At 46.7% G+C, this 115,343-nt stretch carries 97 protein-coding genes and 1 tRNA gene (1 of these 98 cut by a window edge); 64 read left to right on the plus strand and 34 right to left on the minus strand.

The annotated features are described in order from the left end of the window. Positions 1 to 287 precede the first annotated feature (287 nt). From BFC17_RS06570 to BFC17_RS06580, 3 genes are all read left to right on the plus strand, one after another. Positions 288 to 1,280 (plus strand): permease, encoded by a 993-nt coding sequence (locus tag BFC17_RS06570; protein WP_070175659.1) that lies wholly within the window; start codon positions 288 to 290, stop codon positions 1,278 to 1,280. Between the two features lie 10 nt (positions 1,281 to 1,290). After that, on the plus strand, positions 1,291 to 1,527 hold the full coding sequence (locus tag BFC17_RS06575) for a thioredoxin family protein (protein ID WP_070175660.1): 237 nt from the start codon (positions 1,291 to 1,293) through the stop codon (positions 1,525 to 1,527). Between the two features lie 143 nt (positions 1,528 to 1,670). Further along, positions 1,671 to 2,702 carry a GGDEF domain-containing protein gene (locus BFC17_RS06580; protein ID WP_070175661.1) on the plus strand — a complete coding sequence of 344 codons (1,032 nt, stop codon included), beginning with the start codon at positions 1,671 to 1,673 and terminating at the stop codon, positions 2,700 to 2,702. A gap of 7 nt (positions 2,703 to 2,709) precedes the next feature. Here the strand turns inward: BFC17_RS06580 and BFC17_RS06585 are convergent, their stop codons facing one another. The 4 genes from BFC17_RS06585 to BFC17_RS06600 all read right to left on the minus strand — a co-directional run bounded on the left by BFC17_RS06585 (position 2,710) and on the right by BFC17_RS06600 (position 5,867). Beyond that, positions 2,710 to 3,852 carry a retropepsin-like aspartic protease family protein gene (locus BFC17_RS06585; protein ID WP_070175662.1) on the minus strand — a complete coding sequence of 381 codons (1,143 nt, stop codon included), beginning with the start codon at positions 3,850 to 3,852 and terminating at the stop codon, positions 2,710 to 2,712. A 3-nt stretch (positions 3,853 to 3,855) separates the two neighbouring features. Further along, positions 3,856 to 4,311: an acyl-CoA thioesterase gene (locus tag BFC17_RS06590; protein ID WP_070175663.1), complete on the minus strand. Its 456-nt coding sequence runs from the start codon at positions 4,309 to 4,311 to the stop codon at positions 3,856 to 3,858. Further along, positions 4,304 to 5,002 carry a DUF8198 family protein gene (locus BFC17_RS06595; protein ID WP_070175664.1) on the minus strand — a complete coding sequence of 233 codons (699 nt, stop codon included), beginning with the start codon at positions 5,000 to 5,002 and terminating at the stop codon, positions 4,304 to 4,306. The genes BFC17_RS06590 and BFC17_RS06595 overlap by 8 nt, the downstream gene beginning before the upstream one ends. A gap of 220 nt (positions 5,003 to 5,222) precedes the next feature. Beyond that, complete coding sequence (locus tag BFC17_RS06600; RefSeq protein ID WP_070175665.1) at positions 5,223 to 5,867, minus strand: hypothetical protein; 645 nt, start codon at positions 5,865 to 5,867, stop codon at positions 5,223 to 5,225. Positions 5,868 to 6,133: 266 nt separating this feature from the next. On the opposite strand from BFC17_RS06600, the gene BFC17_RS06605 reads away from it, so the two are divergent. The 6 genes from BFC17_RS06605 to BFC17_RS06630 all read left to right on the plus strand — a co-directional run bounded on the left by BFC17_RS06605 (position 6,134) and on the right by BFC17_RS06630 (position 10,357). Beyond that, complete coding sequence (locus tag BFC17_RS06605) at positions 6,134 to 6,709, plus strand: elongation factor P hydroxylase (protein ID WP_070175666.1); 576 nt, start codon at positions 6,134 to 6,136, stop codon at positions 6,707 to 6,709. After that, a complete protein-coding gene (locus BFC17_RS06610) occupies positions 6,702 to 7,826 on the plus strand; it encodes an ATP-NAD kinase family protein (protein WP_070175667.1) in 1,125 nt (374 codons plus the stop codon). The genes BFC17_RS06605 and BFC17_RS06610 overlap by 8 nt, the downstream gene beginning before the upstream one ends. A 44-nt stretch (positions 7,827 to 7,870) precedes the next feature. Continuing rightward, a complete protein-coding gene (locus BFC17_RS06615) occupies positions 7,871 to 8,167 on the plus strand; it encodes a YfcL family protein (protein ID WP_070175668.1) in 297 nt (98 codons plus the stop codon). A 110-nt stretch (positions 8,168 to 8,277) separates the two neighbouring features. Continuing rightward, positions 8,278 to 8,892 carry a FlgO family outer membrane protein gene (locus tag BFC17_RS06620; protein WP_070175669.1) on the plus strand — a complete coding sequence of 205 codons (615 nt, stop codon included), beginning with the start codon at positions 8,278 to 8,280 and terminating at the stop codon, positions 8,890 to 8,892. Positions 8,893 to 8,897: 5 nt separating this feature from the next. Beyond that, positions 8,898 to 9,641, plus strand: a complete 744-nt coding sequence (locus BFC17_RS06625) for a FlgO family outer membrane protein (RefSeq protein WP_070175670.1) — start codon at positions 8,898 to 8,900, stop codon at positions 9,639 to 9,641. Positions 9,642 to 9,646: 5 nt separating this feature from the next. Further along, positions 9,647 to 10,357: a FlgO family outer membrane protein gene (locus tag BFC17_RS06630; protein ID WP_070175671.1), complete on the plus strand. Its 711-nt coding sequence runs from the start codon at positions 9,647 to 9,649 to the stop codon at positions 10,355 to 10,357. A 2-nt stretch (positions 10,358 to 10,359) separates the two neighbouring features. On the opposite strand, the gene mnmC is transcribed toward BFC17_RS06630, so the two are convergent. Then, complete coding sequence (mnmC, locus tag BFC17_RS06635; protein WP_070175672.1) at positions 10,360 to 12,378, minus strand: bifunctional tRNA (5-methylaminomethyl-2-thiouridine)(34)-methyltransferase MnmC2/FAD-dependent 5-carboxymethylaminomethyl-2-thiouridine(34) oxidoreductase MnmC1; 2,019 nt, start codon at positions 12,376 to 12,378, stop codon at positions 10,360 to 10,362. A gap of 238 nt (positions 12,379 to 12,616) precedes the next feature. Between mnmC and fabB the strand changes: the two genes are divergently transcribed. From fabB to BFC17_RS06665, 6 genes are all read left to right on the plus strand, one after another. Further along, positions 12,617 to 13,831, plus strand: coding sequence for a beta-ketoacyl-ACP synthase I (gene fabB, locus BFC17_RS06640; protein WP_070175673.1), 1,215 nt, complete (start codon positions 12,617 to 12,619; stop codon positions 13,829 to 13,831). Positions 13,832 to 13,941: 110 nt separating this feature from the next. Continuing rightward, entirely contained in the window at positions 13,942 to 15,084 is a 1,143-nt protein-coding gene (locus tag BFC17_RS06645; RefSeq protein WP_070175674.1) for a 4-phosphoerythronate dehydrogenase, read from the plus strand. Between the two features lie 76 nt (positions 15,085 to 15,160). After that, on the plus strand, positions 15,161 to 16,177 hold the full coding sequence (locus BFC17_RS06650) for an aspartate-semialdehyde dehydrogenase (protein WP_070175675.1): 1,017 nt from the start codon (positions 15,161 to 15,163) through the stop codon (positions 16,175 to 16,177). Between the two features lie 391 nt (positions 16,178 to 16,568). Continuing rightward, positions 16,569 to 19,931, plus strand: a complete 3,363-nt coding sequence (locus BFC17_RS06655; RefSeq protein ID WP_070175676.1) for a FimV/HubP family polar landmark protein — start codon at positions 16,569 to 16,571, stop codon at positions 19,929 to 19,931. A 156-nt stretch (positions 19,932 to 20,087) separates the two neighbouring features. Continuing rightward, positions 20,088 to 20,621: a hypothetical protein gene (locus BFC17_RS06660; RefSeq protein WP_070175677.1), complete on the plus strand. Its 534-nt coding sequence runs from the start codon at positions 20,088 to 20,090 to the stop codon at positions 20,619 to 20,621. A gap of 43 nt (positions 20,622 to 20,664) precedes the next feature. Next, entirely contained in the window at positions 20,665 to 21,132 is a 468-nt protein-coding gene (locus BFC17_RS06665; RefSeq protein WP_070175678.1) for a hypothetical protein, read from the plus strand. Between the two features lie 88 nt (positions 21,133 to 21,220). Here BFC17_RS06665 and BFC17_RS06670 read toward each other — a convergent pair whose 3' ends face one another. Further along, complete coding sequence (locus BFC17_RS06670) at positions 21,221 to 21,634, minus strand: hypothetical protein (RefSeq protein WP_139142013.1); 414 nt, start codon at positions 21,632 to 21,634, stop codon at positions 21,221 to 21,223. A 198-nt stretch (positions 21,635 to 21,832) separates the two neighbouring features. Between BFC17_RS06670 and BFC17_RS06675 the strand changes: the two genes are divergently transcribed. The 8 genes from BFC17_RS06675 to purF all read left to right on the plus strand — a co-directional run bounded on the left by BFC17_RS06675 (position 21,833) and on the right by purF (position 30,935). Continuing rightward, positions 21,833 to 23,200 (plus strand): hypothetical protein, encoded by a 1,368-nt coding sequence (locus BFC17_RS06675; protein ID WP_070175680.1) that lies wholly within the window; start codon positions 21,833 to 21,835, stop codon positions 23,198 to 23,200. Positions 23,201 to 23,411: 211 nt separating this feature from the next. After that, positions 23,412 to 24,818, plus strand: coding sequence for a M28 family peptidase (locus BFC17_RS06680; protein ID WP_070175681.1), 1,407 nt, complete (start codon positions 23,412 to 23,414; stop codon positions 24,816 to 24,818). A gap of 166 nt (positions 24,819 to 24,984) precedes the next feature. Next, complete coding sequence (gene truA, locus BFC17_RS06685; protein WP_070175682.1) at positions 24,985 to 25,776, plus strand: tRNA pseudouridine(38-40) synthase TruA; 792 nt, start codon at positions 24,985 to 24,987, stop codon at positions 25,774 to 25,776. 254 nt (positions 25,777 to 26,030) lie between these two features. Beyond that, positions 26,031 to 26,876: an acetyl-CoA carboxylase, carboxyltransferase subunit beta gene (gene accD, locus BFC17_RS06690; RefSeq protein ID WP_070175683.1), complete on the plus strand. Its 846-nt coding sequence runs from the start codon at positions 26,031 to 26,033 to the stop codon at positions 26,874 to 26,876. Between the two features lie 18 nt (positions 26,877 to 26,894). After that, complete coding sequence (gene folC / locus BFC17_RS06695; RefSeq protein WP_070175684.1) at positions 26,895 to 28,130, plus strand: bifunctional tetrahydrofolate synthase/dihydrofolate synthase; 1,236 nt, start codon at positions 26,895 to 26,897, stop codon at positions 28,128 to 28,130. A 14-nt stretch (positions 28,131 to 28,144) separates the two neighbouring features. Beyond that, a complete protein-coding gene (locus BFC17_RS06700; protein WP_070175685.1) occupies positions 28,145 to 28,750 on the plus strand; it encodes an SPOR domain-containing protein in 606 nt (201 codons plus the stop codon). Between the two features lie 162 nt (positions 28,751 to 28,912). Next, complete coding sequence (locus tag BFC17_RS06705; RefSeq protein ID WP_070175686.1) at positions 28,913 to 29,401, plus strand: CvpA family protein; 489 nt, start codon at positions 28,913 to 28,915, stop codon at positions 29,399 to 29,401. Positions 29,402 to 29,414: 13 nt separating this feature from the next. Further along, entirely contained in the window at positions 29,415 to 30,935 is a 1,521-nt protein-coding gene (purF, locus tag BFC17_RS06710; protein WP_070175687.1) for an amidophosphoribosyltransferase, read from the plus strand. A gap of 70 nt (positions 30,936 to 31,005) precedes the next feature. Here purF and BFC17_RS06715 read toward each other — a convergent pair whose 3' ends face one another. Further along, the gene (locus BFC17_RS06715; protein ID WP_070175688.1) at positions 31,006 to 31,605 is read right to left on the minus strand and encodes a Yip1 family protein; all 600 of its coding nucleotides are present in this window, start codon (positions 31,603 to 31,605) and stop codon (positions 31,006 to 31,008) included. A 365-nt stretch (positions 31,606 to 31,970) separates the two neighbouring features. Here BFC17_RS06715 and BFC17_RS06720 point away from each other — a divergent pair, with 365 nt between their 5' ends. Then, positions 31,971 to 32,651: a hypothetical protein gene (locus tag BFC17_RS06720; RefSeq protein ID WP_139142014.1), complete on the plus strand. Its 681-nt coding sequence runs from the start codon at positions 31,971 to 31,973 to the stop codon at positions 32,649 to 32,651. Here the strand turns inward: BFC17_RS06720 and BFC17_RS06725 are convergent. After that, on the minus strand, positions 32,639 to 34,045 hold the full coding sequence (locus tag BFC17_RS06725) for an O-antigen ligase family protein (protein WP_070175690.1): 1,407 nt from the start codon (positions 34,043 to 34,045) through the stop codon (positions 32,639 to 32,641). The two genes, BFC17_RS06720 and BFC17_RS06725, sit on opposite strands and share 13 nt — an antisense overlap. Before the next feature lie 130 nt (positions 34,046 to 34,175). Next, positions 34,176 to 34,376, minus strand: a complete 201-nt coding sequence (locus BFC17_RS06730; protein ID WP_139142015.1) for a hypothetical protein — start codon at positions 34,374 to 34,376, stop codon at positions 34,176 to 34,178. Positions 34,377 to 34,759: 383 nt separating this feature from the next. Here BFC17_RS06730 and BFC17_RS06735 point away from each other — a divergent pair, with 383 nt between their 5' ends. The 3 genes from BFC17_RS06735 to BFC17_RS22905 all read left to right on the plus strand — a co-directional run bounded on the left by BFC17_RS06735 (position 34,760) and on the right by BFC17_RS22905 (position 37,663). Continuing rightward, a complete protein-coding gene (locus BFC17_RS06735) occupies positions 34,760 to 35,320 on the plus strand; it encodes a hypothetical protein (protein WP_070175692.1) in 561 nt (186 codons plus the stop codon). Between the two features lie 146 nt (positions 35,321 to 35,466). Then, complete coding sequence (gene miaE, locus BFC17_RS06740) at positions 35,467 to 36,219, plus strand: tRNA isopentenyl-2-thiomethyl-A-37 hydroxylase MiaE (RefSeq protein WP_070175693.1); 753 nt, start codon at positions 35,467 to 35,469, stop codon at positions 36,217 to 36,219. 142 nt (positions 36,220 to 36,361) lie between these two features. Next, positions 36,362 to 37,663 carry a methyl-accepting chemotaxis protein gene (locus BFC17_RS22905; protein WP_070175694.1) on the plus strand — a complete coding sequence of 434 codons (1,302 nt, stop codon included), beginning with the start codon at positions 36,362 to 36,364 and terminating at the stop codon, positions 37,661 to 37,663. A gap of 8 nt (positions 37,664 to 37,671) precedes the next feature. Here the strand turns inward: BFC17_RS22905 and BFC17_RS06750 are convergent, their stop codons facing one another. Continuing rightward, the gene (locus BFC17_RS06750) at positions 37,672 to 38,328 is read right to left on the minus strand and encodes an OB-fold-containig protein (protein ID WP_070175695.1); all 657 of its coding nucleotides are present in this window, start codon (positions 38,326 to 38,328) and stop codon (positions 37,672 to 37,674) included. Positions 38,329 to 38,500: 172 nt separating this feature from the next. On the opposite strand from BFC17_RS06750, the gene BFC17_RS06755 reads away from it, so the two are divergent. Next, complete coding sequence (locus tag BFC17_RS06755) at positions 38,501 to 38,905, plus strand: rhodanese-like domain-containing protein (RefSeq protein WP_070175696.1); 405 nt, start codon at positions 38,501 to 38,503, stop codon at positions 38,903 to 38,905. A 41-nt stretch (positions 38,906 to 38,946) separates the two neighbouring features. Here the strand turns inward: BFC17_RS06755 and BFC17_RS06760 are convergent, their stop codons facing one another. The 5 genes from BFC17_RS06760 to BFC17_RS06780 all read right to left on the minus strand — a co-directional run bounded on the left by BFC17_RS06760 (position 38,947) and on the right by BFC17_RS06780 (position 44,768). Continuing rightward, positions 38,947 to 39,672, minus strand: coding sequence for a hypothetical protein (locus BFC17_RS06760; protein ID WP_070175697.1), 726 nt, complete (start codon positions 39,670 to 39,672; stop codon positions 38,947 to 38,949). Positions 39,673 to 39,744: 72 nt separating this feature from the next. Then, a complete protein-coding gene (locus tag BFC17_RS06765) occupies positions 39,745 to 41,649 on the minus strand; it encodes an alkaline phosphatase family protein (RefSeq protein WP_070175698.1) in 1,905 nt (634 codons plus the stop codon). A 14-nt stretch (positions 41,650 to 41,663) separates the two neighbouring features. Then, positions 41,664 to 43,247 (minus strand): alkaline phosphatase, encoded by a 1,584-nt coding sequence (locus BFC17_RS06770; RefSeq protein WP_070175699.1) that lies wholly within the window; start codon positions 43,245 to 43,247, stop codon positions 41,664 to 41,666. A gap of 212 nt (positions 43,248 to 43,459) precedes the next feature. Beyond that, positions 43,460 to 44,194, minus strand: coding sequence for a UDP-2,3-diacylglucosamine diphosphatase (gene lpxH, locus BFC17_RS06775; RefSeq protein ID WP_070175700.1), 735 nt, complete (start codon positions 44,192 to 44,194; stop codon positions 43,460 to 43,462). A gap of 79 nt (positions 44,195 to 44,273) precedes the next feature. Further along, positions 44,274 to 44,768 carry a peptidylprolyl isomerase gene (locus BFC17_RS06780; RefSeq protein WP_070175701.1) on the minus strand — a complete coding sequence of 165 codons (495 nt, stop codon included), beginning with the start codon at positions 44,766 to 44,768 and terminating at the stop codon, positions 44,274 to 44,276. A 204-nt stretch (positions 44,769 to 44,972) separates the two neighbouring features. Between BFC17_RS06780 and cysS the strand changes: the two genes are divergently transcribed. Beyond that, a complete protein-coding gene (gene cysS / locus BFC17_RS06785; protein WP_070175702.1) occupies positions 44,973 to 46,361 on the plus strand; it encodes a cysteine--tRNA ligase in 1,389 nt (462 codons plus the stop codon). Positions 46,362 to 46,805: 444 nt separating this feature from the next. Here the strand turns inward: cysS and BFC17_RS06790 are convergent, their stop codons facing one another. Beyond that, on the minus strand, positions 46,806 to 47,414 hold the full coding sequence (locus BFC17_RS06790; RefSeq protein WP_070175703.1) for a LysE family translocator: 609 nt from the start codon (positions 47,412 to 47,414) through the stop codon (positions 46,806 to 46,808). 234 nt (positions 47,415 to 47,648) lie between these two features. Between BFC17_RS06790 and BFC17_RS06795 the strand changes: the two genes are divergently transcribed. Next, entirely contained in the window at positions 47,649 to 49,070 is a 1,422-nt protein-coding gene (locus BFC17_RS06795) for an aminotransferase-like domain-containing protein (RefSeq protein WP_070175704.1), read from the plus strand. Here BFC17_RS06795 and BFC17_RS06800 read toward each other — a convergent pair. The 4 genes from BFC17_RS06800 to gloB all read right to left on the minus strand — a co-directional run bounded on the left by BFC17_RS06800 (position 49,067) and on the right by gloB (position 53,168). Continuing rightward, positions 49,067 to 49,537, minus strand: a complete 471-nt coding sequence (locus BFC17_RS06800) for a methyltransferase family protein (RefSeq protein ID WP_070176258.1) — start codon at positions 49,535 to 49,537, stop codon at positions 49,067 to 49,069. The genes BFC17_RS06795 and BFC17_RS06800 overlap by 4 nt on opposite strands. Beyond that, the gene (locus BFC17_RS06805) at positions 49,521 to 50,582 is read right to left on the minus strand and encodes an ion transporter (protein ID WP_083271622.1); all 1,062 of its coding nucleotides are present in this window, start codon (positions 50,580 to 50,582) and stop codon (positions 49,521 to 49,523) included. Before BFC17_RS06805 ends, BFC17_RS06800 begins: the two co-directional genes overlap by 17 nt. A 21-nt stretch (positions 50,583 to 50,603) precedes the next feature. Further along, positions 50,604 to 52,259: a lytic transglycosylase gene (locus BFC17_RS06810; protein WP_070175705.1), complete on the minus strand. Its 1,656-nt coding sequence runs from the start codon at positions 52,257 to 52,259 to the stop codon at positions 50,604 to 50,606. 117 nt (positions 52,260 to 52,376) lie between these two features. Further along, the gene (gloB, locus tag BFC17_RS06815) at positions 52,377 to 53,168 is read right to left on the minus strand and encodes a hydroxyacylglutathione hydrolase (RefSeq protein WP_070175706.1); all 792 of its coding nucleotides are present in this window, start codon (positions 53,166 to 53,168) and stop codon (positions 52,377 to 52,379) included. Positions 53,169 to 53,275: 107 nt separating this feature from the next. Here gloB and BFC17_RS06820 point away from each other — a divergent pair, with 107 nt between their 5' ends. Continuing rightward, positions 53,276 to 54,028, plus strand: a complete 753-nt coding sequence (locus tag BFC17_RS06820; protein WP_070175707.1) for a methyltransferase domain-containing protein — start codon at positions 53,276 to 53,278, stop codon at positions 54,026 to 54,028. A gap of 953 nt (positions 54,029 to 54,981) precedes the next feature. On the opposite strand, the gene metG is transcribed toward BFC17_RS06820, so the two are convergent. Beyond that, the gene (metG, locus tag BFC17_RS06825) at positions 54,982 to 57,027 is read right to left on the minus strand and encodes a methionine--tRNA ligase (RefSeq protein WP_070175708.1); all 2,046 of its coding nucleotides are present in this window, start codon (positions 57,025 to 57,027) and stop codon (positions 54,982 to 54,984) included. Between the two features lie 119 nt (positions 57,028 to 57,146). Between metG and apbC the strand changes: the two genes are divergently transcribed. The 6 genes from apbC (at position 57,147) to BFC17_RS06855 (ending at position 63,610) form a co-directional block, all read left to right on the plus strand. Next, positions 57,147 to 58,253: an iron-sulfur cluster carrier protein ApbC gene (gene apbC, locus BFC17_RS06830; protein WP_070175709.1), complete on the plus strand. Its 1,107-nt coding sequence runs from the start codon at positions 57,147 to 57,149 to the stop codon at positions 58,251 to 58,253. Positions 58,254 to 58,351: 98 nt separating this feature from the next. Next, on the plus strand, positions 58,352 to 58,948 hold the full coding sequence (gene dcd, locus BFC17_RS06835) for a dCTP deaminase (protein ID WP_070175710.1): 597 nt from the start codon (positions 58,352 to 58,354) through the stop codon (positions 58,946 to 58,948). Between the two features lie 147 nt (positions 58,949 to 59,095). Continuing rightward, positions 59,096 to 61,165, plus strand: coding sequence for a glycoside hydrolase family 97 protein (locus BFC17_RS06840; protein WP_070175711.1), 2,070 nt, complete (start codon positions 59,096 to 59,098; stop codon positions 61,163 to 61,165). Positions 61,166 to 61,348: 183 nt separating this feature from the next. Then, positions 61,349 to 61,425, plus strand: a tRNA-Pro gene (locus tag BFC17_RS06845). A 252-nt stretch (positions 61,426 to 61,677) separates the two neighbouring features. Beyond that, positions 61,678 to 62,079 (plus strand): hypothetical protein, encoded by a 402-nt coding sequence (locus BFC17_RS06850; protein WP_070175712.1) that lies wholly within the window; start codon positions 61,678 to 61,680, stop codon positions 62,077 to 62,079. Positions 62,080 to 62,497: 418 nt separating this feature from the next. Then, on the plus strand, positions 62,498 to 63,610 hold the full coding sequence (locus BFC17_RS06855) for a DUF3800 domain-containing protein (protein ID WP_070175713.1): 1,113 nt from the start codon (positions 62,498 to 62,500) through the stop codon (positions 63,608 to 63,610). Positions 63,611 to 63,826: 216 nt separating this feature from the next. Here the strand turns inward: BFC17_RS06855 and BFC17_RS06860 are convergent, their stop codons facing one another. Next, a complete protein-coding gene (locus BFC17_RS06860) occupies positions 63,827 to 64,660 on the minus strand; it encodes a pPIWI-associating nuclease domain-containing protein (protein WP_070175714.1) in 834 nt (277 codons plus the stop codon). Positions 64,661 to 64,840: 180 nt separating this feature from the next. Between BFC17_RS06860 and BFC17_RS06865 the strand changes: the two genes are divergently transcribed. Continuing rightward, the gene (locus BFC17_RS06865) at positions 64,841 to 65,512 is read left to right on the plus strand and encodes a hypothetical protein (protein WP_070175715.1); all 672 of its coding nucleotides are present in this window, start codon (positions 64,841 to 64,843) and stop codon (positions 65,510 to 65,512) included. 311 nt (positions 65,513 to 65,823) lie between these two features. On the opposite strand, the gene BFC17_RS06870 is transcribed toward BFC17_RS06865, so the two are convergent. Together BFC17_RS06870 and BFC17_RS06875 are read right to left on the minus strand one after the other, a co-directional pair. Then, a complete protein-coding gene (locus BFC17_RS06870) occupies positions 65,824 to 66,969 on the minus strand; it encodes a RelA/SpoT domain-containing protein (protein WP_070175716.1) in 1,146 nt (381 codons plus the stop codon). A 711-nt stretch (positions 66,970 to 67,680) separates the two neighbouring features. Beyond that, complete coding sequence (locus tag BFC17_RS06875; RefSeq protein ID WP_070175717.1) at positions 67,681 to 68,655, minus strand: hypothetical protein; 975 nt, start codon at positions 68,653 to 68,655, stop codon at positions 67,681 to 67,683. A gap of 1,033 nt (positions 68,656 to 69,688) precedes the next feature. Here BFC17_RS06875 and BFC17_RS06885 point away from each other — a divergent pair. The 13 genes from BFC17_RS06885 (at position 69,689) to BFC17_RS06945 (ending at position 85,156) form a co-directional block, all read left to right on the plus strand. After that, positions 69,689 to 70,972 (plus strand): hypothetical protein, encoded by a 1,284-nt coding sequence (locus tag BFC17_RS06885; RefSeq protein WP_070175718.1) that lies wholly within the window; start codon positions 69,689 to 69,691, stop codon positions 70,970 to 70,972. A 290-nt stretch (positions 70,973 to 71,262) separates the two neighbouring features. Beyond that, a complete protein-coding gene (gene hsdR, locus BFC17_RS06890; RefSeq protein WP_070175719.1) occupies positions 71,263 to 73,707 on the plus strand; it encodes an EcoAI/FtnUII family type I restriction enzme subunit R in 2,445 nt (814 codons plus the stop codon). A 44-nt stretch (positions 73,708 to 73,751) separates the two neighbouring features. Further along, positions 73,752 to 75,227 carry a type I restriction-modification system subunit M gene (locus BFC17_RS06895; RefSeq protein WP_070175720.1) on the plus strand — a complete coding sequence of 492 codons (1,476 nt, stop codon included), beginning with the start codon at positions 73,752 to 73,754 and terminating at the stop codon, positions 75,225 to 75,227. After that, positions 75,227 to 77,545 carry a restriction endonuclease subunit S gene (locus BFC17_RS06900; RefSeq protein ID WP_070175721.1) on the plus strand — a complete coding sequence of 773 codons (2,319 nt, stop codon included), beginning with the start codon at positions 75,227 to 75,229 and terminating at the stop codon, positions 77,543 to 77,545. The genes BFC17_RS06895 and BFC17_RS06900 overlap by 1 nt, the downstream gene beginning before the upstream one ends. Before the next feature lie 26 nt (positions 77,546 to 77,571). Then, on the plus strand, positions 77,572 to 78,303 hold the full coding sequence (locus tag BFC17_RS06905) for a HipA family kinase (protein WP_083271624.1): 732 nt from the start codon (positions 77,572 to 77,574) through the stop codon (positions 78,301 to 78,303). Next, positions 78,300 to 79,160 (plus strand): DUF3037 domain-containing protein, encoded by an 861-nt coding sequence (locus BFC17_RS06910; protein WP_070175722.1) that lies wholly within the window; start codon positions 78,300 to 78,302, stop codon positions 79,158 to 79,160. The genes BFC17_RS06905 and BFC17_RS06910 overlap by 4 nt, the downstream gene beginning before the upstream one ends. Before the next feature lie 401 nt (positions 79,161 to 79,561). Beyond that, a complete protein-coding gene (locus tag BFC17_RS06915; protein WP_070175723.1) occupies positions 79,562 to 79,894 on the plus strand; it encodes a hypothetical protein in 333 nt (110 codons plus the stop codon). A gap of 139 nt (positions 79,895 to 80,033) precedes the next feature. Beyond that, the gene (locus BFC17_RS06920; protein ID WP_070175724.1) at positions 80,034 to 80,246 is read left to right on the plus strand and encodes a helix-turn-helix domain-containing protein; all 213 of its coding nucleotides are present in this window, start codon (positions 80,034 to 80,036) and stop codon (positions 80,244 to 80,246) included. Further along, positions 80,246 to 81,514 (plus strand): site-specific integrase, encoded by a 1,269-nt coding sequence (locus BFC17_RS06925; RefSeq protein ID WP_070175725.1) that lies wholly within the window; start codon positions 80,246 to 80,248, stop codon positions 81,512 to 81,514. The genes BFC17_RS06920 and BFC17_RS06925 overlap by 1 nt, the downstream gene beginning before the upstream one ends. 424 nt (positions 81,515 to 81,938) lie before the next feature. Then, a complete protein-coding gene (locus tag BFC17_RS06930; protein ID WP_070175726.1) occupies positions 81,939 to 82,769 on the plus strand; it encodes a DUF6538 domain-containing protein in 831 nt (276 codons plus the stop codon). A gap of 45 nt (positions 82,770 to 82,814) precedes the next feature. Beyond that, positions 82,815 to 83,345, plus strand: a complete 531-nt coding sequence (locus BFC17_RS06935) for a tyrosine-type recombinase/integrase (protein ID WP_268235966.1) — start codon at positions 82,815 to 82,817, stop codon at positions 83,343 to 83,345. A 38-nt stretch (positions 83,346 to 83,383) separates the two neighbouring features. Further along, positions 83,384 to 84,370, plus strand: coding sequence for a hypothetical protein (locus BFC17_RS06940; protein WP_070175728.1), 987 nt, complete (start codon positions 83,384 to 83,386; stop codon positions 84,368 to 84,370). Positions 84,371 to 84,781: 411 nt separating this feature from the next. After that, positions 84,782 to 85,156, plus strand: coding sequence for a recombinase family protein (locus tag BFC17_RS06945; RefSeq protein WP_229680893.1), 375 nt, complete (start codon positions 84,782 to 84,784; stop codon positions 85,154 to 85,156). Between the two features lie 64 nt (positions 85,157 to 85,220). On the opposite strand, the gene BFC17_RS06950 is transcribed toward BFC17_RS06945, so the two are convergent. Continuing rightward, positions 85,221 to 86,027 carry a hypothetical protein gene (locus tag BFC17_RS06950; protein ID WP_070175729.1) on the minus strand — a complete coding sequence of 269 codons (807 nt, stop codon included), beginning with the start codon at positions 86,025 to 86,027 and terminating at the stop codon, positions 85,221 to 85,223. A gap of 616 nt (positions 86,028 to 86,643) precedes the next feature. Here BFC17_RS06950 and BFC17_RS06955 point away from each other — a divergent pair. Next, on the plus strand, positions 86,644 to 87,474 hold the full coding sequence (locus tag BFC17_RS06955) for a lipase family protein (RefSeq protein ID WP_070175730.1): 831 nt from the start codon (positions 86,644 to 86,646) through the stop codon (positions 87,472 to 87,474). A 79-nt stretch (positions 87,475 to 87,553) separates the two neighbouring features. Here the strand turns inward: BFC17_RS06955 and BFC17_RS06960 are convergent, their stop codons facing one another. Both BFC17_RS06960 and BFC17_RS06965 read right to left on the minus strand, forming a co-directional pair. Then, positions 87,554 to 88,399: an HDOD domain-containing protein gene (locus BFC17_RS06960; RefSeq protein WP_070175731.1), complete on the minus strand. Its 846-nt coding sequence runs from the start codon at positions 88,397 to 88,399 to the stop codon at positions 87,554 to 87,556. A gap of 279 nt (positions 88,400 to 88,678) precedes the next feature. Next, entirely contained in the window at positions 88,679 to 90,577 is a 1,899-nt protein-coding gene (locus BFC17_RS06965) for an aminotransferase class I/II-fold pyridoxal phosphate-dependent enzyme (protein WP_070175732.1), read from the minus strand. Between the two features lie 290 nt (positions 90,578 to 90,867). On the opposite strand from BFC17_RS06965, the gene BFC17_RS06970 reads away from it, so the two are divergent. Continuing rightward, positions 90,868 to 92,970, plus strand: coding sequence for a diguanylate cyclase (locus BFC17_RS06970; RefSeq protein WP_139142017.1), 2,103 nt, complete (start codon positions 90,868 to 90,870; stop codon positions 92,968 to 92,970). A 32-nt stretch (positions 92,971 to 93,002) separates the two neighbouring features. Here the strand turns inward: BFC17_RS06970 and BFC17_RS06975 are convergent, their stop codons facing one another. Continuing rightward, positions 93,003 to 96,080, minus strand: coding sequence for a ligand-binding sensor domain-containing diguanylate cyclase (locus BFC17_RS06975; protein ID WP_175439537.1), 3,078 nt, complete (start codon positions 96,078 to 96,080; stop codon positions 93,003 to 93,005). 323 nt (positions 96,081 to 96,403) lie between these two features. On the opposite strand from BFC17_RS06975, the gene gdhA reads away from it, so the two are divergent. Then, on the plus strand, positions 96,404 to 97,744 hold the full coding sequence (gene gdhA / locus BFC17_RS06980; RefSeq protein WP_070175735.1) for an NADP-specific glutamate dehydrogenase: 1,341 nt from the start codon (positions 96,404 to 96,406) through the stop codon (positions 97,742 to 97,744). 75 nt (positions 97,745 to 97,819) lie between these two features. On the opposite strand, the gene BFC17_RS06985 is transcribed toward gdhA, so the two are convergent. Further along, complete coding sequence (locus tag BFC17_RS06985; protein ID WP_070175736.1) at positions 97,820 to 98,869, minus strand: NAD(P)-dependent alcohol dehydrogenase; 1,050 nt, start codon at positions 98,867 to 98,869, stop codon at positions 97,820 to 97,822. Between the two features lie 254 nt (positions 98,870 to 99,123). On the opposite strand from BFC17_RS06985, the gene BFC17_RS06990 reads away from it, so the two are divergent. Both BFC17_RS06990 and BFC17_RS06995 read left to right on the plus strand, forming a co-directional pair. Next, positions 99,124 to 99,480: a HopJ type III effector protein gene (locus BFC17_RS06990; RefSeq protein ID WP_070175737.1), complete on the plus strand. Its 357-nt coding sequence runs from the start codon at positions 99,124 to 99,126 to the stop codon at positions 99,478 to 99,480. 256 nt (positions 99,481 to 99,736) lie between these two features. Then, positions 99,737 to 100,459 (plus strand): substrate-binding periplasmic protein, encoded by a 723-nt coding sequence (locus tag BFC17_RS06995; RefSeq protein ID WP_070175738.1) that lies wholly within the window; start codon positions 99,737 to 99,739, stop codon positions 100,457 to 100,459. A 127-nt stretch (positions 100,460 to 100,586) separates the two neighbouring features. On the opposite strand, the gene BFC17_RS07000 is transcribed toward BFC17_RS06995, so the two are convergent. After that, positions 100,587 to 102,176, minus strand: a complete 1,590-nt coding sequence (locus tag BFC17_RS07000; RefSeq protein WP_070175739.1) for an ABC-F family ATPase — start codon at positions 102,174 to 102,176, stop codon at positions 100,587 to 100,589. 262 nt (positions 102,177 to 102,438) lie between these two features. On the opposite strand from BFC17_RS07000, the gene BFC17_RS07005 reads away from it, so the two are divergent. Next, entirely contained in the window at positions 102,439 to 103,938 is a 1,500-nt protein-coding gene (locus BFC17_RS07005; protein WP_070175740.1) for a S41 family peptidase, read from the plus strand. Positions 103,939 to 103,956: 18 nt separating this feature from the next. On the opposite strand, the gene BFC17_RS07010 is transcribed toward BFC17_RS07005, so the two are convergent. Beyond that, on the minus strand, positions 103,957 to 104,535 hold the full coding sequence (locus BFC17_RS07010) for a uracil-DNA glycosylase family protein (protein WP_070175741.1): 579 nt from the start codon (positions 104,533 to 104,535) through the stop codon (positions 103,957 to 103,959). Next, positions 104,528 to 105,448, minus strand: coding sequence for a LysR family transcriptional regulator (locus BFC17_RS07015; RefSeq protein ID WP_070175742.1), 921 nt, complete (start codon positions 105,446 to 105,448; stop codon positions 104,528 to 104,530). Before BFC17_RS07015 ends, BFC17_RS07010 begins: the two co-directional genes overlap by 8 nt. A gap of 109 nt (positions 105,449 to 105,557) precedes the next feature. Here BFC17_RS07015 and BFC17_RS07020 point away from each other — a divergent pair, with 109 nt between their 5' ends. From BFC17_RS07020 to BFC17_RS07045, 6 genes are all read left to right on the plus strand, one after another. After that, positions 105,558 to 106,154, plus strand: a complete 597-nt coding sequence (locus tag BFC17_RS07020) for a glutathione S-transferase family protein (protein ID WP_070175743.1) — start codon at positions 105,558 to 105,560, stop codon at positions 106,152 to 106,154. A gap of 89 nt (positions 106,155 to 106,243) precedes the next feature. After that, complete coding sequence (locus BFC17_RS07025; RefSeq protein WP_070175744.1) at positions 106,244 to 107,290, plus strand: AraC family transcriptional regulator; 1,047 nt, start codon at positions 106,244 to 106,246, stop codon at positions 107,288 to 107,290. A gap of 125 nt (positions 107,291 to 107,415) precedes the next feature. Beyond that, positions 107,416 to 108,861, plus strand: a complete 1,446-nt coding sequence (locus BFC17_RS07030; protein ID WP_175439538.1) for an amidohydrolase family protein — start codon at positions 107,416 to 107,418, stop codon at positions 108,859 to 108,861. Between the two features lie 216 nt (positions 108,862 to 109,077). Continuing rightward, a complete protein-coding gene (locus BFC17_RS07035) occupies positions 109,078 to 109,380 on the plus strand; it encodes a hypothetical protein (RefSeq protein ID WP_139142019.1) in 303 nt (100 codons plus the stop codon). Positions 109,381 to 109,462: 82 nt separating this feature from the next. Beyond that, on the plus strand, positions 109,463 to 110,335 hold the full coding sequence (locus BFC17_RS07040) for a WYL domain-containing protein (protein WP_070175747.1): 873 nt from the start codon (positions 109,463 to 109,465) through the stop codon (positions 110,333 to 110,335). A 201-nt stretch (positions 110,336 to 110,536) separates the two neighbouring features. Further along, on the plus strand, positions 110,537 to 111,340 hold the full coding sequence (locus BFC17_RS07045) for a type 2 periplasmic-binding domain-containing protein (protein WP_070175748.1): 804 nt from the start codon (positions 110,537 to 110,539) through the stop codon (positions 111,338 to 111,340). 13 nt (positions 111,341 to 111,353) lie between these two features. Here BFC17_RS07045 and BFC17_RS07050 read toward each other — a convergent pair whose 3' ends face one another. Then, positions 111,354 to 113,273: a cation:proton antiporter domain-containing protein gene (locus BFC17_RS07050; protein ID WP_070175749.1), complete on the minus strand. Its 1,920-nt coding sequence runs from the start codon at positions 113,271 to 113,273 to the stop codon at positions 111,354 to 111,356. Beyond that, positions 113,270 to 113,902 carry an NAD(P)H-dependent oxidoreductase gene (locus BFC17_RS07055; protein ID WP_070175750.1) on the minus strand — a complete coding sequence of 211 codons (633 nt, stop codon included), beginning with the start codon at positions 113,900 to 113,902 and terminating at the stop codon, positions 113,270 to 113,272. The genes BFC17_RS07050 and BFC17_RS07055 overlap by 4 nt, the downstream gene beginning before the upstream one ends. A gap of 357 nt (positions 113,903 to 114,259) precedes the next feature. On the opposite strand from BFC17_RS07055, the gene BFC17_RS07060 reads away from it, so the two are divergent. Next, a protein-coding gene (locus tag BFC17_RS07060; RefSeq protein WP_070175751.1) for an MFS transporter crosses the window boundary here: on the plus strand, positions 114,260 to 115,343 show its 5' portion. Its footprint extends 110 nt past the window's final position; the window shows 1,084 of its 1,194 coding nt (coding positions 1-1,084); it begins with the start codon at positions 114,260 to 114,262; its stop codon lies beyond the right edge, outside the window.

Raw genomic sequence — 115,343 nt, forward strand, 5'->3', positions numbered from 1 at the left:
ATGGCCTCAGACATGACCATGATTGTTAGGGCTGACAGGTGAAAATTCTGTGCAATGCTAGAACACCAAAGGGCGATGATGACAATGCTTGTAACGTGGATGGTGACATTAAGTGCTTGCCTAGTCATCTAGTTTGCGGCCAAGCTTCTGTGTTGCGGTCTGAACTGCTGTAGCTCAGGAAAAATGATTAATTCCACACATCTTATTATTGTTCTAAAACAATATTAATATTGATTAATTGGCGTAGCATTAACTCAGCAAGCAACCGGAGCCATGTAAGATTTAAGATGTTTGAAATTTTTACTCAACTGGCAGACTGGCTGACCTACTCAATGCTGGGCTTATCGCCACAAAGTAAACTGGGCGATGCGGTGCATTTTTTTATTGAGGATGTCAGCAAAATTTATGTGTTACTGCTGGTGATGATTTATGTGATTGCATTGTTGCGTGCATCGCTGAACGTGGAGCGGGTCAGAGACTATCTGCAGGGTAAAAACAAAGGCGTGGGCTATTTATCAGGGGCTGTTTTTGGCGCCGTAACGCCGTTTTGTTCCTGTTCTTCTATTCCGGTGTTTTTAGGCTTTACCTCAGCCGGTATTCCGGTGGGGATCACCATGGCTTTTCTGCTTACCTCACCGCTAATTAACGAAGTGGCCGTGTTGCTACTAATGGGCCTGTTGGGCTGGAAAATCACTTTAATGTACGTGCTCATTGGTCTGACTGTGGGCATTTTGGGCGGTGCTTTTCTGGATAGTATAGGCGCTGAGCGCTGGTTGCAGGATTTTGCGTTAAAGGCCTTGCAAAATGCCCGGCAAAGAAAACCAGCCGGGCAAGTGGCTGCCGCACAAAAATTAACCTTTGCCCAGCGGCATCAGTTTGCCAAAGAGGAAGCCAGCGATATCTTTGGTCGCGTGTGGAAATGGGTGATCATCGGGGTTGGGCTGGGCGCTGCGTTGCATGGATTTGTGCCGGAGGGCTGGATAGCTCAGCACTTAGGCGACGGTCAGTGGTGGTCGGTGCCAGCCGCGGTGGTGTTAGGTATCCCGCTGTATTCTAATGCTACCGGCGTTATTCCGGTTATGGAAAGTCTGATTGTAAATGGTTTGCCGGTGGGAACTACAGTGGCGTTTTGCATGAGCACAGTCGCTGCCAGTTTCCCGGAATTCATTTTATTAAAACAAGTGATGCAATGGCGTTTGCTGGCTACGGTTTTTGCCCTGTTACTGGTGTCATTTACCCTGGTGGGCTGGTTGCTGAATGTAGTATCTGCTTTGATGTAAGGCGTAAACAATGAAAAAAATAATGGTGTTAGGCAGCGGTTGTGCAAAGTGCAGTAAAACCGCTGAGCAATTGGAAAAACTGGCCCAGGAGCTGGGTGTTGAAGCTGAGGTTAGCAAACAAACCGATCCTCAGGTGATTATGCAATACGGCGTAATGAGTACACCGGCAGTGGTTATCGACGACCAGATAGTTCATACCGGCTCTATTCCTCATACCGAAGAGATTAAGGCATGGTTGAAACGGTAATTGCAGAGAGTACATCACCAATTAGATTTATACTTTAGTTGTATTTTTATGGTGGTTAAGCAATTAAAACTGAGTCTTTAGTATAAACGATGAGGAACGTGGTAGTATAAGTTATATAACTATGATTAACGTTTCTATTTACGATGGTTCAAGCCACTACCACGCAAAATACGCACAATATTCTGGAGCACATCTCCGGGCTTACTGCGCAGAAAGACTTTGAATTACTTAACTTCAGTTTATTAAAAAGTTTGTCTGCACTGTTAACGAAAACGCGCGTACAAACCCTCGCTGTCACTCAGGATTGCCGGTTTGTGAAGCAGGTAAAGTATACCAGTGACGGACTCGATATAAACTCAAATGATATCGATCTGGATGAGCGGGTGACCAAAGCCATAACTAAAGTGCATCAGGCGGAGCTGGATAATTACATAGAGCGAATTGGTCATCAGTCCCTGGCCATATATGTGTTAACCCAGGAACGCACCGTCACCTATTATTTACTTGTTGCGTTTCCACGTGCCATTACCCAAGCTGATTCTTATCTGATTGCTGGTGTGCTGGAAATATACCGCAACTTCAGCTCTTTGCTGGCACATTCTCAAACTGATGAGCTCACCGGTTTGTCTAACCGTAAAACCTTTGAATCTGCTATCTACCGTGTGTGTGAACTGATCAGGGAGCATGTGTCTGAGTCTGAAGATGCGACCGCACAGGAGAACGATGGTTACTGGTTATGCGCCATTGATATAGACCATTTTAAAAGTGTAAACGACCAGTTCGGGCACTTATTCGGCGACGAAGTACTGGTTCGCTTTGCTCAGATCATGCGGACTGAATTTAAAATCGATGACTTATTGTTCCGTTTTGGTGGCGAAGAATTCATCGCGCTGGTCAAGGCCCAGGATCGTCAGGCCGTTGAAGTAATTCTGGAGCGTTTCCGCCAGACCATTGAAGATACTCAGTTTTCAAAAATTGACAGGCTTACTATTAGTCTGGGTGTGGTGGCTGTGGATCCTAATGTTTTTCACATGACATTAATGGATTATGCTGATCAGGCGCTTTATTACAGTAAAGAAAATGGTCGAAACCGTATGACGTTCTTTGATGACCTGGTGGCGCAGGGGCATGCGCGCCTTGAGACGTTTGAAGAAGGTGAGATCGATCTCTTTTAGCGGCTTGTTATAACCGCGGCGACAACAATAGTTCCGCGTTGTTCTGATCTAACTGAAAATGAAACTGTTTTAATACATTCATGCCCAGCAGGCCATCGGCTTGCTGCATGGCATCCTCAGGCATCACAAATACGCCAATATCACGCAGTTTATAGGGGCCCAGAGTAAAACTCTCGATTCTGACTAACGGCGAACGTATGGGGCCAGCGGCAGTGCGTACGTCAAACAGACCGATAACCGGAATTCGATTAAACCGGCGTAACCTAAAGTAAAGCTCGCGACTGATGGCGGTGCTACTGGCACCGGTATCCAGCAAAAGCGCCGCAGGGTGGTTAAGTATTTCCGTACTGGCAATATACTGATCGCCATAGCGGGTCAGCGCCAGTCGGGTAACGTCTTGTGGCACCGAGGCAATCTCAGTCTGCTCTGTGCTCTCACTGCTATCTTCCGGATCCGGCACAAAGCGCTGGCGAAGGCTGCGAGCTCCGGCATTGTTGGCATTAAGGTTTGCCAGCACGTCTTCCATCAGGGTGAATTTTTGTTGTCTGGCGTAAGCTTCGGCCAACTTTAACGCTAACGTCTCGTCGGTACTGTTAAGTTGAAACAAAGGTTCGATAAACTGCGCCAGTAAATCCCAGTCGCCAGCGTTATACAACGCCTTAACAGTATTAGCGACCAGCTCGTTGGTGCGGTTAATTAGGGTTTCCCGTTGGCTGCGATTAAACACCGTTAATTCCTGCAACGAATAAAAATGCAGTACCGCTGTACTCAACGGTTGAGTGGCCAGAATAAAATCCGCTTCCAGCAGCAGTAAAGCGGGTGAGTCTGGCTGTTCACGCAGAGTTTCAATCAAATAGCGCTCAACGCGGGCAAATTCGCCGTTGTTCAGCCAGCGTTGTGCGTCTTCAGGCTGGCTGGTTTGTTGCGGCGCAATCGTCTCTGTTGCGGTAGTGCGTGATGCTTTTTGTACAACGTTATCTGGCTGACTGTTAGTATCGCTATTTTCAGGCAGGCTGATTGGCGTATCACTAAGCGCACTTGTCCGCTCAGCATGGACAGGCTCGCTTTGTGGCCACAGCAAGTAAATATTTAATGCGATTGAGCACGCTAAACACAGTGACAGCAGCAATGTGTAAGTTAAACGTTGCATGAATTATTTTCCCTGAGCGGCCAGACAGGCTGGCTGGTATATATCCACAAAGGCTTTTGGCATTCGGGTGGGAGAGCCGGTTGCCAGTTTTACGCAGGCAAACTGGGTTTTGCCCCGGTACAGGGTTTCTCCATCGCTTTCACGCACGTACTGAAATTCGCGGGTAAGGGTGATTTTGCCATCACACTGGGTTATCCAGGTGGCACATTGCAGGGTGTCGCCCAGCAACGCGGGTTTTAAATAGTTTAACTCGTGGCGAAAAATAACCATGCCGCGGCCGATTTCCTGATAGTGCTCAAACCCTAGTCCCAGGGCGCGGGAATGGGCCCAGGCCAGCTTTTCCTGCTGGCTCAAATATGCCACGTTGTTCACATGATTGTAGTGATCGATATCCTCGGGCTGGATTTTCCAGTGAGTAATAAACGGGGCCGGATATTGCCAGACAATATTTTCAGACATAGGGAAGCGGATTCTCAGTGGTTAAATCAATATCAGGGTTTAGCAACTGCTGATTAAGCTGGGTTTCGGTGGCAATAACCGGTTCGATAAAGGCTTTTACATCGCCTAAATCCTTGAAGGCAACAAATCCCCGTTCCAGAAATTCGTGCATGCTTAGCAGCCCGGCCATTTTGGCCGGTCTTCGGGAAAGCTTAATCAACAGGCCGATGCCCGGGATTTTTACCACATCGGCCAGTTGCTCACCCAGCCCGGCAACAATACGGATTTGCTGCGCCCGGTCTGCGCCGCGCCCCACTTGTCGATAAGCCAGCGCGTAGGTGTCACGGTTAAGTTCCTTGCCCTCAAGTGCCTGGGCAACGGCCATATCTAATTCAAAGGATAAAGCATTCAACCACAATGCTTGTTCAATGGCATGCATGGCTTTGTTGGGTAATGCCTTGGCCAGCTTGGGGATCACCCGCATCAGATCGGCATCCCGCTGACTAAAATCCTTAGGGCCGTAAAGTTCTTCTACAAAAAAATCCATGGCTTTGGCGTAGCTTTGTTTTTTAGCCAGCTCTGCATGAGTGGCCAGCAATCGTTGGCATTGCCATTGTTGTAGTGCCTGGATGGGCGCCAACAATTGCATTTGTTCTGCCAGAGAGCGCCGGGCATTCACCTGACGCAGATGAGTAATTATCTCGTCAACCACATACCGTCCTGTTGTTTAGATGCTTACAAACGAACCTTGATTGTATCCTATCTTAGTTTTATTCAACCATGTATGGCTATTCAGCTATTTTGTTACATTTTGAGAAATGTCACTCAGGCAGACGGGGGAGGTTGAGTTATTGCTGAAAGTAAAAAGCCTAAGGAGTTGCCGCAGATGCATTGGCCCGGAGCGGTGCATTGCTGCCAGGCCTGTTATATTGTTAAGAACGATTGAATAACGGATTACGGCGCAGAGTTATCAGTAACAGGCCCATCGAAAATAACAGGAGAGACTGAGGTGCAGGTACAGGGGTTGATGCTGTTTTATAAAAATCGACTTCGTCTGCAAATGTCCAGGGGCCGTTGAAAGAAAAAGCCAGATCAACCATAAAATAACGGGACGCCTGATTAAAGCCCGACAATGTGAGGGAACCATGGGATTGATTATTCGCTGCGCTTTCCGGTACGTTAAGAGACCCAATAAGGGACCCGTAATTTACGCCATCCGAACTTGTATAAGCGTAAATGGATGGAAAGACAACATCATTAATATGGTCCTGAACTGTGCCAACGACAATCTGATTGATGGTCGTTATGTTTCCAAAGTCAAAAATAAGCGACACGCTCCGATCGGTCCAGCCGAGCCATTCGTAAGCAGGCCCATTGCCCAAATTGGCTTGCCAGATATTACTGCCATACTTGCCGTCTATAAGTTGCACACCGGTTTCATCATGGTAACAGTACGTACCGCAATCGGTAGCTCTGTCGAAAGTGTAACTCTGAGGGAGGACTTCAACCAGTGCCGCTTTGGCGCTGAATACAAAAGTGAATGTAAATAACACTGCTAACTTCAGTAGGGGCATCATAGCAACTTTACCTTAACCAAACTTCATAAATGATTTGTTAATACTATATAAAGCTAATTTTATGCCAAGTTTTAACCTTTTGATAAATATATTATATTTAAGGCTGTTTGATTTTGTTGTAAAAAAAGCTGACAAAAGAGGGCGTAATTAGGTGTGCCTGACAGGCTTAATATCAGCGGTTTATACATTGCTAGTGATGTAGTCTGCTGCCGCACTTTTTGCTATGCTTCGCGCCCGTATTTTTAATCCCGTTAAGTTAAAACGTAATGCTAGAACTAAGGGCCGAGACCGCAATAGATGATGGCGATGCTGAAGTCGGGCCATTGATGGCGCTTTTTGATGCGACCTTCAGTAGAGACTTCAACACGCGCCTGATCAGAGGCGGCCATGAGCCGGTGTATCTGCCTGCCACTGCGCAAACCCCTTATCATCAGGTGGTGTTTGCCCACGGATATTTTTCCAGTGCACTGCACGAAATTGCCCACTGGTGTATAGCCGGTGAACAGCGCCGATTGCTGGAGGATTATGGCTACTGGTACTGCCCTGATGGGCGAGATGCCACGCAGCAGCGTGAGTTTGAACAGGTCGAAGTCAAACCTCAGGCCATCGAATGGGCCATGACGATTGCTGCCAATCGAAGATTTCAGGTGAGCACTGATAACCTGAACGGTGCCGAGCCGGACCGGGCGGGGTTTACCCGCCGGGTACGGGCGCAGTTACTATCCTATTTGCAAAGCGGTTTTCCCGAGCGGGCAAGCTTGTTTATTGATGCGCTGCGCGACAGATTTAACGGCCCTGAGTTAACAACTGATTTTCTGGCTAAGGATTATCCCCATGACTAACCTGTTTCGACTCGGCGTAGTGATAAACCCCTTTGCCGGTATTGGTGGCGCGCTTGCCTTTAAAGGCAGTGATGGCGAGAGCATTCGGCAGCAGGCACTGGCTCAGGGGGCGTCCAAGCTGGCCAACGAAAAAATGACCCGTGCCCTGAGTAAACTCACCGGTTTTGATAATCTGGCGGTCTTTACTGCCAGTGGCGAAATGGGGGAAGACTGTTGCGCCGGGCTGGGCCTGGACTATCAGGTGATCTATTCCACGCAAAGTAACGATACCACCTTCGCTGATACTGAAAATATGGTACGAGAACTGGTTGCCATTGGTGTTGACCTTATTTTGTTTGCTGGTGGTGACGGTACTGCGCGTAATGTGTGCGCCATTGTCGAAGATAAAGTGCCGGTGCTGGGTGTACCAGCCGGCGTTAAAATTCACTCAGGGGTGTATGCGGTAACGCCATCCGCTGCCGGAGATGTAGTGGCTAAAATGCTCACCGGTGAGCTGGTCAGCGTGCGCCAGGCCGAAGTCCGCGATATTGATGAAAGCGCCTTCCGCGAAGGTAAGGTCCGCGCTTGTCATTATGGTGAAATGCAGGTGCCGGACGAATTAACTTATGTGCAGTCGGTTAAAATGGGCGGTCGCGAAGATGAGTCCATGGTGATCAATGATATCGCCGAGTACTTAAGCGAAATCATTCAGGACGATACCGAGCATTTGTATGTTATGGGCTCGGGTTCAACGGTGGCCGAAGTCATGTCGAGACTGGGGTTACCAAACACCTTGTTGGGTGTCGATGTGGTACAAAACGGCGAATTAATCGCCACAGATTGCAATGCCCGGCAGTTACTGGCGCTGGTGGATGGTAAGCCGACACGATTAATTATTACGGCCATCGGCGGGCAGGGCCATGTTTTTGGCCGCGGCAATCAGCAGTTGAGCCCGGCCGTACTCAGAACTATCGGCCGTGACAATATCTGGATAGCCGCCACCAAGCAAAAACTGCAGCAGCTGGATGGACGCCCCTTGCGCAGCGACACTGGCGATGAAAGTTTGGATGCGCAAATGGCGGGCATTATCGCCGTGATCACCGGTTATGACGACCGTGTTTATTATCCGCTGCAATAACGCAAATCCAATATAACCTTTAAGCGAAAGTGAGAAATAAGCCAATGCAACAACAGGTAAAAGCCAGCCCCGCATTTGTACAGGCGGTAGAATCCATTGACACAGCGCTGGATGGCGTAGTGGATCACGGCAGCGATGATGAGTTATTTATTGCCAGCTACTTGCAGGGCCATTTTGCCGTGGAAGCTCGCAAGCTGGAGCTGGACGACACCGCTTCGGTTGCCAGTCTTGATGAGGCGCTGCGCCAAAGCCTGCAAGACGCTTTTACTAACAATGAGCTGGAACCTGCCGACCAGCAGGCAGTTTTTGCCTTGTGGCAAAAATTGCTAAGTGCCTTATAACTGGTGGCATAAAGTTGCCGCCCCTGCTGCTGTAAGCGCCGTTTTATAGGCGATTTAAATTGGTGCGATAATTGCAGCCCCTCGCGTAGAGCATTACGCAGGATCCCGATATGCGTCAATTTTTACTACACACTACGTTTTTCACGCTGCTGGCAACCGTTTTGCTGGCAGGGTGCAGTTCTGCCCCGCAAAACATGGAAATGACTAACGACCAGGTGCCGGTGCCGGCACTGGGTAATGTTGAATACCACACTTACGTACTGGCTAACGAACTGTTCGCCAATATCCGCCCGGCCCGTCAGACCCGCTATGCCGTTACCGGATTTGTGCCGGTGGACTCGCTCAGCTATAACGAAAACTTTCAGCATCCCTTGCAGTTACTGGGGCATCAGTTGGAGGAAGGCATGCTCACCGAAGCCACAAAACGTGGATTTACGGCTCAAGAGTTTAAGCTGACGAACGATATAATAGTAGGAGAAAAGTCCGACCGGGTACTGTCTCGCAATGTCGAACAGCTGTCGGCCATCGAACGGGTGGACTTTTTTATTACCGGTACGCTGGTTTATCAGCAGGGAGGGGCCATGGTGAATGCGCGAATTATCAATGCGCGTACCCGCGACGTGGTAGCAGCCGCAACCCGCTTTTTCCCCGCCGAGTTATTCTGGCTGGAAGAGCAGGTGACCACCCGTAACGGCCGGTTATATCGAACAGAGAATAAAAGGTAATCATTATGCAAAGGGCAGCGAGAACAGGGCTTGGCATTCTTATCCTGGCAGGCGCATTAAGCGGCTGTCAAAGCGTTGATGAAGAAATGGTACAAGCGGCTAAGCCTGAAAAAATGCCAGCGCTAAACGTGGTGGACATTACCGCGGCAGATCGATTGGATCACGAACCCATGGCAGCCGAAGAGGTCGATAGCTTTGGCGCATTAGGTCAGCCGCCTTTGTATTCCAGTGTCCAGGGCGCTTATAAGGGCCGGCCACTAACCAAGCATATCGGCGATTACGTAAAAGCGCTGACGCAGGATTTGATTGCCAACATGGAGTACGTTACCAATAAAACGCCGGTAGGTGTCACTCACTTTGCGTTGCTGGACTCTAATCTGCAGCAAACCAATTTATTAGGTCAGCAAATGGCGGAGTCTTTTGTACACGAACTACACAAGTTTCGTATTCCGGTAATCGACTATAAAGCCACCGATTTTATACGTATTACCGAAGACGGTGATTTTGTCTTAACCCGGGATTATCTGGAACTTGATTCAAGCCTGCCCATGGAATATGTGCTCACCGGCACGATGGCTAAGCACCAGGGCGGTGTCATGGTCAATGCCCGAATCATTGGTATTCAGTCCCGCGCCGTGGTGGCCAGTGCGCAAATGCTGATCCCGTTTTACGTGGCTGATGCGCTGATTCCAAGCGATGGCAGCGAGCGCGGTATTATGCGCGATGGCGTTAAATTAAGCCGGGGTTAACCAATATGCGCCAGATCATCAGCCTCATTTCCTGCTTAGTATTGTTAGCCGGCTGTGCCAGTCAGTCTAAATCGGGCTACTTCTGGTTTGGCGAAGACGAGGGGGCGATGCAGACTGGTCAGCTACAGGTTCGTCCGCCGGCCGATAGCGGTCTTGAATACCGCCCGGATTCCCGCGACATCGAAATGTACCGGGTCAGGCAGAATACGCAGGGTTATCAGGACCCGTTACAAACTGGCTTTTCACCGGATATGACTCACAAAGCACTTAATGATTATGCCGCCAGTCTGGCCATGTCGTTAATGGAAGGCTCGGTTCAGGTAAACACTAATCAGCTGATCGGCATTGCCAGTTTTGTTCGATTTAATCGCTCGCTGCGGGAAACCACTGTTTTAGGTAATCAGCTTGCGGAATACCTGATTGCCGAATTACAGCATTATGGTCTGGGCGTGGTGGATTTTAAACTTGCCAACACTCTGGATGTCACACCCTACGGTGATTTAGCCCTGAGTCGGGAGGGCCGCCGGATTGCCAAACGCATGGAAATGGATCATGTGCTTACCGGTACACTGGTGGAACAGCCCCGCGGCGTAAGTGTTAACGCACGGATTATATCGTTGGAAAAACAGCGCGTAGTGGCCAGCGCTAACGTGTTTATCCCGTCTTTTATTGTGACTTCACTGGTACCAATGGCCCCGGTTATCGAAACCGAATAAGCTTATTCGGTTTCTTCGGGCGGGCGTTTAAACGTTCGCAGCATAAAGCGCTCCGGCGCCAGCGCCTGTAACAGCGTCTCACTCATTGGCAAGGGTTGGTGGCAAAGCTGACTGGCCAGAATTTCCGCCATCAGCGGTGCCGTGGTTAAGCCGCGCGACCCCAGTGCTGTCATTACCAGCACTTTCTGATCTTCTAACGCCACCTCGTATTGGCTGACATGTTTACCTTTATACAGTTCCCGATAGCGAGCAGTTGTGGTTGCCGGGTTTATCACACTGCCTACAATGGGCTGATGATCGGCGCTGCCCAGGCGAACAGATGCCCGCGCGGTATTGTCATGACTAATTGAGTGCGCCCAGTCGTAGTCGGCTAAGGCCTTGGCATGGGTAGCCAGATTCTGCCCGGTTTCCGTCTCTCGCACAGTGGTATCGGTATCACCTTTTACATAGGTGGAGCCCAGCGCGTGTCGCCCTTGCCAGCCGGGGGTTAAATAGCCTTTGTGGCACAACACGGTAGTTAACTGGTTCAGGGGTTGTTGAGTTGGAATAGCTTCTACCTGACCGCGTACCGGCCGTAAGGGCAGGTGGGCTAATTGCTCAAATTCGGTACATTCATGGCCTGCGGCAATCACAATACGGTCGGCCGCAATGTCTTTTTCGTGGTTACTTAAAACAACGGTATCCTGGTGGGATGTCAGGCTTAAACGAGAGTCATAAAACTCCTGCAACAAGCCGGTTTGGCGCGCAGCGGTGAGCTGCGCCCCGACAACTTCTGCCGGGCATAACCAGCCACCGGCAGGCACAAACAAGGCCTCGTTATGAATGTCGATGCCACTAATAGCACAGGCCTCATCGGCGCTAACAGGGTGAATCAGTTGCTCTGGCCAGAGCGCTTTTGCCAGCAGGTTTTGCTGGCGCTTAGTAACTTCCTCACTAAAACCCAGCAATAACACGCCACAGTTATCGTAGGTAAAGCTAAGTTCCCGGGCGGTCAGGCCATCATAATGCCGTTTAGCATATAAAAAGCCATGCGCCTGGATCAGCGCCGGATTACTCTGATCAGCCTGCAACTGCGGGTAGAAACCGCCCTGGCGATTGCCCGAAGCGCCATCAGCAGGCGCACTGCCATGACCAAATAAACTGACCTTTATGCCTCGCTGACAAAGTGCCAGTGCCAGAGTGCTGCCTGCCAGGCCAGCACCGATTATGGCGATATGCTCCCTGGTTGTTGCCGGCGTAGCCGGGTAACGATAATGCCAGGGCGTAGTAACCCTCCGGGCCGGCGCGGTGGCCAGATAGCCAGTAAGCATATCCCGCTTACGGCCAAACCCCTTGCGCTTCACAATTGCAAAACCGGCTTCCTTCAAACCGCGTTTAACAATGCCTGCCGCAGTGAAGGTGGCAAAGGTCGCGCCGGTTTTACTTAAACGTGCCATTTGCCCAAATAAGGCGTCGGTCCACATGTCCGGGTTTTTACTGGGCGCGAAGCCGTCTAAAAACCAGGCATCTATTAAGCCGTTCAGGGGGCAATGCCACTGCGGCAACAGCTCGTGAACATCACCCATCCACAGGTCGACACAGGTATGCCACGCAGTAAAATCCAAACGATGACATCCTGGCAAGGCAGGCGGGTAAAGTGAGACTAAGGCGTTTACTTCTTCGGCTACGGCCGGAAACACCGCCAGCGCCCGCTTGAGATCCTCAACCGCGATAGGAAATTTCTCGGTACTGACAATGTACAGCTGTTTTAGCGGATGATCCGGGTGGCTTGCTCTGAACTGTTTAAACGCCTGCATGGCAATAAGGCAGTTAAGCCCGGTGCCGAAGCCGGTTTCTCCAATCACAAAATGGGGAGCCTGCCATGTGAGCCAGCGCTCAGTCAGATCGTTACCATTAATAAACACATGCAGGGTTTCATCACAACCGCTGTCATTGGAGAAATAGACATCATCAAAACTATCCGCCACCGGCGTTCCGGCTTCGTTAAAGTGGACGTTGGCAGCTTGCAGGCGTGTACTCATAGCGTGGATAACAGTTCAGGTCGTTAATTAAAAGCGCGCTATAATAGCAGCAATCAAAAAAGCATGACAGAAATCGAACCCAGAGCCGACAAAGCGGTCGAAATCCACTACAATTGTAAAAATCTTGTATTGTGGTGGAAATTTTTCACCAAATCACGTAGAACAGGGTCGCAAAAGAGCAGACCACTTAGTGTCACAAAATCATTACCATATGCGGCACTAACGCAAAAGGATAATTATGAGAAGAGCAGTTATTACAGGGCTGGGTATTGTATCCAGTATTGGCACAAATCAAGACGAAGTGACCGCGTCACTAAAAGCAGGCAAATCTGGTATTACCTTTTCCGAAGAATTTGCAGAAATGGGTCTGCGCAGCCAGGTGTGGGGTAATGTTGATATCGACTTTAAAGACCACATCGATCGTAAAGCCATGCGCTTTATGGGTGATGCTGCGGCCTATGCTTTTGTCGCTATGCAACAAGCCGTAGCCGACAGTGGTCTGGAAGCGTCTGATGTTTCTAACATTCGTACTGGTATCGTGGCTGGCTCTGGTGGCGGTTCTTCCTTTAACCAGGTGGGCTCTGCTGACGTCATCCGTGAAAAAGGCATTAAACGCGTAGGACCTTACATGGTGCCGCGTTGTATGGGCTCAACGGTATCAGCCTGTCTGGCAACACCGTTTAAAATTTTAGGGGTTAACTACTCCATTTCTTCAGCCTGTGCTACCAGTGCTCACTGTATCGGTCATGCGCTGGAGTTGATTCAACTGGGTAAACAGGATGTCGTGTTTGCCGGTGGTGGTGAAGAACTGAGCTGGGCGCTGTCTGGTCAGTTTGATGCCATGGGCGCATTATCAACCAAGTACAACGATAACCCGGCAACGGCGTCGCGTACTTACGATGCTGACCGTGATGGCTTTGTTAGCTCTGGCGGTGGCGGTATGGTTGTGGTTGAAGAACTCGAGCACGCACTTGCACGTGGTGCAACTATCTATGCCGAAGTAGCGGGATACGGCGCAACTTCTGATGGCTACGACATGGTAGCACCATCGGGCGAAGGCGCTGTGCGTTGTATGCAAATGGCACTGCAAGGCATCGATGCGCCTATCGATTACCTGAACACCCACGGTACCTCTACACCGGTTGGTGACGTGAAGGAGCTGGCAGCTATTCAGGAAGTATTTGGTCAGTCTGGCGTACCGCTGGCGTCAACCAAATCACTCACTGGTCACGCGCTGGGCGCGGCTGGCGTAAACGAAGCCATTTACAGCCTGTTAATGATGAAACACGGTTTTATTGCGCCGTCGATTAACATTGATAATCTGGACGAAGCGGCAGCGGGTCTGGATGTAGTTACCAGCACTCGTGAAGCGACACTGAACACCGTAATGTCTAACAGTTTCGGTTTTGGTGGTACTAACGCATCACTGGTAATGAAGCGTTTCGTAAAATAAGCTATTGCTATTATTAGCCGGAGCACAAATTCCGGCTAATCTCTTTTCCTGCATTACAAATCTCCCTAAACAATTTCTTTGTGCCAGCGACTTAAGTTACACTGCGCAGCATGAAAATACGCTATGAAAAATCGTTGCCTTTGGCACAGGACTATTTCGCGTCGCTGGGTGATGCCCAGGGCTATGACGTGGGAACGTTGACGCCTGAACAACTGGTGGATGTGGATGTACTGGCCGTACGCTCTACTACCACGGTAACCCCGGAACTGCTTAGTTGCGCTAATCGCCTGACGCTGGTTGGCACCGCTACAGCCGGTATCAATCATCTCGACACCCGTTATCTCGATGCTCAGGGCATTTACTGGATGTCGGCGGCCGGATGCAATGCTCAGGCAGTTGCCGAATACGTGTTAAGCGTGCTGTGTAATGCCCATGCGGAAAACTTTACTGATTTAGCCAAGGCCACTGTGGGTATTTTGGGGGCAGGGCATGTCGGCACAGCGTTAAGTCAGTTGCTGGACGCCTTTGGCGTGGCTTACAAGCTGTACGACCCGCCGTTACAGCAACAAGGCGATTCGCGCTCGTTTTGTGACTGGCAAAGTATTCTTGATTGCGACGTGATTACGCTGCATGTGCCTTTCGTTAAAGAGGGGGATTACCCCACTGGTAATCTGATTGATGCGCAGGTACTGGCGCAGTTAACCGACAAACAATTGCTGATCAATGCCTGTCGCGGTGAAGTTATCGACGAACCAGCGCTCAAACAACGCTTACAGACTGAAAACGCTCCCCGAGTGGTGCTTGATGTGTTTGCCAATGAACCGGCCATTGACGCCGATTTATTACCTTACCTGTGGTTGGCTACGCCGCATATTGCCGGTCACAGTGTAGAGGGCAAATATTCAGGCACACAGATGGTTTACGAGGCCATTTGTGACTTGCTTGGCGTAACGGCAGAGAAATCTCTGAGCGATTTTTTACCCGAACAGCCAAATTTGCACGTAGCCCTTGAATTATGCAGCGATCAAAGCGACAATCTGGCCCCCGCGATAGCGCTGATGCTGTCGGTATACGACGTAAAAGAAGACGACAAGAACTTCCGTCAGGGGCTGGCAGGGCCTGAAACTTTCAGTGCAATGCGCAAAAATTATCGGATCCGCAGAGAATTAGCCGGTCATCACGTGCTGAATACCTCGCTGTTAGATCCCACACAGCAAGCACAGCTTGCTGAATTAGGCTTTAACCTAAAATAACGACAGATAAGAAAAAGTCAGTTTTTTTACAATGGCAGATACCTGCCAAGTTAGAATATTAGGAGCTTAACCTACTATGTCACAAGCCTTTAACGTAGCCGTTCTTGGTGCCACCGGTCTGGTTGGTCAGACCATGATTGAAATTCTGGAACAGCGGAAGTTTCCTGTTGCAAAACTGTTTCCGTTAGCCAGTAAACGTTCTGCCGGCGGTACGATTACGTTTAAGGGCGAAGAAGTAGAAGTACTGAATGCGGACGAGTTTGACTGGTCACAGGTTCAGTTTGGTTTCTTCTCTGCCGGTGGCAGTGTGTCAGCTAAATATGCGCCTATCGCAGCAGAAGCGGGTTGTATCGTAATCGATAACACTTCGCACTACCGTTACGAGCCGGATATCCCACTGGTTGTGCCGGAAGTTAACGCCCATGCCCTGGCGGATTTCCGCAACCGTAACATCATTGCTAACCCTAACTGTTCTACTATCCAGATGCTGGTGGCGTTAAAGCCAATTCAGGACGCAGTGGGTATTGATCGTATTAACGTTTGTACTTACCAGTCGGTATCTGGTGCCGGTAAATCTGCAATGGAAGAACTGGCCAAGCAAACAGCGGATCTGCTGAGCGCGCGTGAAATCACGCCAGAAGCGTTCAGCCGCCAGATTGCGTTTAATGCAATCCCGCAAATTGATGTATTCATGGACAATGACTACACCAAAGAAGAAATGAAAATGTCATGGGAAACCAAGAAAATCATGGGTGATGATTCAATCCTGGTTAACCCGACTGCAGTACGTGTGCCGGTATTCTTTGGCCATGGCGAAGCCATTCACATCGAAACCCGTCAGCCAATCAGCGCGGAAGAAGTGAAACAATTACTGGCTAATGCGCCGGGCGTTAAGGTTTATGATGCGCGCGAAGAGTTCCCAACGCAGGTTAGCAGCGCGAGCGGCAACGATTTGGTGCACGTAGGTCGTATCCGTAACGATATCACTCATCCCAATGGTCTGAACATGTGGGTTGTGTCTGACAACATCCGTAAGGGTGCGGCAACCAACAGCGTACAAATTGCCGAAGTACTGATTCGCGATTATTTGTAAGCTAACGCGCTGAGCGTTCTAAACTTCTGACCGTAGTGGTCGATATAACAAAAGCGGGCTTGTTCCCGCTTTTGTTGGTTTTAGCGTTACGTGTTTTACACTATCAGCGATAAATTGGCGGGAAAGGTCATCATCTTGCAACATTTTCTAGATCGACCCGACCAACTGGTTTATATTTTAAATAAAGATTTTGTAAAAAAATGGCAAAGCAATTTGCTGCGCAAGGCAAGTCAGATGCAAATGCTTGCCGTCCTGGTAAGGCGCCGGGAATATTGCCAACATAACAACAAACACGCCAGCTTGTCCGCGCTAACGATACGGGACTGGCATCGCGAATGTGAACCGCGTTAATACGCTGGTGCATTACGCTTGAGGGCAAAAAAGGAACGCTATGAAATTGCATTTAACCGGCTGCATACTACTGATGATGCTGATCAGCATGGTAAGCGACCCGGTTGCCGCACAAAATACGCCATTAAGAGGTCCTAAAGACGCAACCAACCAGTATTCTGGTGTGGTGTTTGGTCCTATTGATTCCAATGACACCTTGTGGCGTGTTGCCAGCCGTTATCGGCAAAATCCTAATTTGTCCATTTATCAGGTGATGGTAGCGATTTATGAGCTCAATCCTGATGCCTTTGAACAAAATAACCTTAATCTGATGGTAGATGGCGCAACGTTAAAGCTGCCGTCAGAGCGTTATATTGCCCGCATTGACCGCGAGAAAGCCCGCCAGAAAGCCGATGCCGATGACGCGGCATTTGCCCGTATGGCCAGTCAGCCCGGTGACAGTCTGCAAAATCTCAAACCACCGGTTCCTTTGGTTAATCAGGACGATCTTACCCAGACCAAAACACAAATAGAACAACAACTCAATCAAATTGATCAGTCGCAGGCCCGTCAGTTTGAAGAGCTGCGTAATCAGTTTGCAGCCTCAATCGACAGTGTGCAGGCACTGCTTGACGATAACCGTAAGCTGTACGAGCGCATTGACCAGATTAATACCGAGCTTAGCGCGCTGCGTGGCCGGGTGGATGACGAAGTTGATTTGAAGGTCGACGAACTGTTGGCGCTACAGCGGGAACAGCGTGAATTGTTGCTCAGTGAAAGAGCGGCGAAGGAAGCCGAAGAAGCGAATTCTATCATGCACCTGCTGACCAGCCCCATGGCATTAATTGCTGGCTCCGGGTTGTTAACCCTGTCGCTGATCGCCGGTCTGATAGTCTGGCTGATGAAGCGTAAGAGTCAGCCATCAGATGAGATGACACTGCCGACCAAAGAAGCCGTGCCTGAGCCCGACGAAGGCATAGCCGATTTATCCACGGCTCTGGAAACCGATCTGGCAGGTGAGGAGTTGTCTGATGAAGAGCTCTTTAATGACGATGATTTACTCGACGATGTCCTGTCTACCGAGCTTGAAGAGTCGCTGAACGATGACGACACCTTCGCTGATTTGAATGACGATATGCTGGTGCCCGCCGACAGCGATAATGACATCTTCGAAGAAGGCGACGGTGAACTTGGTCAGGACGATCTCGACAGCTTATTTGATGATGAGTTTGCCAATGACGATGCCAATGACGACGCCGATGATGCCATTGACTTGTCGGATGCCGATGATCTGTTGGAAGGTTTTGATGAAGGCAGCAACGAAGAGCTGGCCAGTTTTGATGAAGACGCTCTGCCGGAAGACGACGAAGCTGAACCAACCTCTGATGAAGAGTTGGCAGCGTTACTGGAAGATCCTGAACAGGTATACCAGACCGAAGCGACTCAGGCTCCAGAGGCTGATGATGACGCTGGCGACATAACAGATGTTGATGATATTGATGCGTTACTGGCGGCAACTCAGGGCGCTGGCGATACTAATGCTGCACCGAGCGAAGACGAAGAAGACGATGCGCCGGAAATCTCCATTGATGACTTGCTGGAAGCCAATAAACTCAGTGATGAAGATAAAGCCAAATTACCGGTAGATGATGGCCCGGTTGGCGAAGAAATGCTGGAGAAACTCGATGAAGAAATTACCCAGCAGTCGCAGGCGCTGGATAGACTGACCGACAGCATTATTGGTGAAATCGAACAAATCGAGATGATGGGCGATTTAGCCGGCGAGCTGGATGATGAAGACGAAGAAGGCGATCTGCTCGATGATGCCGGCCTGGCCAGTGGCGACGCGCAGGATGAGTCTAAACTGCAAAGCATCGATGATATTACCGATGATTTAGAAGAAATCGATTTTGACAATATTGAAAATGCGGATGCCTTTGATGACCCGCTGTCTGACGAATTGCTGGCCGAGCTGGAAGCCGAACTGCCAGAGGAAGATGAGGATGACAATGCCTTTTCACTGACTGCGGCCAATACCGGGGACGAGTTGGATGAAACGGTTTTTGAGCAGGATGTTGCCGACGACCTGACTGACGAACTGCTGGCAGAGCTGGAAGCCGTTGAGTCAACCGAAGAAGATACGCTTTCTGATGAGCCTGACTCCGGTCTTGAGGCGGATATCAGCGATGACTTTGATGAGTCAGATCTGGAAGATGACCTGACTCGTGAGTTGTTAAGTGAGCTCGATGCCGGCGATGATGATGATGTGGTTGAATCTGAACCCGATGCAGTGCAGATCGATGAAGAGGTTGCCGATGAGGAAACTGACCCGTTTGACGATCCACTGACCGATGATTTACTGGCCGAACTTGAAGCTGAGGATGAGGAAGAGGATTTAACTCAGACCCTGATTCAGGAACTAAACGAGCTGGACGCTGCTGAGTCAGCCGAACAGGAACAGCCCGAGGCTGATGCTGAGCTGGGTGAAGAAGACTTTGATTTAACCCCTGAAGGTTTTGAAGAGCAAGACAGCGTAGCGGAAACTACTGCAGAGCCAGAGCCAGAGCCAGAGCCAGAGCCAGAGCCAGAGCCAGAGCCAGAGCCAGACTTAATGGATGAATCTCAGGATGCGCTCGATCAGGCACTGGCCGAGTTTGACAAGCAGATGATGGAAGATATTCCATCACTGTCTGGTGGCTTTGACATGCCTGAATCTGCTGATTCAGACGATGTTGACGACGACATACTGGATCAGGCGTTGGCTGATTTCGAAAACGAAATCGACAGTTTCGAACTCGAGCAGGAACAAGATGGTATTTTGCCTGGCGAAGAAACCGAGCCTGCGTTAGCCGATAAATTTGAAGAACTCGACGACGTGCCGGGACTGGATGACTGGCTGTCAGAAAGCGATAGCGACGATGAGTCGGCAATTCTGGATGAGCTGAATAACAGTGATTTTGACGAGTTACTGGGCGCTATTGACAGTGAGCCGGAGACAGACTCAAAACCAGAACCTGAAGAATTGGTACTGGATAATCCGGATCTGGATTTAAATGCGTTGTTCAGCGAGCAGGACGAGCTGGATAGGCCTGCGCCGGCCAGTCAGCCTGTGTCTGAGGTAGCCGCCGAAGACGATTATGTGGATGTTGAAACACTCATGGCAGAAGCCGACGACATACCACAGGATGAAGATGAGCGTGATTTAGACCTCGACGTTAGTTTATCTGAGTTTACCGGTATCAGTGATGACGACGATGTGTTTGATATCGATAAAGATGCCGGTCAGAACGCTAACCTGGACTTAGCCCGGGTGTACATCGAAATGGAAGATCCTGAAGCGGCGCGGGAACTGCTTGAAGAAGTACTTGAAAAAGGTTCAGAAGCACAACAGGTTGAAGCGAAAAACCTGCTGGTAACCCTCTAAATTAGGGCCAGCACTTAATTTGACGTTGGCCAGTATCACCATTCTCTATGTCATCGGTCTAACGGTGGTCAGTCATCCCTGAATTGAAAACGATATCAGGGATGACTAAGCGTCCTTGTTACCGTGAATACATTAAAATAGGGGGGCAGGATGACCATGTTCAGATATCTGCCGCCAAAATCGAGTGTCTGGGGGCACTCATTAGGCAGAAGAAAGGTTTCAGTTATCGCTGAAAGTATTAATGCTTTTATGACTGACGTCGTTGAAGAACCATTATGCAGAGGTGGTCACCTGAGCGTATCTTCAGGTTTTGGTTTGCCGCAGCCACAAAATGTCATCGAACAATTTGAAAACAGTATAGGTATTAAATTGGCTCGGGGATACGCAAAGCTGGATGAATCTCAATGCCACGTTGCCATAGAGCAAGCATTGTCACTTCTCCCTACATTAGACCAAAAATTACACATCGATATTTCCAGAACTATAGAGTTCGACAAATGGCGGCTTAATGACGAGTTAGTTAATGCGCCTGACACCTGCCGTTTAACCTGGAGATTAGGTACAAATTGTTCGGTATCCACCGAGCTCTATTTTAATTCAGAAGCGGAATTTACCGGTTTGTCTGAACTATTTACCAAATACAGCCTTGGCAAGTTAAAGCCTAATCATTTAAAAGAATGCAAAAAGTAAAAGCATATCTGTGTTTCGGATGGCGTTGGTTATCAGGAGAAATATGTTGAAAATAATTGTTATGGCAATGCTGGCTTTAGGTTGTGTAGGCTGCTTTTCGATCCCCGATACTGAAGAAGAGTTGAGGAGCAATGCTTACAAAATAGATCAATATTGTTCTCCCTTAAGCTTCGCAGATACCTATTCAGTCGTGGCAAGGAATACTGCAAGATGCCATGCCCAAAACGAAGATGCGTTAGTGCCTGCTGCCGGACTGTTTATTCCGTTATCTACGCAAGACATTGTAAAAGGTGAAATAACCTCACCCAATCAAATAGCCAAAATCTTAGTTGAGTATAAAAATCCGGTAGAGGGAGGCTTTTTGCAGGCTATAGATATCATGGCGACAGAATCATGCCCTGCAGAGGTGTCTGTATACGTTTTGAATGACACCAAAAAATGGCTGTCTGCCAGTGCATCAGTGTTGAAGTGGTTAAATGGCGATAGTGAAAGCTGTTTTGCGCTTTTTTAATACTGAGTAACCCTGGGTAGTGAGATAAGTAACTGTTGTTGCAGTGTAACTCGTCATTAAACCACTTGCAGCCATTAAAAATATTGGGTCAGACGGCATCAGAATGCCGCGTATATAACGCCATCACAAGTTGGATTACACCCACCAAAAGGGGGCTGTAAAACAGATAAATATCTATAAAATGAGGTGTTATCCTGAACCATGGATGGCTTTGTGACTGCCCGATATAAGCCACGGTTGCAAGTGACAGCAGACCCGCCAGTAGCATAAATAAACGTGAATAAAACGACGGTTTACGCGGCCAAACCAATGAGGTCATTGCGATAAAACCTAAAATACCGCCTGTACCGGTGAGCATATACTGAATGCCAAAAACGATGTCGCCTTCTATAGCTGCAACCAGGCCAAGTAATGCGCCGATAGCGGCAAAGGGGAGCAGGAATAATGCGGGAACCCACCCAAAGAGCGCAGTTATCATTCTAAGGCGTGTCGAGTTTACCATCCCTGTGGTCCTAGTGTTCCTTGTTACTAAACTGACCGTAGCACGCCCTGACTCTGGCTTCAAATTCGCCTTTTTTAACCATTTGCCTATTGCACAGCAGCAGAAAAATTCGCTAGCATGGTTGATTAAAGTGTAGCCATTGTCGTTAGTTCTAAACCACGGATTCGGTTGCCTAAGTGATATTCATGGAGTGAAAAAATGCGTTTGTTATCGACTATTTTTATTGGTGCTGTGTTGGTTACCTCTGCGCTGCCAGCAGGCACAGCGATTGCCGTTCCAGCCCAGGGCGATGTTCGCCCGCTGGTATCTGGCGAGCGGGTGCGGGTAAATAAAATTACCCGTGATATTACCAGTGCAATGCAAGAACTGGATAAAAACGGTGCCAAACCGTTTCAGGATCCTGCCTATGTTAAACGGTGGCAGCAGTCTTATGAGCGCTTTAAAAAAGCGCTGGCCAAATATCCCCAGGTAAACGATCCGGATGTGATTGCAGCAACCAGAAAGTTACAGGAATACGCCAACCTTATTCAGGTTGGTATCAATGAAGGAACGAAACAAGTACAGCAAACCGGTGATGTTCAGGCGCGTCTGGCAAAAATCGAGACAGCCTTTCGAAGCAACCAGCCGCCGGGCTGGCTTAAGGTGCCTTTTACCGAAGAGCAGGTCAGACAGTGGATTAACAAGGCTGGCGTAGCTAAAGGCACAGCAGAAAGCGCGATTGCGGCATTGGATGATATTGCTAAGAATGCATATTTACCGGTTAATGCCGGTCCTTCGCAAAGTGGCGATAGGTACGATAAACAGGATCTGAGTCGACTTAAAAACTATGCCAACAGTATTGTAAAAAAAGTTAATGAAGCCGTTGTCACTACCGAGCAAAACCTGCGTCATGCAGCAGAAATGCAGGGCCGGGAACTACAGGGGTATAACCAAATTGACCCTAATGATCCTTCCGACCAGGCCAATTATTTTTTAAACGAAGGGGCTGAAGCCCGAATGTACGCCGGTTTTGAGCGCCAACTGGCCATAGCTAACTCCTTTGTGGCATACCAGAAAGGATTAGGCCAGCAACCCAATAAAGCGGTTACCGATCGTGTCGCCTACATTGAAGGGGTTAAACAGCGTTATGGCGCGCTGCGCGAAAAACTGCTAGGTGAGAGTAGCTTGCCTGAAGCCAAGTCTACCGACAGTAAGCTTATTGATATCGCGAACCGGATTTTAGCGATACCACGTTATAAATTTGGTAATCATGGCCCGGTGGTGCTCACCAGCAAAGGCATTGTCCAAAAAGAAAAAGAATTGTCCGAGGAAGAGTACAACGATGTGGATATTAGTTTATCCGGTGAAATTACATTAACGGGTACCAAGACAACGTGGCATTATCGCTGGGATGAATTCACATTTGCCACGCCTATTCAGGATCCTCACTCCAAACAGTGGTACGTGTGGTGGATAACGGCTAAGAAATTCTCTTCCGGCGCATCTACCACGCCTATTGGCGAATGGGTCTCTGGTGGCGCTACAAAAGGCGGTGTTATTCTGGAAAAAACTTTTAAATTCAATTGACATTAAGCATTGATACCGAGTTGGCCTGAGCGCATATGTGATTGCAGGCCAGCAACACTGGCACGGATATCTGGTTTTACCGCGCATTAAACCAGAGTTTGTTTTGTTTATCATAATTATCATACCAGTCATAGGATTGGTCATTTTCTCTATGAATTTTTCAGATAGAATCCCCAGTGGGAAATAACAATACAAACTACGGATCCTGAGAATGAAAAATAAATTAGTGACCTTACTGGCGGCAGCCATAGGCCTTACGGCCGTTGGTCTGGCCTCGCCGGATTTAAAAGCGCGTCAAACGGTACAAACCGAAGTTCTCGATGAGATTAAACAGCAGGTTAGTCAGTCGACATTGTCCTATGACATTGTCGAGTCGCTGACCACAGAAGTTGGTCCACGGATGGTGGGAACACCCGGCGCAGATTTGGCTACCGGGTGGGCGGTGGCCAAAATGAAATCACTGGGCTTTGATAAAGTCTGGACAGAAGAAAGCCAGGCGCAGCTATGGCAGCGCGGTGATCTTACCGCTAGCATTACCGCCCCTTATCCGCATAAGCTGGTTGCCATAGCCCTTGGTGGCAGTGTTGGCACTGCGGGCAAAACCGTTGAGGCGGAAGTGGCCTATTTTGCCGATCTGAAAGCCCTGCAGGAAGCGCCAGAGGGTAGCCTCCAGGGTAAAATTGCCTATGTTGGTTATCGAATGGAGCGCCATATCGACGGCCATGGTTACGGTAAAGCGGTTGGGGCAAGGGTAATTGGTGCCTCTGCAGCGGCCCAAAAAGGCGCGCTGGCATTTGTTATGCGTTCAGTTGGTACCGATACCGACCGCATCGGTCACACCGGGATGATGCGCTACGAAGAAGGCGTAAAAAAGATTCCTGCTGTTGCACTGTCTAATCCCGATGCGGATTTGTTAGAAAACATGCTTCGTCGCGACGCACCGGTGACATTTTCGTTAAATACCAATGCCAGTGGCCCAACCGGAAAAACCGTTACCATTGCTAACGTAATTGGCGAGGTTACCGGCGCGCAAACCCCGCAAGAGGTGATTACTTTAGGCGCACACATTGATAGCTGGGATGTGGGTACAGGGGCCATTGATGACGGCATTGGTATTGGCATCGTGCTGGCCGCCGGGCATTATATTGCCAATATGAAGCAGCGTCCGGCGCGTACCATCCGGGTGATTTTATTTGCTGCAGAAGAGATAGGCCTGGTGGGCGTGCGCGATTACGTGGCAAAACACCAGGACGAAATGCCCCGCCATATGCTGGGCGCAGAATGGGATTTTGGTAATGGCCGAATCTATCAGTTGGAGCCTGGTGTTGGCCCGGCCGCATTAAACTCAGTACGTGACTTTGCTAATTATCTGGCCCCGATGGGCGTGTCGCTGGCCGAAACCAATACGGCGAAAGGCCAGTCTGACATGAGTGTGCTGGGCGAGGCCGGTCAGCCTGCCTTCAACTTTGCGCCGGATGGGCTGGATTATTTTGACTACCATCACACTGAAAACGACACACTGGATAAAGTTGATCAGGATGCTATTAAGGTAAACACAACAATCTACACTTTGTTTGCCTGGTATGCTGCTAACAGCGGCGTCGATTTTCGTTTATAAGCGTTGAGCAAAAGGGAGAACAGGGTTCTCCCTTTTGCTTTTGCTAATTTCCATCTACTTTTCCCAATTTTCATCCTCACCTGCCAATTTCCTGCCGGTGCCGATTGCCCATCGCCCTCGCTTTCCGTAAACTTACGCGCTTCGTAGCAACACAAAGCAATTTAGCATGACCCGAATCGCCCTTGGTATAGAATATGATGGTGCCCGGCACTATGGCTGGCAACGACAACAGGAAGTGCCCAGCGTACAGGGCTACCTTGAAAAAGCACTGTCTACCGTAGCTAACACAACCATTGAGGTGCAATGCGCTGGTCGAACTGATGCCGGTGTGCATGCCACTGGTCAGGTAGTGCATTTTGACTGTGACGTACCACGCCCCCTAAAAGCCTGGACCATGGGCGTTAACGCCAATCTGCCCGATTCAGTTGCGGTGAAATGGTGTACGGAAGTCAGCGATGATTTTCATGCGCGTTTTTCGGCTACCGGTCGCCGCTATCGCTACATTATTTACAATCACAAAATGCGCCCGGCTATTTTGTATCACGGTGTCACCCATGTGCATCGCGATCTGGACGAAAACAAGATGCATGAAGCGGCCCAGGCGTTGCTGGGAGAGCAGGATTTCAGTGCTTTCAGAGCCGCGCTTTGTCAGTCAAAAAGCCCGTTCAGAAACGTCACCAAAGTCAGTGTTACCCGCCAGGGATGTTATGTGATTGTGGATATCTGCGCCAATGCGTTTTTGCACCACATGGTGCGTAATATTGTTGGCTCGTTAGTCGAAATTGGCAGTGGCCATCAACCGCTTGACTGGATAGCCACTTTACTGGCCGGTAAAGATCGAACCCTCGCTGCGGCAACAGCCAAACCCAATGGCCTGTATCTGGTTGACGTGGATTATCCGGCGTCATTTGGTTTACCCCGGTCGGTGCTGGGGCCGTTATTTTTGCCGGATAATTAGTTGGCTGGGGACTATTGCGCTGGTCTGACTGAATTACACACAAAAACAATGCAGTGATAACAATGACAGGCTTTATACGTATAAATAATTGTACTTCTTAGACCAGTTTTATTTTTCGCTATTGCGTTGAATATGCTCTAATATGTCGCCATATGCGGATATAATCCATCGTTTATTATTTCATCATCCTGTACCGGGTACGAACAACCATAAAAAGCCAAGGTTAACAGGTTACCAAAAAGGACATCTCTGGCATGAGCTGGATTCAAAAAATTCTTCCTAAGACACAAACATCTACCAAGGGTAATGTACCTGAAGGTATCTGGACTAAATGTAATAGCTGTCAGGCCGTACTGTATAAGCAGGACCTGGAAAAGCAGCTGGAAGTGTGTCCAAAATGTGATAACCACATGCGTATTACTGCACGTCGTCGCCTGGATGCGTTTTTAGACGCCGGAGAAAGACAAGAACTGGCCGGTGATTTAGAGCCACAGGATATCCTTAAATTTAAGGACTCCAAGCGTTATAAAGATCGCATCACCGCGGCGCAAAAATCCACTAACGAAAAAGACGCCCTTATCGTTATGAAAGGCAAGCTAAAAGGTATGCCGGTAGTGGTAGCCAGCTTTGAATTTGCCTTTATGGGCGGCTCAATGGCATCGGTTGTGGGCGCACGTTTTGTGGCGGCGGTTAACGCGGCAATTGCAGCAAAATGCCCGCTAATTTGTTTTTCTGCCAGTGGTGGTGCTCGTATGCAGGAAGCCTTACTGTCGCTGATGCAAATGGCTAAAACCTCTGCTGCGCTGGCCAAATTAAGTGAAAAAGGCCTGCCTTACATATCGGTAATGACCGACCCGACGATGGGCGGTGTGTCGGCCAGTTTAGCCATGCTGGGTGATATCAATGTCGCAGAGCCAAAAGCCCTGATTGGTTTTGCTGGTCCTCGTGTTATTGAGCAAACCGTTCGCGAAAAACTGCCGGAAGGGTTCCAGCGCAGTGAGTTTTTGCTGGAGAAAGGCGCAATCGACATGATTGTCGACCGTCGCGAAATGCGTGATAAATTACACGGCGTTCTGGCCAAACTGCATCGCCCTGATTAATTCAGGGCGCTGACTTTTATGAGCAAAAATTTGTTGCAATGGCTCGACTATCTCGAGTCCATTCACCCAAGTGCCATCGACATGGGGCTTGACCGTGTTGCCCAGGTAGCACAGATTCTTTCTATTCACTTTGATGCCCGGGTTATCACCGTTGGTGGTACCAACGGAAAGGGTACGACCTCTGCTCTGATTGAAAATGCTTTATTGTTAAGCGGTAAGACGGTGGGCGTTTACAGTTCGCCACACCTGCTGGATTACCGCGAAAGAGTACGCGTCAACGGGCAGTTGCCCGACGAAGTGGCGTTTTGTACTGCGTTTGCAAAAGTTGAAGCAGCCCGGGGCGCTATCAGCCTGACCTATTTTGAATTTGGCACACTGGCCGCAATGCTCATGCTGATGGAAGCCGATCTTGATGTGGTAGTGCTGGAAGTGGGCTTAGGCGGGCGACTGGATGCGACCAATATTATTACCCCGGACTGTGCAGTCATCACCAGCATTGGACTTGACCACCAGGACTGGCTGGGTGATACGCGGGAAAAAATCGCCCTGGAGAAAGTCGGCATTATCCGCCGTCAGGGCAAGGTGGTAATAGGCGAACCGGAACCGCCAGAAACCCTTATCGACGCAGTGGCAAAACTGGATGCCGATGCCTGGTGGCGCGAGCAGCAATTCTCTGTTACGCGTCAGCAAAATGGTTGTATCTGGCAGGCTGGTGAACAACAAATTGAACTTCCCGACACCGCAATACCACTCAATAACGTAGCAACAGCGTTAGCGGTTTTACAGCACAGCGGCTTTAATCTGAGCCCTGGTATTTTGTTTGAGGCAGTCGCTAAAACACAATTACCTGGTCGTCGCCAGCTTATTGCACAGCAACCGCCAACGTATCTGGATGTGGGGCACAATCCGCAGGCGACTCAGTCGCTGGCCGAATGGCTGGACAGTAAATCTTTTGACCGTTTGCACATAGTGGTAGCCATGCTTAACGATAAAGCTCCGGCTGAATCGCTGGCGCCGTTTAAGCGCTTTAATCCGCAATGGTATCTGGCTGCGACCCACGGTCCCCGCGGATTAGCGGCACAAAAGCTGGCCCTTGCAGTGGCATCAGATAACAAGCTTGTGTTTGAAGAGGTTACCAAGGCTTATCAGGCTGCGCGTGATACAGGTCAGCAAAATGACCTGATATTAGTCGTTGGCTCTTTTCATACAGTTGCAGATATTCTGGCGTTACCGCACAATACACAAAACTCATAACAGGAACACAGGTAGTGGCGGCAGCATTAAAGAACAGGTTGGTAGGCACTGTTATTTTGGTGGCAGTGGCGGTGATTGTTTTGCCAGACATGTTAGATGGCAAAAAATCCAGCAGTGAAGATGTGTTCGTTAACGTACCTGCGGCACCTGCGAAAAAGCCCATCGTTAATCCTGAACCCTTTCCGGAAGAGCGGGTAATGGCTTCTGCTCAGCGCCCCGTTGAGATTGTTAACGAGCCTGCGCTGGATGATCCTGCGCCTCAGGAGACGCCAGTACCGGCTCAGGACGTGGTTGAGCCGGTTACGGTGACTAATTCTGCCAATGGTGACCTGGCCAGACAAACCGTGGTAGAGGCCCCTAAAGATACCGAGCAAAACAATAGCTGGGTAATTCAGCTAGGTAGCTTTCGTCATCAGAAGAATGTGAAGCAATTGCTCGATAAACTCGCAAACGCCGGTTACCGTGCTTTTAGCCGACCCATCGAAACCAGCTCCGGCCCACTTACCAAAGTGTTTGTCGGACCAAACCTGAATAAGCGTGAGCTTGATGGCGCGCTTTCCCACCTGCAGGAACTAACCGGTCTGCGTGGTAAAGTAACCCGTTTTAGTGTTAATGGATAAGTATACTGCGGCGCAGGACAGTTAAGTTGACAGTTGGTGGCTGGATGAAATTTCGGCACTGGTAATCCCTCTGACTTCTGGTAGAATGCGCGCGAATTTGATGTGGGCTGGATTGTTAATTTAATCAATCGGCGCACTAACAGGATGGATAAGAATCTTCAAATGAATTGGCTCGATTACGCGATTATAGGTGTGATAGCGCTATCCACGCTGATAAGTCTTGTGCGTGGTTTTGTTAAGGAAGCCATTTCACTGGCCGTTTGGTTTGCAGCCATGTTTGTGGCCAGTCAGTTTTACGCCGATTTAGCGGTTTATTTTACCCGGATCAGCGATGAGCTTATTCGTAACGGTGCTGCTATCGCAGCACTCTTCGTTGCTACCCTATTATTAGGGGCATTAGTCAATTACACTGTCAGCCAGCTGGTTGAAGCGACCGGCCTTTCTGGTACCGATCGGGCACTGGGGGCAGTTTTTGGCGCATTACGCGGCGTTCTGATAGTAAGTGCGCTATTATTTTTTCTGGATACGTTTACACCTTCAGCCTCATCAGACTGGTGGGACGAATCGGTGCTTGTGCCAGAATTTGCAGTAATCATAGAGTGGTTTTTTAATTACGTAAAAGACGGCTCCAGTTTTTTAACTCCCGCTTAAATAGGTAACCTACATGTGTGGTATTGTCGGAATAGTTGGTAAAACTCCGGTTGCTCAGTCGTTGTATGACTGTTTAACGGTTTTACAGCACCGAGGTCAGGATGCTGCTGGTATCATGACTATTGATAACGGTGTGTTTAATCTGCGTAAAGACAATGGACTGGTTCGGGATGTATTTCATACCCGTCATATGAAGCGCCTCACAGGGAATATGGGCATCGGCCACTGCCGCTATCCAACGGCGGGTTCTTCAAGCTCAGCCGAAGCACAACCATTTTATGTTAACTCGCCCTTTGGTATTGCGTTTGCGCACAATGGTAATCTTACCAATGCGCACGATTTGCAAATCGAAGTTGCTAAGGTGGCGCGTCGTCATATCAACACCACGTCAGATTCAGAGATTCTGATGAATATCTTTGCTCACGAACTGTCTCAGCGCACCAGTGGCCTGACCGTTTCGCCAAAAGATATTTTTGAAGTGGTAACCAATGTTCACACTAAAGCCCGCGGTGCTTACGCCTGTGTGGCTGCCATCATTGGCCTGGGCGTGGTGGCGTTTCGCGATCCAAATGGCATTCGTCCGCTAGCGCTGGGTAAGCGCGTTACGGAAATGGGCGAAGAATACATGGTGGCCTCTGAGAGCGTGGCACTGGATGCGGTTGGATTTAAATTTATCCGCGACGTAGCGCCGGGTGAAGCGGTATTTATTACCGAACAAGGTGAACTGTTTACTCAGCAATGTGCTGAAACACCAGTAACTTCGCCTTGTATCTTTGAGTTTGTTTACTTTGCCCGCCCTGATTCGTTTATCGATGGCATTTCAGTTTACGCGTCGCGCGTTAATATGGGTAAAAAGCTGGGCGAAAAGATTGCCCGGGAGTGGGCTGATTTAGATATCGACGTGGTTATTCCTATTCCGGAAACGTCAATGGATATCGCGCTGCAAATCGCTAACACGCTGGATTTACCTTATCGTCAGGGGTTTGTGAAAAACCGCTACATCGGCCGTACGTTCATTATGCCGGGCCAGACCCAGCGTAAAAAATCAGTGCGCCGTAAGCTAAACGCGATCTCTTCTGAGTTTAAAGGTAAAAACGTACTGCTGGTAGATGACTCCATCGTACGGGGAACCACTTCTGGTCAGATCATCGAAATGGCCAGAGAGTCGGGTGCCAAGAAAGTGTACTTTGCGTCTGCTGCGCCGGAAATTCGTTTTCCTAACGTGTATGGCATCGATATGCCTTCCGCTAACGAGCTGATTGCCTATGGCCGTGAAATCGACCAGATTTCTGACCTGATCCAGGCCGACGGCTTAATCTTCCAGGATATCAGTGATCTGGTAGAAGCGGTAAAAGATGAGAATCCACAAATTTCACGGTTTGAAACCTCCGTATTTGACGGAAACTATATCACCGGTGACGTGGATCAGGCTTATCTGGAACGTATTGATGCAGCCCGTAATGACCAGGCTAAGAAAGCACCGGTTGTTCAGGCAGAATTATCCAACCTGGATATGCACAACTTTGAAGCCTGATAGCTGAAAAGCACACAAACAAAAGCCGTTCCAAAGAACGGCTTTTTTGTGCATGATTGCCGGGGAAATGTTAGTGCATATACACCGGGCCAAGCCCGAGGCTCCATAAAATCACCGAACCCGCCATTAATATAACTAACAGAACCAGTCCGCAGGTGACCACCGAACTGGAGTAGATAAAGCCTTTTTCTTCGGGAATGTGCATCATAATAGGCACGCCGGAGTAAAGCAGGTATACCGAATAGGAAAGACCAACCAGCCCAACCGTCATTAAAAACCAGAGTTCAGGGTACAAACCGGCAAAGCCCACCATAAACAAGGGCGTAGCGGTGTACGCGGCAAGTTCCAGCGACTGAGTGTAGGTGGGGGTTGTGTCGAAGGCTTTGGCCAGCTCGTGCATTAACACCGCCAGTGCTACCACGCCGGCAATTAAGCCAAAGTACATGGAAATACTCATTGCCAGGGCACTTTGCTGTGTGAGTTTTATCACCTCACCGGCACCAATGCTCCAGCCCAGATAGGCGGCGGAGTAATAGCCTACAATAGCGGGTATTAATGCGATGATGGCGATATGGCTTAGTGCATAGAAATAGCTTTCGTGACGTCTATCAATGGATTGCCATTCTTCTTTTGGATGGGCATAAATGCCCCACAGGTGGTTCAGGATCATAAAATCTCCCTCGGCGCTAATGATGTTTTAAAATTGTTATTTATTTAACAAATGTTCAACATTTTTAGTTTTATCTAAGTATTTAGCTAAGTCAATAAGAATTGACTAAATATTGAACGGGGCGGCAGTTTCATGGGCTAACACTCAGTTTTGTCACTAAATTTACTTTGTCGAGGCAATAAGCTTTTATTGAGAAAATGCACGTGAACGGCAAAGAAACGCGCGAGGACAGTTATTTTTTACACTTTAATGCAAATGTTAATAATGAAACATGCCCTTTCTTATATCCAGCTGTTTACACTATTGGCTACTGCTGTAAGGTAGATATTATTGGTTACGGCCAGCAGAGACTTATGGATAAGACGATGTTTAAAACAATCCTTAGCTATTTATTGCCCACCTTGCTGCTATGTTTATGTTTTGCTGCCTGGCAAAGTTTTGATAATGCCAGGCGCGAAGATAAAGCGCTGGCGATGATCGAATCAGCCAAAAAAGGCGATCCGGCCAATTACGAAGAACAAGCTTTGAAGGCAATTGCGTTGTTAAATTACCGCAATATTTTAGGCCATAATGTACTGGTAGATGCTCCGCTCACCGCGTCTATTTTAGTTTCGATGGACCCGTACGTAGACGATGACGACAGGCGTGCCAACTACTTGCAAACAGCTCTCAATTACTACCTTGCAGCAACTAAATTAAAACCGGCCTACGGCAACTATTGGGCACTGATTGCGCAAATAAAGATTTACTTAGGGCAGAATGACGAAGCGTTTTCTCAGTACCTTAATCTGGCTCACGAATACGGCCCGCATAATTACATGGTACATGTTAATTTGGCTATTCTTGCGCAGGCGATGATCAATAACGGCATGACAATCAGCAGTGAGCAACGTCGCATAATCTCTCATCATTTACGTTACGGGCTGGTTCACCGCAAAAGTGCTTCATCGCTTCGCTTATTACTGGTAAAGCAGGATGCAGCTCAACAGGAAATGTGCCGCTGGTTAGAAGATAAGACAGCTCGGGGAAAGCTTCAGTGCGCCTGAATGAGCTTGTTTTTTTCGATGGCAAAAGCACTGTATCCAATGGCCAGCAATAGCACAAAGTAGCTTGATATAGCGGGTAATACCAAAGGCAAATCAACACTCATGTGCATTAGCATGCCAAGAGTCGCCATCAGGGATGCGGCCGCGGCCCCCGCGATGTATTTGTTTTCGGTATTAAATAATACTTTGCTGGTAGTAAACAGCACGTGGATGATAAATAACCCCAAAATCATCAACACCGGGATCCCATATTCAATGGCAAATTGCAGGTAATCATTGTGAGCCTGTGTGTATCGCCCACGGATGTTTTCACTTAAGTAGGTGGTCCAGGCATATTCGAAGCTGCCGGCGCCACTCCCGGTCAGCGGAAATTTTTCCAGCATTTTAAGGCCATCTTCAACTACTTCGTCGCGATTTTCCACTTCCATGCTGGTTGACTCCAGACGCTCAGCAACTTCCTCCAGCCCAAACCAGGCACTCACCACAAAAATATCGATAATCAACATGCTGATAACCAACACTTTGAAGGTTTTAGGTACTTGTTTACCAAATAGCATATACAAAACCGAGACGCTGCAGAGACTCACAAAAAAAGCGGTATTACCCATTCTGGAGTGAGACATAACCAAGGCAATAACCATTATGGTCAGGCATAGCCGCACGGTACTTTTGGGTTCTAAAATCGAAAATAACAGCGCTTTAGCATAAGCCCCTTTACTGCTGAAACGCCGGTGTGAAAGGGTGGCAATAAAATATCCAAGGCCCGCGCTTAAACACAAAATTAAAAAATTAGCGAAATGATTGTGATAAACAAAAGTGCCGCTGGCCCTATGGCCGTTTTCTACCTGGTGGATCAGGCTCAGGTCCTGACCCGATAGGATCTCGAAAGCGCCGTAGAACGCATTGTAAGTCCCCGCAATGACCATAAACAGCAGTGCGATAAGCAGCGTTTTTTCATTTTGAAATAACGCCAGTCCAAGTACAAAAATACAAAAGTATGACCCGGCTTTTAACAACGCTTCAAAGGTAGCGGGTTTATCCAAACTTATACTGGCAAAGGAAAGCCCCGCATTATTGTAAGCCTTGGCAGATTCCGGCGACAATACGGCGACAAGATCGATAGGCAGGGGGACCCACTGAAAGGCAATCCAAATAATGACCAGAAAAAACAACGTCAGCGGAATGCGGTGAATACTGATAGTCTGTTGTAAATGAGGCCAGTACATCAGCCCATAGGCCAGCGTTATGGCGAAAAGGGATAGCTGGCCAAGGTTTCGCGCCCAGTCTATATGCCCGCCTAAGGGGAGTTGCAAAAGAGCCAGGTAAATGAGCAATAAAAAGAGAAACCATAAAGGCGCATTTACAGGCTTTATATGTTTAAAACGGCTCAACATCGACAAAGTCCTTTTTTACTGCATCGCGATTTTGTCTTTACAATTTAACTCATAAAAAAGCACTAATAAATTAGTGCTTTATATGTCAGATTAATACATCAACTAATCGCATTCTAATGCGACAGACTGATTAATCGTCTGGATTGTTATTACAATGTGGGTTGCCTGTCGCCTTACCGTTGTCACAACCTGGTACGGTTGAATCGAGCAGAGTGCCGCCAGCAAAACGTGCGTCTGAAATAGTATCAGCAGAAAGCGCCGACACGCTGAACATAAGGCCGCCGGCTAAACCGAGAACGGAAAGGACGCTAATAACCTTTTTCTTATCCATGGTTAAGTACTCCATTAATGATTATTTGAACTATGTTGGGGGTGGCTTAACAGGTGCTCATCCTCTTAGGCCTGGTTACAATTTAACCATGTTTTGTTGCTACAGCAAGCATTAATTGTCAAAAAACAGACAGCTAAAGTCATTAATTTGACGACTTGTGGTTATTTTTAAAAATAGGCGGGTGACGCGAGATAATATCACGATGCCGTATAATGACAGGTTTTGGTTTATTATTGTTATAAATAACAATCAATTAGAATCTTTGTTTTGTATGCGCCCGTTAAAATAACAGGCTTTACAGTGTAACATGGCTACGCTAGAGTAAATTACAGAACAGTGGAGGTTGTAAGACATGGTATAGCCATGTTTGGAGGTACAATTGAATGTTTACCGTTATTTGTAAAGTATTACCGTTCTCCATTGCGGCGGCCATGCTGGTGACACTTATCAGCATGACTTTTAGCCCAGTCTATTTTTTGTCAGCCTCATTCCCCAAAGAGGTATTTACGGCAAAAATGCTGTCAGCCAATGCTTTGAATGTAGCAGAACAAAATCTCTTTTTACCCCGAATAACCGGCTTTAATTTAAAACAAACCACACGTCTTATCCGGATGGTCGACGCCGAGCACAGAATTGAAAAGCAGCAAGTAAAGCAACTGCAAGCAGAGCTTAACCAGTTGCTTCTATCGCGTATTAACGCAGAACAAACCAGCGATACTCTCACGCTTAACTTACGGGTAAAAAAGAGTGTCGCCTGGCCAAACGAATACCGCGCTTTTCTGGCTAAAGGACTGGAATTCGCCGCTGATTTTAACAAAAAGGAAATCGCTGGTTACGTAACCTGGAAAACCGATTACCTAAAACCGCTCTATGTGTTTCTGACGGCATTATTTGTTGCTTGTGGTTTTACTTACGGATTGTTTGTTTTGAAAGGCAAAACTTAAATGCTGACCGGATAAATAGCCTTTGGAGAGGTTGAAAAAGCCCGACTAAATTGTTTTTGTTGGAATAAAGCTAACTTATTGTTCAAGCCAAATATGCTATCATGCGCTCATAGATAAGCCTTGAAAACCCAATGTGAGCCAGCGTTTTGGAAGAGTTATTAAAGCCAATAAATCAATTTTTAAAGTGTTCTACCCCCGATAGTTGGCTTGATGAAGCTGTAAAAAAAGAAAACTTGCCGGTGATTTTGTTGGATCATCTGGTGTGTGAACTCAAGGCTGCCCAATCTGCCATGTACCTTATTCGTAAGTATGCGGTGGATAAAGAAAGCGGTGAAGCACTGCTGGCATGGCTCAAACCCTTCGAGGATTTTACCTATCGTAAACAGGGCGACTGGAAGGCACTGGCTAATCACGAGAAGCTTAATAAATCCATGATCCCAAAGTCCGGCGCGCCTTACAGCCAGGACCTGATTGATAAAATGGTATTGCTGATAAAAGAGGAGTTGCATCATTTTTATCAGGTACTGGAAATCATGGAAGAGTATGGTATTACTTATGAATCCATTGGTTCCAGCCGTTATGCGCGAGGCATGCTTCGCCATGTGCGAACATATGAACCTCAGGCACTTATTGATAAACTCATTTGCGGTGCCTATATTGAGGCGCGATCTTGTGAACGTTTTGCTGCATTAGCACCTCATGTCGATAAGCGGTTAGGGGACTTTTACATTTCTTTGTTACGTTCCGAAGCAAGGCATTATCAGGATTATCTGACCCTGGCCGAAGAAATTGCCGGTGAAGACATTGCTGAGCGAGTTGCGTTTTTTGGCGAGGTCGAAGCCGAACTTATTGCTTCACCCGATGATGACTTTAAGTTTCATAGCGGTGTTCCTGTTTAGTGCTTAGTTGGCTTTTATTGTTTTTCCTCAATATTAACCATCTTAATATTTAAAATTGTAAAATTTAAACTTTTAGATGATGGCGGTTGTTAGTGCGTGTGCCATACTTAACTTCAAAGCAGCCCAATTCTACGCGGTATTTATGTTTAATCAGAAGTTAAAAGCAGAGCTGGCACAGGTAAAAGCTGAACTTGCCGAGTGCAAAAAAGCGGCAAACAGCCTTAAAAACGAAATGGTGTATTGGGAGTTGTCTGCAAACGGCACTGTGTCTGCGGTTAATCATAAAACTGAGGCAACTCTGAAGATCACCGCAAGTGGGTGTACTGACCGCCCATTTGTTGAAATATTGTCCGGTTCGCAGCAACAATCTCCTGAATACCAGGCTTTATCAAATGCGATAAACCGGCAGCAGCCCTGGAGTGGTACAACTTTTATTGAGCGCGGTACTGAGAAGGTTTCACTGCATCTGGCGGTACAACCGCAGTTTGATAATCGCGGTAGATGCAGCCACTTCGATGTTTATGGTTCTATTTTAGAGGTCGCCTGCAGTACCTCTGCGAGTAACGAAGATGTGCTGGAAGCGTTAGATCGCTCCATGGCAATCATAGAATTTGAACCTACCGGCATCATACTTTATGCCAATTCGCTGTTTTTGCAAACCACTGGCTATGCGCTTAACGAAATTGTAGGTAAGCACCATCGTATTTTTTGTCCTGAGCGGGTCTACAACGCACCGGATTACCAGCAAACCTGGAACGCACTTGCCGCCGGTAAGCATATTTCCGGTCGCTTTGAAAGGGTAAATAAGCAGGGCAAAGCGGTCTGGCTCGAAGCTTCTTATAATCCGGTTTTCGGTGATGATGGTAAGGTGTACAAAGTCATTAAGTTCGCCAGTGATGTTACTCACCAGTTTGAACAGGAAGAAAGAGTAAAAGAAGCGGCCAATTTGGCGTCCGTTATGTCTTCAGAAACGGGTGAACAGGCTGAGAAAGGCTTGCAAACCATGACAGAAACGGTTGCTTCGTTGTCGTCTCTTACTGAGCAAATGGGCAGGGCGTCTGCCGAAATCAGCGAACTGGAACAACAGTCTTCTGAGTTAAATAAAATGGTTACCGCTATCAGTGCTATTGCTGATCAGACTAATCTATTAGCCTTAAACGCGGCTATTGAGGCTGCGCGAGCCGGTGAACAGGGCAGAGGTTTTGCGGTAGTGGCTGATGAGGTGCGGGAACTTGCCTCTCGCACAACGCAATCTACCAAAGAAATTATGGCGGTATTTTCGCGTAACGATCAGTCGACTAAAAATGCGGTTAACACTATTAGTCAGGGCATGCAGACGTTAAATGAAGTGGCTCAAAGTATCGAAGATACCAAAGATTCCATGGGCAATATCGAGGCAGGTGCTAAGAAAGTCATCGCGGCGGTTGACCAACTGTCTGAATAACGTGCCTCCTACGGGCTTATCGGCGTAACCTGAATGTCTGGTGAGATCGGGTGACAACGGCTCGCCAGCCAGTTACCGTCTTGATTTTTTACTAATACCACTTTATCACCGCTTAAGAATCGCTGATTTTTTTCCAGGGCGATAACCGTCACGGTTTTATACAAGCCATTGTGGTCTGTTAGTGACGCGTTCATTTTGTCGCCCAAAAATTCACTAAAGCTTTCAATTGTTGCAATGTAGCCTGTAAAGTCTTCCGGGTCTGCGTGTTGGTTTCTGGATTTTAATTTTGCCGTCAGTAAATCAATTACCATTTTGGTGACCAGCAAACTTACCAGTAGCGTTACGGGAAATAAGCCGCTATCTGGCAAAAAGCGCTCGGTGTAGAAATAAAAAGTTTGTTGAGCCAGCAATCCGGTAACACTGAACGACATGAAAAAAATCAGGATCCAGCAAATGGGTGAAATTTCGTATACGCCCAAAACAGAGGCTGCGGCCTTACCAGCAGAGGTACGTAAAAAATGCCCTTTAGTTGGCAGGGTATTCAATATACATAACAGGGAATAACCTCGAAATACCAGGGCAATTTCTAACAAGCAGATAAACAAGGCAAACAGCATAGGAATGCTGTAGATATAAAAAGTTTGAGTAAGCTGATACAACGTCATTTCCACCGTCCCTGATGCTAAAAATCCGTGCGTGATTTCGTTACTTCGCAAAGTTATATGAATTTATAGCACAAGTATAAAAAAAAGTCAGTTTTGCTCTACCACTAAGGTCTTGTTGCGTGGGTGGGAGCTGCTGGCTAGACTCATTTCTTTACACATTTGGGGCAAAATAATGGCAATCAGTAAAGGATATAAAGCACTGCTGGAAGAGGCAATGCAGCAAATTAAAACCATGCCGCTGGAAGAAGCGCGTGAGCTTTATGAGTTAAGTGAGGCCTGCTTTATCGACATCAGGGATATTCGTGAGCTTGAGCGTGATGGCATGATCCCTGAGGCCGTTCACGCCCCACGAGGCATGCTGGAGTTTTGGGTCGATCCCGACAGTCCCTATTATCGCGATGTGTTTGGTCAGTCTGGGCCTTTTATTCTGTATTGTCAGTCCGCCTGGCGTTCGGCTCTGGCTACGCTTACCTTGCAGCAAATGGGCATGGAGAATGTGTGTCATCTGGAAGGCGGCTTTAAAAACTGGATGGGCGCGGGCTTACCCATTGCCGAAAAGCGAGCCGTTAATCACTAATGTGGGGCTGTGTCGTTTTACACAGCAACCCGCTTTTATGCTCAGTGGTGGTGGCCGCCTTCGATAGCTGCACCGTCACTGTTGTAATACCCTGAAGCGCCTTTCTCAATGAAACCCTGATGAACCATTTTGGTTAGAAACGGGTCAGTATGATCATCGCCAATATCCGCAAAGTCTGTGCTCTGGTAGGCAGAGCGCAGTGCAAAAAAGTCACTGATTTTTTGTACGTCATATTCAGTGCCGGTGAGTTGCCAGTGGATGCTTTGCTGCGCTGATTCAGCATAAAATGTTTTGGCTATTTTTAGCTCTGGTAGCCAGGTGAGCGTGATTTTTGTGTTTGCGGTTTTACGTTGATAAACAATCTCGGTTTCACAGCCGCTGCCAGAACGACTCACTTCGGTCATGCTGGCTAATAAATCATCGCTGAACAATTGATTACGGTAAGACCAGTTGGTCTCTGACTTACCATGCACTTTTTCGCCCGGCTGATATTCGATAGCGCGTTTGTGTTCATCAAAATAGCGAGTGGGTTTAATTAGTTTATTATTCACCTTTTCCCAGGCTTCGGTTATGGCCGTTTGCGGATAATGATGGGCAACCACATCTTTTGCCCGCCATAGCTCAAGCACTTTTTGCTGGTCGCCTTTGACGTTGTGCGTTTCAACCGTATAGTGGGCAACCAGGGTTTCATTGCTGCTATCGCAACTTGCTGCCAGACTGGCTTGAGTGAAGCCCAGTGCCAAAAGGGGGAGTATAATTTTGTACATCAGATGTTTCTCTTTCTAAAACGGAATAAGGGCAACCCGTCCGGGCTGCCCTTTTACAGACACTATTTCAGTTTACTCAACGGCATCGTTGGCTTGCTGAATCATGTCACCGGCGTAATCCATTACGTGGAAAATGACGCTTTGTTCATTGGTACCATTTACCAGCCAGGCACCCGGTCCTTTAGCATAAATGCCAACGTCTTCACCCGCGTGAGTTTCTGAACCCAGCGGTACCAGAGCTTCCTGGTGATAACCAGAAGCGGTGGTATCCACATCAGTCAGATCCTTACGACCCGTGTTAATACTCAGGCTGTATACCGCATCGGCATCCGTTTCGTCACCCAGGTCCTGGAAACCAAAACCGTTGGTATAACCTAATGTAGTGTAAGGCATATCATCAGCAGCCATGGCTGGCTCGTCAGAACCCACGTTAACCACTTTACCCAGAATCGGGTTACCGCGTTTTGGATAACCGGCAATGGTAAATACGTGGCTGTGGTCAGCGGTTACGATGATCAGCGTGTCATCATCGTTAGTCATCGCATCTGCAGCGGCTACCGCTTTGGCCAGTTCAACCGTATCGGTCAGGGCGTTGTATGCACTTCCTGCATGGTGACCGTGGTCGATACGGCCAGACTCTACCATCAGGAAGAAACCATCCTGGTTATTATCCAGAATCTGAATTGCCTTCTCGGTCATTTCAGACAGAGATGGCTCACCGGCAACATCGTTAGCGCGGTCGGCTTCGTATTGCATGTGAGACTCATTGAATAAGCCAAATACGCGCTCTGTAGTTTCGGTATTTAACCCGTCGAAACCGGTTTGGTCGAACACATATACACCGTTGGTGTATTGTGCTTGCCACTCAGCTGTCAGGTCACGACCATCAGTACGATCACCTTCTACTGCGCTAACCGCGTCAGGGCTGTTGAATGCCGCATCACGTGGCAGGAAGTGACGACGGCCACCACCAAATACGACTTCGATACCGTCAACATCCAGACCAGCAAAGCGTGCTTCCAGGTTAGACTCGAAGCCTACCAGCTGAGCAGCGATATCAGCACAACCTGCGGTTACTGCTTCGCTTGGCATATCAGAAACATCTTCCCAGTTACGGTCAGCAGACTTAGCATAAGTGGCCGCAGGCGTCGCGTGAGTGATACGTGCAGTTGAGATGATGCCGGTAGATTTGCCTGCCATTTCAGCCAGTTCCAGAGCAGTTACCAGTTCATTACCCGCAACGGTAGAGCAGTCACCGCGCACGATGTCTTCATCCACACCAATAACGCCTACATCAGTTTTAACACCTGACATCATAGCGGTCATGGTACCCGCAGAATCCGGGGTTTGCGCATCCACGTTGTAGGTTTTGGCCAAACCGGCAAACGGGAATTGGTCAAAACTCAGCTTGTTTTCTTCACCGTCCAGGCCTTTTAACTGACCATCAAGAATACGTGCTGCAGTCACAGTAGAAACACCCATGCCGTCGCCGACAAACAGGATGACGTTTTTAGCCTGGCCGCGCAGTTCAGTAACGGTGCGCTCAAGGTTAGCATTGGTGGTAACTACCACGCGTGAAGTGCTGTTGGTAGTTAATGCGCCAGTGGCTTCTAACCAAACAGCCTTGTTTGCTTCTATTTCGGCGGCGGCTTCGACAAACCAGTCGTTGTTAAGTGAACTTAACAGCTCAGCATTGCTGACTTCGCTTGCCGCGGGTACACAGACATAGCTGGTAGATGTGATTTCATCGCCAGTCAGTGCACCGTCGCTGTCGCTGTCCAGACCTGAGTCAATCTGCACGCCGCTGTTAGGGCAGCTTGCATTGCCAACAGGTAACTGAGTTTGTACAACCAGACTGGTTACACCGTCTGAACCATCAGCACCGTTAGTGCCATCTTTACCATCGTCGCCATCCAGTGAACAAGCGCTCAGGCCAATTACCGCCGCTGCCACTAAACTTAATTTAAATACATTCATTGTTGTTACTCCGCTTATTCTTGTACCAGATCCAATGCCTGATTAATCAGGTGGAACACGACGCTCTGTTCTACAACGCCTTGTACTAACTGACTGCCAGGGCCAGTAGCATGCAGTGAAATATCTTCACCAGCGTGGGTCTCAGAGCCCAGTGGAATAAGCGCTTCCTGGTGATAACCAGTCGCTTCAGTGTTAACGGTAGTTAAATCCTGACGACCGGTATTTTCGGTTAAGGCATAAACCGCATCGGCGTCGGTTTCGTTACCCAGGTTCTGGAAACCAAAGCCGTTGGTGTAACCTAGGGTGGTGTAAGGCATGTCATCGGCAGCAGTCGCCGGCTCATCTGAACCCACGTTAACTACTTTACCCAGAATCGGGTTACCGCGTTTTGGATAACCGGCAATGGTAAATACGTGGCTGTGGTCAGCAGTTACCAGGATCAGGGTTTCGTCTGGGTTGGTGTTGTCGTAAGCTGCTTTAACCGCTTGTTCAAACGCCAGAGTGTCGGTCAGTGCGTTGTACGCGCTGCCTGCGTGGTGACCATGGTCGATACGGCCAGACTCAACCATCAGGAAAAAGCCTTTGTCATTATTATCCAGAATATCAATAGCTTTAGAGGTCATTTCGGCAACAGAAGGCTCGCCGGCTACATCGTTAGCGCGATCGGCTTCGTATTGCATGTGAGATTCGTTAAACAAACCAAATACGCGCTCGGTGCTCGCAGGGTCAATAGCGTCAAAACCAGTCTGGTCGTAAATATAAACGCCATTTTCGTACATAGTTTGCCATTCGGCAGTCAGGTCGCGAGAGTCAGTACGGTCACCCTCTACAGAGCTAACCGCGTCCGGGCTGTTAAATGCGGCGTCTTTAGGTAAAAATGAACGACGGCCACCACCAAACACTACTTCGATACCGTTTACGTCGATACCGGTGTAACGCGCTTCCAGATTGCTTTCAAAGTTTACTAACTGAGATGCAATGTCGGTACAGCCGGCTGCAATCGCTTCAGCTGGCATATCGCCATCGTCTTCCCAGTTACGGTCAGCTGATTTTGCATATGTTGCCGCAGGCGTTGCGTGAGTGATACGGGCGGTAGATATGATCCCGGTGGATAAACCTTTAATCTCGGCCAGTTCCAGTGCAGTTACTACTTCGTTACCAGCTACTGTTGCACAGTTGCCACGCTCGATATCTTCGTCAACACCGATAACACCAACGTCTGTTTTTAAACCAGACATCATGGCGGTCATGGTACCGGCTGAATCAGGCGTCTGGGCATCAACGTTGTAGGTTTTAACCAAAGCAGTATGAGGGAATTCTTCAAAGGCCAGGTAGCCTTCTTCACCCAGTTCACCGGCCATCTGACCTTTCAGGATGCGCGAAGCAGTTAATGTAGAAACGCCCATACCGTCACCTACGAACAGGATAACGTTCTTTGCTTTAAATTTGCTGTTTACTTCCAGCTTGTGTGCAATTTTTGATTGAGCGTCAGTAAACCACGCGCTTTGAGCCTGTGAAGCAGGCATAACATCAGCGTGCAGTCCTGAAGATACGGCTAGTGCTATCGCACTGGCAGCGGCTTTCAAGATCAATTTCATTTTTGTATTCCCAATTATGACTTTTTGTTTTTTTGTCACGCAAACCAAAGGTTGCAAAACGAGATGTAACCGACACAAATGGCGTACTGTTCAGGTGTAAAACAAACAGATGGGCGCCGATTACCGGTCAGGCTAGAGGGAAAGTGTGAAAGTTAGTTGAAGCGAAAATGAATCTTTGGGGTCAATACGGTGACGTTTGTGTTGCAAAAACGTTACTTGCGAAGCGCGAACTGGCGTTTTTCCAGCCTGATATCCACCGGGCTAACGCGTAAAACGCTCCCCTGTGTGTACCAGTCACCAACAACAATGCGGTGAGCCGGTTTGCCGTTTACTGTAAGCGAATGAATATTGGGGCGGTGGGTGTGGCCGTGGATTAATTGCTGAACGTTATGTTTTACCATCACATAAACCACTTCGTCAGGAGTAACATCCATAATCTCTGCGGTCAGGTTTTGCTGATTTTTCTGGCTGGTTTTTCGTCCGCGCCTGGCCAGTGTTCGGCGTAACCATAAAGGCAGGGCACCGACTAAACGCGGCCACCACCAACCACGGGCTTTTTTACGAAACTTCTGATATTCAACATCCAGCGTGCAAAGCTCATCGCCATGAAGTAACAGGGTGGAGGTACCGTACAAATCAATAACATATTGTTCGGGCAGTAATGTCATTCCCGCTTTTTTGGTCCAGCCTTCGCGGATAGCAAAATCGCGATTGCCATGGATAAAATATACCGGTGTGGTGGCTGATAAAGCCTTAAAGGCCTGACCTACCTGTTCAGAAAGGGGCGTTACGTCATCGTCGCCCAGCCAAAATTCAAATAAATCGCCCAGCACATACAGCGCTTCGGCCTCCGGCGCATCGTCTTTCAGAAAGGTCAGTAAACACTCGGTGATATCCTCACGCTCAGCGCTTAAATGTATGTCAGCAATAAAATATGTAAACGGCATCTATTAGTAACTTTAAGGCATTAAAAAGGGAGCCGACTGACTCCCCGGAGCGTGTTAGTGTTTACCTGCAAAGGGCAGATTATTCACTAATTACGGCTTTTTCGATGATAACAGCTTCAACAGGCACATCCTGATGATAGCCGTGATTACCGGTTTTAACATTTTTAATTTTTTCAACCACATCCATACCTTCGGTTACTTTACCGAATACACAGTAGCCCCAGCCGTTCATGCTTTCGCTGCTGAAGTTAAGAAAATCGTTGTCTTTCACATTAATGAAAAACTGCGCAGTGGCAGAGTGTGGGTCGTTAGTACGTGCCATGGCAATGGTGCCGGCTTCGTTAGAAACGCCGTTGTTCGCTTCGTTTTCGATAGGGGATTTGGTGTCTTTTTGCTCCATATCCGGCGTCATACCACCGCCCTGGATCATAAAACCATCGATAACGCGGTGAAAAATCGTGTTGTCGTAAAAGCCGTCTTTTACGTATGACAAAAAGTTTTCAACGGTTTTCGGTGCTTTGTCGGCAAACAGTTCCAGGGTAATGTCGCCGTGATTGGTTTTAAACGTCACCATAGTATTTTACCTTACCTTAATTGTAGTTTTTGGCTGTGTAGACTGGCAATAGTAGCCCAAATGTCAGAAGGCTAAAACCCCTCCAAAGTACCTAATTGTTTATTCTGCCAAAATTGACCTGAATACTGTGAGCTGAGCGTGGTCAGATCGGTTTTACAGTGCTAAACTTCGCCACCCAAACAGGTTATTGAGGAAATGAGGATTATGTTGCAACTGTTTAACACCAAAACCCGCCAGAAAGAGCGCTTTGAACCGCTGGTCGCAGGGAAGGTGGGACTCTATGTGTGTGGCATAACCGTTTACGACCTGAGTCACATGGGGCACGCCCGCACCTATTTGAGTTTCGACGTACTGGTTCGCTATCTGCGCCACCTCGATTACGATGTTAAATACGTGCGTAATATCACCGATGTTGACGACAAAATTATTGCCCGGGCTATCGAGAATGGCGAAACAACCCAGGCTTTAACCGAGCGCACCATTGCCATGATGCACGAGGATTTTGCTGCACTTAACCTGGTGGAGCCGGATATTGAGCCGCGTGTAACCGGCCATATGCCAGAGATCATCGATATAATCGAAAAGCTGGTAGCTAAAGGTTACGCCTATCAGGCCGAAAGTGGCGATGTATTGTTTGATGTCAGCAAGTTCGATAGCTACGGCAAGCTGAGCCGTCAGAACCTTGAGCAACTGCAAGCCGGTGCACGGGTAGAAGTGGCCGTCGGTAAAGACGACCCGCTGGACTTCGTGCTGTGGAAAATGGCCAAGCCTGGTGAGCCAGCCTGGCAGTCACCCTGGGGCGATGGTCGTCCTGGCTGGCACATCGAATGTAGCGCCATGAACCACAAACATCTGGGCGAACATTTTGATATTCACGGCGGCGGTTCAGACCTTATTTTTCCGCACCACGAAAACGAAGTAGCGCAGTCTTGCTGCGCTTATAACACGCCATATGTAAACACCTGGATGCACACCGGTATGGTGCAGGTAAACGACGAGAAAATGTCTAAGTCTCTGGGCAATTTCTTTACTTTGCGTGATGTACTGGCCGAGCATGATTCGGAGATCCTGCGTTTCTTTTTGATGTCGGCGCATTATCGCAGTCAGTTAAGTTACTCTCAGGACAATATTGATCAGGCTAAATCTGCGCTGGAGCGTTTGTACACAGCGCTGCGCGGCGTAGCTGTAGACAGCGTAACTGATCTCAGTTATGGCGGTTATCTGGAGCGTTTCCAACAGGCTATGAATGACGACCTGAACGTGCCGGAAGCTTACTCCGTGTTATTCGATTTAGCCCGTGATTTAAATAAACATAAATCACAGGGTGAGGCAGGGGCAGAAGAAGCCGGTAAACTGGCTGCGGTGCTGAAAGGCATTGGCGGCATACTCGGCTTTTTACAGCGCGACCCGGAAGCGTTTTTGCAAGCGGGCGGCGATGATGATGTGGCAGAAATTGAAGCCTTAATTAAAGCCCGCAACGATGCACGCGCGGCGAAAGATTGGGGGGCCGCTGATGCAGCCCGCGATAAACTCACCGCTATGGGCATTGTGCTGGAAGACGGCGCAGGCGGCACGACCTGGCGTCGGCAGTAAAACAAAAGGCTGCTCACATAATTTGTCATGCCGGCTTAAGGCCGGATGACTAATTACGCGCTAATGTGTTCCTTGTCATCCACGCATGCCATCCATTTGCATCATTCGCGCATGCAATCCTTTCCCGTCATCCCCGCACGCTTTAAGCGGGGATCGCCTTAAGTGACTGTTTGAAAAGAGTAAAACTTTTCAGGAGATCCCGGCTCAAGGCCGGGATGACAAGAACAATCCCGTCATCCGGGCATGCCATCCTTTTCCGTCATCCCCGCACGCTTTAAGCGGGGATCGCCTTAAATGGCTGTTTAACAAGAGTAAAATTTTTCAGGAGATCCCGGCTCAAGGCCGGGATTACAATAACAACCCCGTCATCCGCGCATGCTATCCATTTCCATCATCCCCTCATTCTTTAAGCGGGGATCGCCTAAAATTACTGTTTAACAAAAACTAAACTTCCACAATTAATAATAACGTAGCGGCTGTCGCTGCCCCCATCACCAGATTAAAACCCCGCTGACGGCGTGGATTATTGAGCCAGACCCGTAATTTAGCGCCAATACCAGCCCATAACGAGATAGCCGGAAAGCCTAGTAGCGCAAAAGCTAGCATAATGGCAGCGCCAGACTGTACATACTGATTACCTGGCAAACTAAAGGTACTTACACTTCCCAGCGCCATCATCCAGGCTTTGGGGTTTACAAACTGAAACAGCGCCGCTTGCCACCACGTGAGCGGTTGTGATTTTTGCGCGCTGTTTTCTTTAATCCCCGACACTGGTCCTGACGCAATTTTAAATGCCAACCAGAGTAAATAAGCGGCCCCGGCGATATTTAAAACAGAATACATTACCGGATAAAGCTTAAATAACATGCCCAGTCCAAGTAGCACACTAAGCAAGAGCATAGCTACACCAAATACAATACCCAGCATGTGCGGTAGCGTGCGCGCAAAACCAAATTGTGCGCCAGAGGCGAGTAACATCATGTTGTTTGGGCCTGGCGTAACAGAAGTAATAAAAGCAAAGGCAGCGATACCCAGCAATAATGAGTTTTCCATGATGTGTTCCAAATTAAATGTTTAAAAAATTGAGTGCTTGCCATTAACATCCACAGCGTTAGCATGCCTCAATTTTCTGTATGGAATTAGGTGCAATATTTAGATTAATTGCCCTTACAGTTGTGTAGTTGGCCTTGCTGTATGGTGCAAAAAGGCTAAATCTGTATGGTTGGTGTGTTAAAATTGCTGTTATATTGAATTTTGTATGGTTAAGAACTCCCAGCGGGCAAAGCGATGAGCAGATATTTACACCTGGCCAACCGGCTTAAAGAGCATATTCAGATGGGCTATTTTGCACCTGGCGACAGAATGCCTTCGGTAAGGCAGTTAGCTGCAGAACATGGCGTAAGCATTTCGACAGTTCAGGAGGCTTATCGGGTACTGGAGCAAGACGGTCTGGTTGAGGCTAAAGCTAAGTCCGGCTATTTTGTGGCACTGCCAAAGGAGCGAATTGCCCGGCCAAAAGAGTCCAAACCACCGCAACGACCTATGGATGTGTCGCTGTGGGAAGATGTACTGGCTATGCTCATGGGCCACGGTGTAGAGGCGGTCTGTGAGTTTCAGCATGCCATGCCTGACATGACGTCTTCTACCTTAAAGCCGCTTTTAAAAAACATTTATGAGTTAAATCGTCATCGCCCTCAGGATGGCATGTCTTACGGACATGTGCAGGGCGAACTTGGGTTAAGGCAACAGCTCGCCCGATTAACAGCAACAACCGGCTGTCAGCTTGACCCGGAAGATTTTGTGGTTACCTCGGGTTGTCAGGAAGCGCTGTCGGTGTGTCTGCGGGCGGTGGCTGAAAGTGGCGATGTGATTGCGGTAGAATCGCCCGGGTTTTACGGTGCTATGCAGGCGATTAAGGCGGCCAATTTAAAAGCGCTGGAAATTCCTACCGACTCCCGGGATGGCATGAGCATAGAAGCATTAAAGCTGGCCATTGATCAGTGGCCGGTTAAAGCTATTCTGGTTACGCCAACGGTGAATAACCCGCAAGGGTATGTGATGCCGCTACATAAAAAACAGGCTTTGTACCAGCTTGCCCGTGAGTACGACATTGCCATTATCGAGGATGATATTTACGGCGATATTGCTTTTGAATATCCGCGTCCGAAAACCATTAAATCCTTTGACGAAGACGGCCGGGTTTTATTGTGTTCTTCATTCTCTAAAACCCTGGCACCGGGATTCCGGGTTGGCTGGATTGCACCGGGCCGCTATCGGGATAAAGTCACACACATTAAGTACGTGAGTAGTTCTATGTGCCCAACCTTACCGCAACTGGCCATTGGTAACTTTATCCGCCAGGGTGGGTACGACCGGCATTTACGCACCATGCGGCAAACCTACCGTAAAGCCAGGGATGCAATGCTAAAAGCTATCGAGCAGTATTTTCCGCAAGGCACCCGGGTGAGTTTTCCCGAAGGGGGCTTTATATTGTGGGTTGAGTTACCCGAACAGTATGACGCTACCAAACTGGCTGAACAGGCTAAAGAGCAAGGCATTATTCTGGCTCCTGGCCAAATGTTTTCGGCAACCGGGAAGTATCGTAACTGTTTGCGGTTTAACTATATCGACCGGGACGCCGCCACGCGTTTAAAAGCTCTGGCGGCGTTAGGCGAAATTTTTGCTAGCATGGGCCCGGTCAAACCTTAAAGGTTGCGTCCGTACCAGCGGTTTGTACGTTGGCAGTAGCGGGTAAACTCCGCACCGAAAATTTCCTGCATAAAGCGCTCTTCCGGGGTGATCTGAAAGCGCTGTAAGTAAGCCATGGTGAGCACGGCAAACACAAAGCCGCTGGCATCGCGAGCAATAAAGGCGGCACCGATAACACCAACCACCAAACCTAAATACATAGGGTTACGGGTGTAGGCAAAAATGCCGCCGTCTACCAGTGAGCTCGCATTTTGGGGGCGATGAGGGTTAACCGTGGTACGTTGTTGCCTGAAGGCAATTACACCTGCCACGCCAATTAAACCGCCCGCAATAAAAATAACAAAGCCTAAAGGTCGCAGCGGGTGGGGCAGTGGTAGTGTATTCAGACTACTGCAGTACCAGGTAAGAATGAGCGCTGCGATAAACACAATGACCGGCGGAATTTTTAACTCAAGAGCCTTTAACATCAGAATCATCCATAACAGGTTGCAGTTTAGCGGCCTTTTTTTGCTGCTGTTTTTCTATCAACTGCGACTTCCAGCGTTGATGCGAAACATGGCCTTTGATAGCTTCGATACATTCGTTCACCACCAGTAAAAACTCTTTATCGAGATTTTGTTCTTCCGGGGTGAAGTCTTTTAAGCCAGAGCTGATAAACTCTTCGATATCCTGGGCTTCCAGGTCGGAGAGTAAATTAACAATGGATGCAGTGACAATATCCGTTACTGCGCTTTCCAGCGTATTCTCGATTGTGCGCCCCACTACCGGGACATAGGACAGCGTGGAAACCTGAGCATTATCGCGCACCGCTTTGCCCACACTGGCTTTTACATGACGGCGGATAACATCGCCGTGTTTGCTATCGTTTATCGACTGCCCGAAATGATTAACGATACCAGACAGCCAGGAGCTGATCACCGGCCGACGCGGGGCAATCACATTTTGCGTAATGTCGTCTATCAGCGGCGAACCCGCTGCAATGTCCTGCTGCGCGTCAGACAGCACTTTTACTACGATACGATCACTTAACTCTTCTACAAATACGTCGTAATAAAACGCAAAGAAACGATAGATCCCCGTATCGTTAAGGTCGATGATTTTGTTTTTATGCAGGCGGTATAAAATAGAGAATATCCGCAAAAAGCGAAATATGCGGGTGCCGCCCAACGGAATACAACCCACTAAATCGTACCAACGCAAAAACGGGAAAAAGTACCAGCGTAAATATTCTTCGGTTTTAATGGCGACAATCCAGCGCACAAAAAACTCGGTGAGGAAGATGGTAATGAACACCAAATCCACCAGAATAAAGTTACGGTGGATAGGCTCGTAAAAACTGACAAACGCCGGTGACCAGGCGCTTAAGCTTTGCTGAATAAAAGCAGTGTTGTAGAGGCCATCAAACAGCAAAAAAAGCAGATTTAGCAGTAACAAGCCCAACATGATAATGTCGAGCAGCAGCCAGGGGCCCTCATGGCTGTTACGCAGGTTTTCCCGGTTTATCCTAAACATGGGCCCTCGGCAAATTAACGGTTATCCCAGGTTTCTTACACGTGTCACGTCTACGTGCAGGGTGAGTTTTTGCCCTGGTTGCAGGTACTTTTTGGGATTCAGGTTGTTCCACTTGGTAATGTCACTGGTGCGTAAATTAAATTTTTGCGCTATCCGCGCCAGCGAGTCACCGCGCTTAACGGTGTAGGTGAGCGTACGCATAATGGCATCACGTTTTTGCTCGTCACTGGCTTCGTCCACCCAGATCACCAGGGTTTTGCCTGGCATTAGCGGGTCGGTTGGCGCCATTCCGTTCCACTTAGCCAGGGAACGGGTACTTATTTTATATTTACGGCCAATATCCCAAAGTGTATCACCCGAGGCTACGGTGTGGGTTAACTGGTAGCTGCCGCGCTTTTGATTTTGGGTTGAGGCCAGACGCTGATCCTGAGACAGTGAATAAGCATCGAGTTTCTTAAGTGCTACCGGCACCATCAGGTAATCACCAATGCGGATCATGTTGTCTTTCATGTCGTTAATGCTTTTTATTACATCAACTGTGGTGTGATATTCCTTGGCCAGTTTTAACAGGCTATCACCGGATTTAACCTTATGGCGCACCCAGTTTAAGCGTTCTTTTTGTTCTACCTGGGCTAATTCACTGATAAAGCTTTCGGCTTTATCCAGCGGCAGTACTAACCGGTGAGGGCCTTCCGGATCGGTTGCCCAGCGGTTAAAGCCCGCGTTAAGGGCATGCAGCGATTTTAGCTCCATGCCAGCCAGTTCGGCGGCAAAGGCTAAATCCAGTTGTGAACCGATTTCCACCGTGGCAATAACCGGAGCGTTATCCACTTCCGGCCAGGTAAAGGCGTACTTTTCCTGGTTTTTAAGGATATCGGCCAGCGCCAGTAATTTAGGAACGTAAGCGCGCGTCTCGCGCGGCAGATCCAGCGACCAGAAATCGGTTGGTTTACCGGCTTTATGATTGCGTTTAATGGCTTTACCAACACGCCCTTCGCCACTGTTATAGGCGGCCAGCGCATGCAACCAGTTGCCATCGAACATCTTGTTTAAGTAAGCCAGATAGTCCAGCGCGGCTTTTGTCGAAGCAATCACATCCCGACGGCCGTCGTACCACCAGGTTTGCTCAATGCCAAAGCGCTTGGCGGTGCCGGGAATAAATTGCCACATACCGGCGGCGCGGCCATGGGAATAGGCAAAAGGATCGTAAGCACTTTCTACAATCGGCAGTAAGACCAGTTCCAGCGGCATCTCCCTGGCTTCGATTTGCTGCACGATATAGTATAAAAACGGTTTGGCACGTTTAGACACGCGCTCCATATAGGCCGGGTGCTTTAAGTACCAGTCGCGTTGGATAGCTACCCGCTTGTTATCCGGAATCTCAAACGCAAACTGATTACTGGCGCGCAGCCACAGGTTTTCAATAACAACGGGCTCCACGGCTTCTTCAACCGGGGTAATTTGCACCTCAACTTCTTCGGTTGGGTGCATAACTTCAATTACGCCTTCGTTGGCCAGTTCGCAGTCGGCCTGATCGTTAATATCGGTATGGGCTATTTCACAGGTAGAACGGTTGTCCTCAAGCTCGACAGGAGTTTGTTGTGCAGTCTCGGTTAACTGACAGCCGGTGAGGGCAGCAGCAACGAGCAAATGAAGTGCGGACAACTTTAATTTCATTGAGAAATGAACCCTTAAGTAATTCAACAGCATACCAGTGTACGCAAATTCATGCGTTAATGCACCTGAAGAAGCTAATACTATGGGCGCAGGGGCGCCCAACCCTTTACATTGCGTTTAGAAATTATCTTTCCATTTGCGCAGATGGGTAAAGACGGCAATTTCGTCATTTAGTTCCGCTCCCGACTGTTGGGCAACGGCATTTATTACACTGGATGATTCACACCGTAAAAAGGGGTTAATCGCTAACTGTGTGCTCAGAGTGGTAGGCAACGTGGGTAAATTTTTGCTGCGGGTCTGTGCCACCCACTGGTTATAGTCCTGGAGCGCCTGATTATCAGCCTCAACGGCCAGAGCAAATTTGACATTGGCCTGGGTGTATTCGTGGGTACAGTAAATCACCGTGGACCCGGGTAAGCGCTTAAGTTTATTTAACGAACGATGCATTTGCCCGGGAGTGCCTTCAAATAGTCGACCACAACCCGCAGAGAACAACGTATCACCACAAAACAGCGCGTTATGCCCTACAAAAGCAATATGGTCCAGTGTGTGACCGGGTAATTCCAACACGCTGAATTCACAGTCAATCAGAGGCAACTTAACCATGTCGCCCTGGGCCACTGATTTTGTGATGCCACTGATATGACCGCCGCGCGGGCCAATAACCGGCAGGTCACGTACCGCGGTACTCAGTTTGGTAATTCCGCCCGTGTGGTCACGATGATGATGGGTAATCAGAATAGCAGCAAGAGAGAGCTGGTTGGCCTTGCAAAATGCCAGCACCGGATCGGCATCGCCCGGATCCACAACCACTGCGTAATGCTCGTTGTGCAAGCACCAGATATAATTGTCGTCAAATGCCGGGATTGGCGTAATAGTCAGGTTCGCCGGGAAATTATCGGTAGGCATAATCCAATCCGTAAGTTGTACAAGTTTGTTCAGATACTATAAAGTTGTGTGGTTGCTTGCAATACATGCGGTTAGTTTATCCCGGTAGTTTATTACATCAGGCGTTTATGAAATCAGCGTTTCACCCAAAACCTATCAGGTACCCGCAAAGTTGGGATGAACTACCCGGCGGTGAAGAATTAAAACAGGCAATCGGCACGGTTTGTGACGAACTTAGTGAACGCGTGTTTGGTTATTACTTGGTTAAACTGGGTAACTTAAGCAGTGAAATAGCGTTACCCGGCTGCGCTATTCGTAATCAGGTTGCACAAACCCAACAGCTCACCACTGCCAGCAGTCTGATTTCCATGTCTGATAATTTGCCCTATGTTGAAAACAGCGTCGATGGCTTTTTACTGGCAAACGAACTCGACTTTGCCCAGGACCCGCACGAAATTCTCCGTGAAGTAGACCGAACCATTACCGCTAATGGTTATGTCATTATCAGTGGTTTTAATCCTTATAGCCTTACTGGCTTAGCGCGATTTTTACCTATTAAACGCGGCAATGTACTCCATCAGGCCCGGTTTTTCTCGGCTGGTCGTATAAAAGACTGGTTGCAGTTGCTAGGATTTGAAATTGTGGAACACCGGCACATACTGTTCTCAATGTTGTTTGCCAGTCATAGCAAAGGCCAGCCCGCATCATGGCAACAATGGAGTAGCAGATACTGCCCGTGGTGTTCATCGGTGTATGTGCTATTGGCAAGAAAACGCACTATTCCTATGACCACAGTAAAGCCAAAATGGAAAGTAAAACCCCGGTTCTCCGCAGTAGGGGCAAGTATGCGGGATGCCGCATCAAGGGTTAATGGCAATTAAAAACCCCGTCATCCCTGCATACCGTCTTATCCGTCATCCTCGCATGCCACCTAATCTGTCATCCCCGCGTGCTTTTGGGCGGGGATCTCCCAAAGAGTCCAATTCAGTTTAGTCAAACTTTTCAGGAGACCCCGGCTCGGAGGCCGGGGCGACGGAGTAGTAATAAAGTCTTTTTTATAAACCTTTCCTCGTCATCCCTACATCCTGCCATATCCGTAATCCCTGCATACCGTCTTATCCATCATCCTCGTATGCCACCTAATCTGTCATCCCCACTTGCCCAAAAATATCCCGTCATCCCCGCATGCTTTTGAGCGGGGATCTCCCAAAGAGTCCTAGTCAGGTTAGTCAAACTTTTCAGGAGACCCCGGCTCGGAGGCCGGGGCGACGGAGTAGTAATAAAGTCTATTTATAAACCTTTACTCGTCATCCCTGCAACCTGCCTTATCCGTCACCCCTGCATACCGTCTTATCCATCATCCTCGTATGTCACCTAATCTGTCATCCCCGCACGCTCAATAATTCCCAGTCATCCCCGCATGCTTTTGAGCGGGGATATCCTGAGAAGTCTTACGGACTGGATTAGACATAAAAAATCCCGGCGGATGCCGGGATTTTAAGAATAGGTTGTTTGGAAGTACTCAGGCTTAGCGTTGTCGTCATGCCCAAAAATATCCCGTCATCCCCGCATGCTTTTGGGCGGGGATCTCCTGAGAAGTCTTACTGACTAGAATAGGCATAAAAAATCCCAGCGGAAGCCGGGATTTTAAGAATAGGTTGTTTGGAAGTACTCAGGCTTAGCGTTTTCGTCATGCCCAAAAATATCCCGTCATCCCCGCATGCTTTTGAGCGGGGATCTCCCAAAGAGTCCTGGTCAGGTTAGTAAAACTTTTATGGAGATCCCGGATAAGCCCTTTGGGCTTTCCGGGATGATAACACCCTTTAGGGTGTTATCACTTAACCCGCATACCAGGTTGGGCGCCTTCGTGGGGCTCCAGAATGTAAAGATCTTTACCACCAGGGCCGGCGGCTAATACCATGCCTTCTGACATGCCAAAACGCATTTTGCGTGGTGCCAGGTTAGCAACCATTACCGTGTGCTTACCTATTAAGTCCTCAGGCGCATAGGCCGATTTAATCCCGGCAAACACCTGACGGGTTTCACCGCCTAAATCCAATTCTAAACGCAGCAGCTTATCGGCTTTTTCCACGTGCTCGGCATTCGCAATGCGGGCAATGCGGAAGTCCACTTTAGCAAAGTCTTCATATGTGATTTCTTCGCTGATTGGGTCTTTAGCCAGTGGGCTGTTCGGGTCGATTTTAGGTGCAGTATTCAGGCTTTCTTTAGAGGCTTCTACCATGGCGTTAATTTTATCCATTTCAACGCGCTGCATCATCGGCTTAAATTTATTAATGGCATGGTCGGTGAGCACGGTTTGCGCGCTTTCCCAGCTCAGCTCATCGTTTAAGAACGCTTCAGTTTTCTGCGCCAGAATCGGCAGCACTGGTTTTAAGTATGTCACCAGAATACGGAACAGGTTAATGCCAAGTGAACACACATCGTGCGTAAACTGCTGTTTGGTTTCATCCTTAATGGTCACCCAAGGGGCATTGGTGTCGATAAACTGGTTGGCTTTATCTGCCAGTGCCATAATCTCGCGCACCGCCTGATGGTACTTACGCTTTTCGAATAACTCAGCGATGGTTTCTGAGGCATTCTGGAACTGCGCCACTAATTCAGGCTCAAGCACGTTAGCTGATAACTTGCCGTCGAAACGCTTGGTAATAAAGCTGGCACAACGGCTGGCAATGTTAACCACTTTACCTACCAGGTCAGAATTTACTTTTTGCGCGAAGTCTTCAAAGTTTAAATCGATATCGGTTACGCCATCCCCCAGCTTAGAGGCAAAGTAATAACGCAGGTATTCCGGATCCAGGTGATCAAGGTACGTACGGCCTTTAATAAAGGTGCCGCGCGATTTCGACATCTTGGCACCATTAACAGTAACGAAACCGTGAATGTTTACGCCGGTAGGTTTGCGGTATCCCGCACCTTCCAGCATCGCTGGCCAGAACAGGCAATGGAAATAGGTGATGTCTTTACCGATAAAGTGGTAAAGCTCAGCGTCGGAATCAACATTCCAGAAGCTGTCGAAATCCACGTTATTGCTGTCGCAGAAGTTCTTAAAGCTGGCCATATAGCCAACCGGCGCATCAACCCATACGTAGAAAAACTTGTTCGGTGCGCCAGGAATTTCAAAACCAAAGTAGGGCGCATCACGGCTGATGTCCCACTGCTGCAGACCATCTTCAAACCACTCCTGTAGTTTGTTGGCCATTTCTTCCTGGATCGCGCCAGAGCGGATCCACGCTTTTAACATGCCTTCAAACTGCGGCAGATCGAAGAAGAAGTGCTCAGACTCTTTAAGCACAGGCGTGGCACCTGATACTACACTGCGCGGGTTCTTTACTTCGGTCGGGCTGTAGGTAGCGCCGCATACATCACAGCTGTCACCGTTCTGATCTTCTGCACCACAGCTAGGGCAGGTACCTTTAACAAAACGGTCCGGTAAGAACATGTTCTTTTCCGGGTCAAACAGCTGGTTAATAGTGCGCTTGCTGATGTAACCCGCTTTATCCAGACGGTTATAAATTTCTTCGCAGAAATGTTGGTTTTCCGGCGAGTGGGTCACATAGTAGTTGTTGTAATCAACAAAAAAGTCGCACAAGTCCTGATGGTGCTCAGCACGGGTTCTGGCTACCATTTCTTCCGGGGTGATACCCAGTTCCTGTGCTTTAAGCATCACGGGAGTACCGTGTGCATCATCGGCACAAACGCTGTAACATTCATGACCGCGTAAACGCTGGAAACGGGTCCAGATATCGGTTTGAATATGTTCAAGCAAGTGACCTAAGTGAATAGATCCGTTGGCGTAAGGTAACGCACTGGTTACCAGAATTCGGCGCTTGCCGGTAGTCAGCTGACTCTGTTCAGACATAGAATATTCGTTCGGCTTATTGCTAATGGAAATGGCGCAAATACTAGCGGAAATGCGCTTTTTTTGCATTGTTTTTATATGAGTTAATCTCATCTAACCAATAATTTTGCAGGTACAGTATGTTTTTTTCGCGAAAGTCCTCCAAACCGTCTGCTGTAATTCAGTGTGTTGTTGATTATCTGAGCAGCTACTGCGTGCTGGAAAAAGATGACGTACTGCCCTGGTGCTCCGAAGACAACGGCAGCGTTATTATTACCTTTCCGTTTGCTAATCAAACCCAGTGGCCATTTATCAAAGCCGGGATGCAAGACGCTCTGGCTCATAAAAAACTCAATGCAGGGCTTACGCTTAAAACCAAAATTCAGGCGGGTCAGACAGCCAAACCTGCAGTGACCAATATTCGCAATATCATTGCCGTAGCATCAGGCAAAGGTGGCGTTGGCAAATCCACCACCAGTGTTAACCTGGCCTTTGCGTTAATGCAGGAAGGGGCCAGAGTGGGCATTTTAGATGCCGATATTTATGGACCATCAGTGCCAATCATGCTGGGAAATATCAGTGAACGTCCGCAAACAGCCGATAATAAACACATGCAGCCACTCAGCGCCCATGGCATGGTGGCAAACTCTATTGGCTATATTGTACCGGCAGAAGATGCCGCCATCTGGCGTGGGCCCATGGCCAGCAAAGCGCTATCGCAACTGATTAACGAAACCCTGTGGCCAGTGCTTGATTATCTGATTGTGGACATGCCGCCTGGTACCGGTGACGTGCAGTTAACCATGGCACAACAAGTACCGTTAACGGCGGCGGTGGTGGTGACCACGCCGCAGGATTTAGCTATCGCCGATGCGCAAAAAGGCATCGCTATGTTTAACAAAGTGAACATTCCGGTGCTTGGCCTGGTAGAAAATATGAGCTTTTATCAGTGTGCTGCCTGTGGTCACAAAGAGTACATTTTCGCGAAAGATGGCGGCAATTTGCTCGCAGAACGCTACGGATTGCCGCTGTTAGGCGCTTTGCCTCTGGATGTAAGGATCCGCGAACATGCCGGTTCTGGCAAACCCTTATTGGTAAGTGAACCGGAAAGCCCGCTGGCCGAGGCTTACCGTGATATGGCCCGTGCAGTGTCGTTTGAATTGGCTACCACGGTGCCGGTAGCGGCTGCACAGGGTAAAAATATCAAGGGCGATCCCATTGCGTTTAATCCGCTGGATAATAACTAAACTCTGAATTTAAGCTGCAAACGTCTTTAAAGCCGTTGATTGGTGGGCGCTGCGGCCGCATAATAGCGCCCCGACCAAGGCTTAGGAAAACATCACTCATGCGTTTATGTGATCGCGACATTTATCAGTACCTGCAAGACGGTAAAATCAAAATTGATCCTCAACCTGATTACGATCAGATTAGCGGGTTAACCGTTGATATCCGCTTGGGTAATAAGTTTCGTGTATTTGAGGATCACGCCGCACCTTACATTGATTTAAGCGGCCCGAAAGCCAAAGTGCAGGAAGCGCTGGAATCGGTGATGAGTGACGAGATTGAAATTGCCGAAGACAAAGCCTTTTTCCTGCACCCTAAAGAACTAGCCCTGGCGATTACTCATGAGTCTGTAACGTTACCTGATAATATCGTTGGCTGGTTGGATGGCCGTTCATCTCTGGCGCGACTGGGTCTGATGGTACACGTTACCGCGCACCGGATTGATCCCGGCTGGTCGGGCAATATCGTACTGGAATTCTATAACAGTGGTAAGCTGCCATTGGCGCTGCGCCCGTTAATGAAAATTGGTGCGCTCAGTTTTGAAGTACTCAGCCAGTCGGCTGAAAAACCGTATAACGCCCGTGTGGATGCCAAATATAAAGGGCAGGCTGGTGCTGTCGCCAGTCGAATCGATGCCGATGGTAAAGACGACAACTAATCGTCTTTACCGGCTACTGCCCGCCTTAATCGCGTTTCCCACCAGTCAATTGTAAAAAATATGTTTAAAATATAAATCTAAAACTTTACTTAATCGATTAAGTTGCTATCTTATTAGCGTAATGAGGACACTTTTAAGGAAGCAACTATGCGTTTGGCTACGGCTATCTGCTTTTCAGCATCAGCGCTTCTGAGCTTTTATGCTCAGGCTACAGAGGTATCGGTAACATCGCCCAATGGCGCGATAGCATTTACCTTTACCGACGAGAATGATTATGCCCAGTACACCGTGGATTTTCACGGCAAGGAAATCATGCGCCCTGGTAAACTGGGTTTTGCTTTTGCCAATGCAAAGTCGATTTATCGTCATCTGGCGGTAGAAGAAATTAGCCGCAGCAGCGAGGACTCAACCTGGGAACAACCCTGGGGAGAACAGCGCCTTATTCGTAATCACTATAACGAGCTGGTGGTGAAATTTACCGATAAACACGACGCGAACAATGCGTTTAAGGTACAGGTTCGCGTGTTCGACGATGGTATCGGTTTTCGCTATCACGTCGATGCGGAAGGCCAGCGTGATATTACCCGCGAAATTACAGAGTTTTCTATCATTGATTCGCACACGGCAACGGCATACTGGATCCCGGGGCAGGGCTATGACCGCCAGGAATATCTGTATCGGGAAACCCGCTTACAGGATGTAAGTAAAGCCAGCACGCCGATGACCATAAAACTCGACGACGGAACACACTTAGCGATTCATGAAGCCGCGCTAGTGGATTATGCTGGGATGAGTCTGGACTGGCAGGCACTCGGCCGTTTTGAAGCGGATTTAGCGCCGCGGGCCGACGGCATTAAAGTGCGTAAACAGGGCAGTTTCACCACGCCATGGCGCACAGTGCAAATAGCCCGGAATGCGGCCGGACTCATCAATTCCTACTTAACGCTTAATCTTAATGAACCCAGCATACTGAAAAATACCGACTGGATTAATCCCGGTAAGTACATCGGCATCTGGTGGGGTATGCATATCCAGAAATACACCTGGGGATCGGGCGATAAACACGGTGCCACTACTGAAAATACCCTGCGTTATATGGATTTTGCCGCGAAACATGGCTTTGATGGCGTACTGGTAGAAGGCTGGAACGTGGGTTGGGATGGCGACTGGATCCAAAACTCAGAGCTGTTTTCATTCACGCAGAGTTACCCTGATTTCGACATCCAAAAAGTCACCGATTACGGCAAGAAAGTTGGCGTTAAGCTGATTGGTCATCACGAAACCTCTGGCGGTATCACCAACTATGAAAGCCAGATGGAAGAAGGCTTCGCGCTTTATCAGAAGATGGGCGTAGAGCAAATTAAAACCGGCTATGTTGCCCATGGCCAGAGCCTGAAAGTGACCGACGAGCAAGGCATTAAGCGCCTGGAGTATACCGATAGTCAGCCATTGGTAAATCACTTCATCAACAATATTACCACTGCCGCCAAATACGGGATTTCCATTAACACCCACGAGTCGGTAAAAGACACAGGCCTGCGCCGTACGTATCCAAACTGGATCGCGCGTGAAAGTGCTCGCGGCCAGGAATATAACTCCGGTTGGGCTGCACCTAATACACCCGAGCATGTCCCCATGCTGGCATTTACCCGCATGCTTTCTGGTCCCATGGATTTTACGCCGGGTATTTTTGACCTGGATTACCCGCCCATTAAAGGCGGAACCGAAGAGCACGGCCGCGTTAAATATATGCGCCCACAAACTACAATTGCCAAACAGTTAGCAGAATATGTGGTGCTCTACAGCCCGATTCAGATGGCAGCGGATTTACCGGAAAACTACGAAGCTAAAATGGCACCATTTCAGTTTATCAAGGATGTGCCGACTGACTGGGAGCAAACGAAAGCGCTGCAGGGCGAAGTAGGGGATTACGTGGTGATTGCCCGGCAGGAACGCAAACACCGGCACTATTCCGGTAACGACTGGTATTTGGGCGCAATCACAAACGAAGAGGCCAGAGATATCTCTGTGCCACTGAGCTTCCTGAAAGCAGGTAAAACCTACGAAGCACAAATTTATAAAGATGGTAAAAACGTAAGCTGGAAAACCAACCCCTATGATATTGACATCAACAAGCAAAAGGTGACCAGCAAAGACACCCTGAAACTGCATCTGGCCGCTGCAGGCGGCGCGGCCATAAGGTTTAAACAGCTATAACTCAGTAAAATAATCCAGTGAGACCAAAGGCGCCTAATTCCCAACCTCAGGCGCCTTTCTTTTTAAAGCCAATTTCAGTGCCTGCTGCTGGAAATATCGACAACCAACAGAAAACCATGAGAATTGTGCGGCTTAACCGTTGCATTCAGACAAAATTTGAGTACACTTAGCGGCTCTTTCGGTCGGTGTGTAGCGCAGCCTGGTAGCGCACTGTCATGGGGTGTCAGGGGTCGGAGGTTCAAATCCTCTCACACCGACCAATCTCTCCTACTTTTCAATGACTTACCCTAATCATTGATCGCTCTTGTAAAGAGCGTCCCAAAACTGTCCCATAATTGTCACAATATACAGTAGTTGTTAGTCTTGCGATTCTCATCATTGCTTTCTTGGTTCAACATGTAACCTATTTGGTCTATTTTGCAGGTATTCGAGATGTATGCAGGTCTGAAATAGCAAAGTTCTCCTGATACGAAACTAGTTATCTCTGAGGTTTACCAACTGAGGACTTAACTATGACTAAGAAGACAAATAACACTGATCTGCAAATCACGTTTATACATCAATTCAAACGCAGTACGCGTACCGAATGGCCTGACAAATTCCGTGTTTGCTGGTATTTCAATCCAGAAACTCTGGACTATATCTACGAACATAAGAATGAAATGTTTGTCACCAACGGATTTGTTCTGTCGGATGGGCTTAAGGATCAACTACCTGAAGAATTCAGGAAGAAGTATTTCGAGCCTTGCGAGAGGTGCTTGTTGTTTCTGCTTTTCGAACTACAGATTACTAACTTCATTAATTCTGAAGAAGTAGACGAATACGAGTTTGAGAATGTGTTCGGGCTTTCGAAGCGCTGCTACTTTTCAGCGGAAGCTATTGATGACTGGAGTGAACAGATTGAGTTACTTTAAGGGCTGCTTTGCAGCCCTTTTTACATACTGAGATGAATTGCCTGATTCCATGAACACTTGTGATTAGATATAGTAGTGTGATTACGTCAAAATCGCTTGGTGTTCACATTCTTATGTGTACTGACTTATACACGATCTGACAATTTTGGAATTTGTGTCATACCAAAATCTGACAGTCTTCTACTAATGATTTGGCTGCCGCTTTAGACAAACAGCAGAGGTTCAACGTTTGAACACAGTCGTACCACTTTCGGGCGTCTGTAGTGGTGTGCATTGTTTACTTTGATGTCCTCTTTGAAACTATCAAGACAACTTCCTCCTCAATAAAATTTAGCGAAGTTGAATATGTGGGTTGTTATTATGCGAAGACTAAGGGGGGACATATGGCCCTACTAAGAAAAGGTAAATTAGTATAAATATGGATATTAGCTTTTTGCGCAGCAGAATTATTGAGTTAGGTAGGTTACAAGGTGTAGATGATACTTATACTTTTTTCTATGACGAAACTAACAATGTTAGGAGGCTCTACCTCACGGATTGCGGATTAAACGTTAATCAGCCCAATAATTTTATTCTAGCGGGGATAGCATGTAGGGGAGTTAGTCATGATTCCGACTTTGATTCCCTTTTTGACTCTCTGAAGCTTCAGAAAACAGCTAAAGAACTTAAGCTTCACCAGATAGCAAAGGGGAGTTTCCTCGATATGCTTAAGTCGAAAAAGTTAAAGCAAGTATTGGAGTGGCTAGATGTGCAGCAATACTATATTCACTACTTCAACTTGAATGTACTTTACTGGTCAATCATAGATATCTTGGATTCCATAATAGGTGAGGCCAACAACCCCTTATTTATAAGATATCACCTGCAACTAAAAAGTGATTTTTACGAAATTGCCCTATTAAACAGCGCTGAATTCCTGAAGAAGTTAGCAGATTTTAATTATCCTGATGTGTCTAAGGAAAAGCGTGATGAATTCTGTCTTTGGACAATATTGTTATCAGAACAACATTCAGACGTTCTTCCTGTCCAAAGGTCTAAAATGTTGACGGACCTACTCAAAACCTCATTAACATTGGAGGAACTACCTTATATCTCAGGTGGTCATGGCAAAGAATTAATTGATGATTTCTTAGTCTATTACCTTCAAAAGCTATATATTTTCAAGAATTCCCGACATATCTTCGATGAAGAAGAGCATATAGAGCAACTCATAGCAGGCTTCCCTATGGAATACGGGATTAAACCAATTATGAATCACCAATTCGTCAAATCACATCATTGTAGGGGCGTTCAAGTTTCTGATGTTGTAGCAGGATTTCTCGGTAAATATTTTAATTATTTGAAAGATACAAACAATGAACAGCTAATGTTGGATTTAGATAGTCTTACTGAATATCAGTTAGCCACATTTAAAGCACTCAATCGAATTCTGACGACTTCCGATGAAACCAGCAGAGGTTTTTTTACTGTTGTAAACACGGAAGCTGAGCGTCAGCGACACTATTTTGTTTGCGAAAAAGTTGGATACTAGCCCATTAACTAAACTGGCTTCCAATGATCTGCTTCACATACACAGTTGACTTAAAGCCAGCTGAGGCAGGCATAGAAAGACACACAGCAGACGTTCAACGGATTGGAATTCTGCTGCACGCTCCGCTTCTGTAACAGCGAAATGTGACAGTCAACGCCCGCGTAATAGGCGCGATCTTGCTAGCATCATTACTGACGCGTTAGTTAAGTTAAGTTGCTACTCATAGAAAATACTATTGTCCAGATACATACCCTGTTCGTAAAAATTAAGTTCTGCTACTTTTTCTATGTTAGATATAAGGCTAAAAGAAAAAGGAACATCATGACTCATTGATACACCGTCATGTTTAGATCCGTAATTTAATTCACACTCTACGTAACCCTCGCCTTCAAATATAATGCAATCCGGCTCCACCCGTGAAAGCCAGTATCCTTCTATGTTTATACCTTCAACAATGGTCTGACTAGACAGTTCTATAAGTGCTTCATGCGATTCAAACATGAGCTTATTGAAGACAATATCATGAATCTCGCTCTCTATTTCTTTCGTAATATCACTCTTTACATCGGAGAGAGTGGATAGTATTGCAGAAAAAGTAATCACAAGATCTTTCAAAAACGAAAATGCTTTTTTTGGAGATAACCCTTTGTATTTTTCGCTTATATGGGTAAATTGATTGAGCTTTCTATAAAGTTTTAAGTATTCCTTTATGAATTCATCAACCTCTTTTTCTACCCAGTCGGGAAGAACGGAGTCAACAAAATAGCCTTGCGCACAGAATTTTAGCTGCTGCTTGCGAGTAACTTCATAGTCTTCACTTTCCTTTGAATACCACTTGGCTCTTTTGACATCTTCCGTTGGTGCTAGCCGATCAACCACTTTAGTTAGAAGTTCTCGCATAACGAAGGCAAAATTATTAAATCTAATCGGATTGCCCATGCTACAATAATTTCTGAGTGCGGCAGTGTATATTTCCTTTTCAAAATCACTTTCTAAATGAGAGTAGAGCTGGGCTACCTCTGGAATCAATCTTAATTTCTTTAACTTCATACTCGATTCATCATAGCAACTTAACGTTCTGTTAAGGGGGCAGCAACGTAATACCGATGTTCCTGGATACCACCTTAAATACTAAATACAACGCATTGTAAAAATGCCACTCGTTGCGAAACCCTCTCATACAGTTTGTTATGTATAATATCTGCACAAAACAACAATGATACACTGTTTATGAACCAAGAAATCATTGAATGCCTAAAATCTGAAATGAAGATCTGCTGGGAGCACTTTGAAAACAAAATGTCTAGCTTTTCCCGCACTGAACAGTACCTTATAGATGTTGAACTAGAAAAGCTTTATGAGCATTCGCACCAAGTTAAAGTTAATCAGGCTACTGTCGATGATTTCAACAAATTGTTCTTTGAAAATGGAAGCCCTATTCTAAACGAATTTCTCCAAGCAATGTTTGACTGCTTCAAAGATTGGCAAACTCTTCAAGGAATTGAGCTATCCAAAAGTCTTTATGAACACACTAATAGAGGAACGGACAATTGGTTTCCCGTTGTCTTGATTGAAGAAAAAATAAACGAAGTTGATTTAGACGGCGAATATACAACCGTTTATCGAGGTTGTAGTTTAGATGAATACACAACTGGTCGGTTTAGGATGCGCCAATCATGGTCATCAGACTTGGAAATTGCTAAAACATTTGCTTACCACCACCCCTCTAGTAAAACGCCGCTTGAAAATAGGATCGTAATAAAAGCTAAGGTCAAGAAAGACGATATCCTTTGGTCAAGGTCATATGAATCAGAGCGCGTCCTTGCAATGAACTTTTCGCCACTCGAAAGCTCAATAGAGATGACCTATGAAGATTTCAAATCATCAACTGGTGCAACATAGCTGACTATATGCATTACTGCTAATTACTGAGACTTCATAGTAATCCCCGTTTCCTCTGAAAAACTATTATATTTTCATGGAAAAGAATATGAAATCTTCCCTTTACACTCCTTGTTTTTCACCTAATTATCAATGTGCTAACGTTTGCAATACGTACACAACGGTCATTTTAATTATTTAGACTCAACGGCTGCTACTAGTCTGAATTAACGGGCCGATTTAGTAACGTTCTGTTATGAGGAGTGTCAGATGAAGTTGTGTCTAATCTAACTTATACCATCAGTACCCCCTGGTAATCGCACTAGTCCAGATTAGAAAAGCTTAGACATTGTTCTTCTTATGGCGCTTTGCTTTACTATTTTTTCAGCATGAATAAGAGTGTTTAGGTGTTCTATGAATTTTGTCGAATCGGCAAAAAAATTTGGATATGCCTCCCTTACGTCTTCAATGCTACTTGTATAAACCAAAGCTACAATTAAGTTGTTGTGAGGTGATGCTGCAATGCTTTCTTGGTGAGCATACTTTTCTTGTGCAGATACTGAGTCTCTATTATCAAAGATAGTATATTCTAACTGCTCGTTATCAGGATCAATTACTAGCAAGATGTATCCAGCTTCTTCATGATCATTTAGTTCATCACCTACGATTTTTAATGAGTTTGCGAACGATGAGAATAGTCGAACAATGTCTAACTTTCTTATTATTCTGGCTAGATTGTCTAATTGGTTGCCTGTGTCCGCTTCTGACTGTTCAGATTTAATGAAATATCCACTAATTCGGTCTTCAATGCTCAAATTATGGTAACTCGGAACTCTGTCTAAAATTGCAAATAAACTACCTACAAGCTTAAAGAAGTCTTCCCATTCTTTTTTTCCTTGATTAGTTTTCAAAGATTGATTAGTAAAAAGATCAATTATTTCAAGCGCAGTGGCCCAGTAATGTTGAAGGTAAGTTCTTATCTGGATTTCAATGTTTTTTAGAGATTTATCTTTGGATGGAAACTGACCTATCATATGGTAGCTTCTGTATCCGTCTTCTTTAGGATTTTCGATATAGTCCTTATATCTGAATCGACTATCAGGATATTTGAAAGTTCTACTTTTCCTTAACTCCCTGACGATCTTCCTGACTTTCTTTTCACTTGAAACTACAGCTCGACAACCTCCAATATCCTGCATCTTCTTTAAAGTCATATTTTCAAATCGCTGAAGCTTAGACACGATTGAGACATACCTTTTAAGACGTTTTGCAAAAAGGGCATCTTTCTCTATCGGTTTAACAGTCCTTTGAAGTAATGAGAAGGCCTCTTCGAGAGAGTCTGAATGTTCACCTCTCCAAAAAACTAGTATGTCAAAGCAATGATTAAAAGAACTGTTGTCGTTATAATCTCCAAAAGCTAGGAATTTGCCAGCTTTGGTGATCTGTTTTCCCGAATAAGGTGCTCCGCTTTTTCGCAAGTTAAACTGCCTGCTGTAGTAGTCATTCTGAAAGGCTACACATCAATTGGATAAAATAAAAGGCCTTTGCTAAGGATTTGGAAATATTCACTTTTCGCACATCCTAGATAGCGGGCACAACTAAATCTCGATAATAATCGATACTTCTGGCCTTACTAAGTTCTAATAGCAAAAAAGGACGGTACGCCTTATGGGACAAAGCTAAAGCTTCATCTGTGTGCCGAGGTTTATAGACTCTCTGCTTAGTCTAGCCCGCTAATTATGGTAAGGGCCAACACCAGTTATTTACTTGTTCTCTACGTCATCTTTACGTCTCCTATGTTTGCAATACTTTTAGGCGTACCGTTAAAAGTGCTGAGCTGGGAATATGTCGCGATCACATTAACTCTCAACGCTAAAAATTGTACTCCAAATATGATTTTCAAAATCACGTAAATTATGCTGAAAAATTTTCCTAGCATGAGACTACTTATATATAGCTGAGTCGCACCATCATTGCTCCATACTACTTGTGGTTCATGAACTCAAGTGGGAACTTTATTGAAAGTGCCGTAAACCTCAACGGCGCTTTCCGCTGACTCGATGCACATAGAGGTATGTGCGTTAAAGTTTCATTGCTTATCATCGCGATATTCAATGTTTCTTGAAGCTAAAAGAAGTGGACATAATAGGAAGGGAGCCAGTTGGCTCCCTGAGGTCACTTGTTCAGCTTTAATCTAACAATCCCAATGCCTTTCCTGCATCACGAAATCCATCTAACCTTATTTCCACTATCCTGTCCTGGGTGCTTTTAGCAAGCTTTTCCAACTCTGCTAGTTGCCTGAGGTATTCGTCCTTTCGAGAGACTTCTGATTTGTCGTCCCCCAGTTGCCGCTTGCTGTTAAACATTAACTCATAGATGAGGTCACATTCGGCGGCTTTGAATTTAATGCCTGTAGATAGTAGTCTTTGCTGGGCTTCACTGAAGGATGATTGATTGCTGGTAAATATTCTGGAATGCGCCTTTTCAATTTGGGTCAGAAACCGTTGGCGATGACTGTACATGTAGACAAATTCATACAGCCCATCATTACTTTCCAGCTCCTGCAAATACTTCAGTAGTATTCTCTTTCGTAAGTCACCATTGGATTTATTCTTTGCATTTGATGTTTCCATCTCAATGGCAATTTTGCACCCAGTAACGGCATCCACGGCAATAGCGTCTACTAGTCGAGGGTCATTGCCTCTGTGTTCTAACGTTACTGCCAGATCGGCCTCTGACGCGAATCCAGAGATTTTCTGGTGCTTGGCCAGATTAAGAACTACCAACTGTACTGAAAGGTCATGTATCAGGTTCCGTTCGTTGATTCTGCTCGCGTCGGAGCGCATATGCAGTTCACGGTTTAACAAAAATTCGGCTTCTCTGATACCGTGAGAGGTTAGCAGGATGTAGCCGTTATCCGTGTTAGCAAAAGAAGCATGGACTGCAATGAGTTGCTTCTTTTTCATGCGATTGATGAGCTTGTTAACCGCTTCGCGGCGTAACCCCAGGTGGTGTTGAATGACTCTTTTGCTGGATACCCGAAATGTTCCCAGTATCGCCAGCACAGCGTTCTCTCTTAGCATCCCCAGAGTGCCTGGATCAGACGCCACTGTGTTTCCGATATGGCGCATCGACGATTCGATGGCCCGTTCCATATAGTTCATTTGTTTCTCCTTGATTTAGTTTCATCAGTACATAGAAACCATCAATGAGAAATCAGCAGAGAAGGGCAGTATGCTTTGCATATTGCCCTGGCTTCGCCATGCTAAGCATACCGCTTAGCAACAACATTTTCCGGCTGGAAAATGCCAACAACTTCGTTGTAGTAAACCTTCTGCAAGGCAGAGCTGACGCGACTCGTCGCTGCTCTGCCACTTGTCGCTCTGCGACGGCGACAGAAGTTTTCCTAGGAGTCAGCTACCGCTGATTAAGCCTAATTTTCCCTCTCTGTTGCTTCGGGAAAAGCATTGCTTCGGATGTACCTCGCAACATTCGTATCTACGATACTCAGGCAGGTATCAGTTGTTTCTCAACTTATACCAGGTTTGCTAAAGCAAACGAAAATTAGGCTTAATCTGCGATGCTGACTCCCGCTACGCGAACAGATATGTTTCACACATCTATTCTCTTCGCAGTAGTTGTTGAGCGTTGCTCAAGCTGTTTTGCAAACCCCTTTGGTGTTTGCTGGTTTACATCTGCGATGAAAAGATAAAAGCAAAGAAAAGAGCACCACGAAGGTGCTCTCAGTTTTATTTGCTCTTTTTCAATTGCTCAGCACTGATGTGACATGCCAGTGACAAGAGATAAATGAGCAGTATGGTTAGATAACCGCGAGTACCCAAGAAAGGGTATGAAGGATGCGGTTCAAATTGAGTGATCAGCTGTATTACGAATACCGCAAATACTACATCTCCAATATTCCGTAACAGTGCACTCAACGCACACAACAGCTGAATGAGTTGTCTTTTTCTAGATTGCATGAAGCCTCCATATTTAATGTCTTCAACGTTAAGAAGCTTCACTTGAAGAGAAATATGGCAAAGGGCAAACCAAAACGCACCTAAGGTCATCATGGGGATAAATTAAGCTATTGAATTTAATTTACTTTATTTTGAGTTGTAATAATTACGCATTATTTACGTTATATTTGTAATTGCAAAAATAATACTCTGTGGCTGGTCGAAAAAGGAGATACAAATGAATAAATCTGAAAGCAAACTTAATAAGCAAATTTCTAAGCACTATGTTGACCATGCCTGTAATATTTCGAGTCCAGGTCAGGTGGCTAAAGAGCTAAACTTAGATCCATCGCGTATTTCTGAGTTAAGAGGGGCTAGGAGGCTACTTACCATTGAACAAGCTGAAATAATTAAAGAAATGTATGGGATACCTTCGAACTCAACAAGTTATTGGTTAGAGGGAGAACGTACAACTCTAGAGGCCCTAGGGATTGATTTCATTGATAACGGGCTAAAACTGCATTTTTGCCGAATACTCGAACTTTTTAATACGGATACGTTTATTGATAGGGTACTTAGTAATATCTACGTCAATGAAAAAGGAATTCCCGAGTTTAAAGAAACTTCTCTTTTTGAACAGGCTGACATAAACAAGTCTATAGAACAAAAAAATAAACGGCTCATAAAGGAACATAAAATAAAAATGTTCAACCTGTTGCTTAGTAGCGAGCACTTCCAACAATGGTGTGATTCAGCCGCGACACTCTTAGGTAGAGATGATATACAACAGGACGATAAATTCTTTGGTGATTTACTGATGAACAAAGACATTCGCAAAGCTGTAATAAAGGGGGATGAAATCCAATGGGGTTCGACTGATAGCAATCCTGTGACGCTCCCCCTAATTTTAGCTAGTATTGAGAAGGGCTTTTACCTCTCTTTTAGCAACGTGTATCAAAATCGCAAAGAAGCTATCGGTAAATTTATTGCCATATGTAGGTTTAAACAACTGGTAGAAAGTAAGTCTTATGCGAATATCTTACCTAGTGGTTCTACATTTATTTTCGGCAAGAAGCTCGGAATGGTAAGAAATAATATGCCTGTCAAAGAGTATGTGATTGTAGGGAAGTGTGTCTGGGATCATGAGGAGCAATTGGGAACAAAAATTAGACTAAATAATCCAATTAAAACTAAAAGCGTAGTTAAATTGTCCAGAGATGAAGGTGGTTTTGAGCTTAACCCTGACGATCAACTGGTGCCAGAAACCATAAGGTATTTGAACGTACGCTTATTCTATACAGAGCAGTTTAACTACGTCGCTGAGATTCAGACATTTTCTGATAACTTTAAGGGATGTGATAGAAGCATTTTGGTTGAATTTGAGGAACGCCACAAGGTATTCGACGGAATGATTGAGATACTTAAATATTTCACTGCTGATTTTCATTTTACTATTAAGCAAATAAAAGGGGCTGTAGCGGCAAATGGTGGGTATATTCCGTCAGCGATATACATTGATTAAGGTCAGATATTTTAATGGTTAGACTAAGCCAGTGATTCTTCACAGGCTTTTTAACTATCTATAAATTAAGCATTCTTGTCACAGTTTTGAATAGCTAAACCAATGTCATTGTTATTTGAATACGCATGACAAATATCTGATGTTCTGATACTTTTGTTTAATATCTTCAGGGGATGCCAATCCCCTGATAAAGAACAAAAAGGATTAGACGTTCATACAGAAAGGACACGCCACGTTTTCTGCAAGATAACTGATAAAAGTCCTTCATATGAGCCGAGTACGGGGTACGTATGAGTTCAGTGAATAAAAAGGCGCTATCAGAAACGGACATCATTTCTAAGTTCATCATGCCTGCTGTTAAACAAGCTGGTTGGGACGATATGACCCAGATCCGCCAGGAAGTAAAACTGCGTGATGGTAAAGTCGTTGTTCGTGGAATGGTGGCTGCACGTAAAAAAGTAAAATCCGCTGATATCGTGCTCTATCACAAACCCTCAATGCCCCTGGCTGTTATAGAAGCCAAAGCCAATAAGCACGAAATCGGCAAAGGGATGCAGCAAGGGCTGGATTACGCCAAGTTACTCGATGTGCCCTTCATCTTTGCCAGCAATGGCGATGGTTTTATCTTTCATGACAAAACGAATCCACAGCAGCTTGAAACCGAAATCAAGTTAGAAGACTTTCCAACACCTGCCCAGCTATGGGCAAAATACTGTGCGTACAAAGGCTATAAAGAGTCCCAGTTACCCATTATCACTCAGGATTACTACGATGACGGCTCTGGCAAATCCCCTCGTTACTATCAGTTACAGGCAATCAATAGAACAGTAGAAGCAGTATCGGCGGGGCAGGATCGTATTCTGCTGGTAATGGCAACAGGCACGGGTAAAACCTATACCGCCTTTCAGATCATTTGGCGCTTGTGGAAAGCCAAAGCGAAAAAGCGTGTTTTATTCCTGGCAGACCGGAATGTTTTGGTAGATCAAACCCGTATTAACGACTTTCAGCCATTCGGTCAGGCGATGACGAAAATCACAGGCAGAAAAGTCGATCCTGCTTACGAAGTTCACCTAGCGCTATATCAGGCACTAACTGGCCCCGACGAAAGCCAGAAAGCGTATAAGCAAGTCGATCCTGACTTCTTCGATCTTATCGTGATTGATGAGTGCCACAGAGGTAGTGCATCAGAAGAAAGTGCCTGGCGCGAAATTCTTGAATACTTTGAATCTGCTACTCAAATTGGCTTAACCGCCACACCCAAAGAGACCGATGAGGTGTCTAACATCGACTACTTTGGTGAACCAGTTTATATGTACTCACTAAAAGAAGGCATTGAAGACGGTTTTCTTGCCCCTTACAAAGTGGTTCGCGTAGATCTCGATATCGACTTACAAGGCTGGCGACCAACCAAAGGGCAGGTTGATAAGCACGGAAATGAAGTTGAAGACCGCATCTATAACCAGAAAGATTTTGACCGCTCTTTAGTCATCGATGAGCGCACACAATTGGTGGCAGAGACGATCACCAATTATCTTAAGCGAACTGATCCACTGGCAAAAAGCATAGTGTTCTGTAACGACATCGACCATGCCGAACGAATGCGCAGGGCGTTGATTAACTGTAACCCAGAGCAGTATGCCAAAAACGATAAGTACGTAATGAAGATCACAGGTGATGATGCCATTGGTAAAGCCCAGTTGGATAATTTCATAAACCCCAAACGTACTTATCCTGTGATCGCAACTACCTCAGAGCTTATGACAACGGGTGTTGATGCAAAAACCTGTAAGCTGGTCGTGCTCGATCAGAACATTCAGAGTATGACCAAGTTCAAACAGATCATCGGTAGAGGCACGCGCATCGATGATAAATTTGGCAAGCTCTGGTTCACCATCCTGGACTTCAAAAAAGCCACAGAATTGTTTGCAGATGAACGCTTTGATGGTATCCCTGAAAAAGTCATCAGCGCTAAACCCACTGATATCAATGATGCTGATTCTGATTTCGACGATATTTTAGATGGGCATGACTCAGAGGATGAAACTGAAGGCGCTACAGATAGCCCTGATAATCTCGGCAGCGATGATGACTTTGATTTTCCGGAAGGTGGAGATGCACCACAAACAGGCTGGGATGACGACGAAGAAGCGACAGTTACCAAATACCACATCAACGGTGTAGCAGTGAAGAAAGTAGGGGAGCGTGTTCAGTATTATGATGAAGACGGCAAACTCGTTACCGAATCATTTAAAGACTACACCAAGAAGACCCTCACTAGATCTTTTGCATCCCTTGATGATTTTATCAAGCGCTGGAACAGCGCCGAGCGCAAACAAGCCATCATCGATGAACTAGCCTCCGAAGGGGTTATTTGGGAAGTGCTGGAAGCAGAAATCGGAAAAGAGTTAGATCCCTTTGATATGATATGCCACGTTGTTTTCGACCAGCCTCCGCTAACGCGCAAAGAACGCGCAAACAATGTTAAAAAGCGCAACTACTTCACCAAGTACAGCGAAATGGCGCAGGCCGTTTTGAATGAACTGTTGAATAAATACAGTGATGAGGGCGTAGAGGCTCTGGAAAGCAAAGACGCCCTTAAAACAGGTAAAGTTGTAGAATTTGGCCGCCCTATCGAAATTGCCAAGAAAGGGTTTGGTGGGCCAAAACAGTATGAAGCAGCTATTGCTGAATTGGAAAAAGCCATCTACAGCACCACACCAGATAAATCAGCCTGAGAACCGCTCAGGCTGAAAAATACAGAATCAGAGAATAAGAAAGTATGTCAATCAGTACCGTTATTAAATCCATCCAGGACATCATGAGAAAAGACGCAGGCGTTGATGGTGATGCCCAGCGTTTAGGCCAGATGTCGTGGTTACTCTTCTTAAAGATATTTGATGCCCAGGAAGAAGAGCTGGAATTTGAAATGGACGATTACCGTGAGCCAATTCCATCGCATTATCTATGGCGCAACTGGGCAGCCGATGATGAGGGTATCACGGGCGATGAGTTAATGGAGTTTGTAAACGATGACCTATTCCCAGCGCTTAAAAACTTAACAGCGCCGATTGATAAGAATCCGCGAGGCTTTATCGTGCGCGAAGCGTTCTCCGATGCTTTCAACTACATGAAGAACGGCACGCTGTTACGCCAGGTAATCAACAAGCTAAACGAAATCGATTTTACCGACTCAAAAGAACGCCATTTATTCGGTGATATATACGAGCAAATTTTACGTGATCTGCAAAGTGCAGGTAATGCAGGGGAGTTCTATACGCCCCGCGCAGTAACTCGTTTTATTGTAGACAGGGTAGACCCAAAACTGGGTGACAAAGTATTCGATCCTGCCTGTGGAACAGGGGGCTTTCTGGCCTGCTCGGTTGACCACGTAAAATCAAAATATGTAAAAACCGTAGCCGACCATAAAACGCTGCAAAACCAAATCCACGGCGTTGAGAAGAAACAGCTACCACACCTGTTAGCCACCACAAATATGATGCTGCACGGTATTGAAGTACCCGTGCAAATCAGGCACGACAACACGCTTAACCGACCACTTTCAAACTGGGGTAGCGAGTTTGATGTTATCGTTACCAACCCGCCATTCGGTGGAACAGAAGAAGACGGTATCGAAAAAAACTTCCCCTCAGACATGCAAACGCGGGAAACCGCCGATCTGTTCCTACAGCTCATTATTGAAGTGTTGAAAGACGGTGGACGCGCCGCAGTAGTGTTGCCAGACGGCACACTGTTCGGTGAAGGTGTTAAAACCAAAATCAAAAAGCTGCTGACAGAAGAATGTAACCTGCACACTATAGTCAGACTACCTAACGGAGTGTTTAACCCTTACACAGGCATTAAAACCAACCTGCTATTTTTCACCAAAGGAAAGCCAACCAAAGAGATTTGGTTTTACGAGCACCCTTACCCAGACGGCGTAAAAAACTACTCTAAAACCAAACCAATGAAGTTTGAAGAGTTCCAAACTGAACAGGAATGGTGGGGCACAGAAGAAGATGGTTTTGCCAGCCGTGTAGAAAACGAACAGGCCTGGAAAGTATCTATCGAAGAAGTCATCGAACGTAATTTTAACCTGGATATCAAAAACCCGCACGTAAGCGAAGTAGAAAGCCACGATCCTGACGAGCTGCTTCAGCAATACGAAGAACAGCAGCAAGAAATTCAGGCATTGCGCGATCAGCTAAAAGGCATTCTGGCAGAAGCTCTGTCATCAGGTGCTGAGGGCGAAGTCTAATGTCAGTAGAAAGTATCATTACTGAAAACCTGGATGTCTGGACATCAGCTATTAAAACCAAATCAATTTCAGGGCGGGAAAGTTCTAAAAAACTTGAGCTTTACGGAATTAAAAAATTACGAGAACTTATTATAGAACTAGCCGTTCGTGGCAAATTACTTCCGCAAGATTCGACTGATGAACCAGCCAGAGTCGTATTAGAAAACATTGAAGCCGAGCGAGCTTTACTGGGTCAGAATAAAAGGGTTAAAAATTTTAAGCCTATAAACAAAGAATTCACCCAACCTCATGCAATACCAATGAATTGGGAATTTGTTCAACTTGAACAGATTGCACTCTTCACGGGAGGATTTGCATTTAAAAGCGCTCAATATGTTGAAGAGGGAACAAGAGTCATAAGGATTTCTGATTTTGATGAGCGTGGGCTTAAAATGGAGAATATTGTTCGTTATCAATATGAACCTAAACTCGAATCATTTTTGCTTGCTAAAGATGATCTTTTGATGGCTATGACTGGAGGAACTGTAGGTAAGTCTCTTTTACTGGAGAAGTTACCTGAACCATTACTTGTAAATCAGAGAGTTGCAGGGATAAGACTATTTAGCGGAATAGAGCCTAAATATATCAAATACGTCTTACAGACCAAGTTAATACAAAATGTAATTTCCGAAGCTAAAAATTCAACAAATGACAATATATCAATGGGAGATATTCGAGGGTTTTTAATTCCATTACCCCCGATGAAGCATCAAAGGTTATTAGTTTTAAAAATTGATGAGTTAATGACTCTCTGTGACCAACTAGAATCACAAACCGAAGCCAGTATCGAAGCGCATCAAACACTCGTAAAGTCACTACTAGAAACGCTCACCAACGCAAAAGATGCAGATGAATTAAACGAGAGCTGGAAGCGAATCAGCGAGCACTTTGACGTGCTATTCTCCACAGAAGACAGTATCGACCAGCTTAAACAAACCATCCTGCAACTCGCAGTAATGGGCAAACTGGTAAAACAAGACCCCAACGACGAACCCGCATCAAAACTGCTAGAACGCATCGCCGCAGAAAAAGAGCAGTTAATCAAAGATAAGAAAATTAAAAAGCAAAAGCCTTTAGCTCCAATTACTGAGGCTGAGCGATGGTTCTCATCGCCGGATAGTTGGTCGTGGATACGGTTAGGCGAACTTGGTTATATACTAGGGGGCGGAACACCTTCAAAAGCTAAAAAGGAATTTTGGGGCGGAGATGTTCCGTGGGTATCCCCTAAAGATATGAAGCTAGACTTTATAGAAAGCGCCTTAGATTCAGTAACAGATGAAGCTATTAACAACACAAGTGCCTCGATAATTCCAGTAGGGAGTTTATTGATGGTGGTAAGAGGAATGATTCTGGCTCATTCTTTTCCTGTGGCTATTTCTAAGAAAGCCTTAATAATCAATCAAGATATGAAGGCTTTAGTATTTAGCCAGGTTTTGCCTGAATATTTGCTCCTTATCATGAAAGCATTTAAGGGCATGATCGTAGATTTAGTAGATCGAAGCTCTCATGGAACATGTAAATTAGTCTCTGAAAAGCTTTTCAATATTGCACTGCCAATTCCTCCCAAAAACGAGCAGGAGCGTATATTAGAAAAGTTGTCTAAATTGGAAAAATTGCAAGATGCATTGGCAAGTAAGATTGCTGCTCGCTGCTTAATCGAGAGAAATATTTGCGACGCAATTGCTATTGATAACCAGTGTCGTACTTCCCTACCACCAAGTGACAACTCTAAATATAAATTAAGTGAAGACGAGTTATTAAAATCTGTCTGGGATTCCCTTGGGAGCAAGTCGAAATATGTAGGTTATATCCGGCCAAAAAATATTCCACTAGATAATTATCTGGGAATGGTGAAAAAGTCAGCAGGACTGACTGTTTTGGGCCGTGATGGAGATAAGGGCGTTAGGTATACAAAATTTAGCCAGTTGGTTACGAGTTTAAAATCGATTATCTTCGTGGAAGATAAATTGGGATTGTCGGGAATTCCTTTGTTAGGAAGCTTGTTAACTTCAATCCTAAATTCATTTGGATTTGAAGTGAAGTTAGATCAGAAAGCTGCAATCGTCCTTCTTTGCTTTCCGCCATCCTTGAAAAGAACAGCCCAAGAGCTTTTGGATGGTGTAGTCGAGAAATGCAAACAGTACAAATTGCAGACAATTGATGAGCAGGAGTTGGGGGGAATTTTGAACCACTTTTATGACGATGGTTTAATGACAAAACATTCTAACGGTGTTTGGGTACTAAAAGAAAAGTTTAAACATGAGATCGAACATTGGTAAATAGGGCTATCTGGTAGGTTAATCTATTGATAAACATAATCGAAATTCAACAACGGATGACCCAGGGGGTTACCAAACCCTGGCTGTGCCGTGGAGATGATGGAAAACTTTACGTCGTTAAACGGTTAAATGCCACATATCTTGGTTGCATCTATGAATGGGTTGCAGCCCAACTGGGTATTCGATTCGGCCTGCCTGTACCTGATTCTCAACTAGTGTATATCGATGATCTTCTAGTTGAAGGCGACGACGAGTTAACTAATGATTTGGGATGCGGAATCGCGTTTGCTTCAGAACTGAAAGATAGCTTGCAGGAAGTGAATTTAGAAAGACTTAGGGAAGTAAATAAGCCTCTGTTATTAGATCTTTTTTTGTTTGACTATTGGATCAAAAACGGCGATAGAACGTTGACTGATAAAGGGGGGAACCCTAACCTCTACTATAATATTGTCACTGGCGATTTAGTGGTATTTGACCATAACTTGGCGTTTGAGCATTACTTCTCTAGTCTTGAACATAAAACCCTTCACGCAGCGAGTTCGGTAATTAAGGGGCAAACCGATTTATTTACAGATGTAATTGATAGAGCACATTATCAAGCCAGATTTGAAGGGGCTATGACAGATTTTGATGCAATCATTGATTTCATACCTCATGAATGGCTCGATGGACTTAAAGATGCCGATGGAGAAATGAATAGAATACGGGTACTATTGAACGACTTTGTAAATGATAACTTTTGGGAGGCTTTAGCATGATTCACAGCAATTCTGTATATGAGTATGCAGTAGTTCGCTTTATGCCTTTCATTGAGACTAGAGAGTTTGCAAATGTTGGTATCGTCTTGGTTGAGCCTAAAGAAGGACGGCTTATTTTCAAGGTATCTCCAAAACGTTTTGGCCGAGTGACGCATTTCTTCGAAGAAATGGATAAACAGCTTTACAAACAAGCGGTTGAATCATTTACCGATGAGTTAACGAGATTACAGAGCTTTTGTCGAGCAAACCACATAAGAAATAAAGAATTAATCGGCGTTTTCAGAGAACTTACGCGTCAACGCGAATCTGTAATGCATTTTGGCAATGTGAGCAGACTTCTAGCTAATGAAACTGCTGAACAAATGTTGGATAAGTTGTATCAAAAATTTGTTGCCCGTGATTTTGTAAATCAAAAATATCGTGAACAACAAATGGTCAAAGCGTTGCGCGAGACTTTTGCTAATGAACTGGCCCATAAATACAACGAGCGTAAGCTTAAAGCTGGGATTTACGAATTCACAATTCCTTTCGTAAGGAATACTCATCTAGGCAAACGCATAATCAAACCATTGGCTTTCGATCAAAAGACAGCGATGAGTGCTGCTGAGCATGGACTTATGTGGGTAAATCGGATGAAGGCTTTGATTGAGAAGAATATTGTCATGCCCGATCAGGCGCTCATTGCAGTTGAGCCTCCGTTAACGCCTGATACTGATTTTAAAGAGGTTTATGAAGAAGTCACTGGGTCTGTGGAAGAGCTTGGTGTTAATCTGGAGCAATTCGAGAACATTAGTAAAATAGTCTCTTTTGCCCGTGATTCTGGAGATCATTTCGAGTCTTCAACTTCGTGGCAATAGTTTAGGCCCCAAAAATATATGGGGCCAAATAGGGGCCAAAAATTAAGTAATAATGAGTAATATTTAGTGATGAAAACAATGAATAGAACGCTACAAACCGCCAAATATAACACATTAGCACTTATCAATGATGAAGCCCCATTTGGCTTCAAAATGCCGTTTTAACCACCACACCCTATCACAGATCCTTCCAAAACAAATTTCAATATAAAAAATACAGGTGTTTCTTCTCAATCCTCTTCAATTGAAAAGTGCTCTAGTTGCGAGAATGTTGAAAAAACAGGCTAATGTATGAACTGGTTAATGCAATTTCATTGTTGCTGACTATGCAGTCAATGAAATTGAAACTGCCATATTTTTCATTATATTTCAAGTGAATAAAAAAATTCGAAGGAAATATAATGTCTCTACTAAGCAAGCTACTGTTCGGCAACTGCTCTTCTGATGAGGATGTCACAACAGCATCAAACGAGAAAATGCAACAGCTTAACCCTGGATCGGGTTTGCCCCTAGTTAACAATGGATGTGTTGATGTTGGTGGTTATGTATATGGTGATGGCCCTGCGAGGGAGGTTGAGGATACAGTGAACCATAATCACGTTCTGTCCCAAGATACCCTGCATTCAGCTTTTAGTGAAGACACAAGTTCCTCTTTGGACTCGACGTGCAACCTAACCAATGACGACCACTCATTATCGTCCGATCATGATATTTGTAACGATGATTTTATGTAAAAAATCTTGGGAAAAACTTTTTTTAATTATTTTTTCATTAAAAATCATGTGGATGCACAAAACCCCGTAAAACGGCCATCGGAAATTTGAAATTTTTTTATAGCATGACCTCAGTTTAATTATCGAGGTAACTTGCTATATGAGAAAAATACGTGTCGCTAAATACATCAACGAATACCTGGCTGATGATCCAGTTTCATCACAAACAGTCATCAACTGGATCAAAAGTGGAGAACTGAAAGGCGCTAAACGCGGGGGGATTTGGCTCGTGCATGTTGATGATCTTAATGAATCGATGACATATGAATCCCCGAAAGACGTTTGTCTAAGACTGTTGATGGGGGCTAACTAATGGTTGCTAAAGAAGTGGGACGTAAACGAAAAACTAAAAACGAAGATCTGCCTTTAGGGCTTTACTCTCGTAAAGTGCGGGGAACGTTGCGTTACTTTTACAGGAACGAAGCAGGAAAAGATACTTATTTCCCAGAGCATTGCCCTCTAGATGCAATCAAGCAATCTGTAGTCAAGTTTAATAAAGAAAATCGTAACAGTGATAAACGTATAAGGTCGCGAGCAGATAAGTACAACGTTCGTGTGCATAAGGTGTGGCCTAAGATAAAGCAAAATCTCGATGAAGAAAATGAAGGGAAGTCTAAAAGTACGCTGCAAACGTTTGACAGAGACTGTGAACGCTTTATCGACTTCTTCGGAGATTACTTCACAAAAGAGATTACGCTAGAAGATATTAACGAGTATCTGGATAAGTATCATGCAGGTGCATCCGTTAACGTCCGAAATAGAAAAGTCCTCTTCCTAAGATGCGTGTTTGCTGAGCTGACAGATATGAGCTACATGGAGCGAAACTGCGCTAACGATAAAAAAATCAAGAAAAGGTCTAAAAAGGCTAAGTTAAAAGCGCCAGTTCGTATCTCTAAGTATGCGCTCATGATGATGGCTGACGTAGCTGAGCCATTTCTTAAAACCGCGATAATGCTTTCACTACAGACCTGTCACGCGGTTAATGAGATTGTGAATCTGAAATATTCAGACTGTCACTATTTTGCGAGTCCAAAGGTGTATTGTAGTGATTCAGAAACCTATCTAGAACCAAGCGAAGATACTCCTGATGAACTTCTTGTGCATGGAATGATGTGGATATCCAGAGAAAAAAACAAGCAATGTGCAGCCTCGAATGTTGAAATTCCAATTACAAATGCAATGATGGAGACTATTCAAGCGTCTGTTGAGGATTTGGGAGTGACATTTTCAAAAGATATCGAACCGAGTTGCCCGTTCATTATCCATAGAAAAAAGCGCTATCATAATGTTAACTATTCAGATGAGTTTGAACATCCGTGGCAGCTAAAGTCGGACTACCTAAGTAAGCAGTTTTCTAAACTCCGAGATTCTTTGGATATATACCTCGATATAGAAGACCGGAAGCAGCGTCCTGGATTTCATGAAATTCGATCCCTAGCTATTTATCTACACGATAAGCAAGCGAAAGATGAAAAAGCAACCATGACTAGGGCTGCACATTCCGATATGAAAATGACTCAACGCTACAAGGAAGGGCATGACAAATACAAACGAGTTCCTCCATCCACCGTCACACTTTGATAACGAAAACCGCCGATTTATGGCGGTTTTTTTATGCCAGAATAGCAGTAATTATCCGTCCCAAAATACAGTGGTTAAAATTACATAACTTGTTGTTTTTGTGAGTTTTGCTGTTTTTTGGGATTTTATGGTTTTTGAGGCAGGTTTTGGGATGTTATTTATATTAAATTACTGTTTTACAATGATTTATTATTTTGGTATTATTTTCGTGACGCTAAAATGGGGTGTCAGGGGTCGGAGGTTCAAATCCTCTCACACCGACCAACTTCTCTACTCCCCTTGAGTGGCTTGACATACAGCCATTCAGTTTCTAAAAATATCCACGAATTAACGAACTAAAGAAAGCCGTTGGGTCACTTTCTGGGTCACTTTTTGGGTCACTTTTAGTTCTGGTTGTTGCTAATTTGAACAATGGTTATTGACGATGGATAAGAAGTATCTCAAGAGAGCATCATCTGGTTTATGGCTATATCGCCGCAAGACTCCTGTATTATTGAAAGACAAGTATGGCTCTAACTACATTCAACACACGCTAAACACGCACAGTTATCATGAGGCCATCTTAAAGCGTAACGCGATAAACGCTGATATAGAGATGGAGCTGGCTCATGTGAAGCGCGGTTCAAACGACAAGGCCAAGTTCTTTCATTACTACTCGCAATGGCGTAAGGAGTATGAGGAACGACAAGCTGAGCTTTCCAAGGAAGATTTATATAACCCGATGGAAGACGCTGAGCCAGAGCAACTTGTAGACAGCGAAGAGGACGCAAAAAGTCCGGCTGTCAAAGCTGCATGGACTGCTATGAAGACCGGCAAAATTCCTGAAGAGTATCAACCAACAATATCCGAGCTGGCTGAAGAGTGGGCTAAGTGGGCAGAGGACAAGAAGAACGCTAAGTACGTGTCTGCTATGTCTACTTATGTGAAAGCTCTGGTTGCATTCCTGGGACGTGATGAACTGCCTTGTAATGTTACTTCAGGTCAGGCTCAGCGCTTCATTGATGGGCTGCTTGAATCAGGCAAGTCAGCAAGCACTGTGACACACTACAAGTCTAAGTTGCAGGAGTTGTGGCGTTGGGCGGTTACCAGAGAGCGAGCTTCTGGCGATAATCCGTGGTTAAACACTAAGGTTGAAGCTAGCCGTAAGAAGAGCAAGTCAGAACACTACCGTAACTTCACGGACGATGAGCTGACTGAGATCTTAGCCAAGACTGAATACGACAAGCTTAACAGTAAAACTTGGGCTTACCCGTAAGCTCTATACGCTCTGCCTAGACTGCTGCCATTCTTAGGTACGCGCCTGAGTGAGCTTGCATTGGCAAAGACCGAGCAATTCGTTGACGTAGAGGGACGCTTGTTCTTCGAGGTTAGGGAAGGGAAGACGGTTAATGCTCAGCGTATAGTGCCTGTATGCCCAGCCATTAAGCCACTATTACAACAAGTAATAGAGCGAGCTGGTGATTCACCTTGGTTGTTCCCAGAAGTGGGCAATGCTGTCATTGGTGCTAATGAGGCTGTGAACAGTATATCGTCCAAGTTCGGTAAGCTGACGAAAGGCTTTGCTAAAGTTGAAGGCTACAAGACTGGTCTGCATTCATTCCGTGGTCACTTTGCTACAGCTTTGGAGCAAATAGGCTGTCCAGAAGAAATCGCTACGAAGCTGGCAGGGCACAAGCAGTTGTCACTGACCTACAACCTTTACAGTAAATACAAGAATAAGGATGAACTCTGGCAGTACGTTGAGAAGATTGAAAAAGCGCGGTGTTTAACAGCTATTGCTGAGTACTCATTGATGGTGGACAATGAGCGCGTAGACAGTTTGCCAAGTTGAGTCGGTCTGCATTGGTGTAGTTATTTTTAAAGGGAATTATGAAAACACTAGAAAGAGCCAAAGCTCAAAAGTCATTATCAAAAATTGAGTCGGGTGACTTTGACGAAAACGATGTCGATAACATTTTCACGCGACTCAGGGCTTATTGCCGTGGTCACAAAATTTTTCACGAGGTGTCACACTTCGTCGCTCATAATGATGAAAGAGACAGAGGACTGACGTTCGAGTCTCTAGAGTCTGTTTACTTGAACGTCAAGTTTTTTCTAGAGTATGCTTCTCCAAAAAAGCCTCTGGACATTAGGAAACCTTTTCCTCTGTATATAAAAAAGCTACTAAGTTTTCAGGCTGACAAGTGCGCAGATGTAGAGTTGAAGAAGAAGTTTAATGTTAGTCGGGATAGGTTGAAAAAAAGGATAGATTCAATATTTGCTGAGGATAAAAAGAAGCAAGTTGCTTACCTACGCAAACCCAAAGTATCTGAAGACAACTTCAAAGCTATACAGCATTTGTTGGGCTTCATTAGTACTAGGCCCGCTTTTAGTCAAGAGCAACTAATATCAGAATTTATTGCAGTACTGGAAGCAAACAAGCTTCAGTTTAACGAGGAGGCACTGCGTAAGCATTCAGGTCGGATTACTGCCTGTGTTCTGTTGTTGATAAACGATGCTGAGTTTAAAGTTAGTCCCCATAAGAGTGGCTATTGTAAAGTTTCTTGTGAACAGCCCTCGGTATCATACAAACAGACATTCGTTGATAAAGATGGTAATCCAGTTGAAAGAGAAGAGTCTCATGGCAACCTTCTACTAACTGGACATGTCATTCTGGATAAAGATGGTAAAGATCTAACTATCGCTTTCGCTATTATGGACACGGAACTTCCGGCTGAAGACTGGTGTGATGAAAGTATGTTCTATATAGAGCCTCTGTCTGAGAAAGCCCCAAGTTTCCTTCAAAAGAAAATAAATTTTGAACCCAGCTTATGTCTAAATTCTGAGGGCAAGTTAGGGATATTAGGTACCGACTGACGGTAATGCTCTTGCGTTCTTCTTCAGGCTAATTTACCGCAAAAATCTGAGTGGGCACATCGACAGTGATGAAGCCCCATTTCCCCCCCGTACCCCTATGCCTCCAGAAAAAGCCTTTAGCTGGACTCAGGCCATGAACTTTCCGTTCACTTACAGCATAACAATCTGACGGCCTATAGCCACGGCTCAGGGTGTCCCCGACTTATGCAAGAAAAAGTCAGAGCGCATGACAATGACAACGAACAAACAATAAGAATACAACGTCATGGCATACGCTCCTGACTATCAGCTTGTCTGGTCGCCGGTGTTCACGAAAGTAATAGATAATGAACAGATCACTTGGCCGTTCAAATACCGTTCATTAATATAATGTTTACGTAACTTTTAGGCTTTAATGAAAAAAGAGTGAACATGACTAGTCGACAGATTGGATATGCACGGGTATCGACTACTGGACAGAAGCTGGATGTGCAGCTTAACGCTTTGCAAGCCAGAGGCTGCACGAAAATTTACCAAGAGAAGCGCTCAGGTAAGACAGCAGACGATCCTGAGCTTCAGAAGATGCTCGACTATGTACGTGAAGGTGAAGCTATTGTTGCCACTAAGTTCGACCGTCTAGGTCGTTCAGTAGTTGACCAAGCGAACATATCCAAGCAACTGGACGAGAAAGGCGTTGGCCTTATTGTCATTGATCAAAGCATCAACACTACTACGCCACACGGCAAGCTGATGTTCCATATGCTTGCTGAGCCCTTTATATGTAATCAAACCATTTGTAGTGACTAGATCGTATTTGAATATCAACGTTTCTTTTTCTGTCATTCTTCCCCAAATTACCTTCCCTCATTTATCAGGAGTTATATTGCTGGACGAAATCAGCTTTATTTCTGCCTGTATTGTTTATTTCAGGATGATCGTAAAATTTACCACTACCAATGAGCCAGAACACTTTATCAACATTGTATGGCGATACACGATTAGCCAATGCGATTTCTACTATTATTTTTTGAATTTGATAAGGGGTAAGTTTTGAGTCGCATAGGCCAACACCAGAAAATATATCCATGATATGAACATCAGGTTTACCATAGTTGATAAAGCCGAGCTCCTTCAAAAAGTCACATGCTAGAGGATACCCAATACCATAAATTTCTTGCTCGAGTATAAGTGGCAGAGCAGCTAGGGAGCGTGGGTCATTATAGTAGTGATTTGCCCAAGAGTAGAATTCTTGGCCAGAGTTAAATTGTGATAAGAAATTAGCTGCACTTAAAGCAGTTTCACAATATCTTGGCCAGATACTTTGTGGTGTCTTTCGAACTTTACCGGTAGGTTTCAGTTGGGATTCGATTTCATTAAGTAACGCAAAATGATCTTCATTGTATTTCTCTACAACGTTAATTGGGCAGAAGTCGCAAAGAACAATACCGAGCTTGTCTACTCCTCCAATTGACCCACCGATAACGCCAGCTTTCATGTTGGCATTCTGTGCAGATGATAAAAGTCGATAATACAAATTCTCAATGCTGGTGATATTTACGCTTCCATCTGACAGCGATATATAATGCTCTAAAATTGTTTCAGCATCTGCTCGATTGATTCTTTCGATTAGGTAACTTTTCGCACTTTCATAAAGGGTTACAAGCGATTTTTCATTCATTAGTTAAATCCTTTTATTACTAGTATTTGATATGAAGTTTAGGGGATATTCATCAAAAAAACATTTTATGAAAGGCTCTAAGTGAATCTTTCTATTTCTTGAACGAAATATCCAATACTAAAATAGGAGACTCAAGCGCGTAAATTAGGTAGTAATAATCTGGATTGCAGGAAAGAGATGCGTAAATTAGGCAGCAAAGCCTGAGTCCAGCATTGATTAAACTCTTGTAACTAAGGGCCTTACTAATAACTAAAATTGCATGAGTATTTTTGAATTTGAATTCGCTTACAGTTAGTGACAGTGACCTTTGCCTTGAATTAGCTTATCGACGCAAAAAGAAGGGGGAAGCTTTTATTTATACTCACGCTCGAATGCTCCTTATGAAGTGTTAACAAAGCAGCAAGCTGAAGAGTGGATAGCTGCGAATATCAATAACAAAAGTACAATGCTCAAGTAGGTCAACACCCTCTCTGTCAGGTTAAAAATCACATAGTAAAACTTTTAATTTTTTAAAAACTTTCTAATACTGTTGATATCTACCTGTTGGAGTTAATCGAATGGAAGTATTGATTAACTCTACTCACAATAGCTCGATCAGTGTATCAAGGACCGAAATATGACTACCTATGCTCATTTGTATCCCAGCCTGGAAGGGACTGAAAACTACAGTAAGAAAAATGCGCTGGCACTGGCATTGCTCGCTAAACTGGCTTACGAAAAATCCACTGTTGGCAGAAAGGTTGCCAGGCAGCAATGGGGCTTTAAACACTATCAGTATTTCACGGTTAAAAAGGGTTCTGATGTGGATACTCAGGCTATCCTCTGTGCTAATGATACGGATGTGGTGATTGCTTTTCGTGGTACTGCCGAGATGAAAAACGACTGGTTAACCAATTTACAGGCAGTCAGAGAAGCCGGCCCATTGCGCAAAACGCTTGCTCACGAGGGATTTCAGGATGCTTTGTTTCCTGCGGTTATCCGTATTGTAAATGCTATTGATAGCCGGCTCACCAACAGTAAAAGGTTGTGGATCACCGGTCATAGTCTGGGCGGTGCTTTGGCTTCACTCTTTGCGGCAATGCTGATAGAGAATAAGTACAACGTTTATGGGCTGTATACCTACGCTAGCCCCCGCCCGGGCGATGCAACTTTTGCTGATAATTTAAATGCTGCGATTAAGGGGCCGCATTTTCGTATAGTTAATGAAAGTGATGTGGTACCCCATGTACCGCCAGAACCTTTTTTCTCGCACCCGGGTTCACGGAAAATATTAAAAGAACAAAGAGTGGTAGACGATAATCGCTCCTGGTTTAAAGAGAGGATCAAAGCGCTCAAAGACTTTGTTGAGCGCGTCGGTGACACCTTTGATGTAATTGATAACCATAGCCTGTGGGGCGGCGGCAAATCTTACATTGAACGCTTGCTTAAAGACTACGAAAGGGATTAGCTCTTAGTCGTTATCTCACAAACAATTCAGGGAGCTTTTGCTCCCTGTTTTAGCTAATGCTGTGATACTAATTGTCCGGCTAAAAAATATTAAACCCATTGGGATTAAACAGCTGGATAACGCTGATAAGTTGTACGTTGGTTTCGTCTAAGGCGTCCTCGGTGTCTTCTTCGCTAAAGTTAAGGGCCTTTAGCAGATCTGCTCTTGAAGGGCGGTGCTCTATGTTCCTTCCCAAACTTACGTTTTCTTCTGATAAAAGGTAGGCGAGTTTTGCAATCAGGGCATCTTCGTCTAATGCGGCAATATCATTGTTAAGCAGTTTGGATATTGGCATGTAAATGCTGGCTGGTAAGCCCCAGTCTTTAATCAGAGCAGCAGAGAAGTCGCAATAGGTAAAGCCTAACACCTGACGTTGCAGGTAGGTGGAAGACGTGATTTCATCGGTATTGTTGCAGAGTTTGGCTTGTTCCGGGGCCAGCTGTGCAATAGCCAGCTCGCCAATATTATGCAACAGGCCAGTTACAAAAAATCGTTCTGATTCGCGGATCCGTTTAACACTGGCAAAGTGTTTGGCCAGCAGCGCACAGCTGACACTTTGTTCCCAAAAACGGTCGATATCAATTACGCTGCTATCCATATCCTTAAAGGTATGGGATACGCCGTAAGATAACGCCAGGTCGTAAGTCGCCCGTGTGCCGATTACCTGTACTGCACGGGAAACGGTTTCGATAGGTGAGGTGAAGTTATATAACGAACTGTTGGCGATTTTTAGCAACTGGGAGGTCAGCGTGGGATCAAAGGTAATAATTTCGGCCACATCATTGATACCAGATGTTTCGTCTTCCATGCATGACTTTAACCGGGTAACCGAGTCTGGCAGTACAAACACTGATTCCGCTTTTTTAACAAATTCCGCTAAATTCATAGGTTACTTCACTTTTGGTTAGTCGCAGTCACCGCAGCCAAACGACATACACTGTAATAATCTTTAGTACTGATTGTTGGAAAAATGCAGAGCGATAGTTGAGAGGGTTAAGTACATCGGTGGAGTAATCACTGAACTTAAACTACTACTCATACTGACTTTGTTAAAAGTCACTATCAAATATAGTTCAATTGTGAGGTCTGTGCGGTAATGCGGTTAAAATAAGCAAAAAAATCGAAGTAAGGTAAGGCGGCCTGCTTTACAGACCGCGACACAATGCTATTGCGCTAAAACGTAGATCTCGCCGTCAATCAGCCCCTGAATAGTTAGTTTTTGGCTGGATAGGGCATTTAAATAGTTAATGTGCTCCGCCTCAATGGTTTGGCCTGGCACCAGCAATGGAATACCTGGTGGATAAGGCGTGATCAGCGCGGCGGCAATTCTGCCCACACTGTCTTGTAGCGGCACGGTTTCCCGCTTACCAAAAAAGGCTTCAGAAGGCAGCATTGCCATGCTGATTGGCGGGATTTTATTGGGTAGTTCTTTTTGGTGATTACTGCGGCGCAACGAAACGTGCCCGGAGTCGAGCTTATTTAAGGCATTATACAAGCGCACGATTTTAGAGCGCATACCGCCAAAGGTAAGCAATACAAGCAGCGTACTGTGGGTGAACTTTTCAATTTCCAGGCCTACTTCGTCCATTAAAAAGCGGTGGATCTCCTGGTTGGAGTAAGACAGCTCAGAGATGTCGATGAGTATTTTTAACGGGTCGTGACCAATGTTATCGCTCTCGAAATGCCCAAACATTTGTTTAAAGTCGTCTGGGCCTAAGATACGGATTCGTTTAAATTTTGCGGCTTGCTCCTTAAACTCGCGAACATGGTTAAGCAGGTTATTGATAACCTTAAACCCTTCCATTTCGAGCTGCTTACGACACACATCCAGCGACGCAATAAGATGGTATTGCGGAGAGGTACTGGTATGAATGGCGTAAATTTCTTTAAAGAAATCCTTGTCAAAGTCCGGATCGTTAATGTGGATGTAAGACGCCTGTGAAAACGCCGATACCACCTTATGGGCAGAGTGAGTCACGTAGTCTGCACCGGCATTAATGGCCGAATAATCGCGGTACTGAGGATGAAACAGCGAATAGGCAAACCACGCCTCATCAATAAACACCTTGATACCAAACTGATGGGCAAAATCGACCACTTGTTTAAGGTCAGTCAACAGCCCGTCGTAGGTACAGCCAGTCAGCACAATGAGTCTGGCATCCTGATTCTCGCTGATAAATTCTTTTAATTGCGTAAGCGACGGTGGGGCAAAAATGCCAAATTTAGGGTCCAGAATGCTATCGAGATAAAGGGGCAGGGCGCGGGCCTGCACAATGCCGTAATGCACTGACTTATGACAGTTGCGGTCAACGATGACCTTGTCACCCTCGCGTAGTAAGGTTTGCAAAATAATTTTGTTAGAGGTGGAAGAACCATTGGTCACAAAATAAGAATGTTTAACCTCAAAAGTGTTGGCCACCAGGTTTTGCGCTTTACCGATAGCATTGGTACCGTCGGATAATGATCCCAGTGAATCCACGCTTACCGATAAGTCACTGATAAACATGTTGCGACCAAAAAACTTATAAAAGTCGTTGATATAGCTGGAGCTTCTGAAACTCGCGCCGCCGCTGTGACCAGGTGTGTGCCAGGAGTCATTGGTTTCCTGAGCGTACTTTTTGTAGGCTGTCCAGAAAGGCGTTTCGCTGCGATCATCAAAGTCGTTAATAATATAAGCCAGGCAGGATTCGGGATCCGTCGCAATATCATGCAGTGCAAAAAAAGCTTCTATTTTGTTGGAGCGACTGACAATATCAAAGCCCACATCATCTTCGCCGGTCACGTAAAGCGGTACTTCCAATCGGCGGGATTTAACCGCATCGATAATGGATGTGTCGGGTAATAAGTTTTCGTGAGTTTCCCAGTTTAACAACACCGCCTGGATATCGCCGTCGGACTCAAGCGCAACAGTTAGCTCTACATTTGAATGCACCGCTAAAAATTCCATCACAATATCTTGTCTGTCTACCACGGCCACTACCGATTCCAACTGTTGCTGGGTGGCCCCAAGGCGTTCCTGATTGTGATCGATAATAAGCACTTTTAAGCAGGGTAAAGCAGTCACGGGCGATCCTTTTTTCTTTATATTTCGTGAGCATTGATAGTATCGGATGGGCGTCACGATAATTAAGGTTTACCGAATTCGCTACCTCAGTAATAAAGGTTAGCCGGCATTGTCCAGAGCACTGTTTCAGGTTTTGCGCTGGTCTTAACAATTCGGTGATTAAGTGCGTGAAAAATAAACCAGGATGACTGTATTGCATAGCGAAATATTAATGATTAAGCTGGTTTTTTTATAATTGGTTGTCTCAATACGGCAGGGCTTTTAAAAAGCGCCGGTTGAAGGAGTAGTCGGTGAAAAAAGCGATATCAGGGAAGTATCAGCTCGCTTCTTTAATGTTACTAGCGGGTTTAACCGGATCATTGCCGCCTACAGGCTTGATATTAAGCTCGGCCTATGCTGCTGAGGCCGTTTCACCAGCGGCCTTTACCAGCCTGACAAATCAGTTGCATGAGCTTCTCGAAAACAAACAATACGGCGAGCTGCTAACGGAATCAGAGCGCTATTTTGCACAGTCACTAACGCCCGAACAACAAGCCAAACTCACGCTTATTGAGCTCAAGGCACTGATCAAATATAAAGATAAACAGGGGGCCGAAGTAGCCGCCGCCATCGCCAATACCAAAAGCCGCCTGGATAAACTGTTAGTCAACTTAAATCAGCCCACACTGCAAGCAGAATTGGCGTATCAACAAAGCCAGCTGGCCTTTTATAAAGGGGACTATGAACAGGCTGAACAATACAACCAGCAGGCGTTAAGTTTTATCAACGGCGAAGAAACCGAACTGGCCAGTAATGCTTATTACTTTTTAGGCGCATCTCAGGCCCGTCAGGGCAACTTTACTGAGGCAGTCGAGTCGATGCTGACTGGCCTTAAAATTACCGAGGATCTCGGTCAACCATACAGCCTGCGCCAGTTGTTGGGTATGGGCGCTATGTACAATTTGCTCGGTGATATGCAAAGCGCCGTAAAGTGGACAGAAAAAGCCCTGGATATTGCTACGCCGGGTTCGTCGCAAATGATGACGGTTAAAAATAATTTAGCCAGCTCGCTGGTGGAATCAGGCCGAATTGAAGAAGGCATTGTGCACATGCGTGATTCAATTCAAATTGCCGAAACCCTGGGGCTTAATAATTTCTCGGCGATTAACAATCTGGGTTACACCTACATGTTGGTGGAAAAATACGATGAGGCTCTTACGTATCTCAATCGGGCCCGCGAATACTATCAGCAAAATCAAATCATGCCCTTACAGGCCATGACGCTAAAAAATATCGGCGAGGTGTACAGTCATAAAGGTGACTATCAGCAGGCCGCTGACTATTTTGCACAATCGCTGGCGATTTATCGTGAGCATGAGTCGGTAAAACCCCATTTAGAGCTTTATCCGGTGATGATAGACAACCTCACTAAGCTCGAACAGTACAAACAGGCATTGGTGTTGATGCAGGAGTATAAAGCGCTGGCTGATGAAACCAACAGCCTTGAATCCCAGAAACACATCAACGAGCTGACCACTCGCTTCGAAGTAGAGCTTAAAGAAAAAGAGCTGGAGCGCTTATCGCTGGAGCAAATACTGCATCAGGAGTCTATTGCGGCGCTGGAAAACGAACAGCGTATCGATCAAAAAATTAACCTGATGATGGATATCATCGTTGCCAGTTTAACCGTTACGCTGGGCATTTTACTGGTGTTATTACGTTATCGAAGTCGCGCTCATACCAAGCTCAAAACCAAGAATGAAGATATTACCGCGCTTAATAAACAGCTAACCGAGCTCGCCCGCATTGATACCTTAACGGGGTTGTATAACCGCCGTTATCTAACCGATTTTGTTAACGCTGAAACCAAACGGTTAATGCGAAAATCGCCGGATACCCAGGCCGGAGAGTGGCTGCTGATAGCACTGGATATCGATCACTTTAAACAATTTAACGATAAATATGGCCACGCTGCTGGCGATATAGCACTGGTTAATTTTGCTCGTCAATTGCAGGAGAGCGCCAGGGACAGTGACTTTGTTATTCGCTGGGGTGGCGAAGAGTTTTTGTGGTTGTGTAAAGGCATGACATTAAACGATGCCAACAGCTTGTATCATCGCTTAACCCAGCGACTAAGTCAGCACCCACTGGATATGAACGGTGAATTTTTACCCATAACCTGTTCAGCTGGCATGGTGCATTTTCCGCTGACTTTAGCCGATGATCAGGCCTGGCAGGTAACTATAGAACTGGCTGATCGCGCTTTATACAAAGCTAAAGAGCTTGGGCGCGCGCAATGGGTGGGTTATGTGGCCAATCAGGCAACCCCTGATTCTATTACCCTTGAATCGTTAACCGAGCTCATTAGCAGCGGCGCGATAACCGAGATTCAGGGTAAGCAACAAACCGTTTAGTGGGTTAGTTGTCGCTGAGGATGATGGAAACTTTAGCGACCTACCAGAACAGTGGCGTGGTCGAACACTCTGGAAGGCTGCTGTTGTATAAGTTCCAGCGTGGTTTCGGACACATTTTCGTTTATCGAAATCACCCCCGTCCAGGTGTTGCGGTTATTCCTTTTAGCTGCGTACAGCGCGGCATCAGCAATACCTACCGTACTTTGCCAGTCAACCTCACTAAAGTAACGCTGAGATAGCGGATAGGCCGCAAAGCCAACCGAGCAGGTCACATCAATACTGGTGTCGGTGTTAACGGAGTAGGGTTTGCTATTAACCGCTTTAACAATACGCTCGGCGATCAACTGGCCTTCCTGACGAGAGGTGGCCTGTACAACAGCCAGAAATTCCTCACCTCCCCAGCGTATGACATAGTCCGTGTCACGAAAAATACCCGACAAACGCTGTTTGGTTTCTATCAGTACTTTATCACCGGTATTGTGGCCATAGGTGTCGTTAATGCGCTTAAAATGGTCCAGATCGATAACAAAAAACAACACGTCTGCGTGGTAATCCGGTATGGTGTGCGTGCGCTCGCAACCATTGTAGTAACGATGCACTATGCTCAGATCACGCTGAATATTCTGGCTTAAAAAACGCCGGTTATACAAACCTGTTAATGCATCGGTTAAGCTGGCTTTTTCCAGTTCTGCCGCCTGTTGGCTGAGTTTCTGATTAGCCGCTCTAAGCTGTGCAGTACGAGCCTCAATTTTAGCTTCCAGCTGAGCCTGTCGGTAGCGATAGTGCCTTAGCCCCAACCTGTGCAGTAATACGATTGCGATAAACAACAGTGCGATAGCGCCTGTCCGCGCAAAAAGGGTTTGAAACCAGGCTGGTGCTACCTCAAATGTTTGTTTGAGTCCCAGCGGCTGCCAGTCGAAGCCGTTTTCAGCGTATTGAACTTCCAACTGATAAATTCCGGGGGCGGGCTCCAACAGCGTAACAGTCCGATGGTTTGAATCAAGATACGTCCAGCTATCGTCAAGTCCTGCCAAACGGTAGCGGTAACTTAGATGCGCAGGATCCCAGTAATCCAGCGCGATAAACTCAAAGGCAATACGCTTAGGTAAAGGGGCGATCCGGATGGCCTCACCATTGGTAGCGGGAGTTAAACGGTTATTGTTACTATCCGTAACGGTAAGGTCGGTAAGTACTATTTTTAACGTGCGTGATGGTGCATTTACCAGCGATGGTGAGAGCACGGTAAGCCCGTTAGCGCCGCCAAAGACCACTTCGTTTTGTGCAGTAACGGTTGCAGCGCCGCGGCCATAGGGCGCATTGATTGCATCGATGGCGCCAGCCACTACTTTTACCTGCATGGTCCGTGGATTTACCGCTGCAATTCCGCCTGTTGTAGCCAGCCAGACATGGTTATTGGACTCTCCGGCAAAAGCCGATACCTGATTGCCAGGCAGGCCTTGTTTGGTGGCCAGGTGTGTCCAGTTGGCCTGCTGTGGCTCATAAATAAATAAACCGTTGCCGGAAGTCGCAACCCATAATTTCCCCAGACTGTCTTTAAATAAATCGGCGATAAATTGTTTGCTAAGGCCTGGATGGTTAACGTCACTGATTGTATCACTGCGTAGCAGGCCATGAGTTAATTTACCTTGCATCAGGCCTTGCCAGGTGCCAATCCACAGGGTGTTGCTATCTGCTAATAACGAGGCAATGGCTTGCTGCACTACAGGTTTACCATCTTCCAAGTTCGCTATGCCTGGCAACGGTTTTTGTTGTTGCCACAGCCCATCGGTTCCGCCTACCCACAAGGCTCGCTCAGATTCGGCAAAAGCGGTGGAGAATAAGCGTTGACTACGCCCGCCAATACTTAACGGGGTTACTTGTTGGGAGTCGGGCGAAATAGCAACGGTGGCAAAATTAGCCGCAGCTAAGAGCTGGTTATTCTTATCGACAAACAGGGTTTCCACCGGATCGCCAGAGTTTGGCCACAGTCTGGAAATCACGCCTTGACTGGCACTGAGCATTTCCACGCCTTGATCGCCAGCGGCAACAGCCAGAGTGTTACCGATAATGGCCAGTGCTTTGACTTTGCGGTGCGACAGACCGCCTGGTTGGTTAACGTCTGCAAAAATGTGCTGCGGAGCGTTACTGCCCGCGCGATAAACTTGCAGCGAGTCGCCACTGCCAACCCACACCAGTGAGTCAGTGCCTGCATAGACAGACCAGATATTATTATCGGCAACGCCCGCCGGTAACAGGCGGTTATGTAAAAACTGGCGCTGTTGATGGCTGGCCAGATCAAGCTCTATAAGGCCTTCGCCAAAAGTGCCAAGCAGCAGAACGTCGGGCCTGATTTCAGCAATACTGTAAAGCCAGGGAGTGGCATTGTCAGGCAGGTTTTCTTTAGCAAAGGTGCCATCGACTTGCTGTATAAACAAACCGTCAGCGGCCGTTCCTACTATCAGTTGGCCGGACGTTGTACTGGTTATTGCGCTTACACGGGCTTTTTGGGGAAAGAGTGTAAGAAGACTCAGCGCCGCAGTTTCACCCTGATTTAACTGACTGGTATATAAACCTTGTGAAGTGCCCACCCAAAGGTTTTTTTGACTGTCGGAGAAAAGAGCATGAATCCGCCGCGGATCAGGCATTTCAATGGTGATAAAGCGGTTTGTAGCAGGAGTGTATTGGTATAAAGCTTTATCAGAAGCCAGCAGGAGTACTTCAGTATCTTGCAGCTCAACCGCGGTGCCGCGGATAAGTGACAGGCCGTTTATCAGCGATGGCGCTTCAACATGAAACTTTACAGTTCCCGGAGTTTGCTTAAACAGGCCGTGACTGGTGCATGCCCATACGGTGCCATTGGTGTCGGTAAAACCATTATACACGGTCACCGGCCCATTAAAGGAAGAAGGAATTAACAACTGCGCTTTTACTAAGGATTTCGAATCCCAGCGCCACAGCCCATTGCCCGCAAAAAGCCACATAAACCCTTGCTGGTCTTGTACCATGCTGCTGATTTCGCCCTTAACCGGAGCCGATGCATCCAGGGGAGAATAAAAGGCCGGTTGCGAAAGTTGTCGCCATTCACTGCCATGCGCATGAGTGCTCGCCATTAACAGTAAGCCCGACATCAGCAGGCAATTACATAATACAGTTAAGATTAACTTAGTGAGCACAGGCTTCCATTCCAGACATCGCAATAAACCAACAGGGTCACTGTTGGGTTTATACCACTGAACAAGTGGCTGAAAGTTAACCGTTAGTATAAAGACTAAACAAACCTGTGCCAATGGTTAGCGGTCACGCTTTAGGTATAAGGATTATCAAAGCGGGCTGTCAGTAAGCCAAAGCTGTCAGACAGTCTTTCAGGCAAAACTGATCACCTGGCGGAGTCAGGCAGTAAAAACCTTGAATAAAATTTATAAAAAGGGGTTTCATGACAGCCAAATCAAATTTAGCCGAATTTAACGAATGGATAGAAAGTCGCTATCCGCATCAGCCGGAATTTCTGCAGGCCACCAAAGAGCTGGCCGAAGATGTAATGCCTGTTTATAACGCTCATGCCGATTACAAAAGTTACAACGTGCTAAAACGCCTGAGTGAGCCTGAAAGGATTGTAAACTTTGCCGTGCATTGGGTTAACGATAACGGCGAGGTTGAAATAAACCGCGGCTGGCGGGTGCAGCACAGTGGCTTAATTGGTCCTTACAAGGGTGGTTTGCGTTTTCATCCTACTGTTAATGAGTCTGTTTTAAAGTTTCTCGCCTTCGAACAGTCCTTCAAAAATGCCCTTACTGGCTTGCCCATGGGCGGTGCCAAGGGCGGCTCCGAATTTAATCCTAAAGGCCGCAGTGACAACGAAATTATGCGTTTTTGCCAGGCATTTATGCAGGAATTGCAGCGCCATATTGGTCCGCAAACCGATGTGCCGGCGGGTGATATTAATGTCGGGGCGCGCGAAATAGGGTATTTGTACGGGCAGTATCGTCGCATGCATAATAAATTTGGTGGCAGTCTTACCGGCAAGGATATCGATTTTGGCGGCAGCCATGTGCGAACAGAAGCCACCGGATTTGGTTTGATTTATATGCTCGAATGCGTACTGGTACAGCATAACGACAAGCTTGAGGACAAACGCATCGCGATTTCTGGTGCTGGTAACGTGGCGCTTCACGCCGCGTTAAAAGCCACTGAGCTGGGGGGCAGGGTGATCAGTTTATCTAACAGCCGGGGCTGTTACATTAAAGAAGAAGGCCTGAGCACAACTGCTATTCGCTGGGCCATCGACAATCGTATGAGCGAAGATAATGTGCTGACAGCACTCACCGAACAGCACGGCGGCAGCTGGTTTGAAGGTAGCAAGCCATGGGGTTTTCCAGCCGACATTGCATTGCCTTGCGCTACCCAGAATGAACTGGATGAATCGTCGGCAAAGCAGTTAATTGATAATCACTGTGGCTACGTACTGGAAGGCGCCAATATGCCTACCACCCATCAGGCTAAAACGCAGCTTACTAACGCTGATATCGTATTTGTGCCTGGTAAGGCGGCTAACGCCGGGGGCGTAGCACTTTCTGGTATGGAGATGTCACAAAACGCGGCGTTTGAACGCAAGAGTTTTGCTACACTCGATGATGAACTCAGATCCATTATGGCCCATATTCATCTGCGCTGCGCCGAGGAAGGCACAGAAGGAGAGCGGGTTAACTACGCCAAAGGCGCTAATATTGCGGCGTTTCGGCAGTTGGCCAATGCTATGGTGGCACAAGGGGTTTAGTGCAGATATAAATTAAGGCAGACATAAAAAAGCAGCGCCTAATGAGCGCTGCTTTCAGGTTATCAGTGCGGCAGATTATTCTGCGCTTAATGATGCCATGTCGATAACAAAACGGTGCGCCAGATCGCCTTTTTCAAGCTTTTCAAAAGCGCTGTTGATTTCTTCCATTTTGATCATTTCACAATCTGGATAGATACCGTGCTCGGCACAGAAATCCAGTACTTCCTGAGTTTCTTTAATGCCACCGATTAACGAACCGGCAACACGACGACGACCCATGATCAGCGGTGGAGACATCAGCTCTTCCATTGGGCCAACCTGGCCAACAATCACGATAGTGCCGTCAATGTCCAGAAGCGGAGCATACACACCAACATCATGCTTAACCGGCGCAGTATCGATGATTAAATCAAGCGAGCTGCCAGCCGCCTGCATGGCGTCTTTGTCGGTAGAAACCAGAATGCCTTTGGCGCCCATGGCTTTGGCTTCGGCTTCTTTTTTGTCAGAGCGGCTGATAACGGTAACTTCAGCACCCATGGCAGCAGCCAGTTTAACTGCCATGTGACCCAGACCACCTAAACCAATAACACCAACGCGAGTACCTTCTTTTACTCCCCAGGTACGAAGTGGTGAAAAGGTGGTGATACCGGCACACAAAATAGGCGCCGTCTTAGCCATATCCATACCTTCTGGCACACGCAGAACAAATTCTTCACGCACAACAATATGCTTTGAGTAACCACCCTGAGTGATTTCACCAGAGATGCGGTCCGGCGCTCCGTAGGTTACGGTCATACCGTTACGGCAGAACTGCTCTTCGTGGTTATGACACTGGTCACATTCCTGACAGCTATCGACCATACAACCCACGGCAACGTTTTCACCTACTTTGTAGTTTTTAACGTCATCACCAATGGCGGTAACCACACCCACAATTTCGTGGCCAGGAATAAGCGGATAAGGCTGCGGGCCCCAGTCGCCATTGACTGTATGCAGGTCAGAGTGACAGACACCACAGTAAAGAATTTCGATTGCAACATCATTGGCGCGCAGTTCGCGGCGCTCAAAATGATAAGGTTTCATGTGAGCATCGTCTGAATATGCAGCGTAGCCAACTGTTTTCATACTTTTACCTCTGTGTTAGGTGATTAAAAATAGCGTTGAAGCCTGAGCAGTATTATGGACCACACAAGCTAAAATTGATGTGCCTAATCCTGTTTGGCTATTGCCTGATAGTGTTGGATTAAGCTGCCAGTTAAACATAAGTACTTCACTAACTTGGGTTTTGATCAGTTATTTCAAGTAGGTATTGCTGGTTAATTCTGGTTTAATACGGCGAATTTTTATAACAGTCAACGCGATTAATTAACGGAGAACTTATGTCCTTTACCAGTTTAGAAGCGCTCACCACACAACTGAACAACGCCCCAGAGAGCATTGAATTTAATGATGTAATCGCGCTTATCGACAGCACTTTTAGCTTTTCACCAACGGCTTTTACTAACGGTGACGTAAGCAATGAAGCCAACCAGAATAATGGCTCGTGTAAATTATTGGCGTTAGGCCAGTACCTGAAATTAAGCGACGAACAAACCTTAGCACTGTTCGGTAAGTTTTATCGCGAAGACGTGCTTAAAAATCCACAGGGTGACGACCACGCTAATATCCGAAACTTTATGATAACAGGTAGTGCCGGGGTGAGTTTTGAAGTATTTCCGCTGAAGCCAGTCGCTTAATGCAATTTAGCGTGGTTATAAAGGTCTTTGATTGATGATGGTAATCATCTCTTTATAACCACGTCCCCGAAGCGGGCATATTTTGTTACCTGAGTCTGTCCGTTCGTAATCTGACGTTACAGGTATGGTATGACTTGGTAACTTTTTAATGATTTATCAATGGTATATGCATAGAATAGGAGGCATTCGCCACGTTGAACCGTTATCGATGTGGTGTCGTTAATGTTTGTTAGTTTGCTGCTTTTAGGGTTCCTCCTTGAGATTTAAATTTATAACGCTGGTGCTGTTAGCTCTTTGCTCTTCTTGTTTGGTAAGTACAGCCCGCGCAGGCGAAGCATTTGTCTTTGCGGCGGAAGATAGCTGGCCGCCTTTTGCCAGGGCTGATGGGACCGGGTTGTCTCGAACTATCCTTGAGCAGGCACTGGCTTATTCAGATTCGACCGCACTGTTTATAACCGTGCCTTATGCCCGGGCGTTAAAAATGGCAGAGAATGGCCAGGTAGATGGCGCCTACAATGTCACACGCCAAAAGAATACGGTGGAAAAATTCGTGTTTGGCAGTGAGCCGTTATTTCAGGCCAGCGCTTCGTTTTATTATCCTGTTGGCTCTGCGTTTGATTATGTTGATGTGCAGAGTATGCCTAATGGTCTGGATATCGCATTAATAAATGGTTACGAGTATGGCGATACATTTGAAAAGCAGCGTAAACGTTTCAGAGAGGTGAGGGTGGCTAATCAGCGCCAAATTATCAATTTGCTGCGCGAAGGCAAAGTACATATGGCTATCATGTTTGATGACGTGGCAGCGTATACGCTGCAAGCCATGCAACTACCGCCAGATGCCATTCGTAAAGGCAGTCTTAATCACGTAAGCGATATCTACGTTGCCTTTTCACCTACCGCCGATAACCTTGATACAAAGCTTAAATTGCTCGATGAAGGGTTACGCAAATTAAAGCAAAGTAACGACTCGCAGTAATCTGTAAGGCTTGTATTGCTAATGGTGCAGCCAGGTGGAAGTAAACGTGAATTCTCGCGTGGGTGAGCGATGTGTAATTAAAAAACCGGATGCTTCGCGCATCCGGTTATTATCGGGAATGCTGGGGTTAGTTGCCCAGATGCGCCTGAAATTCTTCGTACGTGCCGTCGAAGTGAGTTAGCTTGTGATCTTTTATTTCGATCACTTGGGTGGCCAGTGATTCCACAAACTCACGGTCGTGGCTCACAAAAATCACGGTGCCTTCAAAAGCCATAAGGGCAATGTTGAGGGCTTCGATAGACTCCATATCCAGGTGGTTAGTTGGTTCGTCCATTACCAGTACGTTAATATCCTGCAACATGATTTTGCCAAACAACAGGCGATTTTTCTCCCCTCCAGAACACACGCTGACCTTTTTGTTAAAGTCATCGGAACCAAACAGCAAGCGTCCCAGCATGGCTTTTACCTGTAGGTCGTCGTGCTTTGGCTGGCGCCATTGTGACATCCACTCAAACATCGTCATGTCGTTAGCGAAGTCTTTGGAGCTGTCCTGTGGTACGTAACCTACGGCGGCATTTTCCGCCCATTTTACGGTACCTTCTTTCGCGCTTTCGTCACCAATTAAGCACTTAAGCAGGGTGGTTTTACCGGCACCGTTCTCACCAATAATGGCCAGTTTAGAGCCCGCTTCCAGCAGCAGGTTGCCGCCACTGAACAGATGCTCACCGGTGTAGCCGTGGCCCAGGTCTTCCAGCGTAATGGCCAGTCGGTGCAGCTTTTTATGCTGTTTAAACTGAATGTAAGGCTTCCGGCGGCTGGAGGCTTTGATATCGGCCAGCTCGATTTTCTCTAAGCGACGAGCCCGTGAAGTGGCCTGTTTTGCTTTGGAGGCGTTAGCAGAGAAGCGGGCCACAAAGCTTTGCAGTTCTTCAATTTCGGCGCTTTTCTTGGCGTTTTCGTTATGCAGTTGTTCCTGCACCAGCGCAGCCGCTTCAACAAACGCATCGTAGTTGCCCGGATAAATGCGCAGTTCGCCATAGTCAATGTCAGCCATGTGGGTACACACCTGATTTAAAAAGTGGCGATCGTGCGAAATAATGATCATGGTAGATTTACGCTTGTTCAGCTCTTCGGCCAGCCAGTGAATGGTGTAAATATCCAGGTTGTTGGTTGGTTCGTCGAGGAGCAGTACATCGGGCTCGGCAAACAGCGCCTGAGCTAACAGTACCCGCACTTTTCGGCCGGGGGCCACTTCGCGCATCAGGCCAAAGTGATAGCTTTCTTCAATACCGGCAGAAATCAGAATATCACCGGCACGAGATTCAGCGGTATACCCGTCCATTTCGGCAAACTGGGTTTCTAGCTCGGCGACTTCCATGCCTTCTTCTTCGCTCATATCGGCTTTGGCGTAAATTTCGTCACGGCGCTTCTTTACTTCCCAGAGTTCGCGATCGCCCATGATAACGGCATCAACAACGCTCATGTCTTCAAACGCAAACTGATCCTGATTCAGGATCCCCAGTTTGGTGCCGGGGGCTAGCGAAACGTTGCCGGCCGAAGGGGTTAGTTTGCCGCTTAGAATTTTCATAAACGTGGATTTTCCGCAGCCGTTGGCACCAATCAGGCCGTAACGGTTGCCGTTGCCGAATTTGGCTGAAATGTTTTCAAATAATGGCTCAGAGCCAAATTGCATGGTGATGTTGGCGGTAGTAATCAAAACGTCTTCCCGGGAAGTAAAAAGTTGGCGAACGCCAGAGATAAGGCATCAAAGCCGCGCAATATAAAGAAACATTGATGGCCTGTCCAGTTGATGTGGCGTTTTATTAACCGCTTTAGTCGTAAGCTGGCTTTTTGCCTGTAATTTCAGTTTCTTTACCCTGGTTTCACCCTGACTCATTCACACTGTTTGCAAGACGTCGCGGTCAACGTTCAACCAACGTCCAACCATTATTCCGGTAACCAGACAAGGAAACAGTGTTATGAGTACAAAATTAAAATTCGCCGCGGTTATGGTGAGTGCAGCCTTATTAAGCGCCTGTGGTGGCAGTAGCCACAACGATCAAATCGATGTACAGCCGCCACCACCACCGGCTGCGGCAATCGACGAAGCCTATCAGGGGAACTGGATATCAGAAGCCTATGGCCAGGTACTGGTGATTAGTGAAAGCAGTGTGGAGTATTACCGTTATACCTCTGATTACTGTTTGTTACAGGACGATTTTACCGACGTCACTACCGCAGACCTTATTCGCAGTGTGGATTTTATCGACAGTACAGAGAAGCTTACCTGGTATGTGGGTACTGGTACTCGTGAGTTTCATGCGCCAGCACGTGAACTGGAAAAAGTGGCCGAGGTGCCTGCTTCTTGTGTCGACAATAAATTAACGGCGGACTCAGCGTTAACGAACCCGGAAATGTTCGCGCTATATTCGCAGATTATGGATGAATACTATGTGGATTTCTCGCGCCAAAACGTGGATTGGTCTGCGCTCATGTATCAACTGGAAGGTGACATCACATCGCAAACGGATACGTTGTACGAAGCTATTTACCAAAGTTTGCTGCCTCTGGCCGACTCGCACAACTCCTGGCAAGCTAATGACGGTACACTGATCACGGTAAACACAAAACCAACCCATGCAACAAATCTAATTGAAGAATACGCCCTGGCCAACGGCCTGAGTTTTCCGCTGGAAGAGAGTGAGCTAAACAATACGATTGTTGCCAACATTGAGAGCTATATCGAAACCGCCATTGAGCAAGAAATTAACGCGGTGCTTAGCTATGCCACGTCAAACGTGAATCAGGATGATTCTGAAGAGCTCGCCTGGTTTGCTATTAACAACATCGGGTACCTGCGGATTGACGCGATGACCGGTTTCAGCTCGGCTGATGAAGAGGCTGATGACCTTGCACAGGTAACTTCGGCCTTAAATAACGTTAACGAGGTACTCGATGAGGTGCTGACGGATTTTGCCTTTACCGACGGTATGATTATTGACATTCGCTACAACGGCGGTGGTAATGATTATATCAGTCTGGCGATTGCCAGCCGCTTCACCGAGTCTGAATTCCTTGCATATAAAAAATATGCCAGAGAGGGGGCTGGCGTAACGGCAACGCGGGAGTCTTACGTCGAACCTTCGGAATTTGTGAACTATACCGGAAAGCCCGTGGTAGTGCTGGTTAGTAACGAAACCGCCTCGGCGGCCGAAACCTTTAGTTTAACCATGCATCAGCTGGATCATGTGACTTTTGTCGGTGAGCCAACTCACGGCATTTTTTCCGATATTATGACATGGGTACTGCCTGGGGAGCATCAGCTTGGTTTATCCAACGAAGTCTATTTATCGCCGGATGACGTGTGGTACGAAGGCGTGGGTGTACCGGTAGATATCGAAGTACCGTTTTTCCCACTGGAAGACCGTATCGCTGGCAAGGACTCCGGCCTTGAAGCCGCCCTTAATGCCTTGCAATAAGGCGTGTATCAGGCGCTTTTAGTCATCGTTAAGCGCCTTCTGCACCGATTGTTGCAATAAAGGTAAAGCATGGCTGGCGAACCATGGGTTACGGGTTTGCCAGCGGTTGTTTCGACCCGAAGGGTGGGGCAGAGCATAAACGGCATTTTGCTGTTTGGTAGTAGTTTCAACTGCCTGAGTCAGGGTGTTAAATTCGGGCAGGTAATACTGCTGCGAATAGCGTCCGATATATAAAGTCAGGGCTGGTTTTAGCACGCTGTGTACTTTGGCATGCCAGCTGGAAGCGCATATTTTGGGCGGCGGAGCATCGGCACCGTTCTTATAGCCGGGAAAACAAAACGCCATGGGCAAGTGGGTAAACAGTGGCGAGTAAAACTGCTCGCGGTTTACGCCCAGCCAACTGCGCAGTTTATCGCCGCTGGCATCATTCCACGGCGTTGCGCTGTCATGGGCTTTAATGCCGGGGGCCTGACCGATAATTAAAATCCGCGCATTGGTGTTTATTTGTACTACTGGTCTGGGCGGATAAGGTAAGTTTCCGGCACACAGGGTGCAGGCGCGAATAGCGCTGAGTAGTGCTTTGGCCTGATCAGGCATTTTGCTCTCCCTTGGCAATGGCGGTTAAATCCTGCTGTAAAGACCAGGTTAGCCAGTCGGTCATGGAGCGTAATCGTTTGGTTTGCAATTTTACCGGCGCATAAAGCAAGTGAACGGGTAACGGATGAGGCTCGTAGTCAGGCAGAACTATTTGCAGTTCACCGCGTTTTACGGCTTCGCTCACCTGATAATGTAAAAAACGGCAGTAGCCAACCCCACTGATACAGGCATCCAGTGCCGCATCTACCTGATTGGTAATCAAACGACTACGCATGGCCACCGACATTAATTTCACGCCCTGCTGAAAATGCCAGTCGTCGGGGTTATCCAGCACGCTTAGATGTATACAGGGTTGTTGGGCAATGTCCTGCGGGTGAGTTACCGCTGCCTGGCTAGCCATAAATTGCGGACTTGCGCATAACACATGGCGCATGGTACCCAGTTGCCGGGCCACCAGGTTATGATTGCCAATACGGCCAATGCGCACAGCAATATCAATGCCTTCACTGAGCATATCCACCGGGCGATCCAGCAATACCAGCTCTACCTGCATTTTCTGATACTGATTTAAATAAGCATTAATTTTAGGCACCACATGGCGTTTACCAAAGGTCACCGGTGCGGTAACCGTCACTTTGCCCAGCGGTTCGGCCTGACGGTCAATCAGCATGCTTTCGGCATCGTTTACCTCGGCCAGTATGGTGCGACAGCGCAGGTAGTACTCGCGGCCCTCGTCAGTAATGGCAATCTGGCGGGTATTGCGATTAAACAGCCTTACCTTGAGATGTTCTTCCAGTCCGGCAAGGGTGCGTACCACCGAGGTGAGGGACGTTTCCAGACGATTAGCCGCGGCTGTTAAACTACCCTGATCGGCAATTTCCACAAATACACGCATGGCTTTTAATTTGTCCATTTTTTACCTATTAGTGCGAAAAACGGTGTACAGAAATTAAATATCGCATATTTTTTGCGAAAATCAGACAAGTTAAGGTGTTAACGTTCTTTTAACACGGAGAAAAGTAATGAAACTGTATGACCTTGAGTTGTCGGGTAACTGTTACAAAGTCAGATTATTTGCCGCACTGGCTAATATTGAGCTGGAAATTGTACCAGTAGATTTTTTAGCCGGTGAGCACAAAGGTGCGGCGATGCTGGCGCTGAATCCCTTTGGTGAAATCCCGATCCTGGTTCATGGTGAGGTGGTACTGCGCGACGCACAGGCCATTTTGGTCTATCTGGCCCGATTGCACGATTTAGAGAGTTGGTTACCATCCGAACCGCAGCAAATGGCCGAAGTACAACAGTGGCTGGCCACAGCCGCTAACGAAATTCAGCACGGACCCAACGCGGCCCGGTTGGTGGATAAATTTGGTTACGAGCTGGACAAGCCCACCACGCTCGTCACTTCGGCACGCATTCTGGGTCTGCTCAATGATCATCTGACAGAGCATGACTGGCTGGCGTTGGGGCATCCAACCATTGCCGATTGCGCGGTAATGCCTTACGTGGCGATTGCGCCTGAAGGCGGTATTGCGCTGGATGATTATCCAAATGTGCTTGCCTGGATCGACCGTATCAAACAGTTACCCGGCTTTATTGGCATGCCGGGGCAGGTGTAAGTGCGGTAAAGCATTGTCACTGGCTGTCGCTTTTTTGCTAGACTGGCGTTGTTGCTTTTATCAGCGCTAGTTTGCAAGAGGGACATTGCGTGTTGCTAACCGGGTTTAACCTTCAATCGGTAAATATCATTCAAATTCTGGCTATATTTGCCGGGTTATTGGGCGTGGCGCTGCTTGTTGGTGAGCGTCGTTACCAAGGCCTTATTTTGGCGTTGCTGATGCAATCGGTCATGATGGCCTTTAACCTCTATGAAGAGCTCAATGTGGGTAGCGTAAGCTGGTATGTTACGCCAGCTTTCAGTTTAACCCTTGGCCCTATTTTTTACCTGTTGGTACGGGTGCTGCTGGTGCCTGAACAACCGCTGACCTGGCCGGATGCGCGGCATTTTATTGCGACGTTAATCGCGCTGCCGCTGACACCGTTTTTTCAATGGGTCTTGTTGGCCGGAGCGCTAAGCCAATTGCTGTATTTTGCCGCGGCGTTTAAATGGCTCAGGCGATATCACGCGGCGATTGCTGAAAGACAAGCCGACACAACACCGGCAGAATTACACTGGCTGTATAATACGCTGGTGGTGTTACTGATTTTGCTTATCCTCGATATGGTTCGGGTAAATCTGCAAAGCGTTATGGTGTCGCCTTACCGGGAAATCTGGTACTTGCTCGATCAGATAGCTTTTCTTATTGTTTTATGTGTAGCCGTGGTGGGGCTGGTGCGACAACCGGCTTTGTTTAGCGGTGTCAGCGAAGTAGAGCAAACCAACGCAGAGCCTGCGCCCCATGAAGACAGCCAGGCGGCGGCTATTTTTGCTTCACTGGATGCGCAAATTCGTGAGCATCAGTGGTATTGCCAGCCGCGCATTTGCTTGCAGGATATCGCTGGTTTTACCGGCCTGTCTGTTAAGGATATCTCCTGGTCTATTAATACCGGCGGCGGGGTAAGTTTTGCCGACTATATAAATCAGTTACGCATAGACAGAGCCGCCGAAATGGCCAAAGCAACGCCACAGCGCAATCTGCTCGACATTGCTATGGATGCCGGTTTCAGTTCTAAATCCTCTTTTAATGCGGTTTTTAAAAAACACACGGGTAAAACCCCGGGACAGTATCTCAACCCTTTACGCACAGGGGCTTGAGGGCAGAGGACCATAATCCAACAAGGTGCAGGATCACGAAAAATCAGGTGCAGAATCCTGATTCTGGTCGCGCTAAATACCTACAGGGCGCACATTTGACTCATCAAATTCAAATGGAGCCTGATATGCAAACTCAATCAATGAAACTTCTGCCCTTTAAAGTAATTGGGTTGTCCGTGCTATTTATTTGCGGCATTTTGTTGTTGTCGTTTACGGCGCTTGCCACCTATGTTCATTACGAACACGGCAGTACATCGCTGGATCTTTTGCGTCCGCAAAGTCTTATTTTGTCCAATGTAAATGTGCTCAGCATGGAGGATAACTCGGTAAAGGAAAATCACACTGTAATAGTGCGCGAAGGCGTGATCACCGCCGTTCAGCCAGCCAATGCACCGCTGCCACAAGGTTTAACTGAGGTCGATGGTCAGGGCGGTTTTGTTATGCCGGGACTTATCGATTTGCATGTGCATGTCCTGGATCGCAGTTATGCCAAATCTGCCCTGGCCGCTGGCGTTACCACTCTGCGTAATATGGGCGGCTATGACTATCAGCTTAAGTGGCGGGAAGAGCTTAACCGTGGTGAGTGGTTTGGTAGCCGGCTGATACTGTCATCGCCTATTTTTAACAGTGTTGAACAGGGCGATCCGCTGTCGCATTTTCGGGTTAACGATCCGCAAATTGCTCGTCAGGCCGTGCGTGATTACATTAATCAGGGTTATGACTTCATTAAGGTTTACGAAGGACTGCACGCTGATGTTTATCAGGCGGTGCTTGATGAAGCAAAGCATCTCGGTGTCTCAGTAGCGGGACATCCGTCTTACGAATTGATGGCCGAAAATCTGCAAGCCCATGGAGCGCTGGCCAGTTTTGAACATGTGGAAGAAGTGTTCGACGGTTTTTTAGGGCAGCAGCAAAATCCACAAAAGGTGCAAGAAGCGGCTGACTTTTTACGCGAACAACAGGTTCCGCTGATCCCCACGCTGGCGGTCAATCAGGAGCTTACTTTGTTAAGCCAGCAAAAACAGACGTATCTAAACCGTCAGGATTTAGCGGCCATTAACCCCTTTGTTCGCCTGGTTTACGAAGAAACCTCATTCAAGCGTTGGTTGGGTGCAGCGCCAGCGCTGGCGGACTATAACCAGCAGGTGGATGATTATCTCAATGCCATCACGCTGACGTTATATGAACAAGGCGTTACTCTGGGATTGGGTTCTGATGCCGGTGCGTTAGTTGATGTGCCCGGACCAGCCACGGTGCGCGAGGCACTGCTAATGGTAAAAGCTGGTATTCCAGCCTACGAAGTACTCAAAAGTGCTACGGTAAATGCGGCAGCTGTTATAAAACAAGATAAGGCGCTGGGTAAAATAGCGCCGGGCTTTAAGGCCGACATGCTGCTGCTGGCTGATAACCCATTGACGTTTCCGCAAACCCTGGCCAGGCCGCAAATGGTTATTCAGGGGGGCAAAACCTTTAATGAGCACGATCTCAGAATGCTTCGTGCTGAAGGGCATCAGCATAGCGGTGGCCTGGTGAGCGCGACGCGGCATTTACTGTACCTGATTTTTGCCTGAGCGCTATTTACAACCCTGAGGGCTGGTCTATCTTTAAAAGTAGAAGTACGACGAGAAACATCCGTTACTGTGCTCAGGTGTAATGGCAGGGAGATCTATAGTATGTTGTGGCTCAAACGATTTTTTTCCGGCATAAGGGAAGCCAGAGAGCCTTTTTACTTGCAATCAGCAAGCGCAACAATACCCACTGATAATGCAGAATCAGCATCATTAAAATTGGATGCCCCCCAAGAGCGTGAAAAAGAGCACTCACACGCATTTGCCGACAATTACCGAAAGTATTTCAGGGTGGGTGCGGACGACTTATTTTTACTTAAAAGCTATACAGTCGATCGCCAGTCATCGCCGGGGCAGGAACTGGAATATTATGATTTTATCCATCGGCTGGCCAACGGTACTTTTGTCGCCAGGTATCTGGTGCTGGATGCTGAGCAGTACGACCGTCCTTCGCAAAGTTATCGCTTATACTGGCAGTACGATGGCAACAATCGTAAGCTGCTCCAGGCAGACCTACCTTAAGTGGCAATTTACGCCGAACGCTTTACAACCGAGTTAAAATAAACCATATTGGTGTTTTGCAGTCTTTGTCAGGGACGAATTCGTGTTAGCCAGTATTAGTTTCGCCCAGCGCCAGCGTTTGGCCTATATTGATTTTTGCTTGTTGTTTAAAGGGGCCATTTACCGCCAGGATCTAATCAATCGCTTTGAAGTTGGCCTGTCGGCTGGTTCCCGCGATTTTAATCTGTATAAGGAACTGGCGCCGGAAAATCTGGAATACGACTCCCGTGAAAAACGCTATTTTCAAACGGCTAAATTCAAGCCGCTGTTTGAGCACGACGCCCGTCGAACCTTAATTAAGTTGGCCAATGATATCTCCGATGGCTTTGATGCCATCGGCGATATGCATTTTCCGGTGGAGTCACCCTCCAGTTTAAATGTGCCGGATATCTTTATTGTTGCCCGCCTGGTGCAGGCGATGTTAAATCAGCGCGCTGTCAGCGTTATTTATACTTCTCTTTCGAGTGGTTCTGCGGCGCGGGAGCTGGTTCCGCACGCCATTGTGGATAACGGCTTACGCTGGCACGTTCGGGCTTACGACCGCAAAAGTAACAGCTTCCGGGACTTTGTTTTAACCCGTATCAGTAAGGTAACGCTTAAAGGTGAGCCCGAGGTTAATGAGTTGGCGGAGCGGGATGGGGAGTGGCAGCGGATGATCCCGTTACAACTGGTACCGCACCCTAAAAACGTCAGTTTTCCCACCGCTATCGAAATGGACTATGGCATGGAAAACAGCCAGCTGTTAATTAACGTACGAGCGGCCATGGCGGGTTATTTACTGCGCCGATGGAATGTCGATTGTACCGAGCGTGGTACCCTGGAAGGGGCCGAATATCAACTGTGGTTGCAAAATCGCTTTACCTTGCGGGATGTCGATAATCTGGCGATTGCGCCGGGTTATACCGTCAGTAAATAAACCCTGCAGCGGGTTAATTCAGTTTAGTCTGCCAACGTTGGTATCATCGAATACCACTAAAGTGACCGTTGCAAATCTTAATCAAAAGTATAATTTAGCCGCCAAAAGAGGGGGATTTGTTCAGACTTTCTTGCGAGTGTGTCATCCTGTGCATAGAGTTATTTAAGGATGTGTTACCAGACTCTGAAGGAGGATGTATCGTTGCCTCAGTTCTACCTCTTTATTGCGGCTTTACTGGCTTTGCCGATTTCTCCGGTAGCCGCTGAAACTGAACCTAAACCCAAAAGAGTGATTGTGGGCGCTCAACTCAGTGGCTTATTTCATATTCCCGGTGAGCACGAGGGCCCGGGTGTTTACAATGAGATCCTGCAACATGCATTGGATGAAAGTGGCCTGGCGGATGAAGTGGAAATAATTGTAATGCCTATGTCCCGGGCTAAGCGAGGCTTTGTGGATAAACTCTACGCCTGTTACGCACCGGGGATAGCGACCTTCGACTTAAATGATGACACTAAGGATTTACAGGATGTGCTGATTAGCATACCGCTTAATCAGGCCATGGTAAGAATTATTGTTCGCGATGAGCAACAGATTGTACACCAGCTGAGTGACATTCCCGATCACGCAGTAATCAGCATAGTCCGTGGAACGCCGATGAGTGAGGAAATGCAGGCACTGGCCGACCGGGTTATGCAGACATTTTATGTCAGCAGTGAAACTGAAAATGTACAAATGCTAGTGGCTGGTAAAGTGGATTATTTGCTGTCGTTTTACCCGGATGTACTGTTTGCTTATAAAGAACTGGGTATGAAACCCTTACCTTATTCTAAGGATTTTTCGCCGCTGTCTATCGACGACACCATGATTTGCCACAAAGGTTATGAACACATTTTTACCGTTATCAATAACCAACTGAAAACCTTTGCTAAGAATGGCATGTTCAGGCAAATGCTGGGCGAATTTTATACCGGGCCAGAGCCAGAGGCGCTGCAAACGCCTCATTAATGTAAAATTAAAGTCAGTCCTGCTCTTTGTCCAACTGTTCTTCGGCATAGCCTTTCGGTGGCGGCGTCCAGCCGCGCCGTTTGGAATGGTTATCGTGCAAATCAGACTTTAACGCATCGTCAATCAACTGCTGTAATTCCATAAACAGATCGCGATAGTTATTATCGAACCGCTCGCCGCTGGCGTCATCTTTCCAGGCTTCGTAAAGCACATCACTCTGGCGGGCCTCTATATCCCGATAAGCGTGCTTCTGGCGTTCTGCCTGAAAGGGGTGAACACCTAATGAACGCAGCGCCTGAGCGCCGAGTTCCAGCGCCGAATGATAGGTTTCAGAAATCATGTAATCAGCCCCGGCCTGACGCAGTCGATAGCCGTGCCCGCGGTCGAAGGCGCGCACCAGTACCTTAACGTGCGGGTGGGAGAGTTTTGCGTATTTTACCATTTCAACGGCGGTTTCTTTATCATCAATGGCAATCACTATCAGGCTGGCTTCATCAATTCCGGCGGTATGTAACATTTCGGGTTTAGAAGCATCGCCAAAATATGCCTGGGTACCAATCTGGCGCATGAGATCCACCTGTTCTGAGCGAATATCCAGGATCACGGTTTTAAAGTCATTCGCCACCAGAAGGCGATTCACTATCTGGCCGAAGCGGCCAATACCTGCAATGATCACTGGCCCTTTATCATTGACCGCATCGGGCTTGCGCTTACTGCCGTTGCGCATAAAACGCGGCATGATGCCCCGCTCAAACAGAATAAACAGGCCGGGCGTAAGAAACATCGACAGGGCAACCACCAGTTGCAATAACGCAATTAAGTCTGTGGCCAGAACGTTGTTTTGCGCTGCAAAGCTAATTAACACAAAGCCAAATTCGCCGGCCTGAGCCAGACTCAGGGTTAACAACCAGCGATTACTACCTTTAAGGCCGAAAAAGGTGGCGATAAGCAATAAAACCAGTGCTTTAAGCACCATTACGCCCAACGTGATACTGACTATCAGGCCGAGATTTTCGGTCAGGGTCGCAAAATGAATACCGGCCCCCACGGTAATAAAAAACAGCCCTAACAGTAACCCTTTAAAAGGCTCGATATTGGCTTTCAGTTCGTGACGAAATTCACTGTTAGCCAGCACCACGCCAGCTAAAAATGCCCCCAGGGCAGGCGATAAGCCTACCAGCCCCATTAGTGTGGCAATACCGATAATGAGCATTAAGGCTGTGGCGGTAAATATTTCGCGCAGACCAGAGGAGGCAACAAACTTAAACAAGGGGCGGCTAAGATAATGACCACCCACTGTAACAAAGGCAATTGAGCCCATAATAACCAGTCCGTAGAGCCAGCCGGGCAGTCCTTCTACCAGGTTTTCGCTGTGCCCTGAGGCTGTTTGAACGGTGTTTTCGGCGATATCGATTAGCTCGGGCAGCGCCAGCAGTGGAATTAACGCCAGAATAGGAATAACGGCGATATCCTGAAATAACAGAATAGAGAACGCGCTTTTGGCCCCTTCGGTTTGTTGCAGGCCTTTTTCCTGAAATGTTTGCAGCACTATCGCAGTTGATGAGAGCGCGAAAATTAGCCCGACGGTTAGCGATACCTGCCAGCTAAGACCGGCGTATATGCCGATGCCCATTATGACTGCGGAGGTTAGTAGTAGTTGTAAACCACCGAGTCCTAACAGCCTGAGTTTCATATTCCATAAGGCTTTGGGCTCAAGTTCCATGCCCACTAAAAACAACATCATGACCACACCAAATTCAGCAAAGTGCTGAATAGCGTTGGTTTCTTCGCCCACCAGGCCCAAAATGGGGCCGATGACTAAACCGGCAATTAAATAGCCCAGTACGGACCCCAGCCCCAGTCGTTTCGCGATGGGTACGGCGATAACGGCCGCCAGCAAATAAATAAATGCCTGTAAAAAGTAGCCGGTCATTCACTGACTCCTATCTGGAAGTACTCTGCCAGGTTTTCCAGTTTGCTCGCTTTGTCGGTATTCAGTGAGCCACTGACCAGTTCATCCAGCAACATAGACCAAAGTGCTGAGTGGCGGGTAATACGGTGTTCTTCTTTGGCGGTGCGCGAGCCAAACAGGGCGAAGGGGGCAAGGTATTTCATTTGCGTGACCATGGCCATTTGTTCCAGCGGCTGTAGTAGCTCGCGAATGGTATAGTGATTAAAGCCGTCGGTTTGATAGGCTTCTTCGCGACCACCGGCAGACACCGCACAGAAAAACGTTTTACCCTTGAGAGCCGTGCCGTGCTTGCCGTAGGCAAAGTCATACTCCAGCACCAAATCCTGCCATTCTTTTAACAGGGCAGGCGTGGAGAACCAAAACACCGGAAACTGAAAAATAATCACATCATGGTCGAGCAGTCGCTGTTGCTCACGGTCTATCCGAATATTAAAATCCGGGTATTCGGCGTACAAATCGATGGCGGTAACGCCGGCCTGCTGCCGGGCAATATTAAACAGCACACTATTTACCTCAGAACGGGTCTGCGAAGGGTGAGCAAATAATACGAGTACCCTTGCTGAGGTACCTGAGGACGACGGGGAAGACATGTTATGGCTGGAACTCAAAAAGGCTAAGAGTTAACAATTTAAGGCAATTTTGGCGTTTTTCAAGCACTTCTCTGCGTGGTTCAAAGACAAATTTAAATTGCGTTGAATCAGGCAAAAAAACGCTTAAGTAACAGGTGTGAGGCATAGAATTACGTTGCCTGCATAGCGTATAATAAAAATAATCATACAAATAAAGCAAAAGTTCAGCCGGGTGATGTCGCGTTAGAGTATACACGCCGGGTTGAGTCAAAAAATCCTACAAAGATAACTTTCACGTTTTGTTGAATTCTGGCGGCGTATAGCTTCCGCTAACATTTTAAATTCACAGTTTGATTATCGTCACTTTTAAGGTTGTTTATGTCTGCACCTCAATATAACCAAGGCGCAGCGGTCTGGCCTATTCTTGCCATGGCGCTGGGTACATTTGTACTGGGACTCACGGAGTTCTCGTCAATGTCAATGTTGCCGCTGATCGCCGGGTCATTCAATGTTACGCCAGCCCTGGCTGGCAACGTGATCAGCGCCTATGCCATTGGCGTGGTTATCGGTGCCCCCTTGTTTATGCTGCTGACCAATAAAACCAACCGTCGTACGGCGCTGATTATCTTTACCGCCATGATTGGTATTGGTAATGGCCTGAGCGCAATCGCATCCTCGTTACCGGAGCTGGTGGTGTACCGGGTGTTATCGGGATTACCTCATGGCGCTTATTTTGGCACCGCGTTACTTGTGGCATCCGCCATGGCGCCTAAGGGCCGCCGGGCTACTTATATGTCTAAGGTATTTGCCGGTTTAACCATTGCTACTATTGTGGGTGTGCCCATGGCAACGCTGGTCGGACAAAATCTTAGCTGGCGTGTATGTATGGCTATTGTGGCAACGCTGGCGCTGATCACCATGTTTTTGATTTATCGTTTGGTCCCCAGCAGCCCGGTGACTAATCCAACCCGTATCCGGGAAGAATTTGGTGTATTAAAAAACAAACTGGTGTGGTCAATCTCAGGCATTATTTTTGTTGGTTTTGGCGGCGTATTCTGCATTTATACCTATCTGGCCGATACCATTATCAATGTAACCGAAACCCCGGAAATCACTATCTCTATTGCTATGATGATGTTTGGTATTGGGACAACCATTGGCAATCTTGTGATCAGCAAATTAGCCGATCGCTCACCGTTAACCACCACAGGTATTGCCTTGCTGTGCAGTGTGGCGATTGCCATTATGTATGTGTTTGCGGCCACTAATATCTGGTGGTTGTATATTACGGTGTTCTTGCTTGGTGCCAGTGTTGGGTTAGCAGCGGTCATCCAGTCAATGCTTCTGGATGTATCACCCACGGGACACGCCATGATTGGCGCCCTGGTGCAATGCGCGTTTAATACCGCCAACGCAGTTGGCCCCTGGATGGGCGGTGCTATGCTGGCTTCCGGTGCGGCGT

It is taken from the genome of Marisediminitalea lipolytica, from assembly GCF_001758465.1.
GTDB classification, from domain to species: Bacteria; Pseudomonadota; Gammaproteobacteria; order Enterobacterales; family Alteromonadaceae; genus Alteromonas; species Alteromonas lipolytica.

Bases quoted from the DNA above. Each gene is read 5' to 3' on its own strand.
- dcd (WP_070175710.1), top strand. From the start codon at position 58,352: ATGCGTTTATGTGATCGCGACATTTATCAGTACCTGCAAGACGGTAAA.
- BFC17_RS06895 (WP_070175720.1), top strand. From the start codon at position 73,752: ATGTCAATCAGTACCGTTATTAAATCCATCCAGGACATCATGAGAAAA.
- BFC17_RS06780 (WP_070175701.1), bottom strand. From the start codon at position 44,768: ATGGTGACGTTTAAAACCAATCACGGCGACATTACCCTGGAACTGTTT.
- BFC17_RS06840 (WP_070175711.1), top strand. From the start codon at position 59,096: ATGCGTTTGGCTACGGCTATCTGCTTTTCAGCATCAGCGCTTCTGAGC.
- BFC17_RS06790 (WP_070175703.1), bottom strand. From the start codon at position 47,414: ATGGAAAACTCATTATTGCTGGGTATCGCTGCCTTTGCTTTTATTACT.
- BFC17_RS06725 (WP_070175690.1), bottom strand. From the start codon at position 34,045: ATGTTGAGCCGTTTTAAACATATAAAGCCTGTAAATGCGCCTTTATGG.
- BFC17_RS06850 (WP_070175712.1), top strand. From the start codon at position 61,678: ATGACTAAGAAGACAAATAACACTGATCTGCAAATCACGTTTATACAT.
- BFC17_RS06795 (WP_070175704.1), top strand. From the start codon at position 47,649: ATGAGCAGATATTTACACCTGGCCAACCGGCTTAAAGAGCATATTCAG.
- BFC17_RS06645 (WP_070175674.1), top strand. From the start codon at position 13,942: ATGAAAATACGCTATGAAAAATCGTTGCCTTTGGCACAGGACTATTTC.
- BFC17_RS22905 (WP_070175694.1), top strand. From the start codon at position 36,362: ATGTTTAATCAGAAGTTAAAAGCAGAGCTGGCACAGGTAAAAGCTGAA.
- BFC17_RS06755 (WP_070175696.1), top strand. From the start codon at position 38,501: ATGGCAATCAGTAAAGGATATAAAGCACTGCTGGAAGAGGCAATGCAG.
- BFC17_RS06750 (WP_070175695.1), bottom strand. From the start codon at position 38,328: ATGACGTTGTATCAGCTTACTCAAACTTTTTATATCTACAGCATTCCT.
- BFC17_RS06945 (WP_229680893.1), top strand. From the start codon at position 84,782: ATGACTAGTCGACAGATTGGATATGCACGGGTATCGACTACTGGACAG.
- BFC17_RS06975 (WP_175439537.1), bottom strand. From the start codon at position 96,080: ATGGCGAGCACTCATGCGCATGGCAGTGAATGGCGACAACTTTCGCAA.
- truA (WP_070175682.1), top strand. From the start codon at position 24,985: ATGACCCGAATCGCCCTTGGTATAGAATATGATGGTGCCCGGCACTAT.
- BFC17_RS06900 (WP_070175721.1), top strand. From the start codon at position 75,227: ATGTCAGTAGAAAGTATCATTACTGAAAACCTGGATGTCTGGACATCA.
- BFC17_RS06605 (WP_070175666.1), top strand. From the start codon at position 6,134: ATGCTAGAACTAAGGGCCGAGACCGCAATAGATGATGGCGATGCTGAA.
- purF (WP_070175687.1), top strand. From the start codon at position 29,415: ATGTGTGGTATTGTCGGAATAGTTGGTAAAACTCCGGTTGCTCAGTCG.
- mnmC (WP_070175672.1), bottom strand. From the start codon at position 12,378: ATGAGTACACGCCTGCAAGCTGCCAACGTCCACTTTAACGAAGCCGGA.
- fabB (WP_070175673.1), top strand. From the start codon at position 12,617: ATGAGAAGAGCAGTTATTACAGGGCTGGGTATTGTATCCAGTATTGGC.
- BFC17_RS06735 (WP_070175692.1), top strand. From the start codon at position 34,760: ATGTTTACCGTTATTTGTAAAGTATTACCGTTCTCCATTGCGGCGGCC.
- BFC17_RS06940 (WP_070175728.1), top strand. From the start codon at position 83,384: ATGAAAACACTAGAAAGAGCCAAAGCTCAAAAGTCATTATCAAAAATT.
- cysS (WP_070175702.1), top strand. From the start codon at position 44,973: ATGTTGCAACTGTTTAACACCAAAACCCGCCAGAAAGAGCGCTTTGAA.
- BFC17_RS06665 (WP_070175678.1), top strand. From the start codon at position 20,665: ATGTTGAAAATAATTGTTATGGCAATGCTGGCTTTAGGTTGTGTAGGC.
- BFC17_RS07055 (WP_070175750.1), bottom strand. From the start codon at position 113,902: ATGTCTTCCCCGTCGTCCTCAGGTACCTCAGCAAGGGTACTCGTATTA.
- folC (WP_070175684.1), top strand. From the start codon at position 26,895: ATGAGCAAAAATTTGTTGCAATGGCTCGACTATCTCGAGTCCATTCAC.
- BFC17_RS06585 (WP_070175662.1), bottom strand. From the start codon at position 3,852: ATGCAACGTTTAACTTACACATTGCTGCTGTCACTGTGTTTAGCGTGC.
- BFC17_RS06600 (WP_070175665.1), bottom strand. From the start codon at position 5,867: ATGATGCCCCTACTGAAGTTAGCAGTGTTATTTACATTCACTTTTGTA.
- BFC17_RS06990 (WP_070175737.1), top strand. From the start codon at position 99,124: ATGTCCTTTACCAGTTTAGAAGCGCTCACCACACAACTGAACAACGCC.
- BFC17_RS06960 (WP_070175731.1), bottom strand. From the start codon at position 88,399: ATGAATTTAGCGGAATTTGTTAAAAAAGCGGAATCAGTGTTTGTACTG.
- BFC17_RS06865 (WP_070175715.1), top strand. From the start codon at position 64,841: ATGAACCAAGAAATCATTGAATGCCTAAAATCTGAAATGAAGATCTGC.
- BFC17_RS06800 (WP_070176258.1), bottom strand. From the start codon at position 49,537: ATGTTAAAGGCTCTTGAGTTAAAAATTCCGCCGGTCATTGTGTTTATC.
- BFC17_RS06590 (WP_070175663.1), bottom strand. From the start codon at position 4,311: ATGTCTGAAAATATTGTCTGGCAATATCCGGCCCCGTTTATTACTCAC.
- BFC17_RS06570 (WP_070175659.1), top strand. From the start codon at position 288: ATGTTTGAAATTTTTACTCAACTGGCAGACTGGCTGACCTACTCAATG.
- BFC17_RS06680 (WP_070175681.1), top strand. From the start codon at position 23,412: ATGAAAAATAAATTAGTGACCTTACTGGCGGCAGCCATAGGCCTTACG.
- BFC17_RS06575 (WP_070175660.1), top strand. From the start codon at position 1,291: ATGAAAAAAATAATGGTGTTAGGCAGCGGTTGTGCAAAGTGCAGTAAA.
- apbC (WP_070175709.1), top strand. From the start codon at position 57,147: ATGTTTTTTTCGCGAAAGTCCTCCAAACCGTCTGCTGTAATTCAGTGT.
- BFC17_RS06675 (WP_070175680.1), top strand. From the start codon at position 21,833: ATGCGTTTGTTATCGACTATTTTTATTGGTGCTGTGTTGGTTACCTCT.
- gloB (WP_070175706.1), bottom strand. From the start codon at position 53,168: ATGCCTACCGATAATTTCCCGGCGAACCTGACTATTACGCCAATCCCG.
- BFC17_RS06875 (WP_070175717.1), bottom strand. From the start codon at position 68,655: ATGAACTATATGGAACGGGCCATCGAATCGTCGATGCGCCATATCGGA.
- BFC17_RS07020 (WP_070175743.1), top strand. From the start codon at position 105,558: ATGAAACTGTATGACCTTGAGTTGTCGGGTAACTGTTACAAAGTCAGA.
- BFC17_RS06655 (WP_070175676.1), top strand. From the start codon at position 16,569: ATGAAATTGCATTTAACCGGCTGCATACTACTGATGATGCTGATCAGC.
- BFC17_RS06820 (WP_070175707.1), top strand. From the start codon at position 53,276: ATGAAATCAGCGTTTCACCCAAAACCTATCAGGTACCCGCAAAGTTGG.
- BFC17_RS06620 (WP_070175669.1), top strand. From the start codon at position 8,278: ATGCGTCAATTTTTACTACACACTACGTTTTTCACGCTGCTGGCAACC.
- BFC17_RS07015 (WP_070175742.1), bottom strand. From the start codon at position 105,448: ATGGACAAATTAAAAGCCATGCGTGTATTTGTGGAAATTGCCGATCAG.
- BFC17_RS06930 (WP_070175726.1), top strand. From the start codon at position 81,939: ATGGATAAGAAGTATCTCAAGAGAGCATCATCTGGTTTATGGCTATAT.
- BFC17_RS06730 (WP_139142015.1), bottom strand. From the start codon at position 34,376: ATGGATAAGAAAAAGGTTATTAGCGTCCTTTCCGTTCTCGGTTTAGCC.
- BFC17_RS06720 (WP_139142014.1), top strand. From the start codon at position 31,971: ATGTTTAAAACAATCCTTAGCTATTTATTGCCCACCTTGCTGCTATGT.
- BFC17_RS06860 (WP_070175714.1), bottom strand. From the start codon at position 64,660: ATGAAGTTAAAGAAATTAAGATTGATTCCAGAGGTAGCCCAGCTCTAC.
- BFC17_RS07010 (WP_070175741.1), bottom strand. From the start codon at position 104,535: ATGCCTGATCAGGCCAAAGCACTACTCAGCGCTATTCGCGCCTGCACC.
- hsdR (WP_070175719.1), top strand. From the start codon at position 71,263: ATGAGTTCAGTGAATAAAAAGGCGCTATCAGAAACGGACATCATTTCT.
- BFC17_RS06805 (WP_083271622.1), bottom strand. From the start codon at position 50,582: ATGTTTAGGATAAACCGGGAAAACCTGCGTAACAGCCATGAGGGCCCC.
- BFC17_RS06955 (WP_070175730.1), top strand. From the start codon at position 86,644: ATGACTACCTATGCTCATTTGTATCCCAGCCTGGAAGGGACTGAAAAC.
- BFC17_RS07005 (WP_070175740.1), top strand. From the start codon at position 102,439: ATGAGTACAAAATTAAAATTCGCCGCGGTTATGGTGAGTGCAGCCTTA.
- BFC17_RS06705 (WP_070175686.1), top strand. From the start codon at position 28,913: ATGAATTGGCTCGATTACGCGATTATAGGTGTGATAGCGCTATCCACG.
- BFC17_RS06615 (WP_070175668.1), top strand. From the start codon at position 7,871: ATGCAACAACAGGTAAAAGCCAGCCCCGCATTTGTACAGGCGGTAGAA.
- metG (WP_070175708.1), bottom strand. From the start codon at position 57,027: ATGTCTGAACAGAGTCAGCTGACTACCGGCAAGCGCCGAATTCTGGTA.
- BFC17_RS06920 (WP_070175724.1), top strand. From the start codon at position 80,034: ATGAGAAAAATACGTGTCGCTAAATACATCAACGAATACCTGGCTGAT.
- BFC17_RS06580 (WP_070175661.1), top strand. From the start codon at position 1,671: ATGGTTCAAGCCACTACCACGCAAAATACGCACAATATTCTGGAGCAC.
- accD (WP_070175683.1), top strand. From the start codon at position 26,031: ATGAGCTGGATTCAAAAAATTCTTCCTAAGACACAAACATCTACCAAG.
- lpxH (WP_070175700.1), bottom strand. From the start codon at position 44,194: ATGCCGTTTACATATTTTATTGCTGACATACATTTAAGCGCTGAGCGT.
- BFC17_RS06715 (WP_070175688.1), bottom strand. From the start codon at position 31,605: ATGATCCTGAACCACCTGTGGGGCATTTATGCCCATCCAAAAGAAGAA.
- BFC17_RS06985 (WP_070175736.1), bottom strand. From the start codon at position 98,869: ATGAAAACAGTTGGCTACGCTGCATATTCAGACGATGCTCACATGAAA.
- BFC17_RS06855 (WP_070175713.1), top strand. From the start codon at position 62,498: ATGGATATTAGCTTTTTGCGCAGCAGAATTATTGAGTTAGGTAGGTTA.
- BFC17_RS06670 (WP_139142013.1), bottom strand. From the start codon at position 21,634: ATGGTAAACTCGACACGCCTTAGAATGATAACTGCGCTCTTTGGGTGG.
- BFC17_RS06910 (WP_070175722.1), top strand. From the start codon at position 78,300: ATGATTCACAGCAATTCTGTATATGAGTATGCAGTAGTTCGCTTTATG.
- BFC17_RS06810 (WP_070175705.1), bottom strand. From the start codon at position 52,259: ATGAAATTAAAGTTGTCCGCACTTCATTTGCTCGTTGCTGCTGCCCTC.
- BFC17_RS06660 (WP_070175677.1), top strand. From the start codon at position 20,088: ATGTTCAGATATCTGCCGCCAAAATCGAGTGTCTGGGGGCACTCATTA.
- BFC17_RS06770 (WP_070175699.1), bottom strand. From the start codon at position 43,247: ATGAAATTGATCTTGAAAGCCGCTGCCAGTGCGATAGCACTAGCCGTA.
- BFC17_RS06915 (WP_070175723.1), top strand. From the start codon at position 79,562: ATGTCTCTACTAAGCAAGCTACTGTTCGGCAACTGCTCTTCTGATGAG.
- BFC17_RS07030 (WP_175439538.1), top strand. From the start codon at position 107,416: ATGCAAACTCAATCAATGAAACTTCTGCCCTTTAAAGTAATTGGGTTG.
- BFC17_RS06650 (WP_070175675.1), top strand. From the start codon at position 15,161: ATGTCACAAGCCTTTAACGTAGCCGTTCTTGGTGCCACCGGTCTGGTT.
- gdhA (WP_070175735.1), top strand. From the start codon at position 96,404: ATGACAGCCAAATCAAATTTAGCCGAATTTAACGAATGGATAGAAAGT.
- BFC17_RS06925 (WP_070175725.1), top strand. From the start codon at position 80,246: ATGGTTGCTAAAGAAGTGGGACGTAAACGAAAAACTAAAAACGAAGAT.
- BFC17_RS06610 (WP_070175667.1), top strand. From the start codon at position 6,702: ATGACTAACCTGTTTCGACTCGGCGTAGTGATAAACCCCTTTGCCGGT.
- BFC17_RS07050 (WP_070175749.1), bottom strand. From the start codon at position 113,273: ATGACCGGCTACTTTTTACAGGCATTTATTTATTTGCTGGCGGCCGTT.
- BFC17_RS06885 (WP_070175718.1), top strand. From the start codon at position 69,689: ATGAATAAATCTGAAAGCAAACTTAATAAGCAAATTTCTAAGCACTAT.
- BFC17_RS06630 (WP_070175671.1), top strand. From the start codon at position 9,647: ATGCGCCAGATCATCAGCCTCATTTCCTGCTTAGTATTGTTAGCCGGC.
- BFC17_RS06760 (WP_070175697.1), bottom strand. From the start codon at position 39,672: ATGTACAAAATTATACTCCCCCTTTTGGCACTGGGCTTCACTCAAGCC.
- BFC17_RS06950 (WP_070175729.1), bottom strand. From the start codon at position 86,027: ATGAATGAAAAATCGCTTGTAACCCTTTATGAAAGTGCGAAAAGTTAC.
- BFC17_RS06625 (WP_070175670.1), top strand. From the start codon at position 8,898: ATGCAAAGGGCAGCGAGAACAGGGCTTGGCATTCTTATCCTGGCAGGC.
- BFC17_RS06765 (WP_070175698.1), bottom strand. From the start codon at position 41,649: ATGAATGTATTTAAATTAAGTTTAGTGGCAGCGGCGGTAATTGGCCTG.